Raw genomic sequence first — 90,959 nt, 5'->3', positions numbered from 1 at the left:
AGCATCACTGACGGGGCGGCCTTCCCGCCTTTTTTCACGACTGTGCCGGTCAAATTGAATGTCACTAATCAGCCACCACAGGCAAATAGTGACAGTTACAACATTCCCCACGACAAGACACTCAATGTCCTAATCCCCGGAGTTCTGGCCAATGACATTGACCCTGACGGCGATACATTGACTGCAAAACTTGAGTCTGTCCCCAAAAACGGCAACCTGAATTTCAATGCTGACGGTTCCTTTAGCTATACTCCGAATCCTGGTTTTGTTGGTTTTGACGACTTCACCTACAGCATCACTGACGGGGCGGCCTTCCCGCCTTTTTTCACGACTGTGCCGGTCAAATTGAATGTCACTAATCAGCCACCGATCGCTAATCCAGACAGTTATAGTACATTGGCGAACACTGTTTTCAGCGCGGATGTGATCGCGGGAGTGCTAGTCAACGACTCCGACCCCGATGGCAACCCGCTGACGGCTGTCTCGGTTACTTTGCCTAGCAACGGCAATCTCATTTTAAATAAAAACGGCTCGTTTACTTATACTCCCAATACTGGCTTTTCGGGCACAGATAGCTTTACATACAAAGTTAATGACGGCATCATTGATTCTCCTCCCGCTCAGGTGAAGATTGCGGTTAAGAGTCCAGGCACGTTTAACTTTAGCAATGCTGACTACAGCGTTGTCGAAAACGGTTCTGTTGCGACAATTACCGTTACTCGCAATAGTATTGAGGTTGCTGCTGATGTGAGTTACAGTACGTCGAATGGTAGTGCTAATGCTGGTGGCGACTATACTGCTGCATCTGGTACGCTGAATTTTGCGATCGGCGAAAGCAGTAAAAGTTTCACTATTCCAATTATTGATGACAGCTTAGTAGAAGGTAATGAAACTGTTGATCTCAGATTGATTTCTCCTACTAATGGGGCTGATTTGGGAGCGATTTCTACGGCTGTTTTGACTATTGTAGATACGACTCCGATTCCAACACCGATTCCGACTCCGATTCCGATTCCGACTCCGATTCCGATTCCGACTCCAATTCCGACTCCGATTCCGATTCCAACACCAATTCCGATTCCGACTCCGATTCCGACTCCAATTCCAACTCCGATTCCGACTCCAATTCCGACTCCGATTCCGATTCCGACTCCGATTCCGATTCCGACTCCAATTCCAACTCCGATTCCAATTTCAACTCCGATTCCAATTTCAACTCCGATTCCAATTTCAACTCCGATTCCAATTTCAACTCCGATTCCGACTCCGATTCCAATTTCAACTCCGATTCCAATTTCAACTCCGATTCCAATTTCAACTCCGATTCCAATTTCAACTCCGATTCCAACTTCGACTGCAATTCCGATTCCAACTTCGACTGTAATTCCGACTGCAATTTCGACACCAACTGCTGCGGAAACTCCGACACCAACTCCTGCGCCAAGTCAAATAGCGATCGCAATACCATCCCCAACACCAAGCGTCACGCCAATACCTTCACCCATTTTTTACCCTATCGAAGACTGTATTTGTGGCACTATTTTACCCGATCGCACTTCCATTGCAATATCCAATATTACTCAACATACTCTCAACGGTACTAACGGCAAAGATACCTTAACCGGCAACAATCTTAACGACAGCATCAATGGTTTCAACGGCAGCGACTTGCTAATTGGACTCGAAGGCAGCGATAATATTTACGGTGGCTTAGCCAGCAGCATTTCTGTCGGCGCGGATATAGACAGCGATACGATATTTGGCAACGAAAACAACGACTACATTATCGGTCACGCTGGCAATGATATTATTTATGCTGGTAAAGATGACGATTTGGCGATCGCAGGCAAAGACAATGACTTAATCTGGGGCGATAAAGGCAACGATACCTTACTTGGTGATGACGGTGATGATACCTTACTTGGCGGTACTTCAGACTCGTCTGATGGTGATTTAACTGGACGAGATTTGCTTTTTGGCGATCGGGCAAACGACATTTTATATGGACAAGAAGGAGAAGACACTCTTTCTGGTGGCGAAGATAATGATACCTTACATGGTGGCAAAGATAACGATCTAATTTTCGGTAATTCCGGCGATGATTTGCTGTTTGGAGATTTGGGAAATGACACCATCTGCGCTGGCGACGGCGATGATACATTTTTTGGAGATACTGACAAGATTGCAGCAGATGCTAGCAGTCAAAAAGATTACCTTTGTGGCAGTAATGGCAATGACTTAATTTTTGGTAATAACGATACAGATAAACTTTGCGGTGGAGAAGGCAATGATACTATTTACGGCGGCAAAGGTGACGATACTTTGATTGGCTCAATTGGCGATGATTGGTTGATCGGAGATTTAGGAAACGATACGCTGCAAGGTGGAAGCGGCCGCGATTACTTTGTGTTAACCTTGAGACAAGGCAGTGATGTAATTACTGATTTTACTAAAGGTGAAGATTTGCTGGTGTTAGCGGGTGGTTTAACTTTTGCTCAACTCACTATTACCCAAAGCCCTAATGCAGCTTCGATCGCGATTTCTCAGAATGGTCAACTCTTGGCTACTGTGAATGGAGTGTCGGCTAGTGCGATCGATCGCAGTGATTTTATCGTGTTTGGGCGATCGAATTAGCCACAGGGTACGTCACTTCGAGCATTCTCAATCATTACCAAAAATCCCATCCTGACGCACCCTACAACTTAACTAAGGCTTTGCTTTTTTTTGAGCAGCCGCATAATGCTCAGTCATCAACTGATTAACTTCTGGATTGTAAATCCGTAGATAATTCCAGTAATTCTCAAACACCGATTTCACGTATCCTTTCGTTTCAGGAAATGGAATCTTTTGGGCAAAAGCATCTGGATCACTAAAATCAAACCTCTTCAACCAATCTGCTACTGCATTCGGCCCGGCATTGTAACTCGCCACAGCTAACATCGAGTTATTCTTGTATTCGTCGTGAGTGTGATCCAAATACCAAGTTCCGAGTTTAATGTTGTCGTCTATATTCTCCAATGAATATTTTTTGAGATTAATTTTCTCAGCAACCCAAGCTGCTGTTTCCGGCATTACTTGCATTAAACCTGTCGCGCCAACTGCTGATTTAATACCAGGCATAAATCGCGATTCTTGCCGGATTAATGCTGTTACTAATACTGAATTCATTTTGCGCTCTTGAGACCATTTGACAATAGTTTCTAGGTACGGAAAAGGATATAATGCTTGCCAATAGGCAGGCTGCTGTCTGAGAGCGAGGTATTCGGTTCGATCGTCTGGTTTTTCGCGCTGCCGCAAACTCCCTATCATCCACAAACCGTCTAAGTTGTCTCCTACTGCAATTCGCATTAAACCGTCGGTAAATTGTTCGGAAATACTCGGTTCTATACGGTTGGTAAATTCTGTTTGCCACTGCGTCCAAGCATCTCTATCTTGACCTAGTTGATAGAGTTCTTTTAATGCTGGAGAACCTGCGGTTGGTTCGGGGCGCTGAGGCTGTTGTACTACCTTGGGAGACAAATCTCGGACTGTGGTGAAGTCGCCTACTGGCCAGCCCAGAAGTACGGCAGACCGCCATGCGAAATATGATTCTGGATAGCGTAAAACGGTGTATTCAAATGATGTTTTTGCATCTTGGTCGCGGCCTAGTTGCTGCGCCCATTTCCCCACCCAAAATGCTGCTTCTGCTGCTTGTTCGCTGTCGGGATTGTTGGTGGTTAGTTCCCTCGCCCATTGCCAAGCTGATTTTAAATCTCCGGCTTTGGCATATTGTTGGGCGATCGCCCAACGTAACTCACTTGCTTTATCAGAATTGCTGTATTTTGTCAATAGCAATTTGCGGGTATCTGAGGCGGATTGAGCGCTACCTGCTTTGTCGAGAAGTTTGGATTTGTCTAGCAAAGCTTCGGGGGCATAACTGGGAAATTTGCTAATCGCGCGATCGAGCAAAACGATCGCATCCTTGGGCTCATTCAGTCGCGACAGCCGAATTAATCCCAAACCAGTATCTTCGGAATCGGGAAACGCCGCAATTAATTCTTGATAGGCAATTTTCGATTCCGGGATTTTGCCGTCAAGCCACAAGCCGCGAGCTTTCCGGTAAAGACTTTTGGCGGTGCGGGGAGCTTTTCCATAAGCAATTGCTCCTTTGCCGTAATCCTGTTTTTCCCAATACCCAAAGGCAATTTCTTCCCAATCTTCTGGTTTCAAACTAGCGCCGTTTTGCTGCACCAATTGTTCTAATAATGTACCGTAATCTTTGACATAATGACCGTGTTTCGCTACTAGCAGCATCAACTGCGGCTGGTTGGGATTTTCTTTTAACTTCTTCAGGGCAATTTCTACGCTGCGCGGATGAGCGGGAAATTCAGTAATTGCCTGCTGCCAATATTCCGGTTTTGACTTGCCTAAAACATATAAAGCTTCCGCTGCTACTGGATCTGTTGGATAATTTTTTAGCAGTTCTTCCCAAGCTTTTTTTGCTTTGTCATTATCGCCGCTTAATTCGTAAGCTTGGGCACGTTTTTGGGCAATATGAGAGGCTAAAATAGGATATTGTTGCTCTAAATTGTCCAATAATTTTAATGCTTTGGTGGCATCTCCTTGCTGGATTAAATCGCTGGCCAGCAGGTAGCGGGCGCGACTTTGAGGGGAGATTTCCTGCTCGGCATTGGTACTTGCAGGCTGCAGGGTGGCGAGTTCAACTAATTTCGCCGATCGCTCCTGGGGTGAGAGCGATACGAGCATCTTAACGGACGACGATCCGGAATTCGCTGCATCTAGGGGCTGCTGAGCCTTCTGGAACGGGCCGACACCCATCAATTTTGCGGCGGCAACCAATGAGCCGAGCACCATCACGCAAACTGAAACGCTGATTAAAATAGAAAGTTGGGTTTTACGTTGCTTTAGCATGGGAAAATTTCAGATAATTAAGAATAGAAAATCGATCTCTTGTCAAGAGCGATCACAGGTAGGAGGGCTGTTCCACGCCATCGCAGGCATCGAGCTCGTTCCACGCTGATATAGTACCAGAATTTATTTTGATGTGCAGCGGGGAATTTGTGCGATCGATATATTTACCCGCACCAACGAAAAACCACAAACCGCCAACAACAAAGTACAATCAAAAATCTCAAATCTAAACAGTAAATCAAAACATGGAATTTCTAGTCACCGATAAACCCCGCTCTGCTTGGAAGGGAGATGCCCTGGCAATTGGTCTATTTGAGGACGCTTTGGAACTCACGGGCGATTTGGCACAATTAGACGAACAACTCGCAGGCACTTTAAAAGAGCTGATTCAGGAAGTAGATTTTAAGGGCAAAATCGGCACCAGTGCGATCGCCCGAGTCGGTGGCAATAATCCGATCCGCAAAATTGCGATCGTCGGTTTGGGAAAAGCCTCGGACTTAAAATTAGACACCGTGCGGCAAGCTGCGGGCGTTTGCGCCAAGTTAGCCAAAAAAGAGAAATGCAAAACCCTCGGCATTAGCCTTCCTGTGTGGAAAAACGCAGCGGATGTGACAGCCAGCGCGATCGCCGAAGGAGTCGAACTCTCCCTGCATCAAGACAACCGTTTCAAATCGGAACCAGACGATAAAACCCCGCAGATCGAACAAATTCATTTGCTCGGTTTTGCCGGTACCGAAAGCGCGATCGCCCTGGCCCGCCAAATCACTGCCGGAGTCATTTTAGCACGGGAATTAGTCGCAGCACCAGCCAATTATGTCACCCCGATTACAATGGCCGAAACCGCTCAAACTCTAGCGGCAGAATGCGGTTTAGAATTAGAAATATTAGAGCAAGAAGACTGCGAAAAACTCGGTATGGGAGCCTTTCTCGGCGTGGCCAAAGCATCCGACTTGCCGCCGAAATTCATCCACCTGACATACAAACCCGCAGGCACACCGCGCCGCAAAATTGCAATTATCGGAAAAGGAGTGACTTTTGACTCTGGCGGTTTGAACATCAAACCAACGGGTAGCGGCATTGAAATTATGAAAACCGATATGGGCGGCGCTGCGGCTGCTTTCGGAGCGGCAAAGGCGATCGGACACATTAAACCAGATGTCGAAGTTCACTTTATCAGCGCCGTCGCCGAAAACATGATTAGCGGCCGCGCCATGCGCCCTGGAGACATCCTCACAGCTTCCAACGGCAAAACAATTGAAGTCAACAATACCGACGCAGAAGGGCGTTTAACCCTGGCTGACGCTTTGGTATTTGCTGATAAATTGGGACTTGATGCAATTGTCGATTTAGCAACTCTGACAGGCGCTTGCGTAATTGCATTAGGCGACGATATAGCTGGTTTGTGGAGTCCTCAAGATAGCGTCGCCGCCGAAATAGTCGCCGCCTCAGAATTGGCAGGCGAAAAGTTTTGGCGAATGCCGATGGAAGAGAAGTATTTTGATGGCTTAAAAGCATTGCACGCTGACATGAAAAACACAGGCCCCCGTCCCGGCGGTGCGATTACAGCGGCGCTATTCTTGAAGCAGTTTGTCAAGGATACTCCTTGGGCGCATTTAGATATTGCCGGCCCGGTTTGGATCGAAAAAGCAAACGGCTACAACGGCCCCGGAGCTACAGGTTTTGGAGTTCGGACTTTGGTGCAGTGGGTGCTTGGAGGCGCTTAATTAATTGTGGATTATTTAGCGCAAAAATTTCATTTTTTGCTGCCTTAAAAGTCCGCTAGTTGGGAGCATTTCTGGGAGCATCCCAATTTTGTAGGGGCGAAGCATTCCGGCAGATAATTTATTGGTTAAAAGCAGAGATTTATGACCGGAATGCTTCGCCCCTACGGATATATTTGCAAAACCGGGATCCTCCCGCATTTCTGGCTTAGAAAAAATGCTTTTTTCTAATAAGTGCTGTCGGGAGCATCTCAGTTTTGCCTTTATAGTGCGATCGCCCCTGCTCGCGTATTGTACTCGCTCTTCGAGGACGATCGCACTATAATAAAAAAAGGCTTTTTGCAAAACACCAGATGCTCCCAGTGCTGTCGGGAATTCGCGGGGACTATTGTTTACTGTTTGCTGTTTTATGTTTGCTGTTGAAGCGCGGGGGCGAAAAACCCGGTTTCTACACAATTTACGTTTGATAGCGAGAAATATACGAAGAAACCGGGTTTCTGAATTCAGCGCGCATCAGCCAACTAAGTTTTTAGCTCGCAGTATGAAAACCTTGATTTTTATGCACGCATATCCTGTGCCTAAAGCGCCCCGAAACCATGATTATATGGTGGGATATCCAAAAACTATCCGAAGTGTTGTTTCACACTAACTCGAAAAAGTATATAATTATCTCAATATTTCACTCCCAAAAATCAAATAATTGTATTTGAGCGGATTTGCATTGGTACAGATACATTTTCTTGAACTTTATGCAAGAACAATTAACAATTTTTTTTTCCACACTTCCTGTATCTTCCGCAGTCGGCTGTGACGCGCTGCGGGAGTTGCGACTGTATGCTGTTTTTGACTCGCTGACGGCTCTGGCTTACTGCTCTGTGGCGCTATCTTTAGTCTATTTTACGCGCCAAGGTGATCGCAGCAAGATTGAATGGCTGTTTGCTGTTGGTCTTTTTGCCTGCGGCGCTGCTCAATTGATGCAAGTTTGGATGCTTTGGCATTCTATTTATTGGCTGTCTGTAACTCTCAAAGCTACAACTGTTGTGATTGTTTTACTGTTAGCCGCAGCGGCGATCGCTCTGATGCCGAAAGCACTGACTCAATTCACCTTAAATAAAACAAAAAAAATACCAAAAATGCAGTTCAAAGAAGTAGAAGAAAATTACGAAAATCGAGATATTCAGACAGAAGAATTTGCCCAAGAATCCCTCGTATTTGTGGATTCTGAAACCATTGTTAATTCGCTTAACGAACAGTTAGAAAAAGAAATTGCCGATCGCCACCGGGTTGAGGAAAAGTGGCAGTTGGCTCAATTTGCGATCGACCGATCGGCAGATGCGGTATTCTGGATCGGAGCGGATGGTAAATTTGTATACGTCAACGACGCGGCTTGCTCTTCCTTGGGATATTCTGCTGCAGAATTGCTCGCTCTAACTGTACATGACATCAATCCCGATTTTCCCGAAACTGCTTGGAATTTGCACTGGAAAGTCTTAAAAAGGTGCGGTTCTGTTAATATTGAAGTTCACCACCTCACTAAGTACGGTCGCATTTTTCCGGTGGAAATTACGATCGACCATTTGGAATTTAACGGTAAAGAATATCAGTGCGCCTTTGCTCGCGACATTAGCGATCGCAAGCGGATTGAGGAAGCTTTGCGAGAAAGAGAAGAAGAATTTAGATCCTTAGTTTCTAACATTCCCGGCGCAGTTTATCGTTGCTGTGCGGCAGGGCGATCGAGCCTAACGTTTATCAGCAGCGGCATAGAAGCTATTTCCGGCTACCCCGCAGCTAACTTTATGATTCAACCGGTGCAGGCTTTTTCTAGTATAGTTCATCCCGATGATGCGGAGGCGATCAATCAATTAATCGATCGCGCGATTAAGACAAAGCAGCCTTACGCGATCGAATATCGCCTAATTCACAGCGACGGAAATGTGCGGTGGGTTGCAGAAAAAGGTCAAGCCATTTTCACCCCAGCAGGTCAAGTTATATCCCTCAACGGCGCTATTTTTGACATCACAGAGCGCAAAGCAGCCGAGGATGCTTTGCGGCTGTCTGAGGCGATCGCCAACAACAGAGCCCAACAGCTAGAAATCGCTCTCAAAGAACTCCGAGAAACCCAATCTCACCTAATTCATACCGAAAAAATGTCAAGTCTCGGTCAAATGGTAGCGGGAGTGGCTCACGAAATCAACAACCCAGTCAGTTTTATCTACGGCAATATTTCCTACGCCACCCAATACATGAAAGACTTGTTGCAGCTTGTGGAACTTTATCAAACACATTATCCTCAGCCAACGGTAGAAGTTAAAAAATATATTGAAAACATCGATTTAGAATTTCTGAGAGAAGATTTACTAAAAATATTATCTTCAATGAAAATAGGCTCTGATCGGATTCGGGAAATAGTTTTGAGTTTGCGAAACTTTTCGCGTTTAGACGATTCGGTAAAGAAGCCAGCAAACATTCACGAAGGGATAGATAACACGCTGATAATTTTGCATAACAAACTGCGAGCCAGATCCGAATATCCTGAAATCACAATAATTAAAAATTACGGTCAACTGCCATTAATTGAATGTTATTCAGGTCAGCTAAATCAGGTATTTATGAATCTGGCGAGCAACAGTATTGACGCGCTAGAAGATGCTTGCAACAAAAAAAGGCGATCGGGCGACAGCGACTGGACACCAACTATTAGCATTCGCACCGAAGCCCTTAACGAAAATAGTATTTGCATCAAAATTGCCGACAATGCGCTAGGCATGACAGAAGACGTTCGTAGCCAATTATTTGACCCGTTTTTTACCACAAAACCCCTAGGAAAAGGCACCGGTTTAGGGTTATCTATCAGCTACCGAATTATTGTTGAAAAACACGGTGGAACCTTGACTTGCAGTTCGGTTTTGGGTGAGGGTACGGAATTTGCGATCGAGCTTCCTTTGTGAATATCAGGCGAGGAAAAGCCCACCCAATCCTGTGCCGAGGCAATGCAGCTAGTGACATTAGCTCAAAAATGTCAGCGCATGGAAACCAGTTATTTCTTCGATACTCGCCACTTCAATTAACTGTGAAACGGCACAGTTAACAAAGGCAAAAGCGTTAAAATCAACCAAGCAAAAAACCATTTATTCACCTTTAAAACTAATTCAGGTTCTGCTAACAGCGCCTCTATTCTCTCTCCCAATCTATTTTGTGAACCGACAGCACCAACCACGCAATCTACATCAAAATTTCGGTGTGGATAACTCGCCACTAATAGCAAAGCTTCTGCTAACAATAAACCATCCACTCCCGCCGCCGCCTTAGCATCAGCCCGCAATTCGCGCAGCGTTAATAACTCTTCCCACAAAGCTTGCGTATTCGGCAGCCAAACAGTAATTTTTCGCAGCCATCCCAACCAGAAAAACCAGAACGTATCGCGATAATAGTAGTGCGCTTGTTCGTGAGCAATTACTGCTTGCAGGTGAGCTGAATCTAGGTTTTTTAACAATCCGGTACTTAGTGTAAATTCTGTTTTCCAAAAACCAATGATCGCAGAAAAAAAAGCTGGCGTGTTGATAATTCTGACATTGATTCCGGCTATTTTTTTCTGAGGAAAAGTGCGAATTTGCTTTAAAAATAGATAGCCATCTGTGGCTAGCTTGATCCACAAAATTGTAGCTAGGCTTAAAAAAGTTACAGCTAGTAAATAGCTAAACCATCCGTCCCACAATCTTACCATTTGTCCCTGAGTTCCCATAAAAACAACTGCTATAGCTGTCGCCAGCAACAGCAGCGGTGGAAACAAGAAAAATAAGAGCGATCGCTGCCAGCGACTGGCCCAATTTCCTTGAGGAACAGACCATCTAATTCTCAAACAGCAAGCCGCAACCAACGCAGTAACAATCAGAATTAAGTGCATTATTTTTGCTCCTCCCGGGCTTGGCGGACAGCTTGAATGCGAAGGGAAATTTCTTGTAATTGTTCGACTGTTGCTTGGTCGAGGCTGTCAGCAAATGCTGCTACAATATCGGGATTGCCAACTGCTAGAAACTTCTGCAAGCGATCGTAAGCAAATAGCGATCGGGCTTCTTCGCAAGAAACTAAAGGTCGCCAAACGAACGTCCGTTCTGTTTTGTCGCAGGCCAGCCAACCCTTCTCCGTCAAGCGCCGCAGCACTGTTGTGACTGAAGCATAGGCTAATTCGCGGTCTGGATCGGCTAAAATGCGATCGTGTACCTCTTTGACTGTAGCAATTTCTAGCTCCCAAACTATATTTAAAATCTCAGCCTCCAAAGGGCCGAGAGAAAGTTGCTTGGGGCGATAATTCGGCAGAGGATTCATGTAATTTTAGATTTTAGATTTTAGATTTTAGAGATATGAGTAATTATCTATCAACAATACATCACCGAGGATTTTGCTCGACTGTTTCTTTAGAAAGCCTTAATCATACATTTGGCTATTGACAAGTTTGACAAGCCGTCATTTGACAATTCAAACAAACAAGTGTAAAAATTATGCGGCAATTACCAAATTTAGTATTTTAATTGTCTCTAAGTGAAAAAACAACTAATTCTCGCCTCAACAGCCGCAGGTATCGCTATGCTGTGCAGCTATTCAGCCATTGACAGACATCAAGCTACAGCCGCAGAAACTCAAGAAATTGAAATTAAATTTAACGCGATGGTAGGCGAAAAACCATTTAACTGTGGCGAAAGCTACAGCAATTTAGGTACATCGGCTGCTACCGTTACCCCTACAGATTTCCGCTTTTATGTATCCGATGCTGCATTAATTGACGCTAGCGGCAAAGCTGTACCGCTGACTCTCAAACAAGACGGCAAATGGCAGCATCAAAACGTCGCTTTACTAGATTTTGAGAACAAATCCGCTGCTTGCGCTAACGGAACAGTCGAAATTCGCGATCGGCTAATCGGCACAATACCCAAAGGCAGCTACAAAGGTCTGCAATTCACCCTCGGCGTGCCTTCTAACCTCAATCACGAAGATGCAAGTCTAGCACCTTCTCCGCTCAATTTAACCTCGCTGTGGTGGAACTGGCGCGGCGGCTACAAATTTCTGAGAATTGACATAAAAAATCAAATGGTTGACCAAAAGCCCGACAGCAAATCAGGCATAGAAAGTAGCCCAATTGCTCACAACGCAGGCAATCACGGCGGCAGTCACGGTGGCGGATTGCAGGGTTTTATGATTCATTTAGGCAGCACGGGATGCAAAGCTGAAGGCAACAATCAAAAGCCGATTACTTGTGCCAATCCTAACACATCCAAAGTAATATTTGGCAACTTCGATACCACACAAAATACAGTTATTGCCGACCTCAAACCCCTAGTTTCTCAAACTAATTTAGCAGTAAATCAACCCAATACTCCGCCCGGATGTATGTCAGAACCAAATGACGGCGACTGCGCCGGAATTATGACCAATTTGGGTTTGCCATTTGGAGACAAACCTGCTGCAGGACAAACTTTCTTTCAAGTTAAGTAATAGCACTGACGCAGCATCTTTGTATAGCAGTCGTGGGGGCGCTTTTATCTCTATCTAGGCTTATACATTGCTCGTTACCAGGCTCTGCCTGGTAATGCAGATCCGGAGGCTCTGCCTCTATTTACCTCGCACCTCAATCTCTATGTAATTATCAAACCGCCGGCTACCTACAAAACATCAAATGAAGTGGAAAAAATTATCAAACTTGACTATTATCTGCACTTTATCATGCTTCCTAGCAATGAGTTTGAGTGCAGTATTATCTTCCACAAATTCCAGTTTAGCAAATCCACCTGCTCTTACTTACGATTGGAATATTTCCCCTGGGATACCAAAACCAATTGTACCAGCCGACAACCCAATTAGCCAAGAAAAAGTCGAATTAGGAAGGCATCTTTTCTACGAAAAACGACTGTCAGTTACCGGTGAATTTTCCTGCGCTTCCTGTCACATTCAAGCCAAAGCTTTCACCGACGGAAAAACATTAGGAGTCGGCGCAACCGGAGAAAAACATCCGCGCAATGCTATGAGTTTAGCCAACATTGGCTACAATTCCGTGCTTACTTGGGCTAACCCGCTACAAAATCAACTCGAATCTCAGCTATTAGTACCTTTGTTTGGCGAACATCCCGTAGAAATGGGAATGGTGGGTAAAGAGGAGGAACTTTTGCTAATGTTAGAATCTGATTCCCAATACCAAAAAATGTTTGCTGCTGCTTTTAGTCAACAACCCAATCCTATTAATATTAGTAACTTAGCAAAGGCGATCGCCTCTTTTGAGCGCACTTTAATTTCCCTCAGTTCTCCCTACGACAGATATCGCTACAACGGCGACTCCCGCGCAATTTCAGCCTCAGCCAAGCGGGGCGAAGAATTATTTAACAGCGAACATTTAGAATGCTTTCACTGCCACGGCGGGCTAAATTTCTCAGATTCTATCATGCACGATCGCCTAGCTTTCAAAGAAATAGCCTTTCACAATACAGGATTGTACAATATTGACGGAAAAGGTGCTTATCCGCCCAACAATACTGGAGTCTACGAAATCACCAGTGAGCCCTCAGACATGGGCAAATTCAAAGCACCAACCCTGCGAAATATTGCTTTGACAGCACCTTATATGCACGACGGAAGTATCAAAACCTTGCCCGAAGTTATTGGCCACTACAAAGCGGGCGGCAGAACTATTAAAAAAGGAGAATTTGCGGGAATAGGTAGCGAAAATCCGCTGAAAAGCAATTTTGTTTCTGGGTTCAAACTGAACGTGCAAGAACAGCGCGATTTGTTGGCTTTCCTGCACAGTTTAACCGATGAAGAATTTATCAAAAATCCTGCTTTTAGCGACCCATTCGTTCGTAGTGAGGACTTTAGTCCTTAGAAATTTAGAAGGACGGTCGTCCTCACTACGAACCTATTTTATTCGCCGTAGCCGCCAGTAACCTTACCCCGAAATACAATGTAATTGTAGATGTTGTAAAAAATCATAATCGGGATGAGAAAGCCAATGAACACAATCATAAACACCAGGGCGCTGGGCGCTGCGGCGGCTTGGTAAATCGTAATTTTGGTCGGGATAATGTAGGGAAAAACAATTAATCCCAAACCGATAAAAGTCAGCAAAAAAATCAAGATTGTCCACACAAACGGCGTTCGTTCTTCTTTTTTTGCCAAACTTTTTAGCAGCATTCCCACCAGCAGCGCCCCTAGCAAAGGAATCGCCACAAATACATAAACTAGGGGTTTTTCAAACAACCTCGCCCTCGTACTTTCGTAAAAAATCGGAGTGGCGATTGTAATTAAAACTGCTCCGATTAAAGTCGTCACGGCTGCAATTTTAGCAGTGCGATAGTGATTTGTTTGCAGTTCTCCGTCAGTCTTCATAATTAGATAGGTGGAACCGATCAAAACATAGCCTTGAACCAGCGTCAAAGCCACCAAGATCGATCGCCAATCCAGCCAATCCCAAGTAGTACCGATAAAGTGACCCGCTTCGTCAACCGCAATGCCTTCGAGCACCGCACCGAGGGCGAATCCTTGAGCTAAAGATGCTAAAAAACTGCCAGCCCCAAAAGCATAATTCCAAAATTTTTTCCGGTTGGAATGCTCCCGAAATTCAAAGGCGACAGCCCTAAAAATCAGGCCGAAAAGCATCATACAAATCGGTATGTACAAAGCAGTCAAAATTGTGCCGTAAGCGAGGGGAAATGCCCCAAATAAAGCGCCTCCCATTAAAACCAGCCAAGTTTCGTTAGCATCCCAAACGTTGCCCAGACTGGTCATTAAAATGCTCCTGCGTTCTTCATCGTCAGCAGTCAGAGACAAGATTCCAACTCCCAAGTCAAAACCGTCTAGCATGACGTAAAGGAGTAGAAATAGAGCCAAGATTACAAACCAAACTTGCGGGAGAAAATGCTCCAAACCTTGCATAAAATCTCCTATTGTTGTGCTTCTGCTGGACGTTGATTGGGAATGTGTTCTGCGGGTTGAGTTTCGATGGCAGGTTCATTCTCTAATCCCGGCACAGGCAGAGTTAAATTCGGCCCTTTGCGGATAATTCTGCTGCCGAAATACATCGCACAAATAAACAAAAAGCTGTAGATAACGGCAAAGCAGATGAGGGAAGTTAAAACATTGCTAGCGGGGATGGCCGATACACCATCAGCAGTGCGAATTTGCCCGTATAAAACCCACGGTTGTCTGCCGACACAGCGCACTATCCAACCCGATTCTACAGCAATATATCCCAGCGGCGCAGCTAATACCCAAGCGCGCATAAGCCAAGTTTGACTACTGATATTTTCATCAGCAAGTTTGCCTCGCATCCACTGAATTATACTGAATAACATCAATCCTAGAAAAAAGAATCCAATCCCGGACATGATGCGGAAAGAATAGTAGATTAAACCCACCATCCGGGGTCTATCTTCGGGCTTCCATTCTTTTAATCCGAGAACTGGTTCGGATAGTTTTTCTTTGAATTCCAGAACGTACCCTAAGCCATTGGGAATTTTAATTTCCCAGTCATTTTTTTGAGCTTTTTCGTTAGGTAAAGCCATTAAAGTCCAATCGGCTGACTCTCCGGCTGGGGAGGTTTCCCACTTAGCTTCAATCGCAGCTAATTTAGTGGGTTGATAGCGATAAACTTGTTCGGCGCTTAAATGTCCGATGAATATCTGCAAAGGTGCAACGGCGATTGCTGTGGCGATCGCAATTTTTAATGATTTGGAAAAAAACGCTTGGTTGCGCTTGTTGAGAATGTACCAAGCGCTAATGCCACCAATTACAAACAGCGAAGTTTCTAACGTCGCAAAAAACATATGGAGAATGCTGTTTAATGCGAAGGGGTTCATAATTGCTTGAAAGTAATCGCTGACAATAAATTTGCCATTGACCATTTCTCCGCCCGCCGGAGTTTGCAGCCAAGAGTTAGCGACTAAAATCCAGACTGTGGAAAGGTTTGCGCCGAAGGCTACCATGATTGTAGCGAAATAATGGACGATCGGGTGAACGCGATCCCAACCGAATAGCATAATTCCTAAAAAGCCGGCTTCTAGCATAAATGCCATTGAAGCTTCAAATCCCAAAATACTGCCAAAAAAGTCACCAACAGCTTCCGAAAATGGTGCCCAATTCGTGCCAAATTGAAATTCCATCGGAATTCCTGAAGCTACTCCAATACCAAAGTTGAGGACGTAGAGTTTAGACCAAAAACGAGCGTGATGGTAGTAGTCAGGATTGCGAGTTTTCAGCCACATTCCTTCTACAATTACCAGATAAATCCCCATTCCTGTAGTCAGAACTGGCCACAGCATATGGAATATTGCCGTTAGCGCAAATTGCATCCGCGATAAGGCAACGGTGTTAGATAAGATATCCATTGTTATATCCTTTAGTCAGTTCAATAGTGGTTAGTTTGAACAATTTCCAGAATTGACACTGGTTATAATGTAGTGTAAAAATTTGTGACATTTGGTAGAGTTGGCAATTTTTAAGGTTTTATACAGATTTGATCGGAATGATTTAACCGCAGAGAGCGCAGAGAGCGCAGAGAAAGAGAGTTGGGTGGGGCGGGTTTAGGAGTTTGTCTGTTTTAGGCATTTATTGTCGGTGAATCCGCCCCTACAAGATTTATGTTCGGTGATGGAAAGATGATCTTAGCGAACTGTGACAGTATAATTAAATTCAAATGGTTTAAAATTAGCTTTGTTTTTGGCTGTTCCTCTCAATTCAAGTTCGTAAATACCAGCTTTGGGAAATACGATGTCAGCGCCTGGAATGCCTTGATATTTCTCCGCAGATATGGCTTTGAGAGGCGGTTGCATCAGGGGCTTATCCCCCTCTTTGTGCTGTTTTGGATAAACCGCTAATTTGCAGTTACACTGCTCTAGGGGAATAATTTCACCGCCCCCGCGAGTCAGGGCAAACCAAACTCTCGCGGTTTCTCCGGCGCGGGGATTGTGGTTTGGTTCGAGGTGAAAGGTAGCAGCAACATCGCCGGAAACTTCGACTTCGTGGGCGAAAACTGCGATTGAGTTAAATTGTGGCGCTGTGGGAATTGTGGCTTGGACTAACAATCCACAAAAAACTAATAATCCTAAAGTTTTACTTTTGTTTGACCGGCGAAACATAGAACTTCTCCAGTGATAAAATTGACCAAAATAAGCGCGATCGCACAAACATCACTAATACCGCAACTACGGTTAAAACGGCGGTCAGCAGTTGATTGTGCAATTTCCATTCAAAGCCGCCGAGATAGTGGGAACCGATGAGGGCTGCGTGGATGGCGGACAGCAAAAAAGCGGGAACGGTTAACAGGTGAATTCGCCGCCACAGTTTGCCTAAATAATGTTGAAGGCGATCGCAACTTGTTACCGCTGCAGGTACCATCAACAGCAGCGACAGCATCCCAGCTACCATTCCGAACTGATGCTGGGGCACCATGAAAGATACAGCGTCAAAATTCCACTTCAGCGTATGATCCAACATATGAAAGGTATGGGCAAGGCCGATCGCGATCGCACCTAAACCCAAAGCGCGCCGGTAACGCAGCAGTTGTGGAAAAAACTTGCTAACCGGACGCGCCAACAGTGCTAAAATCAAGCACAGCAGCGCTGCGTGGCCTGTAAAATCGACCATTTCATCGGTTCGCAGCAAGGTAAGAATCCCGATCGCAATTGTCACCCACCCGCCCATCCGAAACAGTTGACTTTGCCTGTCAGCGCTCAATCTGCCGGCAAAAAAACCCACTCCCAGCATGGTTGGTAGGGTTCCCAGTCCAAAAGCCAACATCGTCGCGGCACCTAAAATCGGATTTCCCGTTTCTGCGGCTTTAATCTGGGCGGCGTACAGAAAACCGCAGGGAATTAAACCCCAAAGCAAACCCAAAGCTGCTGGTACCCACCAGTTTTGGTGCGCCGAAAGTTTGTTCATTGCTTGTGCGACTCGATCGTGCGACATTGGGTGCAACAGTGGTAATCGCGGTAGTAAGCCCGGTTTGATTTGGACTACTCCGAACCAAACCAGCATTGTACCTGTCAGAAGTGCGATCGCCCGCCGCAATCCGCTACCGGTACCAGCCATTTGTCCGCCAGCAATTAACACCGAGCCCAGTCCGCCAATGGCGGCACCAACCACAGCGTAAGCAGCAATTCTCCCTAAATTCAGCAGTAAATGAAAGCGGAAAGTAGCTAATTTTTCGTTGCGGGAATTGGAGAGAGAAAAGGCTACTGTCAGCGGGCCGCACATTCCCGCGCAGTGCCCGAAACTGCCGAGAAATCCCAAAGTGCTAATTAGCAGCAGGTCTAGCATTTTGCTGGTTTTTTTCCAAATAAGGCGATCGAGATATTAACAATATTTGCTTTGGCTATTGCCCGCTTTTTTCTTGACTTTATACAAAAATTTATCTCAGTCGATCGCTTTTGTCAAAAGACAGGTTGTCAAACTTCTTTCCAATCTCACCCATATCAACTATCAACTATCAACTGACAACTGACAACTGACAACTGGCTACTTTTGTTCTGGATGCGCCGCCGTTGGCGAAGCTGAACCCATCTGATTAATAGCAGCAATTAGCTGATAAAGCCGCCCAAAATTCCGTTGGTTGAAATGTAAAGTCAGGCGCGGCAGCTCGAAAGTTGGATCTCCTATTTCTGGAGGCAAAGCTGGACTTTTTGCGATTTTTCCGGTGACAACAATATCGCTAAAATCAGCATTTAGCCGATCGACATTCTCATCAGAAAGTTGAGACTTCAATCGAAGTACCAGTTTTCCATCCACGTAGCGACAGGAGTGATAAACCAGATAAAAACTCGCGATCGCCTCACAAGCGACATTTACATCGTCTGTAATCGTGTATAGACTGCGATCGTCAGCAGAAATCAAACCCCGGCCCCGCAATTGTTTTTGCACAAAAGTATTCCAATCGTGCCAATAATCGCCTCCCGGTCGATCGATCAATACCACAGGAGCAGGCCCGAACTTGCCAGTTTGAATCAAAGTCAGACACTCAAAAGCCTCATCCAGAGTGCCGAAACCGCCCGGAAACAGAGCCAAAGCATCGCTTTCCCGGAGAAAAAATAACTTGCGAGTGAAAAAATATTTAAAATTGAGCAATTTGCGATCGCCCGCAATGAAAGGATTAGAACCCTGCTCGAAAGGTAACTGAATGTTCAGCCCAAAAGAACGTTCAGCAGTCGCCCCCTCGTTCCCCGCTTGCATGATTCCGCCCCCGCCGCCAGTAATCACCATAAATCCCTGCTGGGTAATCGCCCGCCCAAAGTCTCGGGCCATCAAATATTCCGCTGATGTCGGCGACACTCTCGCCGAACCAAAAATTACAATTTTGCGAACGTGGCGGTAAGGATAAAACATCTGAAAAGCCTTTTCCATATCTCGCAGAGACGACGAGATAATTTTCCAGTCAAGGCGATCGAGTTCCTCTCCTGCCATTTGCACTAAAGTCGAGAGCGATCGTTCGATCCACTCAGAGTGCTTTAACATTGGCAGGCGATCGATTAAGTCGATCGCATCAGCTTGGAGGGACTCAAAACCTTGACCAGAAGGAAGCATGAATTTTTCCGTAACGGTAACAATTTGTCGGATCATCAAAATTAAGGGGGCAAGCCACATTTATCAGCCAATAGCCACCAGCAAATTGCGCTGCTAGCAGCTAATAACTTTTCTAGTAGCTTTGCCCCAGTTTTGAAGGAAGTTAGCTTTCGCTGCCAAAAAAAACAGCGCGAAACTGCTCGCAGTTCAGTTAAATGTACTTTTCCAGAGTGTTGGCCAGAGTAGTTTTCGGAACTGCTCCAACCACCATATCAACCCGCTGACCTCCCTTAAATATCATCAGCGTCGGAATGCTGCGGATACCGTATTGGCTGGCGACGTTAGGATTTTCGTCGGTATTAACTTTTACTACCTTCACCTGCCCTTCATATTGCTGGGCGATTTCCTCTACGACGGGCGCCACCATCCGACAGGGCCCACACCAGGGAGCCCAAAAATCCACTAGAACTGGAACTTCGCTATCGAGCACTTCCTGCTTAAAGGTAGAGTCGGTTACTTGCGCGGCTGCTGACATCCCTAGCCATCCTTGTAAATACTATTTCTTGGTTAACAAGTTTAGCAAAAAGTGTAACCATTTGCGTCAACGATTTTCAGAGCAGGCTTCTGAAGGGTTCCGAAGGAAGAAGGAAGAGGGAAGAAGGAAGAGGGAAGATGGCTATAACGGCTTCAGCGGTTCAGTTGACAGTTGACAGCTTGTTCGCTCGCGCAGTCGTTGGGTTGACAGCACTTGACAAAAGAAGTCCGAGGATTGGAGTAATGAATAGTCTGATTTTAATTTCTCGCCTTTAGGGGTTCCGGCTTTAAACCAACTTTTTCGGGTAAAAACAGGGAAGAAGGCATTCGGCAGCATAAAAATTCTCCCCTCTGCCACTCTCCGGATCAAACAGCCTCAGCCCTGTACCTAGTAAGCAAGAGCTAAAATTTCCGGTAAAAAAGGAACCGCCCGAACAGTAGTCCGGGCGGAGTGTGGTGTGAGGAGTGAACGGAAACTTGTGTCTCCGCTTCTTCTATTCTGACATCTCCTTCTCGATAATTCCACAAAATTCTGTAAATTTCGAGACGATCGCACAAATTTTGTCAAGGTATCCTGGTATTCGATCGATAAATCTACTTGCCCATGCCTAACTGCTGAGCTTTTTGATAGACTTTACCCTCAGTCAACAGAGAAGGAGCAATCACCACTTCCACTTGCTGCATCTCCTTAATATCCTTAGCGCCCAGAGTGCCCATGCTAGTTTTGAGAGCTCCAAGCAAGTTGTGCGTGCCGTCATCTAGAAGAGCCGGCCCCCGCAAAATTTGCTCCACAGTACCAGTAGTCCCCACACGAATCCGAGTGCCTCGTGGCAAAACCGGGCTCGGAGTCGCCATCCCCCAGTGGAAGCCCCGGCCTGGAGCTTCAGCAGCCCTAGCAAACGGTGAACCAATCATCACTCCATCGGCACCGCAGGCAATACACTTGCAGATATCGCCGCCGGTAATTAAACCGCCGTCAGCAATCACCGACACATATTTGCCAGTTTCGCGATAATAGTCGTCCCGCGCGGCGGCGCAGTCTGCTACCGCTGTCGCTTGGGGAACGCCGACACCCAATACGCCCCTAGACGTGCAAGCAGCCCCTGGCCCGATGCCCACGAGAATGCCTGCGGCGCCAGTTTTCATTAAATTCATGGCGACTTCGTAGGTGACGCAGTTGCCCAAAATTACTGGTATTGGCATCTCTCGACAGAATTGGGTCAAGTCTAAAGACGTGATGGATTCAGGGGAAAGAAAAGCTGTCGAGACTACAGTTGCTTGTACAAAAAATATATCGGCTCCCGATTTAGCAACTGTTAATCCGTATTTACTCGCGCCGGCTGGTGTACCGCTGACAGCGGCAATCCCTCCTCCGGCTTTAATTTCTTTAATTCTCAGCTCGATTAATTCTGGCTTGATCGGTTCGGCATAGAGTTGCTGCATCAGGGACACAAATTCGTGGTTCCCAACAGAAGCGATGCGCTCTAAAATGGGTTTGGGGTCGGCATAGCGGGTTTGAACTCCTTCTAAGTTGAGCACGCCCATTGCTCCCAATTCCGACAGCAAAATGGCCATCCGCACATCGACGACTCCATCCATAGCGCTGGCGATGATCGGAATTTCTCGATCGATCCCACCAATCTGCCACTTGGTATCTGCCAAACTCGGATCTAGGGTACGCAGTCCCGGTACGAGCGCGATTTCATCTATGCCGTAAGCTCTGCGGGCGCTTTTGCCCCGCCCAATTTCAATATTCACGCTGTTTCACTTCCACAATGTATTTCAATTAGATTAACAAAATCGTAGCCTGCTTGAGGGTAGCGATCGCGCGAGTGTGTTAAAAAAAGTTCGGCACTAATTCTGATTTTATGAAATCCAAAGAGATACTTTTCCTCAGCAACGGCCACGGAGAAGACGCGATTAACTGTCAAATTGTCCATGCTTTGAGAGCATCGGCGCCAGATATTGATGTTTCAGCTATGCCGATTGTAGGTGACGGCGCTGCTTACAGTCGATCGACCATACCAATTATCGGGCCCACCAGTCCCATGCCATCTGGGGGAGTTTTTTACATGAATCCCCTGTTTTTCCTCAAAGATGTGAGGGCGGGCCTAGTTCGTTTAACTTTCCAGCAATTGCGGGCTGCTTTGACGCATTCGCAGCACTGCGATTTGGTGGTAACAACTGGGGATATTATCGCGGCGGGGTTCGCCCATGCCACAGGCCGGCCCTATATAATTTTTATGTCAGCTCATTCTACTTATTACGAAGGGCTAGCCGATTTAGGTTTCCTATTGAATTATTTGCTTTCCTCCGAGCAATGTCTAGCTATTTTCACTAGAGACGCTTTGACTGCTGCGGACTTAAACCAACAGGGTTTCGAGAAAGCCATATTTGTCGGCAATCCTGTCATGGACAACCTCAATGCTACGGGCAAAAATTTAGAGTTAAAGGCTGGAGTTCGGACGATCGCGCTTCTACCCGGTTCACGCCTCCCGGAAGCCAACGACAACCTCATTTTGCTGCTAAAACTGGTCAAAGAAATTGCTGCCAACTCTACTTTACCAGTGCAGTTTCGGGCTGCTTTAGTTCCGAGTTTGATGCTGGAATTAGATGATATTGCGGCAAAATCGGGATGGTTGCACCGAGAAGGCAAGTTAATTTATCAAGAAATCAAACAGCAGGGTAGCGAAAAAGCAGCAACAGTTGAAGTAATTTGCTACTCTGATGCTTTCGCCGACATTTTGCAGCAGTCTAATTTAGTAATTGGGATGACAGGAAGTGCGATCGAACAAGCTGTAGGCTTAGGAAAACCTGTAATTACAATACCCGGTAACGGCCCGTCATTTACCTATCGGTTTGCGGAGGCTCAAAATCGGCTGTTAGGCGATTCCGTGCAGGTGATTGGCACAGAACCAGCAAATCCTGATATTCTCAAAGAAGCTGCTAAAGCCGTCGATCGCACTTTGCAAGATGATAAATATTTAGCAAATTGCATTAAAAATGGTTTAGAAAGAATGGGCCCAGCAGGTGGCAGCCATAAAATTGCTAACTACGTGGCAAACTATCTCTAAAAAAACCGTTTACAAAAAAAGGTTCACAGTCAGGACTTTAGTCATAAAAAAAGGTTCGTAGTGAGGACTGAAATCCTTCTTTTTCAGCGGACTCGCATTCCTCACTACGAACCTTTTTTAGCGGTTATTAGTGGAACATAAAATTTATTGCAAAAATAGGTAAAAACGGGCCGGAGAGCCAGTTCCAAAATTTGATTAAAAGGACTTTTGCAAGATATCTATAGTATCAGCTACAAAAACAAGAGCGGACTCGCATTCCTCACTACAAACTATAGAGCGTATTTTACTGAACAGGATGTGAGTCCTCAGAACTTTATTGATTTTTCAACAACTCAGAAACAGTTTTAAATTCGTAACCTTTTGACTGCAAAGTCTTGACAATTATCTCCGTTGCTGCAACAGTTTTTGAGCGATCGCCCCCACCGTCGTGCATCACCACAATCGAACCCGATCGTACATTGTTAATCACCTGATTTGCGATATCCTGTACCGAGTGTGTTTTCTCATAATCTTGAGAATCCACATCCCACATAATCAATTTTTTGTGCATTTGGGAAACCATATAAGACAAACCTATAAATCTCCGTCCCCAAGGCGGCCGAAAATTAATACTGTCCTGCTTCACCCCATTTTTCTGCAAAAGTTTGTCAGTTTTTTCAATCTCAGAAAGCAAATGCTGCTGTGGTTTAAACATCATATCTTTGTGAGAGTAGGAATGATTTCCCAACTCATTTCCCCTCGCCACAATCATTGGCACGATTTCTGGATGTTTCTCAATATTGCGACCGACTTCAAAAAAAGTTGCTTTAATTTGATAGCGATCGAAAATATCTAAAAGCTGATTTGTATAGGGAGGAAAAGGGCCGTCATCGTAGGTAAGGGCAATAACTTTTATGTCCGTATCGGCGCGGTTGAAACCGAAATAATTGTTAAATTTAGTAACTTTAATCAGCAGCGATGCTGCAAAGACTAATGCTATTGTGAACAGCAGAAACTTTTGTAAATTTTTACCTATTCGCATAGCTGGACAAGGCTCGATCGAGCATTAAAGTGGATTGCAGAAAGATTACCACAAATTGCGACGGATGGCATGAAATTATTTGAGATACTTCGGCTTCGCGAGCGTATAAGTTTGAGATTTGAGATTAAAAAATTGAAAAATGACTTATTCTGTATGGGTTTGGAGCAGGGGTAGTCTGGAGCATTTTTGGGAGAAACTGGCATCAAGCAGAGGTAGCCCGGAGCATCAAAGCCAAAGCACTCACATCTACAGCCAGAAGTGTACCGAGAACGGAGAGAATTAGACCGAGCCGTACAGCACCATGCAGCACTAGAAATACTCGATCGAGCCAACGACAAATTAGACCGAGCCGAAGCTTGCTATCAACTAGCCCAGACAGAACAATAACTTGGTAACACCGAACCCAACCCAAGAAAATTTCGATCGCACCATTCAACTATTCAGCCCAATAAACAGCAAGCAAGTAGAAAAGGTACAGTTAGCTCGCACAAAAAATCCCGAAAAAATACCTAATTAATCGAGAAAAAAATCAAAAAAAAGATACAATAAACTCAAGTACAACCATAAAAAATTTAGACATGAAACTAAAACGATTGGGACACGTAGCCGTCTGCGTGCAAGACATAGAAAAATCTGCTGAATTCTACCGAAATTTGGGTATGGAGTTAGTCTGGAAAGATCCAGACTGGGCTTATTTGAAAGCAGGAGAGGACGGATTGGCGCTGTTGAGTCCGAGTTATGACCAAGCAGGGCCGCATTTTGGGTTCGTATTTGACGATCGCACCGAAATGGAATCCGCCTACCAACAGCTTAAATCCGAAGGTGTTTCCGTCACCCAAATTCACGAACACCGCGACGGTACAGCGTCTTTTTACGGCAGAGACCCCGACGGTAACGGTTTTGAATACCTTTACGAACCCGCTTGAGGTTGATTAATCGAGTCCTGGACGCATTAAAGTCAGAAAAACTGGGTTTTTGAGCAGAATTTGTGACCTTAACTAAGGATTTTTGACTACCTGTACGTCCAGGAGTATCAAATTTTGTCGATCGTGCGAGGTATTTTAAAAATATTCAATCCAGCCAATGTGTGTACTCATTAATGCAGCAGTAGTTGTAGGGTGTGTCGCCACTAACCAGCCCTAGCTACCTATCGACAATTTAACAGCGACGCACCCAATCACAATGGTTTGATAAACAAACACAACTATTATTTAGCAATCTTTTGTCAAAATGGTATAAATTGCGGACAGGAAGCGGCTTTTCGCCCCCAATACACCAGATGTCAACCCTAAATCAGACTGAAAAACCCGGTTTCTTGGTGCAGGAGTGCGTAAGCTAATGATACCTGCACGCACTGCGATCCCGTGGCAGACGGCCCGGAACCTCCGTACCAATGGCAGAATAAAATGACATACTGACACCAACTCTTCCACAGTAAGGTGCAGGCTCAGAATCCGAAATATATCCACAACTTCCGAAAATCGGCTCGATAATCTAAAATCTAAAATCTAAAATCTAAAATCCTCATGTTCCAAAGAATACAAGTCAAAAACCGCTGGACATCTATCTTCAAACCCTGGGAAGAAGCAGACCCTTGGCTGTTTGCCGCTTGCATCGGCCTCACCATCTTCGGCGGAATCATGATTCGCAGCGTCGAAATCAACCAAGGGCTGATCGACTGGTGGCGGCACTGGGTAACTGGCGGAGTCGGTTTGTTATTCGCCATCATCATTTCCCGCTGTCGCTACGAAATACTGCTCCAGTGGAAATGGCCGATTTACATATTAATTAATTTGTCGCTGATTGCAGTGCGGTTTATCGGTACTACAGGGCTCGGCGCCCAGCGATGGATCAATATTGGTGGCTTCTATCTGCAACCATCAGAATTTGCCAAAGTAGGGATGATTATCACCTTAGCAGCTCTCCTCCACGACAAGACTGTCCCCACGGTGCGGGATATGTTGAGGATGCTGGCGATTATGGCCGTACCCTGGGGATTGATCTTTGCCGAACCAAATTTAGGTACTTCGCTAGTGTTTGGCGCGATCACAATGGGGATGTTTTACTGGGGTAATGTCAATCCCGGCTGGCTGATATTGCTGTTCTCTCCTCTAATCTCGGTTCTCCTAAACAACTTGTCTACACCGATTTGGATCGCTTGGGTAGTTGTTGCGGGGATTATCGCTTGGCGAAGCCTACCTTGGCCCTGGTTGGGGACTTTCGCTGCTGTGCTGGTGAATGTGGTGTCGGGACACGTCGGACACCTTTTTTGGGGCGTGTTGAAGGATTATCAAAAAATGCGCCTGACGGGCTTTTTAAACCCTGAGAAAGACCCTTTAGGCAGCGGATATCACTTGATTCAATCTCGGATTGCGATCGGGGCCGGAGAACTCCACGGCCGGGGATTGAATCACGGAACCCAAACTCAGCTTAACTTTATTCCCGAACAGCATACGGACTTTATCTTTTCAGCGATCGGCGAAGAATTGGGCTTTATTGGCTGCATTTCGGTGCTGGTGGTGTTTTGGATAATTTGTTTCCGCTTGGTGATGATCGCACAAACCGCAAACGACAATTTTGGTTCATTGCTGGCGATCGGCGTACTGTCAATGTTAATTTTTCAAGTATTCGTCAATATTGGGATGAACATCGGCTTAGCCCCAGTGACAGGAATTCCGCTACCTTTCCTGAGTTACGGAAATGCGTCGCTGCTGAGTAACTTTCTCGCACTGGGACTGGTGGAGTCAGTAGCCAACCAGCGACAGCGCAAGAAGCGTTGGAATTAGCTAATTGGCAATTCGAGCCATATCTAATTCTGTCAAATAACCCTAATAGGTTTGTAGTGAGGACTTTCGTCCTCATATTTTTTTATTTTCGTCGTCACTACAAACTTAATAACCGTTATTTGACAGAATTAGATCTAACAACCGCCACATCGGTCAGGACATAAATAACTTCATGAATAGAGCCGATATCCGTCAAGCATCAATGGTTTGATTCCCGTTATGCAACCCTTCGACTGGCTCAGGACAAGCTGTCAACTGTCAACTGCTATATGAGCAGATTACTCGTTCATATTCTTGTAAGTTGCAACCGCAGAAGGCGAACTCCGGTTTAAATAGCGAAATATCCAATACTTAAATACTGTATCCAAGATAACTGGAAACGTCGCGATGAACAGAAATATAAACTGCCTATTTTCTGGTAGTCCCAAATGCCTCGATAAACCTTCGAGAATTATTTCCCAACCGTGCGGTGAGTGGAATCCGACAAACACATCGGTAAACAAAATAATTATGAAAGCCTTAGCACTGTCGCTAAGTCCGTAAACCACGTCGTCCATAAAAGACTTTAAAATCTCAATCTCTCTCTTGTTGGTGATGATAATGGCGGCAAAAGCCATTAAGGAAATCAAATCGGCAAAGATATTTTTAATAGCCCCACCACTTTCAGTCCGATATTCCTCCGCAAGCTCAATTGCTTTCTCAGCAATCTTCTTTTCCGTTTCTTCTGGAGAAAGTGAGGGTGCCATGCCAATCAACGTTTTAAATTTGAGGTGTTGCTCAAATTGCTCTAGTTTTTCTAATGCTTCTTCTTCCAGATCGATATTTATGAATAATGGAGCATTTTGCTTGACTCTGAAATGGTCAACTACGGGGCCGACTACAAAGTTTTTGGTGATTTGATTTGTTAACAGCGGAACTAAAATCAAAAGTAAAATAAATCTCAGAGAAATGACTGTTTTTACTTTGGAATTTCGGAAGTTTTTAACTACGTCTTTTTCTGCTTCCGGGTCTAATTCTTTAGTAATTCGATTCAAAGTTCCCAAAAGCGATCGGGGTAATAAATTTACCTCTTCAAAGCTAGTGTCAACCTCGCCAGTAGTTTGATCAGAATTAGCTGAACCCTTATTTGTGCGAGGTTGAGAACTGCTTGTAGATTTAACCTGCATATTTACCGAACTGACAACCGGAACGATCGCAGTCGATCTACTATTATTAATATATTTGTCGATGATTCCATCAATAAACTCTAGCTTCTCCAATACCAGGGACGATTGATCTTTAATGTCTAAACCTAATCTGTGCGGGTGATAATCCGCGCTGTGTCCCGCCTGCGGTTTGGCTCCCACGCGATCGGGCAATTCCAAAAAAGAACGGCTAGCATTAAACTCAACCATCCTAGTTTCGATGACCTTGAGGTATTTTTGCAGTTCGGATTTAAAGTAAGACAGGGTGCTTTGTCCGTAATCGCCCGATCGCTCGGAGATGCCTTGGCCACCAAAATGCTCATCTTCGATCGCCTTAATTGCTAGCGCAGCATCATAAGCCTGTTCTAGAGCCCTTTCAGGCGTTTCTCGATACCATTGGTTGGCGCTGTACAGATATTTTACAAACCTGTTCCACAAAGAAGTATTCATAGCTAAAGCTCGTTAGTTGGCAGCAGACATTAGTGATTAAAGTATTCACGGTATGGTAACAAATTTACATGAATTGGGAACACCGGCAGAAAATTCAATTTGGATTGTCGGAGCCGCCCGCAGTGGCAAAACCGCTCGCTTAGTCGAGCAGTTCTGCCTGTGGAGCAAAACCGTCAAGCCTTTGCCCGCAACAGTTTCAGACCAATGGCGTTCCGGGCGGCGGCGGGCGGGACAAACAGCCCCAGCAATTTTAGTCTTAGCAGCTAACGGGGACAACCGACTGGAATTGGCCGATCGCATCGCCGTAGCCACCCAAGGAAAATATGCCTTTCACTCCACAACACCCTTCGGCTTTTTTGAGCAGGAAGTATTGCTATTTTGGCCGCTGCTAGTTCAGTCACTGAATTTGAGGGCTCAATTTCCGCTGCGTCTCCAACCTGAAACAGAATTGGAACTTGCCGCCAGACTCTGGCGTCGCGAATTAGACGAAGGGATTTTGCAACAAACAGGGGTAAGTCCAAACCGAATGGTGCGTCGAACTCTAGACTTATTACAACTTGCTGCTGTCAGCGGTACGCCGAGAGAAGAGATTAAGAGCATTCTCGAACAGGGATTTGCAGGGGATGGTGGCTCGAATAGCCTATGGACTAGCATGGGAGATTTGCTCGAAAGGTGGCGGGAATGGTGCTTGATGCGCGGGCTGCTGACTTACGGAATTATTTGCGAACTCTACTGGCGGGATTTGTTGCCAAATGCCACTTACCAGCAGCAATTAGCCTCTCGATATCAAGCTGTGATCGCAGATGATGTTGACGATTATCCGGCTATCAGTCGCCATTTGTTCGATCGAATGCTCGATTCTGGTGCAGTGGGGGCTTTTTCCTACAATCGGGATGGAGGAGTGCGTTTAGGTTTGGGCGCTGACACGGAATACCTCGCCCAACTGGAAAGCCGCTGTTTGGTGGTGGAAACTTTGAACGCAAAAGCCGGTTTAGCCTCAGAGATTGGAGATTTGGCGGTAAATTTGGCAGTGAATTCTGATGGTTTTTATCCTTTAGGCTTGAGTTTGCCCGGATCAGTTCGATCGCTCGAAACAACTTCCCGCGCTCAATTACTACGAGAAACCGCCGAAATTATTGTGGATGCGGTGAAGTCAAAAGCCGTGGAAGCGCAGGAAATCGCCGTAGTTGCCCCTGGGATGGATGCGATCGCCCGTTACACTTTAACCGAAATTCTGGCGCGAGATGGTATCGCCGCCGAATCGCTCAACGATCAGCGTCCCCTATCGACTACGCCAGAGATTCGAGCTTTGCTGACTCTGCTAGCGTTAGTTTATCCTGGACTAGGCCGTTTAGTCGATCGAGACGCAGTAGCCGAAATGCTAGTAATTTTAGGCAGCCAGAAACACCGGGAATTGCCTGATACGGAAGATTCCAACCCCACGTTTAATTTAAAATCCCAAATCCCAAATCTCAAATCGATCGACCCGGTGAGAGCAGGTTTAATTGCGGATCACTGTTTTTGTCCAGATCTCGATCGACCTCAATTGCTGGCAATTACAGCCTTTCCTCGGTGGGACAGACTGGGACATCGAGCCGCTGGGGCCTACGAGCAAATTGTCGAGTGGATTGAACAACAGCGATCGCAACAACAGGAGCGGCTGTTGCCTAGTCCAATTGCCCTACTCGATCGAGCGATCCAGAAATTTCTGGTCAACGACAGATACCTGCCGTTCGATCGGCTAGCAGCCCTGCGAGAGTTAATGGAAACCGCCGCCCACTACTGGGAAATACACGGGCGAATGCAGCGTTTAGAACCAACAAACGGGGGCGACTCAGAAACGATCGCCCGGTTCATCCAGTTGTTGCGCCAAGGAACCGTCACGGCCAACCCGTTTCCAGTCCGTTCAGAAGGCCCAGAAGCCCAAGCCGTCACCCTCGCCAACATTTTCCAGTACCGCAGCAGCCGCCGCGCCCACAAATGGCACTTTTGGCTGGATGCCGGCTCGCCGCTGTGGCTGAGTGGCGGTGCGGCGACATTGTTTGGTGCTCCCTTATTTGTGCGATCGCAACTGGGGCGTCCCTGGGAAACCGAAGACGAAACCGTCGCCGACCAACAGCGACTGCGGCGAATTCTGGTAGATTTGTTAAGTCGCTGTTCCATGCTTTACCTTTGTCACAGCGAACTAGCCGTCAACGGACAAGAGCAAACAGGGCCACTTCTGCCTCTAATTAACAGCTCTGTTTCTTGTCAGCAGTCAGGCTAAGGAATTTGGCAGGAGGCAAGAAAATTATGAATGCAAAGATTTTCATTTTTTCAACCCTTGGATAGCTCATTGAGGCTGACTTCAATTCAGACTTTTAGGTTCCAGCCAAATCCGGCGATATTATAGTTTACCCAAAACCCACATCAAAACTTGCAAACATTACTATTTTTAGCACAAAAAATTCCTGAGTTCAAAAAAATCTATAGCCCTGGCAATTTTGATTTATTATGCTAGAAATGAGCGAGATTATTAATCAATAATAAGTCAGATTTGAGGCAAAAAACTGAGATTAATCAGTTCTTAAAGTTAATCGGAACCGTCGTTTAAAGGAGCCAAAATAATGCCCAGTGCAGTACCACGTATCATAATTGAGCCAACTCCAACTCCAGAACCAGCACCAACGCCAACTCCAGAGCCAACGCCGACACCGACACCGACACCGACACCGGCACCGACACCGGCACCGACTCCCCCTCCCTCTGGGGACGACACATTTGGCGGCATAGACGACACCTTGGGCGGAGGCGGTACCACACCCTCAATGATCGGAGGCGTGATCCGGGGCACAGAAGCCAACGACTCCTTAGGAGGCAGTCCCGGCCCCGACGTGATTTCCGGGCTGCAAGGCAACGATACCGTGCTAGGCAACTCCGGCGACGATTTAGTATTTGGCAACGAGGATGACGACGTGCTGTTCGGCGGGCCCGGCAACGACGTACTCGACGGCGGTTCAGGACTCGATACCATGTACGGAGGTAAAGGCAACGACTCCCTCGATGGGGGAAATAACCCCGACCTCCTGTATGGCAATGACGGCAACGACACGGTAATCGGAGGCGAAGGCAAAGACACGGCCTACGGCGGCAAAGGCGGGGACAGCTTGCGCGGCGGGTCGGGCGACGATAGCTTTTTGGGCGACAAAGGCGACGACATCGTGTGGGGCGACCAAGGTAACGACTCGCTCTTCGGTGGCGACGGCGAAGACTTGCTATTTGGCAACGAAGGAGGCGACTGGCTCTACGGAGATGCCGGCGCGGACACAATTTTTGCTGGCGACGGTGACGACATTGTGTTTGGAGGTGCTGGAGATGACATCATCGACGGCGGTGCTGGCAACGACGTGCTGTGGGGCGACGAAGGCAAAGACATTGTGGCCGGAGGCGAAGGCAGAGATGTCTTTGTCATCGGTGGCTTCAGTTCCCCCAGCGGCAGCAGCAACGGCACTAACCCGGCATTTGTGACCACAGGCGGCCCGGATATCGCCGATGCTGACATTTTTACAGACTTTCGCCAAGGCGAAGATTCGATCGGACTCAGCGGCGACCTCAAGTTTGAAGATTTGGTAATCTTCCAAAGCACCGACAACAAAGCCGGCAGCACAATTATTCGCAACGGAGTCAGCGGCGACTTTTTAGCAGTATTGCCCGGAGTTGACAGCAGAACCCTGGGACGCAACTCCTTTGTAATTGCCCCCACAGTTCCTGGCAGCGCTACCCCGCTGCCCCTGCCCACGCCGAGTCCGAGCCCGACGCCGACTCCGACTCCCACACCGACACCGACACTAAGTCCGACTCCCACACCGACTCCTACAGACACTCCGACTCCCACAGACACTCCAACACCGAGTCCGAAGCCGATGTTCCCGACGCCGACGGCAAGTCCGACTCCGACAGGAAGTCCGACTCCGACAGGAAGTCCGACGCCTAGTCCGAGTCCGATTCCAATCGCCACTCCCAATCAGCTTCCAATAGCAGTTAACGACAACTTCACCACGGTTTCGGGTCAAGAACTAAGTCTCAACGTTCTGTTCAACGACACCGATGGGGACAAGAACCCTCTGACTGTCACGACTTTTACTCCAGTAGCCAAGGGGAGCTTGACTCCATTGGGCGGTGGCTTATTCAAATACACCCCGAATCCAGGCTTTTCGGGTGCTGACAGCTTCAGCTACTCCATCTCAGACGGCAACGGCGGCACTGCTCAAGGCCTAGTAACTATCAACGTCAGCAACCCGCCCCAGCTAGTAATTAACGAGGGTGTGGTGGTTGCCAAAGCTGCTCCTACCCAGACAATAACCGCTGCCGATTTGTTGGTGACAGATCCTGACAACTCGCCTTTGGAAATTGTTTACACGATTACCAAAGCTCCCGATGCTACTAGAGGTTTTGTGCAAAGGGGCGCCACTTTTCTCACTGTCGGCGACAAATTTACCCAAGACGATATCAACAACAATATTGTCAAATACAACTTGCTGGCTGCTGGTGGCAGCGATAGTTTTACGTTTACAGCCTCCGATGGGTCTTCCAAGATCGGGCCGGCATCCTTCAGTATTACGGTGGTAGATAATATTGTCGATCGCACCGCACTCCCGGCAAGCACCTTTGCAGGCAGCAACCTCAGCGACTACATCATTGGCGGGGCCGGCAACGATACCATCTCAGGCGGTGCGGGGGACGACATCCTCGACGGCAGGGGTGGCGACGACTTCCTATTCGGTGAAGCCGGTAACGACTCGCTGCTGGGTTCGATCGGCAACGACAACCTCGACGGCGGACTGGGCAACGACACGATCGACGGCGAAGACGGCATAGATTTGCTAATCGGCGGACTGGGCAACGATTTGATGTTCGGCGGCAATGACAATGACATCATCTTGGGCGGTGACAACAACGACACCATTGACGGCGGTGCAGGCAATGACTCGATCTTGGGAGAAGCGGGCGACGACTCGATACTTGGAGGTATTGGCAGCGATACCTTATTGGGTGGAATTGGCGACGACTCGATCGAGGGCGGTGCAGGCGACGACATCCTCGACGGCAGCATCGGCAGAGACTTGCTCGACGGCGGTATCAATAACGATTTCATCTCCGGCGGCGACAGCGAAGACACGATTTTAGGGGGAGAAGGCAGCGACACAGCACTCGGAGGTACCGGCAACGACTACATATTAGGTGAGGGTGGCAGCGACTCTCTGTTCGGCGAAGCGGGAGACGATACTGTAGACGGCGGCGCCGGCAGCGACTGTCTCAGCGGCGCCTTCGGCAACGACTTGGTATTGGGTGGCGATGACAATGACTCGCTTTCCGGCGGTGCGGGCAATGACATTTTGGGCGGCGGGAACGGTTCTGACTTGCTGACAGGCGATGCTGGTAATGATTTCTTCTACTACGAAACTCCGAGTGAAGGTGTGGATATCATTGCTGACTTTAACGCCAATGGTACCGGCACCGACAGATTCTTGTTCAGGTCATCAAATTTTGGAGGTTTAACCAACTCGGGAACTACTAACGATTTCACCAGTTTTATCGTCAGGAATATCGGCAGCGGTGGCGACAACATCAGCAAGCAAGAAGTGATTTTGTTTGAATCTAAATTTGACAACGCTCAAGCAGTCAATGCAGTGTTGAAGAATCAAAACGGTTCGAGCAAAACAGGAGCTTTCTTCGTGTATCTGAACAATACTTTTAACCAGTATGTTCTCGGCTTTGACCCGAATGTGGCAGACGACAGTCTCCCAGCTTTCGATTTGGCAGTGTTGAATTCTATTCCTACAGTGCCGGGAGCTCTGAGCACCGTCATTACTGCCTCTGACTTTAAGTTTATCTAGTCGTTTTTGAGTAGCGTCGCAAGGAGTCCGAAAAATGCCCAGTGCAGTACCAAGAATTATTATACCGGAGACCACTCCTACGCCGTCGCCGGGGACTTCTCCGACGATGACGGGGACTTCTCCGACGATGACGGGGACTTCTCCGACGATGACGGGGACTTCTCCGACAATGACGGGGACTTCTCCGACGATGACGGGGACTTCTCCGACAATGACGGGGACTTCTCCAACGATGACGGGGACTTCTCCGACGATGACGGGGACGGGCCCAGGGATTACGATCGTACCCGTGGTTAGACCAGTTCCGACTGTACCCACGCCTCCCCCACAGCCGCTGTTTGTCGATGGCGTAGTTGTCGCCAATGACGGGAATAACTATTTAATCGGCAGCTTGTTCAATGACACTATTTCCGGGCGCGACGGGGACGACACGATTCTGGGTCGGGACGGGGACGATATCATCAGGGGCGAAGACGGTAACGATTATCTCAATGGTGGCGCTGATAAAGATATTGTCGAGGGTGGCCGTGGCAATGACACGGCGCGCGGCGGCAAAGGCGATGATTTAGTTTCTGGCGAACTGGGGGACGATATAGCTTTTGGCGATCAGGGCAACGATGTTGTTTTGGGTGCTGAAGGCAACGATACGCTGTACGGCGGTAAAGGGAATGACTGTCTGCGTGGAGGTGGCGAGGACGACCTGATTTTTGGCGACAAGGGCAATGATACTGTTTCTGGCGACACGGGTAATGACTGCCTGATCGGCGCTGCGGGCAATGATATTCTTTTGGGCGGCGACGGCGGGGATGTCATCAGCGGCGGTGTTGGTAACGATACTGGTGACGGTGGCGAGGGTGATGACCTGCTATTTGGGGGAGATGACAATGATTCTCTGTCTGGAGATGCTGGGGATGATATTCTTTCGGGCGATCGCGGGTCTGATACTCTGACAGGAGGCGATGGTTCGGATATCTTTGTTCTCGGTAGGGTTGGTACGTCGGTTTCTAGTAACGGGTTTCTGACTACTGGCGGCCGCGAGATCGGTGATGCTGATTTAATCAGAGATTTTAAGGCAGGAGATGCGATCGGTTTAGCTGGAGGTCTGAACTTTACACAGTTAAACATCTTTCAGGGTCAAGGCTCGAATTCTAGCAACACGATTATTCAGGACAAGCAAACTGGCGAATTTTTGGCGGTTTTGGTTGATGTGCGATCGAACTCGCTCGATGAATCGAGGTTCACTACGGCTCAAATACCGCGCGTAGAAGACAATCCCTTCACAATTCAGGGGACAAGTCCTTCTCCAACAACGGGAACAACGGCTTCTCCGACACCAACGGGGACAAGTGCTTCTCCGACACCGACGGGGACAAGTGCTTCTCCGACACCGACGGGGACAAGTGCTTCTCCGACACCCGCAACGGGGACAAAACCTGTTACCACACCGGTACCGACGGGGACAACTGCTTCTCCAACTCCTAGTCCGACTCCGGCGACGACTCCGACTCCGGCGACGACTCCGACTCCGGGGACAAGTCCGAGTCCGGCGACGACTCCAACTCCGGCGACGACTCCAACTCCGGCGACGACTCCGACTCCGGGGACAAGTCCGAGTCCGACTCCATCACCATCACCGGGGACAACTCCGAGTCCAACTCCGTCGCCGGGGACATTGCCGACACTGATTACGAGTCCGACTCCGACTACGGGGACATTGCCGAGTCCCAGTCCTTCTATCGTCCCGACTCCAACGGCGACAACTCCAACTCCTCCACCTTTCGGCGGGGGGCCAGTGCCACCGAGTTTTACCACTCCGACTCCTAACGAACTCCCGATCCTAGAAACTGGCAAGACGCTGACTGCTTTGCAGAATTCGCCTCTGTCTCTCAGCATTTCGCAGCCCACAGATCCAGAGGGCCAGCCCCTATCGATCGGAGTCATCGGAATTCCCAATCCGACTTTTGGTCAAGTAGTTGTCGGTACAACTCCGATCGCCCTGAACCAAAAATTGACAGTTCTGGAATTGCTAGGTTTGAAGTTCCAACCTAAAACAGATGTAATCGGGCAAGCCGGTTCGTTCAGCTACAGCGTAGCGGACGACCAAGGTGGCACGGCGGCAGCCTCAGTGGCGATTAACATCAACTCTTTCGATGCGTCCTCAACCCTTCCGACGACGCTGCCGCCGGTACTTGGCGATGACGGCATCGTATTTACGAGTACGAATAATTTGCTGCCCACTTTCATCGATGTGCTCGCCAACGACTCCAGCCCACAAAAAGGGCCGCTCAGCATTATCAATGTCGGTACGCCGAAACTGGGCATAGCTGTGAATCTGGGCACTCAGGTGCAGTTCATCCCCGGCAACGTAGCGGGTACAACTACTTTCACCTACAGCGTCAGCGACGGATTCGGGACACTTCCGGGCGTAGGTACGATCGCCGTTTCCATCTTGCCGGCTGATAGCGGGCCTAACAGTTTGGTTGGTGGCTCTTTGCCAGATAATTTGAACGGTTTTGCAGGGGCAGATACTGTTGATGGCCAAGGTGGCAACGATACGATCAACGGCGGTTTGGATAACGACGTGCTCGTAGGTGGCTTCGGTGCAGATACCATGACGGGTGGCGGAGGCAGCAATCAATTCCGCTATACCAGCCCTGCTGAGGGTGGGCCGGTGTTTGATGCGGCTTCTTCGGCGGCGATCGATGCTGCGATCGCCGCTGGCGGATACGATGTGATTACTGATTTTACTGGTCTCGGTGTGCCGATCGCCGATCAGTTTAATTTTGCCCCCGGATTCCCGAATCTGAGTAGTGGCACCCAAGTTCTACTGAATGTGCAGACAACTGTTTCTGCAAATATTCTGGGAGGAAGTGCCTTCTTGTTTGCCTACGATTCCGGTGGCAATACATACATCATTTATGATGGCAATGGCAATAACCTCGCCGGCAACGATTCTCGCATTTTGGCGAAGTTAAATGGTGTAACTGGGGTGACATCTCTTTCGGGATTTGACTTCACGTTTATCTAGGAATAGATAGGAAACCACAGAAAAACGCAGAAGACGGGGCGGTTGAAACCGCACCTAGACAAACAAAACCCGCTTGTATAGCGGGTTGAAGACCATAACAGTTGAAATTACGTTATTTTCTTCAGTCCGCGGAGGCGGACTTTGTTTGTGTAGACGCGGTTTCAACCGTACGTCCTCGTTTGTATAGACGCGGTTTCAACTATATCTAAATTTGATTATCCTCAGAAAAAAGCCCCAATAAAGGGCCGAGAATAGCACCGAAAACAAAGCCACCGGCGTGGGCCCAGTAAGCAACTCCCCCGGATTCCATGCCGACACTTGCCGGCGCATTTAACGAAGCCAGGCCGCTCAATGCTTGCTGTGCAAACCAAAATGCTAGAAAGAAGAAAGCGGGGATTCTGACGGTAGTAATAAAGATTCCCAAGGGCAGCAATGTCAAAACTTTGGCTTGGGGATATCTGAGAATGTATGCTCCCATCACGCCTGCGATCGCGCCGCTAGCACCCAAGGAAGGAATAGCCGATGCTGAGGAAAAATACCACTGAGTTAGTGATGCTAAAACGCCGCAGGTAAGGTAAAATATTATAAATTTAACGTGCCCTAAACGGTCTTCTACGTTGTTGCCAAAAATCCACAAAAATAACATATTTCCGGCAATGTGCAGAAAGCCTGCGTGCAGGAATTGCGAGCTAATTAGCGTCGTCCATTCGGGAAATGGCGAAACTGGCAGAGATACCCGGCACATATTGCTTAACTGGCAAGGAACTACCGCCCATGAGTAGAAAAATTGCGTTAATTGGCGATCGGCTAAAGTGAGTTCGTACAAAAATACTAATACGTTGGCAGCAATCAGCCCGAAGGTAACGTAGGGAGTGATACTGGTGGGATTTTCATCGCGTAAGGGAACCACGGCTTTTTTTTCCTCAACATCAAAATATGGGGAATAGGATAGCGCATTTATACCCAATGTGTCTCCTGTCTAGAGGAAGAAGTCAGTTGACAGTTGACAGTTGACAGTTGACAGTAGTTAGAAGGAAAAGGGGTTTGGCTGCGGTTGGGTTCATCTTGGCGAAGAGAAAGTGTTTAGACTTATTGCAGGAATCTTTGATTGATATGTCAACCGCAGATGAAAAGCAGATGCAGCGCAGATAAACGCAGATATTTTTAAGATTTTTTGGGAATGAGTGCAATGTAAAGTCTAAACAATTAACGTAATTCTCCCCTTTCTAATTTTCCTAGTACAATTAAACTTTCTAAGTCTTCTACCGCATCAGGAAGGTAAGTTTTTACTATCTTTCTTACTAATTCTAAGGCAGTTTCATCAGCCCCTCCTAACATCCGTGTCAAGTCGCCAATATCTATACCACGACTGGCTTGTAATTTCATTAATATCAAATAATGTAATCCGATAATTGGTAAATTATCGGGGGCAATGTTGGGATTTGCGATCGCTTCTCTAACCCAAGGTTGTTGTGATTCAAGAACATCCAGAATACTACCATCTGGTAGTTGCCAACTACTACCACCTATGCTGAGTTCTCCAACTTTTATGCTTCCAGTAGCCACTAATTCTTGATATAAATTTTCAGCATCATCAGTCAATACTAAAATCTCAAGTTTATCAGTCATGCGTTCTGGCATATAAAGTCTGGTTGCAATTCCTCCTACTACTACGAATGGAGTTTGTTTGATAATAGCTTTAATGTTAGTCACCGGACGGTTCCAAGTTCTTTTGCTGAGAAACTCTAAGGTACTGCCACTACCAGGACGGCATCTGCGTAGGGCAATTTCAATGTAAATTTTTCGTCTTTGTTCGGGAAGTCTCAGGTTTTGCATATTCTTGTTTACCTTACATTTATATTTTATTAGCCTATTTCTATGAAAACTCCTACACTTTCTACAGCCATGATACTCACCGCACACAAAGCGTAAATCCCCGTTCCTACCGCGACTTCTACTGTGTCTGCATTGAGGATTTTGATGAGCTTCCAGCTATCGCCATTCTTTTGATAAAGCGTCCAGGAACGAATGTTTTTATCGGCGGGATTTTTCCACTGCAAAATATTGCTGTTGCCAATTTTTTGGACTACGACTGATGCGGGAGGGGCTGGCCGCGTTCCATTTTGCCAAGGCATTACGGGAACGAGTGCGGGTTGCGTATATGTATTGGATTTGAAATTATCGTATATTTTTTGACGATTGTCGCTAAATGCTTTCATGCTGAAGAAAACATTGCCTAAAGCTAAGTTTTGTTTGGAGTTGCGCGTAATCTCAATTTGATTGTTGATTTCCTCTACATTCCACTTCTGACCGTCAAGTTTTCCTAAGTTATTTCCCACGTAAATATGTCGGTTTTGTGGGTTGTTTTCTAGCCACCATTTCAGCAAAACTGGATAGCTTTGAGCTGTTTGGTCGATGCGCCAGTAAAGTTGCGGATTTAGATAATCTACCCAACCTGATACTAACCATTTTTTGGCATCGGCGTAAAGTGTTTCGTAGGCATCTAAACCGCGACTTTGCGGCGGCTGGCCAGGGCGATATATGCCGAAGGGACTGATGCCGAATTTAACGTTTGGTTTGGCTGCTCGAATTCCTTCTCCTAGTCTTTTAACTAGCTTGTTAACATTTTCCCGACGCCAATCTCCTAAATTCATTTTTCCGCCTCTGGAGACGTAACTATTGTAAATCTTGCTGTCGGGAAATTCTTTGCCGGCAATCGGATAAGGATAGAAATAATCGTCAAAGTGAACGCCGTCTATATCGTATCGTTTTACTACGTCTAAAATGACGTTGTAAGTCTTGTCTACAACTAAATCAATTCCTGGATCCATCCACAAGTCGTCTCCCCACGGATAAACGCATTCGGGATTGGTAACAGAGATGTGCGGGCTGACGTTGGGAGGGGTTTGGGTATAAGAAACTTTGGCGCGGTAGGGATTTAACCAAGCGTGAACTTCGATGTTGCGTTTGTGGCTTTCTGCAATGGCAAATGTTAAAGGGTCATAATAAGGTTCTGGTGGCTTTCCTTGAGTTCCTGTTAGCCACGCACTCCAAGGTTCTAATTGTGAGGCGTAAAGGGCATCGCCTGCTGCTCTAATTTGGAGAATAATTGCATTGAAATTCATTTCTTGCAGCCTGTCAAGAATTTTTAGCAGTTCGGCTTTTTGCTGTTCTGTTGAGAGTTTGTTGCTCAAGGGCCAGTCAATGTTCCACACTGATGTGATCCAAACTCCGCGAAATTCTCGCTGGTGGTTGACGTAAACTTGGGGTCTGGGAACTTTGCTAAGAACTATAATATATTGATTGTATATTGCTGGCGCTTTTTTGAGATGTACTAATGCTTGATAAACCCAGGCTGCGACATCGCCTCTGGTTGCATTTCCGGCGGGATTTAATAGGTTTAAATTGGGGGAGTTGACGACTATTTCGGATTGGGTGGCTATGACGATCGCCTTTTTGGCATAATTGGGAATTTCTGTACTGTCTTGGTAGATGTTTGAGAGAACCAGATTGGTTGTTGGTTGAGCGTTTGACCCAAATATGCCGCTAACTAAGGCAACTAATGCCTCGGCTCTGGTAATCCTGTTTTCGGGCTTAAACAGGTTGTCGGGATAGCCGGAGATAAACCCTCTTTTATATGCTGTTTGAATGGCGGCGGCGGCCCAGTGAGTGGCGGGAACGTCGATAAAGGGAATGTAGGGCCGTTTGTCGGGTACGGGAAAAGCTTTGCTGACAATGGCGGCAAATTCGGCGCGGGTGAGGTTGCTGTTGGGGCGAAAAGTGCGATCGGGAAAACCGCTGATCACGGCCCGTTCTACTAGGCCGTCAATGAATATTTTTGCCCAATGATTTTGAGTGTCTGAAAATTGGATGTTGCTGGAAACCATAGTGATAAGAAGAAGGAAGAAGGAAGAAGGAAGAAGGAAGAAAGCTTGTGTTTTATCGTTGCCAAGCTATTGCTTGTAACGGCAAATCAAAAAAATATTATGAGTGGGAATAATAACCAGCCCAAGTAGTTAAATAAAAATGCAGAACAGCTAACTAATCGTAGGGTGCGGAGCAGGTAATTTTTTTGAGTCTGCGATAGCTACATTAAGCTCTGATGCACCCTAAGATAGTCTTTGATTTAAATGCAGATAAATTTATAACAAACCTGCATTTTCGTACAAAAGCCGGATGATATTGATAATTTTTTGTCCGTATAAGGGGTCAGAATTCCAGCGACCTGCAAGTTCATTGACGGTGGGGGCGACACCGCGCTTGACAAAGCGAAAACGCACGTTTTCTTTAACTAAAGGTTGGTCGATAGGTTCGATGCTGCCGTAAGCTTTTAGGTGCTGAATTTGCGCTCTAATTCCTGTCCGGGCGTCGGGAAATGAGAGGCCGGAATTTGTGGGGCTGATGACTCCCATGTCGGCAAAGTTAAATTGTTCTGCTTTGACTGCAATGCCAAATTTGAGATAGTTTGTTTCTAAACACATTTGGCAAAAAGCTACGTCGTGGCTGACTCCTTCGGCGGCTGCTTCTTGCACGTAAATTTGAGGTAAATTCGGAAAGTCTGCTAGGGCTTTGCTGTTATTTTTGGTGAGAAATGTTGTCATTTGTTGGGCGGTAGTTAGACCGCGATCCATGATTTTTCCTACGCCTGAGAGGATATCGCGGCGCGATCGCAGCACTACTGATGTTGTAGACTGATCCCATGCTACGGAGATATCCCGATCGCGCAAGTCGATCGCCCGCACGAAGACTACTCCATTGTACGTGACCCGGCGATCGACTGCCTCTGGTTTGATGTTGAGAATGTCTAGAACTTCGGAAGGGACAAAAGCATTTCCGTTCACCAAAATGCCTTTATCTTCGTGCGGCCCACCGTTGATTTGGATATTAATTAAGGGATAAACTACAGGTTTTGGTGCGGGAGTCGGTGCGGGAGTCGGTGCGGGAGTCGGTGCGGGAGTCGGTGCGGGAGTTGGTGTTGGCAAGGGTTTCAAATTCGTATTTTTTAACCAAGCTTCGAGTCCGTCAGCGAGTCCGAGGGCGACATCGCGGCGACGAGTTTGAATAATTCGCAAGTCATCGGGACTGGTCAAAAAACCGAGTTCAATAAGTAGCGAAGGAATGTTGATGCGCCGACAAAATCCGAGGCTACCAACACCAGCTTCAGTATCTGCTTTTGCGCCGCGGCTTGGTATTTCTCGGCACCTGCGTAAATAGCCGTTTAAAATTAAATCCGCATCTGCTTTTCGCGTGGGGTTGCTGCCAATATAAAACGCGGTGGCGCCGCGAACTTGGGGACTAGAAAAAGAGTCGCCGTGAATTTCTACCGCTACATCTCCCGCGAGGCTGCGATTGTTTATCCAAGCGATAGTTTCTAGCAAACTCAGAGTATCGGGTACGGAGAAAGTTGCTAGACCTCGCTGCTTTAATTCCGCTACTAATAAGTCGCGAGTTAGGATCATTTCCTGGGCTTCGGTGGTGCCAAGTGCGATCGCCCCCAGATCCCGCAAGCTGCCTTCAAACCCGCCGTGTCCCGCTGAAACAAAAATAGAACCCATTTAATAAAACTCTCCACCTTACAGTTACTTCAGTGTCAGCTTTTTAGTCTTGGGTTTAATTTTACCGCAAAGGCGTGTATTTTATCATTGCACAACAAATTTGTAGTTGTGTTCAGGGTGAGGGTTTTAACCCCTAGACACAACTACAAACTGGTTAATCCGCGTGCAGATTACATCTTGACAGCGGGGCTAGTTGAAGGTTTTGGCGCTTTAATTTCTTGAGATACTGCACGGGCACGGAAGAGTTTAGCAACGGCTTGCTCGCACTTGGACAAATCCGCTTCTATCTCTGTAAAAATGGCAGTTGATACCGGATCTGTGAACTTCGCCCGCAGGTGGTTGATATCGACAACACCTGTTTGCAAATCGCCGAGAGTGCTGCGCAGCAAGAAAGTTTCATCTGTTCCTTGCATGGAGGATTTTAATTTAGCGTATTTGTCAGCAATTTGGGCGGGAATTGAGGGTTTTTCGCCGAAATCGTTGAGGCGGTTTTCGAGAGCGAGGATGTGTTTCTGTTTATTTTGGATCATTTCCGTCAGGAGCGATCGCAAATCGCTATCTCCGGTTTTTTCCGCATAATGTTGAAAGGCTTCGCAAGCATAGCGTTCCCCTGCGAGGGCGGTATTCAAACCTTTAACAATGTCGCTTTGTGTGGAGCCTCCCCAACCATTAGCTAGTTTCCACCATTCTGCACTGATGTCCGTTTCTTCGGGTAAACCAACTGCTTTGCCACCGTAACCGAGGCGCGCCATAATTGCTGTAGTAAATATTGCTAAATCTCCGGGTTGGCGGGAAGTAATCAAGTTGCCGTCAACTACTAAAGGTTCGTTAATGTAGTTAGCTCCGGCATTTATCATGTCTGTTTTAATTGCCAAGAAACCCGTCGCATTTTTGCCTTTGAGCGCGTCAGCTTCAATCAAAAGTTGCGGGCCGTGACACACAGCAGCAACTATTTTTCCTTGTTCAATCGCTTCTTTGACAAACCGCACTGTATTGGGATTTGTCCGCATTGTATCGGGAGCCATGCCGCCGGGAATTATCACTGCATCGAATTCTTCTGCTAATGATTCGGCGGTAGTTCCGTCAGCTTGCTGGGCAACTTTACCATTTTTACCGGCATATTTTTCGTTTGTCCGCGAACCGAGGACAACTACATCAAATCCTGCTTGTTTTAAGGCGTTGTAAGGAACTAGAAATTCCGAATCTTCAACTCCATTTTCGATCAGGATAGCAACTCGTTTGCTTTTGGTTACGTTATCTGCTGTCATAATCAGTTTTCCTTAAGGTAGTATTTTATATAATTTAATTTATTTGTTGCTGTTTTCGCGTCTGGCTAAGGTTATAAATTGGTTGGTGGCAAAATGTGTGTTCATGAGTCTTTGGAGGTAGTCGTAAGGTGCGCATTGCGCACCCTACAATTAGATGTTTTGTGCAGTATCACGGATAGCATCAATGCACGTAAGATGCTCCGTTAATGTCGATCGTTGTTCCGGTAGCGTGGGTTGCCAAACCTGATGCTAGAAAGGCGATAACGTTGGCGACATCTTGAGGAGGGGCGATTTTGCCGATCGGGATATCACGCACAATCTGTGCTTCGCCAAACTCCCGAATAAACTTATCTGCCATTTCCGTACTGACAAATCCCGGTGCAACAGTAAAAGCCAAAATATTCTCAGCCGCAAATCCTCTAGCAATGCTGCGAGTTAAAGCAACAATCGCACCTTTTGAGGCGGCGTAGTGCAGGTAATTCGGGTCATCGCCACGAAAAGCAGCGCGACTTGCTATATTAATAATTGTACCACCTTTGCGAGTCTTAAAATGCAGAATTGCTTCGCGGCACAAGTCGGCAACAGCAACTAAATTAACTTGTAGAGTTTGCTGCCAAGCTGACGACCAAACATCAAAATCGTCCTCTATCTCCGCTGACTGCATAATCCCAGCATTGTTAACTATAATATCAATATGACCGCGCCATTTTAAAGCATCTTGCCACAAACTATAAGCCGCCTTTGGTAACATCAAATCAGCAGCTAATAAATAACATTTATCGCCCGCGACACTTGCTGCTACCGATTCCGCCGCTTGCTGACTGCGACAGTAATGCAAAATCACCTCGGCCCCAGCATTAACCAGAGTCCGAACCGTCGCTGCACCAATGCCTTTCGAGCCGCCCGTTACTAAAATTACCTTTCCAGTTAAATCAATCATTTTTCCATCTCTATCTTTTCTCTTTCTCTGCGCCCTCTGCGCCCTCTGCGGTTAATAAAAAAAATAAATCCCGTTCACAAACGAAAGAGAATTGCTATATGATACAGCACATTCCATCTAATGTGTGTGTATGTAATTTCCTCATGCTGATGGATATCTGCAATAGACATCTCCAAAAACTCCCAAATCCTTTCCCCTGTTGATTTCTATTGGAAATATACCCACTGCTGAAAGCACTATAGCTTCTTTGTCCTTAAACTCGATAACTAAACGGGATTCGGGAGCAGAGGTCGAATTAACTCCATAACTTGGTCATACTGAAAGTTATTGACACAATCAATTAGCGCACTGGAAAGGGTTGGTTTAGATGCGGGAATTTGTTTGATTAGCTCGTTCATGACTTCAAAATCAACCTCGTAGGCAGCTTGATACATTTGTTCTAACCACTCAGAGGACATCACGGCTAAATCTTCTGGAGATAAATAATCAACAAATAGTTTTTGGCAATCTTTTCCTACAACTGTGTAGATGTACTCTACTCCCAAGTGTTGAGCGAGTTTGTCAAAGACGAGCCCTTCCTGAAATGGCTTGCTCATAAAGTCGTCACAACCAGCCATAAGAGCTTTCTCTCGCTCTTCTTCAAAAGCACTGGCAGTTAAAGCAATAATGACAGTCTCTTTTCCATGAGGGTGTTCTCTAATGCGTTTAGTAGCTGTGTAGCCATCCACGATCGGCATTCGTAGATCCATCCAAATCAGGTTTGGGAACCAACTTTCCCACATTCCGAGTGCTTCAACTCCCTGTGTTGCTTGGCGCACCTCAAAACCTACTGAGGTAAGGAGTTTGACCAATAAGCGGCGATTTTCCTCTACATCTTCAACCACAAGGATGCGGTAAGTTGGTTGTCCTGGAGCTATACCAATCACTCTTTGTTTAGGCAATTCTGAGGCAACGCAGACTGCTTGAGGTAACTTTACCCCAACTTCAAAGTAAAAAATGCTGCCCTGATTCAATGTGCTTTGAACCCGAATCTGACTACCCATGAGTTGGACAAATCTTTGGCTGATAGCTAGACCTAGACCAGTACCTTGATTCAATTTATTCCCAGCTTCAGCTTGCACGAACGCCTTAAATAAGCTGTCAACTTCTGTTGGATCAATTCCCACTCCAGTATCCTCAATTTCAAAACATAGGCGACAGGACGTTTGGTCGATTTGTTCTGATCTCACTCGTAAGGTAACGCTTCCTTGATTAGTAAACTTAATCGCATTACCGAGCAGATTGACTAAGACTTGATACAGTTTTTTCTCATCGCTATGTACAAATTGGGGAAGATTGGGTTCTCGCTCGACAATTAGTTTCAATCGTTTCGATTGGGCTTTAATTTGGAACATTTCTTCAATAGAATTCAGCCAATTTTTTAGCTCAAAGTCAGAAAGATAGAGTGTCATCTGTCCGCTCTCAATTTTGGATAAATCTAAAATGTCGTTAATCAATTCCAATAAATGTTCGCCGCTACGATTGACGATCGCCAGATCTTGTTGGAGTTCGGGAGTCAGAGCAGGATCGTAACTCATCAATTGCGTAAATCCCAAAATAGCATTCAGAGGAGTACGGAGTTCGTGGCTCATATTGGACAGGAACATACTTTTGGCTCGGTTGGCTGTTTCTGCTGCTTCTTTAGCTTGCTGAAGTTCCAACTCGGCTTGTTTGCGATCGCTAATGTCAATTAAATATCCCAACATTTCCACTGGTCTACCTGCAGGATCTCGAATTAGTCTGAGGTGATTGAGCATCCAGCGATAAACCCCATCTGAGTGACGCATACGGTATTCATGGAAATAAAAATCATTGACGAATGGATTGGCTAAGCCATTAAGCACTCGTTCTAGATCGTCTGCGTGTAAGTTATCCACCCAAAATTCAGCATCTGCTAAAAACGCCATGCTTTCATAGCCCAATACGTCTTTGACATTTTCGCTCATGAACGTTGCTGCATAATTGCCATCAGGTTTAGAGCTAAAAATAACGACGGGGCTGTAGTTCAGGAGAAAGTTGAGGCGATTTGTGGTAGCTTGCAAGGCCTGCTCAGCTTGTTTCAGCTCTGTCACATCCTCGTGAACCGCAACAAATACGGTTCCATATTCAGGATGCTCAAACATGGATGTAAAAGCCCTGCACCAAAAAAGTTTTCCATCTTTTTTCTTATTGTAGACTTCATATTTTGCTTCTCCTTGCTGCTCAATTTGAGTGACAACATCTTCAACGCTTTTGTCGGGTGTAATCTCTGTATCGAGGTAATTTATTATACTAACAGATTGACCGGCGAGTTCACCCTCTGCATAGCCAAACATCTCATCAAACTTGGGATTGGTGTAGACGATCGTCATATCTGATGCTTTGACTAAACACACTCCACCTGCCATGTTATGCATAATAACACTCTGAAGCTCTAGCGTCTTTTGAGCTTCTTTTCGAGCGGTAATTTCTTGAAGTTGAGAAATAAAATGCAGTGGATTTCCCTGTTCATCTTGTACTAGCGATACATCAAGAAGACTCCAAACTATATTTCCTTGTTTATGGAAATACCGTTTTTCTATTTGGTAACTTGAAATTGTTCCTGCTAATAGCTGATATACATAACTAAGATCCAGGTCTAAATCTTCGGGATGGGTAATGTCTTGGAAAGTTAACGCTAACAACTCTTCTGAGGAGTAGCCAAGAATCTGACATAAGGCAGGATTGACTTTAACCCAGTGCCCATCAACTGAAACGAGCGCCTTTCCAATTGACGCATTTTCAAACGCCTTGCGAAACTGCTCTTCACTGTTTCGTAAAGCCACCTCAATTTTTTGGCGTTCGTTTTCAGCCCGCTTGCGCTCGTCGATCTCATTCTCTAAGGCTTGATTTGCCACAATAAGTTGAGCTGGACTAGGTAAAGCTAAGGCTGATGGAATTAAAAACACTAGCTCAGATGCAGTATATATAGAAATCAGAGCAGTAATAGCTTTAATTCCTCCAGAAAGCCAATAAGTAGGATACCAAAGCGTCCAAATTTCCATGATATGAGTTGTACCACAGGCAATTATGAAGGCGCTAAACAGAAAAACTACTTTCGGAAATGGAGTATCTTGGCGCTGTCGCACAAAGTAGATTAGCATGATTGGGATGGAGTAGTAAGCTAAAGCGATTAAACCATCGGATAAAATATGTAATCCTACTAAGTTTGTTTGCCAGAGATAGCAGTGACCGTGAGGAATGAATCCTCCACTTGAAAAAAATTGTGTAATCATATCTAACCTGAATAACTCATGAGTGCTGAAGTGCTTAGCGATTGAGTTCTGCCATTGCCCGCTCGATCGTCGAAGTCCTACCGGGAAAACCACTTTTGAGTAGGGAGATGTCAAATAGACAACCCAGCAGCACGAGACATCCGATCGCAATGACGAGTAGATTTGCCCTCTGAGAAATGTGCTTGTTCCTAAATCGGCTGCTTGGGTTGAAAAAATATTCTCCTGATGTTAAGCGAAACGAAGAAGGGCAACCAAGGAGGATTATCCCTACCTGAACAAGTCAGATTTTGTAGTGACTGTGCCACCGTGCCAGCCCTAGATATCTGCGATGCACGAATACTTTATGCGTGAGTTGATGATCGCCTAATAATTCAAGTATACTCTTGTTCATATAGCAATACTCCTGGCAGTTTTTTGGGCAGCGACTCAAACCCGCATTGTACCGTTTGTGATTTCACAGAGTAAAAAACCCAGAACCCGCATTGTACCGTTTGTGATTGAAAACTGTCCGAACGATTGTCATAGACTTATAATGATCTACCAGGAGGAAAGTATGGAAATCAGTAGGATTGTCGATAGAACTAGGGATAGGGTTAGCGATCCAGGTACTAACTACCGAGGCAATATTTTAATTGTTGACGATCTGCCTGATAACCTGCGTCTTCTCAGCCGTACTTTGAGGGCACATGGTTATAAAGTTCGCAGTGCCACAACAGGCGCAATGGCTATCCGAGCCACCCAATCGCCATGGACGGAACTAATTTTACTTGACATTAAATTGCCTGATTTGGATGGCTATGAAGTTTGTAAACAATTAAAATCTGACGAGAAAACCGCAGGCATTCCGATAATTTTTTTGAGTGCTCTCAATGAAACTTTCAATAAGGTTCAGGGGTTTGCTGTTGGTGGGGTAGATTATATTGCTAAGCCGTTTCAAGTCGAAGAAGTATTAGCTCGTGTCGAAACTCACCTAACCATCCGGCGGTTGCAACAAAGCCTCCAAGAGCAGAATTTACTTCTCTTGAGAGAAATTGAAGAACGCGAACGTCTCGAAGAGTCCCTCTTTGCCGAAAAAGAACTAGCTCAAGTGACGCTCCAATCGATTGGCGATGCAGTTATTACTACTGATGCTCAAGGTAATGTGCGATATTTCAATCCTATCGCTGAGCAACTGACAGGCTGGAAGGCTCATGAGGCTAAGGGACTCCCCCTGTCTACAGTCTTTGTAATTGTCAATGAAGTAACGCGAAAGCCAGTAGAGAATCCGATTAGCAAGGCTCTGTTGGAGAATCGAATTGTGGGCTTAGCTAACCATACCATTCTCGTTGCCCGCGATGGGACGGAGTATGCCGTTGAGGACTCAGCAGCACCGATTCGAGACCGCGAAGGTCAAATTATCGGGGCAGTCATCGTCTTTCATGATGTTACCGAATCGCGCAATCTTGCTAGTCAAATCTCTTGGGAAGCCACTCACGATGCTCTGACGGGTTTAATCAACCGTCGAGGATTTGAGCAGCAACTAATTGAGGCGATCGCCTCTGTTCAAGATAGCAATCAGCAGCACGCTCTCTGTTATTTAGATTTAGACCAGTTCAAAGTCGTTAACGATACCGCAGGTCATATTGCTGGCGATGAGCTACTGCGCCAAATCACTACACTTTTACAAAAGGGAGTTCGCGCTAATGACGCGCTGGCTCGCTTGGGAGGTGATGAATTTGGTCTTTTGCTTACTCAATGTCCCCTCTCTCAAGCAGCTAAGATTGCGGAACAACTCAAAGACCTAGTGCATCAGTTTCGGTTTATTTGGAATGGCAAAACCTTTATTATCGGAGTCAGCATTGGAGTTGTTGCCATTGACCAAACCAGCCAAGATTTGATGGAGGTTCTGGGAGCGGCTGATGCAGCTTGTTATGCGGCCAAAGCCAGAGGCCGCAACTGTGTTCATGTTTATAGCCTAGATGATAGCGAACTAATTAGACAACGTGGTGAGAGACTGGCGGTTTCCCAAATCAGTCGAGCGTTGGAAACGAATCGTTTTTGTCTCTATTACCAAAAGATTGTCTCTATTACTTCTAACCAATCAGTAGAGCATTATGAAATTTTGCTAAGAATGCTAGACGAAAATGGAGAAATAGTCGCTCCCAATGAGTTTATTCCCGCCGCCGAGCGTTATGGATTGATAACTGAGATCGATTGTTGGGTAATCGAAACTTTTTTCTCAAATTATCATAATTTATCTGGGCAACAAGTTCTTACTAATGGCTTATATACGATTAATATTTCAGGCGCTAGCATTAGTAACAATCAATTTATGAGATTTTTGATAGAACAATTTCCTCGCTACCAAGTTCCTCCTCAGAGTATTTGTTTTGAAATCACGGAAACCGCAGCGATCGCGAACTTTGAGCAAGCCAGAAATTTCATGAGCGAACTCAAAAAAATTGGTTGTCGCTTTGCTTTAGATGATTTTGGCAGCGGGTTGAGTTCCTTTGCGTATCTGATCAATTTACCAGTTGATTATCTAAAAATTGATGGTACTTTTGTCAAGAATATTAGCCATAATTTGATTTCTCAAGCGCTCGTTGAAGGCTTTAATGATATTGCCCATGCGATGAATCTGGAAACTATAGCTGAGTTTGTCGAAAACGAGACTATCTTAGAGAAATTGCGGGAGATTGGAGTAGATTATGCTCAGGGTTATGGAATCGCCCGCCCCGTCCCTATTAACTTTAATCGCTAGTCGATCGCACTCAGCCAGCGAACCCATTGCCTCACGCCTGCGTCCAGTCGGTCGGCCTCCAAGAGTCGATCGCCCGCTGCTACAAGGCTTCCTCAATTTACTGTGTCACATTTAGATCGAATGTGCTGTAATTGTAAAGGATTGAGTGTTCTATTGGAAATAAACCGGAAAATTTGCCATGAAAGCAGTTGCGTTCGATCGCTACGGTTCCGCCGAGGAATTGCAGTACCGAGAATTAGAAAAGCCGATCGCCAAATCCAACGAATTGCTAGTCAGAGTTCGCGCTAGCAGCGTCAATCCCGTAGACTGGAAAATCCGGCAAGGACACCTGCAACTACTTACAGGATTTAACTTTCCTCGAATTGTTGGTTCAGATATATCGGGAGTTGTCGTGGAAGTCGGCTCGGAAGTTACTAAATTTCAACCCGGAGACGAAGTTTATACATTCTTAAATCCGATCGCTGGCGGTGCTTGCGCCGAATACGCTGTCGTGGCAGAATCGAGTGCCGCCTTTAAGCCTAAAAACATCACCCATGAAGAAGCAGCAGCAGTGCCGATCGCAGGTTTAACTGCTTTGCAAGCGTTGAGAGATTTGGGTGAAATTCAAGCGGGGAAAAAAGTATTGATTAACGGCGCTTCCGGCGGAGTCGGGATGTTTGCGGTGCAAGTGGCGAAAGCAATGAACGCGGAAGTGACGGGAGTTTGCAGCGCCAAAAATAGAGATTTTGTCAAGGGTTTGGGAGCAGATTTGGTTCTGGATTATGCAGAGATTGACTTTACTCAACAGCACGAAAAGTATGATATCATCTTGGATGCTGTCGGCACAAAAACATTTGCTGAATGCGAAAAAGTGATGCAAGCCGAGGGAGTTTATATCTCGACTTTGCCGAGTTTAGACAACCTCGCACCGATGTTGACGAGCTGGTTTTTACCAGGTAAAAAAGCTAAATTAATTGTTGCTAACCCCAATCCGGGCGATTTAGGGATTTTGCGGGATTTAATCGAATCCGAGCAAGTTGAGCCGATTGTCGATCGCACTTACAGCTTACCAGAGGTAGCAGCCGCCCACACTTACAGCGAAACTGGGCGCGCTGTTGGCAAAATTGCGATCGCCATTGACGGTTAAAAAAACTATGTTTGACCAACACGACTCAGACATTATATATCTTACGTGGCAAGGGTTAGCCCAAAATTGCGCGGTTGGAGTTACAGTAAAAAGGGCGATCGGGATTAACCCAGAAACCGATTTTTGATTCTACCTGCATCCAAGATCAATAAATGTAAAACCTAAATAAAATCACAAATACCTATGACTGTGCCCTCAGACTTGGAGAGATCCGAACAAGATTCCGACAACAACCTCGAACAAGTTAGCGGGGAAAATAGCATTACACCAATCGCCGATGATTCTGTAGATGTCAGCAACTTAGAAGGTGAAGAAGTTATCCCGGAAAATAGCATTGCACCAATCGCCGATGATTCTGTAGATGTCAGCAACTTAGAAGGTGAAGAAGTTAGCCCGGAAAATAGCATTGCACCAATCGCCGATGATTCTGTAGATGTCAGCAACTTAGAAGACGAAAACTTAGAAGACGAAAAAGTTAGCCCGGAAAATAGCATTGCACCAATCGCCGACGATAACTTAGAAGACGAAAAAGTTATCCCGGAAAATAGCATTGCATCAATCGCAGACAGTTTCATGGGTTCCCGCAACCTCGAAAACGAATTTCTAGACGAACTTCCCGACGAAGTTGAAATGTCTTTATTCGACCATTTAGAAGAATTGCGGCAACGACTTTTCTACTCACTAATTGCCGTAGCCATCGGTGTAGTTGGTTGCTTTTTAACAGTTAAACCGATCGTACAATTGTTAGAAGTACCCGCCGGGCCAGTCAAGTTTTTGCAACTAGCTCCGGGCGAGTATTTCTTTGTTTCGATTGAAGTAGCGGGATACTGCGGTTTGCTAATTGCCAGTCCGTTTATTTTTTACCAAATAGCGCTATTTGTGCTACCAGGTTTGACTCGCAAAGAACGCGGGTTGCTGGGCCCAGTGTTTTTTGGTTCGAGTTTCCTATTTTTGGGCGGTTTAGTATTTGCTTACATCGCTCTGATTCCGGCGGCGCTGAACTTCTTTGTTACCTACGGGGCGGATGTTGTAGAGCAATTATGGTCGATCGACAAATACTTTAAATTTGTGCTGTTGTTAATGTTCAGCACAGGCTTAGCTTTTCAAATCCCAATCGTTCAAGTATTGCTCGGTGTTTTGGGCATAGTTTCTTCTAAGCAAATGCTATCGGGCTGGCGTTATGTAGTCTTGGGAGCGGCTGTTTTGGGTGCGGTTTTAACGCCTTCTACTGACCCTTTAACGCAAAGTCTTTTAGGGGGTGCGGTGCTCGCTCTTTACTTTGGTGGCGTTGGTTTGGTGAAGCTTTTGGGGCGGTGAGAATTAGAAAGATCGATCGCCTCGCTGCCAAAAAATATAGAGGTGCGATCGCCCGCGCCTCTATAATTGCTAAAAGTTAAAACTCCACACCAAAGTTTTATCAAAACTTTGTCTACATTCGGAACTGTTCGACTTCAGGTGTGTAGCCGATCGGCAAAATGTAATCTAGATTCTCGTGGGGACGAGCAATTATGTGATACGATAGCAACTTTCCGCCATCGACCTTTTTAACTGATTCAATTCCAGCAGCAACGGCTGCTTGCACTTCAGAGATATCTCCTCTAACTATAATTGTCCAGTAGGCACGGGTTATCTTTTCATAGCGAACTAAAGTAACTCGGGCTGCTTTCACCATTGAGTCTGCAACTTCTACGGCAGCGGGAAATCCTAAGACTTCAACCATTCCAACTGCAACACCCATTACAACATTCTCCTAAATTTCACAAGATATCTGAGACTCATTGTAGGTGAAATTGTTGACAGAAATTGGTTCGGTTGATTTTGGTAAGCTAGAAATTCGATCGCCCAAAATTACAAGAACCCCATAAGCTGTTGCGACATTTATATTTCACAGCATTCTTCGCATCGGAAAGCCCGCCATACAAGAGTTTTCATCAAAAAAACTGCGAAAACTAGCTGCGCGACAGCTTAGTTTGTCAGCGCCAGCAAGTCGGCTGACAAGTTCGCCTCACGATTTTTGGGACTTTCAACTTAAAAAATCCAGCCCCGCCCAGACACAAAACTTTACAAGCCGCGCTGGGGCGATCGACCACTCCTGACTCCTGACTCCTGACTCCTGACTCCTGACTACTGACTACTGACTCCTGACTCCTGACTACTGACTTAAAACTCGTCAAGCAACCACTCTGAGGCTCTTTCGCCCAAATCCAGGGGAACGCTGACAGCTTTGCCCAAACGCGGGCGATCGCGAGTAGTGACAATGTATTCTCTCACCTGTTCCGTGCTGCCCCAGCCGTTGAGGTAATTGGCCACCGCGTCCAAATGCTCAAAATAATCAGCCTCCGTCATCGGAAAAGACACCTGTTCGAGATATTTCCACATCACCTGCACAAAAATCTTGCCCCGCGTCCGCCGCAATCTGATATCGTAAGATTTTCCCCATTTTTCTAGGAGTAGCTGGTGTAAATCCTTGCCCGTCATGGTTGCTCCTGAGTGAATCTCTTAAACAATAAAAGACAAAGTTCAAAAAATGTAATAATACTCTAATAAAGGCTGGAAGGCTCATTCTTAAAAGGAATTTTCGCTGCCTAAAGTTGGTGCGAGCAGATGGGCTGCGACTACGCCAGTTATCTGCACGTACAAATTCCCTAACAAACAAACGTAACTTAAAACCGTAAAGGCAGGTCATGGCTCAATCTTCTGCTGGAAATCCCGATGTTCCCGATATGGGGCGTCGCCAATTTATGAATTTGCTGACGTTCGGTACAGTCACAGGTGTGGCACTGGGCGCACTCTATCCCGTTGTCCAGTATTTTGTTCCTCCGTCGAGTGGGGCAGCCGGTGGCGGTGTCACTGCTAAAGATGCTTTGGGCAACGACATCATCGTTAGCGAATATTTGACTTCGCACCCCGCGGGCGATCGCACCTTAGCCCAAGGCCTCAAAGGCGACCCCACCTATCTTGTGGTGAAAGAAGACTTATCTCTCGCCGACTACGGCATCAATGCAGTCTGCACTCACTTGGGTTGCGTCGTGCCTTGGAATGCTAGCGAAAACAAGTTTATCTGTCCTTGCCACGGTTCTCAATACAACAGTGAGGGCAAAGTGGTACGTGGCCCCGCACCTTTGTCTCTGGCCCTGGCCCACGCCACTGTCGCAGATGACAAGATTGCTTTTACCACTTGGACAGAAACAGATTTCCGCAGCGGCGAAGCACCTTGGTGGTCTTAGTTGTGAGTCATTAGTCATTAGTTAGCAGTAAAAACTTATTAGTTATTAGTCAGTATTTAACAACTAATAACTATGGAATTAAGACTGCGGATTAATAACATCAGCTAACGACAAATGACTAATGATCAATTACTAATGACTCCTGTTCGCGAGCTTTTAAGCTCGCACTTCTGATCAATCACTAAATTGTCTGACCTTTGAGATTGAATACTCTAATGCCACAAACTAATTTATCTGCGATATTTCGCCGCAGTGCCGAGACGATCGCCAAAACTGCCTTAATTGCGATCGTCACCGCCGCATTTTTCCTCACCAGCGATATCGCACTTCCCCAAGCAGCATTTGCTTACCCTTTCTGGGCCCAGGAAACAGCACCCGCTACTCCCCGCGAAGCCACAGGCCGCATTGTTTGCGCCAACTGCCACCTCGGTGCAAAACCGACTGAAATTGAAGTTCCACAATCTGTTTTACCTGACACAGTTTTTGAAGCTATTGTCAAAGTTCCCTACGATCAAAGCGTGCAGCAAATTACCGGCGACGGTAGCAAAGGCGGCTTGAATGTAGGCGCCGTTGTGATGTTACCCGAAGGTTTTAAGATTGCTCCCGCTGACAGAATTCCCGAAGAAATGAAGGAAAAAGTCGGCGATCTTTACTTCCAACCTTACAGCGAAACCCAACAAAATATTGTTTTAGTGGGCCCGCTGCCTGGTGAACAATACAAAGAATTGGTATTCCCAGTTTTGTCGCCAAATCCTGAAACTGACAAGTCAGTTCACTACGGCAAATATCTAATTTATGTCGGCGGCAACCGTGGTCGCGGTCAGCTTTATCCTACAGGCGCTAAGAGCAACAATGCTGTTTATAATGCTTCGGTAGCTGGCAGCATTTCTAAGATTGCTCAACCGGAAGATGGCGGTTATGAAGTGACAATTCAACCAGCAGAAGGTGCAGCGGTTGTTGATACAATTCCCGCAGGCCCAGAACTGATTGTTACTGAAGGACAAACAGTTGCTGCCGGCGAACTTTTGACGAACAATCCTAATGTGGGCGGTTTCGGTCAAAAAGATGTAGAAATTGTGCTACAAAGTGCAGGTCGAGTTAAAGGATTGATGGCTTTCGTGGCTATAACCATGCTGGCTCAAATTATGCTGGTTCTTAAGAAGAAACAGGTCGAAAAAGTTCAAGCTGCTGAAATGAATTTCTAAGCAGGACTTTCATGAGTTGGGTAAGCCGATATATGCGTACCCAACTATTAGGTAAGTAAGGCGGGTATTCCCCGCCTTATTCTTTAGATAAATATCACAAACGCGCGATAATAACTAAAGCCTTCTTCTCTACTAAATTTTTTCTTCTCTCTTCTCTTTTCCCTCTTCTCTTTTCCTTCTTCCCTCTTCCTTCTTCCTTCTTCCCTCTTCCTTCTTCCTTCTTCCTTCTTCCCTCTTCCTTCTTCCTTCTTCCCTCTTCCTTCTTCCCTCTTCCTTCTTCCCTCTTCCTTCTTCCCTCTTCCTTCTTCCTTCTTCCCTCTTCCTTCTTCCTTCTTCCCTCTTCCTTCTTCCTTCAACATCTACTATAACAAGTAAAATAATGCCAATTGATGACAAAACAATTCAAGTAGGCGCGCTGGAATGGTTTTATCGGGAAACAAATCCGGTTAACGAAAGTGATAAACCACCAGTGTTGCTGCTGCATGGTTTGCCTTCCCAAAGCTTTACCTGGACTGCTCTGATGCCGGATTTGGCAGCCCAGGGATTTCGATCGATCGCGCCGGATTGGGTGGGCTACGGGCGATCGACAAAACCAGACAAACGCGACTTTGCTTACACTCCCGATGCCTTTGTTGATGCCCTCAGTGGCTTTATTGAAACACTAAAATTAGACAAATTTTCCCTAGTTGTCCAAGGATTTTTAGCATCTGTCGGCATTCAATACGCTTTACGAAATCCCGATAAAATAGATCGTTTAGTGGTCATAAATACACCAATTTCAGCAGATATCAAATTGCCTTGGAAAATGCAGCAGTTGGGGCTGCCTTTTATTGGCGATATGATCACCCAAGACCCACTTTTGGTGGACAGAACCCTCGAAGGCGGCAGTCGCATCAGAGTATTAGACAAAGATTTAGATGTTTACCGCCGCCCGTTTTTGAAGAGTTCGGATGCGGGGCGATCGCTAATGAATACAGTCCGTAACATTCAATTGCCAAAATCAATGGCAGAAATTGAATCCGGCTTACAAGGATGGACACAACCAACCTTATTTGTGTGGGGTTTAACCGATCCTTGGCTGAGTGTTGAACCAGCTAAAAAATTAGTCAGTTCCATGAAAAATGCCGAGTTAGTCACCCTAGAAGAAGTCTCGCATTATCCTCAAGAACATTGGTCAGAAAAAGTTGGCGATGCTATGATAACTTTTCTGCGCCGTCAGGAGGTAAAATAATATTTTGTACCTAACTCTCGGTGCGTAGGGGCGGTGTACCCGTACCCGCCCGCAACGAGAAATCAAAAATCAAAAATCAAAAATCGATATGACTCGTCCCCGTTCATTTTTTGCCTTGATGATGGCGTTTATGATGGCATTTCTGGTTAGTTGCAGTAGTGTCGAAGCAAAAGTTCCCACGACTTACACAGCAGCCCAGATCCAGCAAATTCAGCGCTATGCTCCTACCCTGACAGAATTCCGATCGCGCATGGACAACCTAGGAACCCTAATTCAAAACAGAAATTGGATTGATGCCAAAACTTACATTCACGGGCCTCTAGGCGACTTGCGCGGCACCATGAAAACCGTGTCAGGCACTTTGTTACCCAAAGCTCAACAAGAAGCTGTTGATTTGACCAAGAGTTTGTTTGCTGATTTGGTGGAGATTGACAACGCTGCTAAAGTGGCTGACTATGCCAAAATCACGGCTAGTTATCAAAAAGCTGTGAATCATTTCGATAGTTTCTTGCAGCTAATTCCTAAAGCCTAATCACTTTAGATAAGAGGGCGGTTGAAACTACGTCTATACAAACGATGTCCGCCGGACGCCAACTGAAGATAAGACGGCGGTTGAAACCGCGCCTACAAAAACGAAGTCCGCCTCCGCGGACTGAAGAAAACAACGTAAAACTTAATTTTTACTGCCCGTTCTTAAACCCGCGTCGGCGGGTTTTGTTTGTAGAGACGCGGTTTCAACCGCCCGGTCTTCTTCTTCTATAAAATCTAAAATCTAAAATCTAAAATTGAATGATTCGCGTTGCAATTATTGGTTGCGGTATTGTCGGGGCTTCGATCGCCTTTGAACTAAGTAAATCCCCCGAACTAAAAGTCACAGTGTTCGACAAACAGCAGCCGGCACAGGGTTCTACAGGTGCAGCGCTCGGCGTGTTGATGGGAGTTATCAGTCACAAAACTAAGGGCAGAAGTTGGAAATTGCGGGAAACCAGCCTTCAGCGCTACGAAACTTTGATTCCTGAATTGGAAGCAGTTACGGGGCGGAAAATTCCGTTTAATAAACAGGGAATTTTGATGCTGTGTTCGGAGGGAGAGGATTTAAGTAAGTGGGAAAAGTTGATCGCAACTCGCGAATCTCAAGGTTGGAAATTGGAACTTTGGGATGTGGAACGAGTGCGCGAGTTTTGCCCTCATCTTTATTTAAATGATCAGATTATTGCAGCAATTTATTCACCTCAAGACCGGCAAGTCGATCCGATCGCGCTAACTTTGGCTTTGGTGGATGCTGCTGCACAAAATGGGGTGATTTTTGAGTTTGGGGTGGAAGTTGAAGGGTGGGCGATTGCTGCTAGTGGCGAGTTCGATCGCCTAATTGTGTCGGCTGGTTTGGGTTCTGGGGCTGTTACTGCATCGTTAAATCAATTGGTGGACATTCGCCCGGTGTTGGGACAAGCGCTGCATTTGCGGTCAAAAAATCCTCTAGGAAACCCAGATTTTGCGCCAGTAATTACCTGCGATGACGTTCACATTGTACCTTTAGCCAATCAGGAATATTGGGTGGGGGCGACGGTGGAGTTTTCGGAAAATGGCGGGGAAGTTCAGGCGAATACTGATATGTTGGATGAAGTGATGGCAAGGGCGATCGCCCTTTGTCCGGCCTTAGCAGAAGCTGAAATCCTCAGAAAATGGTCAGGATTGCGCCCGCGCCCCGAAGGACGGCCCGCCCCAATTATCGAAGCCCTTCCCGGTAACAGCCACGTTCTCGTCGCTAGCGGCCACTACCGCAACGGTGTGCTGCTGGCCCCTGCAACCGCGCGATCGATCCGAGAGATGATTTTGCAATAATTAACAAATGTTAATACAATAAATAAAGCCATTCATATCTTACATCTAAAAATGTCCGACAAACCTTTAGGTAAACCCCGCTCCTTGTGGCGAGTAATTTTGCTGTCGGGAGTCAGCTTGCTACTATATTACGGCTGGTACAAATGGATTATTCAAGAAGAATTGCGTCGCTATAACGGCAAGGGTTGGTCGGGGACACTTTGTTTATTGCCCTTTGTTTTAGGAGTAGCCGTCCCCCAAGGTTTGCGGATATTCGATCCCGACGTTCCCGGATGGTTTGGTTGGTTTTCCTTCGTGGGGATTGCTTGGATTTACATCGTGCAGTTCAAACTTTACAACACAGTTAACGAATTGTACAGCCAAGAAGGAATCAAAGAACCACTAACTGTTTGGTGGATGTTTGTACCAGGTTTAAATTTAATTGTCGGCTTGCGGCAAATTCACTTTTTAAGCCAGTTTTGGGCTAGAAAACAGGGCATTGAAGTTAAGGATAACTTAGCCGAAAGCATTCCTTTCCTCTCAGCTAACGCCTAAATAAATTAAGCTCCAATCGCTGGGCGCTGCGAGTAAATTTCTTCTATAAGCAGGTCACGCAGTTCATCAGCAATGTCTGTGGGAGGGTTGCCTGCGAGGGCGCGTCCAATCAGCCGTTCTGCTTCCCGGAGTTGGGCACACTCAATGGCAAGTACGGCGGCGCTCCGATGCAGTATAGAACGAGTAGGCTCAAAATCCCATTCGTTTGCTACTAAATCCGCTGCCGCCCGTTCTTTCGCAAAGGCGGCTCTGGTGAGTGCAGTCACTTGGTCGATATCACCGCACTGACGGGCGAGAACGGCTCGATCGACCAGTTCCATTGCTTCGTGGTGAAGGGCTTCTACGGTCTGCATTTTTTGACGATCCGTGCTTTGGGAGTACCGAACTCAATTACAGATACATAGCCAGGAGCTACGTTATCTGAAGGGCGGATTTGTTCTAATTTTATGTTAACTCTGGCTTGAATAATGCTGTCAGAACCTTTACGAATCCCAGATACTTCTAAGCGGGCTTTGCGCTGAAATAGCGTGCCTGGATCTTCGAGCGAACCAAGCCAAAAGTCAAAACCTAAGCCTTTACCTTTGACAGAACGTTCGATGATGGTGAGTCCAGTGAGGTGAGGCATGATGAGCGCCGCGATACCGTAGGCTCCATATTCAGTGGCCACTTCCCGATCGGCGTTGAACCGACGGATAGTATCATCGATCGCATCCCATTGAATTTGGATTTCACAGGGTTGAATCCCCTCGATTTTCAGCGTCACAGGGATAGACTGTCCTGCATGGTCGAGGCAAACGGCGGCTGCATCTGCACAGATGGCTCCGAAGGTGAGTGACCAGCCTGGACGTTCTGGCTTGTTATCGCGCAGGTCATTCAGGGAGAGAATTTTAATCGGGTTAAGGTTGGTCATCTGAGGAGATGGCTCCGGGCGATCGCATCTCCAGAATTTTACAGCATATAGTCTTCAGTCATGTTGTTCTTTTAGCGAGTTCACCCGAATTTATGGTTGAAAACCAAAGTATTGGTAAACCTGCCCTTACCCATGACTCTTCACCAGAACCGATGCGGCAAATCCCCCAAAATGAGTTTGAATTCCGGTTCATTAACCCGCTTAATTGCTTTAGGAATACTTACCCACTGCCGCTTTCTCTTGCTAGCTTCCGGCCAAATTTCTAGAACTGCTTGCACTTGCATTAAAAATACTTCTACCTGACAAGTGTAGCCGGACTTTTGATACTCGTAAGTACCCAGCAAATCCGGGAACACTTTACCCAACAAACCTGCTTCTTCCCAAGCTTCCTTGGCGGCCGAATCTTGGGGAGTCATGTCAGGTTCAATTAATCCTTTGGGAATCACCCAGCGCTTGCTAGCCGAAGAAGTAATCAGCATTACTTCAATTTCTCCGTCTTGAATGCGATAGGGAATTACCCCCGATTGATCAACCAGTAAAGCGATTTTTATACTCATGATTTCTGCAATATTTCTGGCTGCAAAAGCTGCTGTAACCTCATGAAGGGTTTACAACTAAAAAATAAAAAAAGCATCCTAATTTTAGACACTTCCCAAGTTGAGACAGCAATAAAGTGGATAATAAACATATTTGGCTTTTCCTGTCTGTCGAAAATAGGAAATTTCCCTGCACTCCCACGGAACAATAATATTATTATAATAATAACCGCGCGCCATCCTCTACCGACAAGCAGATAAAAGCCGATCGCCCAAATATGCCTCTATCTGCGCCGGTATGCGGTTTTCCCTCTAATCTTTCTTCGCCTTAGCCTCCAGATTTTCCATCCGACTCCTCAAATCTTGATTCTCCTTCTTCACCTGGTCTAACTCCTCCCGCAACTGCTTCACCGCTGCATCAGAACCAGCATTTTTCTGCACTCTTTGCACAGCTTCATCAGCCATCATACGGACGCGGCCGTCGGGAGTTTGGTCAGCTAAAGAACGCAAAATCCGAATGGCTTTGCGAGTTTCCATCTGTCCTAAAGCCACTACTACAGATACTTGAGTCAAGAAAAACGTCTCTTTAGATAATTCTGCCAATCGGTGCAAAATCCGTTCTAAATTAAGCTTAGTTTGACCTGTTGAAATTGTCCCCAAAGAGCGAATTGCAGCCAAGCGCAAAGCTTGCGGAGTACCGATAGCTGTATATTTCAAAATTAGATTCAGCGCATCTTCAGAAGTTTTCATTTGTGCCAAACCGGCAATAGCACCCGATCGCACAACCTCATTCCAGCCCTGACGCTCTTTCAAAACCAATTTTAACTCTTTGAGTACCTGTTCGTCCGTCGGTTTTTCGTCGGGATTCGCCCCTGCGATCGAGCCCATAGCACTAGCTGCGGCCGCTTCTACATAATAGCTGTCGTCGCCTTTTTCGACGATCGACCTCAGCGCCTTATAAGTTTCGTGAGTCTTGATTTGGCCCAGCGCATTCACCACAGCGCGGCGAACCCTAGCATCTTTATCTTTCAAACCACTTGCTAAACCATCAAAAGCTTGGTCGAGTTTAATTTCAACTAACTGAGTAGCCACTTCAGCCCGCACAGCCCAAAACCGATCTTTTTTGAGAACTTCTGACAGCGCTTTCACAGCTTCCAGTCCTCCCTTTTTCGCCAAAGCTTTGGCTGCGTAAATCCGGGAAACCGGGTCAGGGTCGAACTGCAACTGAGCTTTTAATTCGGCAACTCCATACTCTAAAACAACGGTTTTTAAGTATTTATTGCCCACATCAAAACTGATAAATGCGGGCTTCTCTTCTAGCGGAAAATAGAAACTTTGCTCGCGTTCGTGCACTCGAACCGTGAAGGTTTTTATATTAGCAGCACTTCGCTCGTCTGCATCTTTTTCCGGCTTATAACCGAAGCCGATGGGAATTTTTAGGTCAAAGACATCTTTGCTATTACCGTTGTCCTTTTTGCTATCTTTTATCTGAGTTTGTGTGACAGTCACTTTGGCTAATTTGTTGTCGCCATCCCAGGAATAAGCAATTTTGTAATCTGGATGACCGCCGCGATAAACGTACTGATCGAACAAAAACATTAGATTGCGACCAGTCGCCTTTTCGATCGCCCTTAGCAAATCGATCGTTTCCACAGTTTGGTGAGCGTTATCCCGCACAAAAGTGTGAATTGCTTTGTAAAATAGTTCGTCGCCTAACTCGGCGTGAATCATGTGATACACGCAAGCGCCTTTTTCGTACAAATGGCGATCGTACAATTCGATCGCTTCGCGGTAAACGTGAGTGACAATTGGGCGGCGGTAGCGAGAACTGTCTTCAGCTAAATAATTGCGGGCTTCACCTAACATATAATAAGCCGCATCTTCTTTGCCGTATTCTTTGTTAGTCCACAGCACCTCACAATAGGAAGCCATACCTTCCTTGATCCAAGCATGAGACCAGTGTTTAATTACTACTAAATCACCGAACCATTGGTGAGCCAATTCATGGGCTACCAAGCTTTCTGTAGCGCGATTGTCGAGGCTGGCGCGTTCGTCTAACAAGCATCTATCTGTTAGCAAAGTTGTCGAAGTATTTTCCATGCCGCCGAAGATGAAATCATCGACGCAGACTTGAGCATATTTAGGAAAAGGGTAAGGATATCCAAATGCTTCAGAGAAAAATTCAATCATTTGGGGCGTTTTGCCCATGCTGCGCTTACCGTCGGCTTCGCGGCCTTTTTCAACGTAATAATTAACTGGTTTGCCGTTCCATTCGTCTTTGATTTCGGCAAAATCTCCGACGGCTAAGGTCATTAAATAAGTTGGGTGCACCTGAGTTTGCGACCAGTGATAAATTTTATCGTCGCCGTCATTTTTTGTGCTAACTAATTCGCCGTTAGAAATGGCAAATAGTTGTCTCGGAACTTGCACTCGAATTTCCGAAGTAGCGAGTTGTCCGGGATAGTCGAAGCAGGGAAACCAGAAGCGAGAATCTTCGTCTTCGCCTTGAGTCCAAACTTGTGTTGGTTTGTCTGGATAGTGTTTGTCTGGGCCGACAAAATAGAGGCCGCGCTGGGGTTTTTCGACCGAGTATGCGATCGCGATTGTAATTGGTTCGTAAGCTGTTGTTGGTTCGTGCAGTTGAATTTGCAGCACTTCGCCGTCGCTGTCGAAATCTTGCTTAGTTTCGCCGACTTTTACTGATTTAATGTCCAGGTTAACAGCATCTAAGGTTAATTTGTCAATACCGCTGCGAACTGGATTGATGCGGATGCTGCAAGTGCCGCGAAAGCTTTGTTTGGGAATATCTAGCACTAAATCGAGGAAAATATGCTCTACTTGTCCGGGGCGATCGGGGTTGTAGTGGGGTCTGGCACCGGGCATCTCGAAGGATTTGTGGCTGTTTTCAGAATCAAAGTAAGTGTGTGACATTGTGATGGCGGAGTTGTGTGTCGATCGGCGATCGCTGGTGTTTTCGCTGCTGCGGAACTGCCAGCTTATTCTAGAGTAGCGCGTCCCGCTGCTGTTGTCTCTAATCTTATTAAAAACTTGGCTGATAATTGCCTGGATCGAAAATATGAATTGTTTGCTACAATATCAGCAAGGCTAATGTCTGCAATCATCAGCCTGCAATTGAAATTGAGAGGGAAATCTGCATGACAGCTACAGTATCAGTTCCCAGTGCGATCGCATCTTTGCTGGGCGACGAAGCCGAAGACTTGCTCACCCATCAAGCAAAAGTTTCTAAAGATTTGTTGCACCTGCCAGGCCCGGATTGGGTCGATCGCATTTTCGCTCAAACCGATCGCTCTCCTCAAGTTTTGCGATCGCTCCAGCAACTTTATTCTAGCGGACGCTTGGCAAATACTGGCTATTTATCGATCCTACCAGTAGACCAAGGAATCGAGCACTCGGCGGGCGCTTCTTTTGCACCAAATCCCATCTATTTTGACAGCGAAAACATCATCAGACTAGCAATCTCCGCAGGATGCAACGCCGTTGCGACAACCCTGGGAGTTTTGGGAAGCGTATCTCGCAAATACGCGCACAAAATCCCTTTCATTGTCAAGCTCAATCACAACGAATTGCTGACTTATCCCAATCAATACGACCAAATAATGTTTGCATCAGTCGAACAAGCTTGGAATTTGGGAGCCGTTGCAGTCGGAGCCACAATTTATTTTGGTTCGCCGGAATCGACGCGGCAAATCCAAGAAGTTAGTCAAGCTTTTGCCCACGCTCACGAATACGGAATGGCAACAATTCTGTGGTGCTATCTCCGCAACGATATCTTCAAGCAAGACAAAGATTATCACTTAGCAGCGGATTTAACAGGTCAAGCAAATCACTTGGGGGTGACAATTCAAGCTGACATTATTAAGCAAAAATTGCCCGAATGCAACAACGGCTACGCAGCAGTCGCTCAAGCCAGCGGCGAGAGTTACGGCAAAACCAACAGCCTGGTGTATTCGGAATTGACAACGGATCACCCGATCGATCTAACACGCTATCAAGTGCTCAACTGTTATGCGGGAAGAATGGGTTTAATCAACTCCGGCGGTGCTTCGGGAAAAAACGATTTTGCCGAAGCCATTCGCACCGCAGTAATCAACAAACGCGCTGGCGGCTGCGGCTTAATTTCCGGCCGCAAAACTTTTCAGCGTCCCTTTGAAGAAGGTGTAAAATTGTTCCACGCCATTCAAGACGTTTATTTGTCGTCCGAAATTGCGATCGCCTAATTCATTAATATCAGCCGTAGGGTGTGTCGCCTGCGATCAATTTTTGCCAAAAAATGGACAATCTCATAGCGACGCACCAGCACGAATCAAGAACTATTCTAAACAATCTCAAAAATGTATTTTATGAATAATCAGTATAAATATTATAAATTGCAATTTAGCTGTAATATTAATAGTAACCTAACAGATATACAGACAAAATATATAATTTTAAAATGCCCCACACCCTCGTTTTAAACCTGCTACCCGTTGCACCAATCCCATCCCAATTTTTAACGGGACGGCATCTTCATGCCTTATTTCTCAACCTTGTGAGTGCTGTAGACAGCGATTTGAGCGCGTACCTGCATGACCAATCGAATGAAAAAGCTTTCACTTTAAGCTTTTTCCAAGTAAGCAGAAAAGAGGTGGCAAAAAGCAGCACTGCGCTGACACAAAAGAGAGTTTTGCCTGCGGCGACGCGCCCAATTTTTCCGGCAATACAGTGGGAACAAAAGCAAGCAATTCGTGAAAATACAGCGATTTGGTGGCGAATTTCTCTGCTGGATGACGGTTTGTTCGATCGCCTAACTGAACTTTGGCAACAACTGAATTTTGACCGCCCTTGGCATCTGGGCCCTACAGATTTGTACATTACCAATATTTTGAGCGAACCGCAATCAAACCAGCCTTGGGTGAATTTTTGCAGTTACGCCGAATTGTTCGATCGCGCTTCCGACACTGAGCGCCAAATTGCGTTTACCTTCTGCACTCCTACTAATTTTCGGCAAGGTGTTTACGACAGTGCGATGCCGACTAGAGAGAGTATTTTTGGCAGTTTGGCGAATCGTTGGAACAAATATAGCGAAATTGCGATCGAACCTACTTTTATAGAATCTATTTTTCCCAGTTTCTTCGATATCCGCACAGAAGTTAGTACGGATTCCCGCAGTAAATTTATTGGCTGCGTCGGCGATATTACTTACCGAATTATGGGAGATGTTGATCCGGTTGCTATCAAGCAAATTAATGCTTTAGCAGATTTTGCACTTTACAGCGGAGTCGGGCGGAAAACGCCGATGGGAATGGGAATGACGCGCAGGTTGCAGAATTTTTAATCATTAACTTTTTGGCTTAATTTCACTGACGATTTCATAAATATCTGTGTCGGGAATTTTGGCAAACAAAGGCGTCATATGCTTCAATATTTCTTGATAAGCTTCGCTTTGATTGGCGGCCATCTCTTCTACGCTTTCCCAAAAAATGATGGCAATACCTTTGTCTGTATTTGGCAATTGCAACAGGTATGCTCCCTTAAAACCTGTGGCATAAGTTGCAACGGCTTTTTCAAAAAGTTCTTCTGCTTCTTTGAATTTTCCTGGTTTAAATTCGCCAATGGCAACGTAGGCAAACTGATGTCGGAGAAAGTCTAAAAATTCTGACATATCCTGTTCCTGAATAAATCGCTATACACCAAGTTATATTTTACCCGATCGCAGTAATTTTGTGAACTGCACAGTTTTTAGTCTCGCTTAACCAAAGCGGCGGATTTATGAGGCATTATTGCAAGTAGCCGCCCGACTCAAATAGAAAATTTTTGAGTCAGGCGGCTGGAATCTCTCTTATACCAATTTTTTATGAGGCTGCATAGAATTATATCCCCCCTAGCCAGGGCGGGCACGCACCATCCACCGCCCCTACAAAGGGGGGGACAAGATTCCGATCAAAGTCCCCCTTCTTAAGGGGGATTTAGGGGGATCGAGATATGTGCAACGACCCATTAAATTGGTATTAAATAAACTTGATCAATCTTCTTTTGGGGCCACCAACTCTTTTTGTTCAGACGTTATAACTACAGGTTGAGCGAATTTTTCGATCGCAGGAGTGATGGAAAAAATTGCTTCCGTCGTCGTTTCAAAACAATTTGATAACCCAATTTTTTCCAAGATTCCCGATCGCTCTAGGAGTTGTTGAACTTCCGGCTGCAAACCCGTGAGAATTAAGCGGCAATCGTGGCGTTTCAGATCCTGGTAGATGTCTTCGAGGGCGACTAACCCAGTGGTGTCCATATTCGGTACAAACCGCAGTCGCAAAATCAGAAACTTCACTTCTGGTTCATCTCGCAGGAAGGTTACAAACCGTTCGGCGGCACCAAAAAATACAGGCCCATCTACCCGATAAACAGCAATTTGTTTGCTTAACTCCAGGGGAACACCGGGAGGAAAAACTTCGGTTTCGGGAATTTTGGCCAGGCTCAACTCGCTCATCCGCTTGATGAACAAAGCACCCGCTGAAATTAATCCGACTTCTACGGCTAGAACTAAGTCAAAGCAGATGGTGACTAGCCAGGTAAGAATCATCACACCAAAGTCGGAGTATGTGGCACGCATCAGCAAGCCGATCGCTTCCCACTCAATCATCCGCAGGCTAACCACCATCAGAATGCCAGCCAAGGCCGCTAGGGGAATTTGTGCCGCGAGGGGAGCTAAAGTCAAGACAATAATCGCTAAAGCAAGGCCGTGAATCACGCCAGAAAGTCGAGTTTGGCCACCAGCACGGACATTGACAGCAGTACGAGCGATCGCCCCCGTCGCCGGAATTCCCCCAAAAAACGGCACTATGATATTCGCCAACCCTTGACCGATGAGTTCCCTGTCACTATTGTGTTTCTCGCTGACTGTCATACCATCAGCCACCACCGCCGACAGCAACGACTCAATACTCCCCAATGCAGCCAGTGCGAAGGCAGGATTAATTAGCTCTCGCAGCAGACCAAAATCAGTCCAGTGGGGAATACCTTGCGGCACCGGTAACGATTGGGGTATCGAGCCGATAGTGGGGACGTGGAGGTGAAAAAACGACGCTATAGCAGTCGCTAGGATTAACCCCACCATAGAACCCGGTATCGTAGTATTAATCCGAGGCCAAAGCAGTTGTGTGGTAATTACAACCATTGCCAACCCCACCGACGCCGAATTTACACCCTGTATATGGGTCACACTTTCCCACAATCCCGGTAAAAAATGTTCGCTGCGTGTCAATTGCAAGCCAAAGAAATTATTAAGCTGACCGCAAAAAATAATCACGGCGATGCCATTAGTAAATCCCGCCGTCACCGGATAGGGAATAAACTTCACCAGCCGTCCGAGTTTGGCAATCCCCAAGGCCACCTGGATAATCCCGGCCATTACCCCAGCAATCCAAACCTTTTCGATGCCGTACTTGGCGACAATTCCCACTAGAACGACTGCCATTGCCCCAGTAGGGCCGGTAATCTGAACGGGTGAACCACCAAAGATTGCCGCTACAATCCCCGCCACAATTGCGGTGTAGAGTCCGGCTTGCGGTTCCACTCCACTCGCCACTGCAAAAGCCAGCGCCAAGGGCAGTGCTACGACTGCCGCTGTTAGTCCACCTGTCAAATCGCCACGCCAGTTACGGAACAAGTAACCCAAGCGGAAACTTTGAACGTTATCGAGAGTATTTAAAAGTAGTGTCCGCATATTCAATTAATTTTGTACTCAGCTTTGAAGTAACTGGGCCTAAATGCCATTGGAAGATCTATGTATCTTCAAAGTCTTGCAGATAGCTTAACGCTTAGGCGATCGTACAGCAAGCTCTAGACAGATAAAGTGTATGAACCGAAGCCATGATTGGCAGATTTTGATTGGTGTATATAACTACTCTTTTATGAGATGCGACACTGCACTAAAAAGCGTCAGATTGTTGAGGTTTGTGATCAACACTGACTGTCGATTAATACTATTCTTGTCGGTGCCTGCGATCGCACTTTCCATAAAAAGCGGCCCGAAAACAGCGGTTCTTTGCAATAACCCTATTGAGTTTACAAAGTTTACCTGCCAAAATTATCAGGTATAAAGACAAATAAAGTAGAGAAGCAACTAAAATAAATGCCAAAAATATTAGTAATTGAAGATAATAACTTTATCCGAGCAACCGTTATAGAACTCCTGCAATTGCACGGTTTTGAAGCTATAGGCGCGGAAAACGGACAAGTCGGTATCCAGTTAGCGACCGCCCAAATTCCCGATTTAATCTTGTCGGATGTGATGATGCCGGAACTCAACGGTTTGGAAGTTTTTGCGATTTTGCGATCGTACCAGGCAACCGCCAGCATTCCGTTTATTTTTATGACAGGTTCGGAAATGGAAAAAGCCCAGCAACTCAAAGCCGATGGCTACCTCCAGAAACCTTGCAGCGCCAAAGAAATGTTCCGGGCGATCGCAACTCAACTAGAAAAACCGACATTTACCAACCCAAAACATCAAAAAGTACAGGACAATTCTGGTAAAGAAAATCTCAGCTTGCGCGCCCGGAATCAAAAACCTCGGTTTGAGATTGCGTCGCTTTGCTCTCAATGACACGTACAGTAACGTTATTGATACATAACTTGAGGGAATTTCAAATTGGTTCGGCCAGAGGGTGGCTTAGACTGGGTATGTTGAATTTGGTTAAAAAGTAATGAACCCACAACCCAAAGGCCGCCTAGTTTGGAATCACTCCACCCACCTTCCCGGTTTGATACCAATTTTAGAGCGCCTCACCCTCAAAATGGGCATTCACACCGTTACCCCAGGCGTCATTAACAAAGTTAAAGGACACATCCCCCGCATGACATTAAGAGTGTCAGTACCCATCCGCGGGGGATTTAAAATCATTGCCAGACAGGGCAAAACCGTACAAGAAGTCTTTATATTAACCACTCTCAGTCAAGGGGAATTGGAAGAGATGATCGCCCAAACCCTAGCCAGGTGACAATTTTTCCTTAGCAAGCACTGCGCGAGCTCTAACTGCTAAAGTTTCATCGCTTTGGGCTATTTCCTCAAGTTGGGCCAAAACTTCGGTTAACCAATCCGGTTGAACAGTCGCAGCAACCGCCAAAGCTTGCAAAGCCCCCGCTGCTGCGTAGCGAACCACCCATTCCGGGTCTTGGGACGCTTGCAGCAGGGTTTTTACTGCGCGAATTTGAGCATCTGCAATTTGTTCTGCGGGCATAAGTTCCCAGCAAATCGTCCCCAAACCCCTAGCCGCCGCCCGCCGCACGCTCAAAGCAAAGTCATTCGCCGCAGCATCCAGCAAAATCTCTAAACCTCTGGGGTCGCCAATTCCCGCCAAAGCCCGAACAGCCCAAGCTCTCGCCCCGTAATTGTAGCCGTCAAGCTGTTCTAGCAGCGGCAGCACGGCGGGTTCTCCGAGTTGAATCAGTCCGTCAACGGCGGCCACAGCAGCGCCTGGGTTGTTGTAGCCGAGGACTGTAATTAAGGTAGGAATTGCTTCTTTGGAAGGAGTCGCCGCCAGTGCTTTGACTGCGTTTAACAAGCCTTCGGAAGAATCTGCTTGTTCGACTGCGCGAATTAGTTCTAATGCCATTGATTTGTAAGCTGTACCGTGATCATTGTAATTGTAGGTTGGGTCGATCGCGCGATCGAACTTTTTGCAGCGTCGGTGAGGCGCGGCGATCAACTGGGAAAGCTTACCCCAATACGCTTGGGTTAATGTTTTTTTGTCATTGCGAGCGTCTGAGCGAAGCAATCGCAGTGTCTGTTTTTGACATCGTTTTGGCGATCGGACTGTCTGAAATGAACCGTATTGAAGCTTACCATACTCGAAATAGGACAATCTTGGTTAAAGAGTCGAATCCGCAAAAAAACTCGACTCCATACCTGCGCTAGGAATTCTTGCGCCGTACATCCTCACCGCCTTCGCGCTTCCTATAAGCCTTAGCCCAAGCATAGCGCTGCGGATTTTTTGTCAGCAGATATTCCACAACTTCCCGACGCTTCTCATCCTTAGCATTTTTGACAACCCGCTTCAGTTCGGAATCTATATCTTCTGATTCAGCACCGCGTTTAATTGCCTTGTTAAACCAATCATCGCCCTGTGAATATTGACCCCGCTCATAACAAATAGCTCCCATCAAAGTGTAAGGATGATGACTCTGAGGCTGGTACTCAATAGCTTTTAGCGCGCACTTTTCAGCATCATCTAATTTATCAATATCTCGAAAAGCACCGCCCCTAGTTGTTAACAAAGCTGACTTGAGCTTATTTTCTTTGATTTGGTCGAAGTCCAGATTTTCTGTCACCTTCAATGCACTTCTCGGTTCACCTGCCTTGCGCCAATGACTGCTGGCGTTGGGCAAGTTCCATTTATCTCCAGTGCGCTCATATTCGCGATCGTAGAAAAGCGCTTCAAGCCTGTGGTAGGCCATAGCAATCTTTCCATGACTAGCTAAAAGTTTCTGTTGTATTAACTGAACAACTAACACAGGATCTAGACGCTCTTCTTTCTCCAATTTTACCATAATTGCGTAAAACGGATCGAAGGGAAAATTATGATCTATAATCCGATACTTGACCTTGAGAGTCGCAAATTCCTTCTCTTGGGCAAAGGTAATTACATCCTCACGTCCATTCTGTTTCAGCCAATCAAAATCAGCCTCACTTAAATGCTCTCCCCATTGGATTTTTAATTTCAGATCAACAACATAGTTTTCAATAGCAAAAGTAATTACATCATCACGTCCATTCTGTTTCACCCAATCAAAATCAGCCTCACTCAACGGCTCTCCCGATTGAATTTTGGACTTGAGACTAGCAGCATATTTGTCAAGCGCCAGAGTAATTGTCTCAGTCAGTTTACGCTTTTTCAGAAAATTAATATCCTGCTCACCTAGCGGATTGTCTAAATCAATTTTTTTGATAACTTTATAAAGATGGCTAGAGAGAGATGAATCCTCACAAGTAGTAGCTTTATACTTAACTTTCAGTTCAGCAAAGTGTCGTTTCTGTTCAATCTCCAAAACCATGCTAAGCGTTTCGCTCAGTTGATGCTCTTCTAGCCAGTTAAGTCCTGACTTGCTCAACTGCATATCTGCATCCAGGTTATTCAATATTTGATAGAGTGGACTAGAGACAGATGTTTCTGCGTATTCACTAGCTTTGTACTTATCCTTTAGTTGGGCAAATTCAGCTTCCCGTCCAGCTTTTTGTTGCCAAAAAATTTCTAGAGTATCAATCAGTTGGTTATTGAACAGCCAGTTAGCCTCTATATCACTTAATCTTTCTCCTGCATCGAGTTGCTTGAGGATTTGATACAAAGGGCTATCAAGCGAACAATCTGGATATTCAGTTGCTTGGTACTTAGCCTTTAGTAAAGCAAAGTGCTGTATTTGCCGATAAATCTTTATCGGTTCATAAAACCGCCTCGATTTCATCCATTCCATCTCTGAATCACTCAGTGGATTTCCACTGTCAATTTGGCAAATAAGGTCATAAAGAGAATTTATCGTTAAATCCGAGCTACTAACTCGGTATTTTCTCGCTAGTTCAGACAAATGCCTCTCTTGTTTTATTTGTTCTTGTTGCTTTCGTTGATGCTCTCGTTCCTCTCGTTGATGCTCTCGTTCCTCTCGTTGATGCTCTCGTTCCCAAATAATCTTTACTTGTTGTTGCTCTTGTTCCAAAACTATCCTTTCTTTTACACTCAGTTTCTCACCAGAGTCAAATTTCTTAAGAATTTCATACAGAGGATTGGAGGGAGAAAGATCCATTATCCATTCCCATTCTTTTAGAAAAAGATGTTCCTCTGAAGTCAGGTTCACTCCTTCAGTACGCATATTCAGAAGTCCTCTCAACGTACAACATATACTAGAAAGAGGGACTCCCCCATATTGCTTTGCTTTATGAGTTGCTTTATACTTAACTAGGAGAAATGCAAATTCTTCACAAAAATCTTGATGCTTCATAACAGCTACTACCCTCAATATTTTTACTCAAAACTCATGAAAATTAATAGTTAAAGCCTCCTCCCTCATTCCATCAAACCATCCGTCGCCGATTCACGAGGCTAAAACTGATAAAATAGTTTTCAATTGCCTGAAATACAGATATACGGCAATACGGTTTACTTAAGACGATCCAGGCGGTTAAAAATTATGAAAAATAGATTTTGCGATTGCTTCGTTCCTCGCAATGACAATCTTAAGTGGAACCGTATTTAGCTATACGGTAGGGACACAGCACTGCTGTGTCCTGAATGTGCTGTGTCCTGAATATACGGCAATACGGTTTACTTAAGAAAGATCCCCCCTAACCCCCCTTAAAAAGGGGGGGACAAGAAACCTCTCAAAGTCCCCCTTCTTAAGGGGGATTTAGGGGGATCTCCGGGGCATAAATAGTGTTAAGTGAACCGTATTGGAATATACGGCAGACAATTGAGAATCGCTAAAGCAATCCTATGGCAGTTGCGAACTAATTTTGGTCAAAGTAAACTATCCATTAAATTCATCACTTGGATAGCTTCATCAGACAAAGATAGAGATTCTTGTTGATTTAGGTGATGCTCCAAAACTCCTTTTAGTGCAATCAATTTCATGCTATTTTCTGCTAAAGTTTCAGCAATAGCTGGCGCTGACGGCAAATAGCCGATCGCCCCCAAGTCCATCAAAGCCGATCGCCGCAACTGCAAATTATCCCCATTCAAAGCCGTTATCAATCGATCGCCGTAAATGCGATCGCCAGTTAACTGATACATCGCCCGCGCCGCAGCGTACTGCACCCGCTCCACAGAATGCTCTAAAAAAGGTGCAATTAGCGGTATAGCTTCTGTCGCTCGCAGCGTGCCCAAAGCTTCAATTACCGAATCGTAAGGCTGCACAAGGTGCGATTTGCCAGCCACTCGTAGCGCCACAGCTACGCCCCCATCCAATAGCTGCATGAGCGGTGGAATGGAATCGCGATCGCCCAGCATTTCGAGAGCTTGAGCCGCCGCTTCCCGCACGTAATAATCCGCGCATTCCAAACAGTGAGTCAGCGCTGGTAAGGCTTGTTTGTCGCCCAATTTACCCAGCGCCCGCGCCGCATTTCGTAATAGGGAATAATCGCCTATTTTTGTTTGTTCTGATTCTTCTTGTAATGCTGCAATCAAAGCTGCGATCGCCGCCGGTTCTTTGACTCGAAATCGGCCCACCCACCAAGCAGCGTAATACCGGAGACTGTAGTCTGGGGAGTGCAAATTTGCGATCGCCTGTTCAATTGTTAAAGACTCGCCCTCAGCTACACCCGCCGGCGGTGAGTCGGATTCGTCATAATTCATAGTTATTAGTTATTAGTTAAAAGTTGTGGGATGGGCTTCTAGCCCGTCCTAAAAGTTATGGGATGGGCTTCTAGTCCTAAAAGTTGTGGGATGGGCTCTAGCCCGTCCTAAAAGTCCTAAAAGGAACTCGGCGATTGAAATCGTTTCTACACAGACAAAACCCGCCTGCGCGGGTTGGGGAAACTCGGCGATTGAAATCGCTTCTACACAGAAACTCGGCGATTGAAATCGTTTCTACACAGACAAAACCCGCCTGCGCGGGTTGGGGAAACTCGGCGATTGAAATCGCTTCTACACAGACAAAACCCGCCTGCGCGGGTTGGGGAAACTTTCAACTATTAGTTATCACCCGATGATTCATGGGATGATTCATGAGACGATTCTGCGATCGCACTTAACGGCTGAATGCTGACAATTGTACCGCCCATGCGAGTAATCCGCTGCATTTCTTGATTCATCCGATTGTACGGTACGGTGATAAATGTACTCCCGCTCGATCGAATCGAATAATCGATATTTTCTGTATCATCGCTTTTGCGCAAGCCCGCCACTTCATAACGAAAACAGCGACCGGCGGAAGCTGTATTGCCACTTTTTCCAGCTACAATCTGACCAAACATAAGCTTCTTGGTAATTGGTAATTGGTTAGTAGTCAGTAGTCCTTAGTCAGTAGTAATTAGTCTTTAGTTCAGTATTTACACCGAACCTAATTATGTAGGGTGCGCACTACGCACCTTACGGAAAGCGTAATTAGCCAAGGGCCATTAATCTCTAGCAATTTTACTAATGACTAATGACCTATGACTAATGACTAATTGCTAATGACTGATGACTAACAACTAAATTTGAGTAATGCTGGCGATTTTTCCGCCCAAACGATGAATTTTCTGCATTTGCGGCAGCCAATCCTCAACAGGTACGATGAAAGCCTTGCTGCTGCGACGCACGCTAGGATAGCCACCTGTGCGAATCCCCGAAACTTCCACGCGCAACAGTCGTCCTTCCTTGCCGTAAGCTGCCGCGCCGCCGAAACCGCTGCTGGGAGTTACGTTTTGTGCCGAAGGGCGATATGCCCAACCTTCGTTACCACCGGAGGGGCCGACTACAGCCGTAGCCGTGTTGGTGCCAACTTCGGCTGCTAAGCGAGAGTTATTGCCTTCTATTTGAGATGTATCGCTATTTGCGTAGCCCCGATACAAGCGGAACATCCGGGTAAAGCCAACGGATCTTTGTCCCCGCTGAAATTCAAAAGCCCGGTAGTAAGGTACGATATTATCTCCAAAGCTTTCTTGATATTCTACTGAATCGATGTAGGAATCAATATCAGCATCGTATCCTTCGTTTTGGTACAAATCTAAGTGATGAACTACTTCAGATTCGTCGTAAATAGCCCGACCGAGCAAGTGTTTGTAGTTTAGTTCGATCGCCCGAGTTTGGAAGCTGCTGTAGAAAAACTTGGTTTTGTACAGTTCCGATTTTGCCACTGCACGCACAAATTCTCGCACCGTTAAACTGCCGTCTCGCAGGAGAGATTCAGCACTTATCAGGCGCTCGGATTTCATCAAATAGTCGTTGCCCAGCACCTGACGGTAAACTGCACGAATCACAGTTTCAACGTCGTCTTTGGTGTAGTTCGGACGTAATTCTACCTTCGGCGCATCGCTCAATGCGGATGTTCCCAGTCTGGATGCTGCTGTCGTAATCGCCACCAAATTTTCTCCTAAATTAATAACAAAAATTTAAAGCTTGGTTGCACTGGAAATTTTTAGGACTAAGGCAAATATGTCTGAAAGTAGAGTGCACAGTGCGCACCTTACTCATACACATTAATTAGTCCTAATTTGTTAAAGACGCTTCAAAAAAAACGTCTTTACAAACTTTAAGCTGTGGTAATACTTACCACTTTGCCGCCACGTTTGTTGATTTGCTGCAAGCGGCTCGAAAGTTGCTCGTAAGGCACGAGATATTCGGTAGTAGTGCGTCGTACTTGGGGCGAAAACTTAGCCGAACCTTGCATTGCGGTGACTCGGTAGAGTTGGTCGCGAGTGCCGCCGGAAGTGCCACCAAGGGCTTTTCCGGTGGAGGGGGTGGAGATGGGCGAAGCCGTATTTCTGGCAACTTCCCAGGTTAGTCGCCCTTGCTTTTGGTTTTGGGCGCGATCGCTGTTGGCATAACCCCGGTACAATTGAAACATCCGGTTAAAACCGACGGTTTTTTGACCTCTTTGAGTCGCGAAACCCCGATAGTAAGGCACTACACTCTCGCCAAAATTCTCTTGATACTCTACTGAGTCAATGTAAGAATTGATTTCAGATTCGTAACCTTCTGCATTGTACAAATCAACGTGGAAGGCAATTTCCGACTCGTCGTAAGGAGCGCGGCCTAACAAATGTTTGTAATTAAGCTCGATTAACCGCGTTTGCGAGTTGGGGTAAAAAAACTTTTTCCGATAAGTTTCGGAATGTGCAATTGCTCGCACAAAATCTTTAACTGAAATCTGTCCTTGCACCAGTAAAGATTCGGCACTGGTGAGTCGTTCGCTCGACATTAAATACTCGTTGCCGAAAACTTGGCTGTAAGCAGCGCGAATTACTGCTTTCGCATCGTCTTGCGTCCAGTGGGGGCGCAGTTCTACTTGTCCGGCTTCTTCAAATGCTTTTATTCCCAACCGTTCTGCTGCACCTAATCCCGCCATCTTTGCTTCTCCCTTTTTTGCTTTAAAAACTAACAACTGCTTAAAAAAGTATTTGGAAAACTCGGCTAAGATCGCAGATGCCCGGAATTGTATACAACCGCTAACACTCAAGCTAGCAGCAGCTTACATTTCCGGGCATCACGCAAATCTAGCTCAGAGCGTTGATTGCGTAGTCGAGGTAGGAATTCGCTTCAGTTGCAGCATCGCCACTCAGACCGTGGTTGCCTTTGATGTACTTGAGAGCTTCAACGTACCAGCTAGGAGACAATTCAAATGTCCGGTTGATTTCGTCAACACCTGCAATCAGGTACTCGTCCATTGGGCCTGTACCGCCTGCAACTAAGCAGTAGGTGACCATGCGGAGGTAATAGCCGATGTCGCGAGAGCACTTGGCTTTACCGGTTGGGGTAGAAGCGTAGTTCGGCCCTTGCATTTGTTGGGTGTACGGAAATTTGTTGTACACAGCTTGAGCTGCACCGTCAATCAACTGCTGAGACTTGGCGGTCAAAGCCTTGGCTGCTTCCAAACCTGCTGCTGCTTGGCGGAAACGTCCGAATGCGACTTGCAGTTCAGTGCTGCTCAGGAAACGGCCTTGAGAATCGGCTGCTGTTACTGCTTCAGTCAAAGGGGTTTTCATTGTTCTGGTTTCTCCCTAATTTTGTGTTGTTTTTGTACAAAAATGATTGTTTGCAAAAATGCGATGCTCGCTTCTTTACAAGAAATGTTCGCTTGGCTATTTTTAGCCGACTGCATTAGCTGCGCGGTCGAAGTAGCTGCCGATTTCGGACATCAGCGAGCTGCAATCACCACGGGTAATGCCGTTGGGGTCGTTAGCAAGTGCGATCGCTGCTTCCTTCATTTTTTGCACGCCGGCTGCAACCGAACCACCGGGAACTCCCAGAGCTTGGTATGTTTCACGCAGACCGTTCAAACAGCGGTCATCCAAAACGCTGGCGTCGCCTGCAAAAGTTGCATAGGTGACGTAGCGCAAAATGATTTCCATGTCGCGCAAGCAAGCTGCCATGCGGCGGTTGGTGTAAGCATTGCCACCAGGAGCGATCAGTTGAGGCTGTTCGGCGAACAGGGTGCGAGCTGCATTAGCTACGATGCTGGATGCGTTACCGGTGATGCGGTTTACTGCGTCAATCCGCTTGTTAGCGTCGGAAACCATGCTGCTGAGAGCATCTAGTTGACCCTGGGCGAGGAATTCGCCGCGAGCGTCAGATTGAGAAACCACTTTTGTAAATGCGTCAAACATGAAAGAACTCTCCTACTTGAGTTAATTGAGTTTGGTTGCGGTATAAAACCGTTAAGTTAAATTTGTTCAGGCTACGAGTGCCTGTAAGGGTTGAAATTTGATGCCAGCTAATCTGCTGCTCCGATCGATTTCTCCCTTTCCGCTACCTGCACTATTGTGACATTGCAACGGACGTTTAAGAAACCTTAGAAAATTTTACACCTTTTATGAGATGCGACAAACCTTGTTAATCAGTGTTTTTGTTAACTTTCGCCTGTCGTTTCAACCCTCTGATAACTTTATACAATGCTCGTCCGCGTTTGTTTATTACAAATTATTACGGAAACTTATCTCTCTGAGAAGGTAAATGGGGGGCAACCGATCGCGGGCAAATCTACTCCCTAGGGTAGATGCGGGGTTGTCGCCCCAAACCCTGAGTTTGGTTATATCGCCCTTTTTGTTACTCTGCCCTCGCCCCGAATTGTCCCGTAGCCCGATCGCCATTGTGCGCTTTGCCCCAAAAAAGCCTATTATTAAGACAAGTTAAGAAAATTAAAGTTTTGCGAAAATAAGGCGGGGAATAGGGAAAAAAGCCAAAAAAATGCCCAATCCAAGATGCACTCAGAATTGGGTGGGTAAAATCCCAGAGATTGCCATTGTCGATCGCCACAGCCACAGCTTTTGCCGTCCAGATCGGCATTTAACGACAAAACTCAGCGGTTGGCGCTTGGGTAAAAGCTGAAAGAATTGCTAATTTTTAGTTAAGGTGGATGAGTGATATCAGCGGTAAATCTACCAACAGATCGAGAGAGCCAGAGATAGACCAGAGATAGAGAAGTGTCTAGCTTCCTGCTTCTTATCTCGAACCAATACCTATGCAGTATCGATCGGCTGTAACTGTCCGGCCGCAACCACCTTTATGCCCCATGCTCGATCGTAATTTATGTCTTCTTTAAATTCTCCCTCTTCTTGGCACACCGTAGGAATTGACAAAACCCTCCAGCAGCTAAACAGCAACAAAGATACTGGCTTGAGCAGCCAACAGGTGTCAGAACGCTTGCAGCAATACGGCCCCAACGAACTAGAAGAAACAGGAGGCCGCAGTGCTTGGTCGATATTTGTCGATCAGTTCACCAACATCATGTTGATAATGCTGATGTTTGTCGCCGTGATTTCTGGATTCTTAGACATCAAGTCGAATACTTTTCCCAAAGATGCGATCGCCATTTTTGCGATCGTCATACTCAACGGCATTCTCGGCTATTTCCAAGAACAAAGTGCCGAAAAAGCCCTCGCAGCCCTCAAAAACCTCGCTTCGCCCCTAGTCAGAGTCCTGCGAGACGGCAAAACTTCAGAAATAGCAGCCAAAGAACTCGTACCCGGAGACGTGATGCTGTTGGAGGCTGGGGTAAAAATCGCAGCAGACGGACGCTTGATCGAATCGAACAACCTACAAGTCAGAGAATCTGCTTTGACGGGAGAAGCGATCGCAGCTACAAAGCAAGCTCATCTAGAACTTCCCGAAGATGCTTCCTTGGGCGATCGGCTAAACCTAATTTTTCAGGCCACAGAAGTGGTTCAGGGACGCGCCAAGGCGATCGTCACCAACACCGGAATGCAAACTGAAATTGGCAAAATTGCCGCCATGCTTCAGTCAGTAGAAACCGAACCGACTCCCCTGCAACAGCGGATGAGCCAGTTGGGAAACGTTCTAGTCTCCGGTGCCCTCGGCTTAGTCGTAGTTGTCGTCATCGGCGGCATGATTACCTTCAACAACGGCGGTATCGGGTTAGATACCAGCAGATTTGAAGATTTGTTAGAAGTTTCTCTCAGCATGGCAGTTGCTGTAGTGCCCGAAGGACTCGCAGCAGTCGTGACAGTCACTTTGGCACTCGGAACTAGGCGGATGGTGAAGCGCAACGCCCTGATTCGCAAACTGCCAGCCGTAGAAACGTTGGGTTCGGTGACAACAATTTGTTCCGACAAAACAGGCACTCTGACCCAAAATAAAATGGTAGTTCAGCTAGTGTCTACGGGCGACTGCACTGTCGCCATCGGAGGGGACGGCTATGCCCCGATCGGAGATTTCACCGATCGCCATACCTCCGCCCCAATTAATAATTTAGAAGAATATCCAGAACTCGAATCTTTATTAATTGCCTGTGCGGTTTGCAACGACGCAGTATTGCAGCACGAACAGCAAGAATGGAAGATTTTGGGCGACCCCACAGAGGGAGCTCTGCTGTCTTTAGCAGGAAAAGCCGGCATTTATAAGGAAAAACAGTGTCAATTGCTGCAACGCACGGCGGAATTTCCTTTTTCTTCCGAACGCAAGCGGATGAGCGTGATTTGCGAAGTCCCCGGCCGATCTCCACATTCGGGATTTCCCTGCGAAAACGGACAGCAGCAGAAATATTTGATGTTTACCAAAGGTTCTCCAGAGTTGACTTTGGAGCGCTGCCAAAGCATTATAGTTGGCGATCGAATACAACCTTTAAACCAGGAAATGCGCGATCGCATCCTCGTCGAAAACAACAACATGGCAAGCGCAGGTTTGCGAGTCCTCGGATTTGGGTACAAAATCTGGGAAAACCTGCCCTCCGAAGGTTCTGAGGAAACCAGCGAACAAGACATGATTTGGCTAGGACTCGTCAGTATGCTGGACGCGCCGCGCCCGGAAGTGCGGGAAGCCGTGGTGAAGTGCCGCGATGCAGGGATTCGGGTAGTGATGATTACAGGAGACCACCAGTTGACGGCAAAAGCGATCGCCCACAATTTAGGTATTGCTAAAGAGGGCGATCGAGTTCTCACCGGTCAAGAATTAGAAAAACTCAGCCAAGAAGAACTCAAACAACAAGTCGAGCACGTTAGCGTTTACGCCCGCGTGTCCCCGGAACACAAATTGCGAATTGTCCAAGCTTTGCAAAGTTGGGGCAAATTTGTCGCGATGACAGGCGACGGAGTTAACGACGCGCCCGCCCTGAAACAAGCCGATATCGGCATCGCAATGGGAATTACCGGCACCGATGTCAGCAAAGAAGCTAGCGATATGGTGCTGCTAGACGACAACTTCGCAACAATTGTCGCCGCCGCTGAAGAAGGGCGAGTAGTTTATACCAACATTCGGCGCTTTATTAAGTACATTTTGGGTAGCAACATCGGCGAAGTTTTGACAATTGCGGCCGCACCTTTAATTGGTTTGGGAGGAGTGCCACTAACGCCGCTACAAATTTTGTGGATGAACTTAGTAACTGACGGCGTTCCCGCTTTGGCCTTGGCCGTGGAACCGGGGGAACCAAACGTGATGAAAAAGCCTCCTTTCAGTCCGCGAGAAAGTATTTTTGCGCGGGGTTTGGGTTCTTACATCATTCGGATCGGGATTATTTTTGCAATTTTGACGATCACGATGATGTCCTGGGCTTACGGATATACTCACGCTCCGGGACACGGGAATCCAGAGGCTTGGAAAACAATGGTGTTTACAACACTGTGTTTAGCGCAAATGGGTCATGCGATCGCCATTCGCTCTAACACCCAGCTAACGATCGAGTTAGACCCCCGCACTAATATTTTTGTTTGGGGAGCCGTGATTGTGACTACTGCTTTGCAATTAATGCTGATTTACGTTCCGCCGTTGAGAGCATTTTTCGGCACTCACTATTTGTCGCCCTTTGAGTTACTGGTTTGCTTCGGTTTCAGCGCCCTGATGTTTGTCTGGATCGAAATGGAAAAACTGTTCGTGCGCTTGTACAAAGCTCGCAAATAGTGTTCTCAGCCGATATTTGGTTTGTAGTGAGGACTTTAGTCCGCATTCCTCAGAGGACTAAAGTCCTAATTACAAAAGGTTTGTTGGTGCGATCGTTCGGACTTTAGTCCGCATTTTTCAGAAGACTAAAGTCCGAACGATCAAACATCTGATTACCAATTATCATTTACAAACCGATAAGGTACGCAATTCGCACCCTTCTTCCCTCTTTCTTCTTCCCTCTTCCTTCTTCCTTCTTCGCAATATTATGTATTTGAAAACACTGCACCTACGGCAGTTTCGGAACTACTACGATCAAAAAGTAGCGTTTGACGCTCCCAAAACCATTTTAGTAGGAAATAACGCTCAAGGAAAATCTAACTTGTTAGAAGCAGTAGAGTTGCTTTCGACATTAAAAAGCCACAGAGTCTCGCGCGATCGCGATTTAATACTGGAATCAAAGCCGATCGCCCAAATAGATGCTACACTAGAACGTCAAACCGGAGCGATCGACTTATCTTTAACTTTGCGATCGGGAGCGCGCCGCAGCCTGAAACTCAACGGCGAACCCCTGCGCCGCCATTTAGACTTTTTGAGCGTCATCAATGTAGTACAATTTTCCTGTTTGGATTTGGACTTAGTGCGCGGCGGGCCCGAAGGAAGGCGCAATTGGATCGATCGGCTAGTCATCCAATTAGAACCGATTTATGCTCACATTTTGCAGCAGTACAACCAAATTTTGCGCCAGCGAAACGCTCTGTTAAAACGTTCTAGAGAAGTCAAGAAAGCCGAATTTTCCCAAAGCTTTGACAAAATGCGATTTATCGGATCTGAAACTCCCGAAGACCAAAATATCGCAGAATTCCCAATGCCCAATGCCCAATGCCCAATGCCCAATGCCCAATCCCCGATTCCCAGTTCAGAATTAGCCTTGTGGGATGCGCAGTTGGCGACAGCGGGGGCTCGCGTGATCCGCAGGCGCGATCGAATTTTGGAGCGTTTAATGCCGCTAGCTCGCAATTGGCACGGTTCAATTAGCGGTTCTACAGAAGTTTTAGATGTCAAATACGATGCTAATATAGAAGTCAGTTCGGAATTGATCGGTAAAGACAATCTTGAAGGAGTACGGCAAGCATTTTTAGATAAAATTCAACAAAGGGCGATCGCAGAACATTTTCAAGGAACCACCTTAGTAGGCCCGCACCGCGACGACATTACATTTACAATTAACAACACGCCAGCGCGTCAATACGCCTCCCAAGGCCAACAGCGAACTCTCGTATTAGCATTAAAATTAGCCGAATTGCAGCTTATTGAAGAAGTCGTCGGCGAAGCACCTTTACTATTGCTCGACGACGTACTTGCAGAACTCGATCTAAGCCGCCAAAATCAACTTTTAGAAACAATTCAAGAGCGATTTCAAACTCTAATTACTACCACTCACCTAGGGGCTTTTGACAGTCAGTGGCTGCGGCAAACCCAAATTCTCTCCGTCGCTTCAGGACAAATCAATCAAGTTTAGATTTTAAATTTTAGATTGACAAAGTTTCTGTTTCATGGTATTGATGCAGAAATAATAAAAATTTGACATTATTAGCTGAATTCGAGATAGGATAAAGGTTAATTTTGATTGTCGCTTTCACTTCCATTTTTCTAAGCCTTATGAAGCATTACATTTCCCGTCTGTTAGCCCTCGTATTAGTTGTTGTCATCGGCGTAGCGGGCTGTACGAATGTTCCCGCTACTCTGAGTGGAGACTATAGCACAGACACATTAGCATTAGTCAACAGCTTGAGAACAGCGCTCACTTTGCCAGATGGCGCGCCGGAAAAAGCAGCCGCTCAAGCCGCTGCTCGCACCAGTATCAATGATTTTTTCGCAGCATACCGCCGCGATCCCGCTCTTACCAAGCTGACATCTTTCACGACAATGCGGACGGCCTTAAACTCTTTAGCAGGACATTATAGTTCCTATCCCAATCGTCCCGTTCCTGAAAAGTTGAAAAAGCGTCTTGAAATTGAATTTCAGCAGGTAGAATCTGCTCTCACCAGAGGATCTTAATCTCAACATTTAGGGATAAAAGATAAATTATAAAAATTTATCTTTGCATCCTTAACATTTGAGTGTTAGCAATTTTTACTGGAAATATCAACTGCTTTTAGCGCCCACTTTACCCAGGCGCTTTTTTTACTGCATTTAGTGAGAAAATACTGAAAAATTGAACTGGATATGATACGACATTAGGCTTTTTTACTTTTTTACTGTTTAGTCGGCGAAGGCGGACATCGTTTGTATAGCAGCGGTTTCAACCGCCGAGTCTTATCGTTATTTTATCGCACAGAATCTAAATTGCCGCCAGACATAATTTGCATTGTGCGATCGACTTGTGCCATAACTAGGTCAACCGAAAAAAAGTAGAAAATTTGTAGATGTGCGTCTGGGCGATCGCCAATTCAGCGATCGCCAGCCAATTTAAACTAGAAAACCCGATTCAACTATCCCATGAAAATTGCACCAACTCGCATCGCGAACTTTCAACACCAGCGACGCTTTTTAAGTGCGGTAACTGCTGTTTTAACCAGTAGCTTAATCAGCCAGCTTGTTTTGCCATTTATCGAAAATCAAGCAGCCTTTGCCCAAACATCAGCCTATTGTCAATTATCCAAAGAAGACGTAAATCAAAAAGAAGACTTGCGCCGCGCCGCGCTGTCAGGAAAATCAGAATCCCAGCAGGCATATTTTGCCGTTTTGAACAAACACGCGCGGGAAATAGCAGAATGCCGCCAAAAAACTTGGCCCCAAACCCAAGCAGTTTGGCTGCGTTTGTATCCCTGCGATGTCAGGCCCGGAGAAATCGATCGCGTATTAGACAAAATTGTCAATAAAGGCTACAATCAAGTCTACGTCGAAGTGTTTTACGATGGCCAAGTGCTACTCCCAGCAGCAGATAATCCGACTGTTTGGCCTTCTGTTGTCAGAAATCGTGGCTACGAGAAATATGATTTGTTGGAAAAGGCGATCGCCAAAGGCAAACAGCGAGGTTTAAAAGTATACACCTGGTTGTTTACCATGAACTTTGGCTATACCTATTCTCAGCGTCCCGACAGACAGCAAAACCTCGCATTAAACGGCAAAAACCAGACAAGTTTAACAATAATTAAAGACGCAACAATTAACGATGATTTCGGAGAAGTTCCGGGCAATCAAGCCTTTATCGACCCCTACAGTCCGCAAGCGAGGCAAGACTATACTTTATTAGTAAATCAAATAGTCAAGCGCAAGCCACAAGGAATGTTATTCGACTACATTCGCTATCTACGGGGCTTCGGGCCGGCTTCAGTTGCTACCAAAGTTCAAGACTTGTGGATTTACGGCCCAGCATCGCAGCAAATGCTTTTACAGCGGGCTAACAATCAGCAAGGGCGAGATTTAATTCAGCGATATTTGACTAAAGGATTTATCAATACTAATGACGTTCAAGCAGTAGTCAAACAGTATCCGAATGAGCGAGAACCTCTTTGGCAGGGGCGAATTCCGCAATCCGTTCCAGTAGCAACTCCCGCTTCTCGAACACAGAATGCCGCATCAAAAGTAGCTTCACAAACTCCCGCCACAAAATCGCCAAACGCTGCAAAACCGACGCCAAAACCGACGCCAAAACCGACACCAAAACCGCCGCTTCCCGACACTGGCATTCTACAAAAAGACCTCTGGAAACTGAGTATTGGTCATGCAGTTCAAGGAATTTTAGATTTTTTTGGGGTGGCAACTAAGCCAGCTCAAAGCCTGGGAATTCCTGTAGGAGCGATATTTTTTCCTGATGCAAATAAAAAGATAAATCAAGGGGGATATGATTCGAGATTGCAGCCTTGGGACAGCTTTCCGGCTGCTGTAGAATTCCACGCGATGTCTTACGGAAATTGTGGGGATGTAAGCTGTATTGTGCCGCAGGTGGAGCGGGCAGTGAGTTTAGCGCCTCCGGGAGCAAAAATTATTCCTGCCATTGCTGGAGATTGGGGAAAATCTCTAAAAAATCGGCCGTCTTTGGAGATTCAAATGCAGGCAATTCGTTCGGCAACGCCACAAATTAATGCGGTGAGTCATTTTTCTTGGGGGTGGCAAGAACCGGAGGATGAAAGGGCGCGGCAGACTTGTCGCTTTTAGCGTAATTATTTATAGCGACTGCGCGAATTGCGTCTCTACAAAACTGGATTTTGGCTGGTGGGTAACTGTTGGACAAACTCTTGATGTGCGTCACTGTTTAATCCGGCTTGAAGAGTGGCGATCGCACTTGGCATATCCCCGTCCAAGAGTGCTGAGACTGCCAGCCACAACCCCGGAAAAACTCGGCTGCGGATAATTCCTTCAGCATCGGGGAGTAGAGATATATATTCTTCTTCCTGCAAGGAAAACCAATCGATCCGGCGATTCATGACTTGCCAAACGAGATATTCTTTGACTCCATTGCGGCGGTAAACTCGTTTTTTGTCCCGCAGATCGATCGTCGCGGTACTTGCAGAAATTTCGGCAACAAATTCGGGTGCACCTTCAATATAGCCATCATCGCTAAGAAAAGTTTGACCCCCATGTCGGGAATCAATTAGCAGTACAGCATCGGGTTGAGGCTCGTTATCTAAATCGAGACGCACGGTAGGATTATCGCCGATCCGAGTATGCGCGGTAAAAGCAACATAGAAGCCAAGACAAGTAATGAGACGAGCATGGGGCTCGGCGTGGGGTTCAAAGCGTAAGGGTGAAGCCATATAAACAATTCCTTCAATCAATTCTGCTTTTTTGAGTGCGGGCATGGCTGTATAGCGCCGCTCGAATTCTGCACGGCTGAGCAAATCGCCATTTTCCAGAGGGGGAATCGTGATGCGGCTGAGATTTGTTGCCGGAGCAATCATGGCTTTTCTCCTGTTGTTATGCGTTGCTATCTTGAATTTTATCTAATTTTAGGCAAAGTTGTAAGCTATCGTTATATCGTTAACAGAAAATATTACAGTTAATGAATACCAAATTTACTAAAAAATTAGCGATTCAAAGTATTATATTGATCGTAATGATCGCCCTAATTTTGCTATTTTCAGAAAATCGACAAACTGGTAATTCCAATTCCCTCGCCCAAATCCCCCCTTTAGACAATTTCCCGCCAAACCTCCTGAAACCGCCAAAACCCCAAATACAGCCTTCTCCCGCCACCACTCCGACTCCGAAACCCGCCGATAAACCTTTAATATTCGCACCGCCGACGCAATTTCGCAGCCAGATTGTTTATAAAGCAAGTATCAGCAACTCAAAAGTTATCGCGCTGACATTTGACGATGGGCCAACTGCGGAAACTTTGAAAATATTAGCAGTTTTGCAGAAACATAATGTGGTAGCTACATTTTTTTGTTTGGGTGCAAATTTGCGAGAAAATCCTGAAATTGCGAAGCGAGTAGTAAAAGCGGGAAATGCGATCGGCAATCATACATGGCATCACTTTTATCATAATGTTACTGAGAAAACAGCATCGGATGAAATAGATAATACTGGGGTGCACATTTATCGATCGAGTGGGGCAAAAAGTTTGTTATTTCGTCCTCCAGGCGGCCGTTTAAGTAACGGTTTTGCAGATTATGCCAAAAAGAAAAATTATGTAGTTGTCATGTGGTCGATCGACCCTAAAGACTTTTTGCAACCTCCGGCGGCTGCTATAACCCGCAGTGTGCTGTCTCAAGCGACATCGGGGGCGATCGTATTGTTGCACGACGGCGGGGGCGATCGCCAGCAAACAGTCGAGGCCGTGTCGGCAATTATTCCTAAACTAAAACAACAGGGATATCGTTTTGTCACCGTGCCGCAATTGCTGCAAATGCAAGCAGCCCAAAAACAGCAAAATGGCGAACAAAAATCCCCATAAATAGACATCTCAGCCAAATCTCCTTTATCTGCATTTCATCTGCATTTCATCTGCGTTCATTTGCGTTCATCTGCGGTTAAAGATCAAAATTATGCTAAAATTATTAATATATAAAAGCCCTTATTAATAATCATAATGCAAAAACTACAAGCAAGAGACATCAACCTCCGCTATTTAATCGATAACTTCGGATTACAGCGAGTTCGTCAAGATGATTTCTTCCCAGAATGGCAAGAAAACTTACCCGAAGTAACAGACTCAGAAAAACAATTGCTTGATCGCGTTCAAGATATCTACTACAACTTGGTAGACTCCCCGCCTTTGTTAGAAAATTCAGTCAAGCTGACAATTATTAGCCCTATTTTGTTTATTGCCGGTCTGTACGAGTCTCCTTTTCAATTCAAAGCCGAAAAGTAGATCGCCATTCAAGAAGAAGACGAAGGCAGAATCATCGAAGGCAGAATAGATATCCTGATTATGAAAGCCAACTTGTGGGTGACAGTAATTGAATCCAAACAACTTTCATTTTCAACTGACGAAGCACTTGCCCAACTCCTGACATATATGCTGGCAGATCCCAATCCCGAAACTCCTACTTTTGGGATGATTTCCACAGGTGCTAACTTCAGCTTTGTCAAGCTAGTCAGAAGTGGCAAAACTCCTGAGTATGCCTTATCTAATTAATTCACAATTCACAATTTAGGCAATGAATTGTACCGCGTCTTGCAGATTTTAAAACGCCTGAGTCAATTGCCAGAATAGCAATAAAAGTCATTTTCAGCGATAGTTGAAAAATGACAATATCTCAGATATTATCCGAAGAAAACCACCACAATCAAAAAGGTTTGTAGTGAGGACTTTAGTCCGCATCAATCAGAGGACTAAAGTCCTCACTACAAACCTTTTTTATGACAGGACATGATATAATATCTTAAATTTATAACTTCTGCGAGTATGGTAAATTACTGGATAGTCGGCGCTGTGGGAATAGCTTCTGTCTGCTGGGCAGAAATCATCCGAGACTTTTATCACGTCGCGTCTCATTATGTGCCGCCTTTGCAAAAGCTGCACAATTGGCATCACCGCGTTTTCCGCCCGAATTTGACCGCTGTCAGCGAGACAATTTACAAGCAAGCACACTGGCGTCACGATGTGCCCGAAGCTGCGGCGATGTTGGTTTTAGGCTTGTTGCTGTGGGTTTTAGCGTATTTTTGGCTGCCCGAATATCACTGGGGCGCAGCAGCCGGTTGTATTTATACTTTAGGCTTTTTGTTGAGCGCGATCGCCCGCGCGTGTGGCATTAAAGGTGCAGACGAATTAACCGACATCACCCACCAACCGGGAGAATTCCAGACTATCCCCGGCAACTGGTTCGTTAATAAACCTTATCATTGGAAGCATCATTTTGACAATCAAAATGCTTACTATTGCGGTACTTTCACCTTAATAGATAAACTTATGGGAACAGCACTTTCTCTTAAAGGCAAAACTGTAGCCGTCACCGGTGCATCGGGAACTTTAGGGCGTTTGCTTCTCAAACACCTGCACAAAGCTGGTGCAAAAGTTATCGCCCTATCCTCTGGAAATGAGGAAATTACTTTGAATGTAGGCGGCGAGATTTTGCCTGTAAAAACTGTAATTTGGCACGCTGGCGCAGAGGCAGATTTAGCTCAATTGTTAGAAAAAATCGATATTCTCGTCATCAATCACGGGATTAACGTACAGGGAGAAAGAACCGGAGAGGCGATCGCAAATTCATACGAAATTAACACTTTTTCGGCGTGGCGACTGATGGAACTCTTTTTCTTAACAGTCCGAACTAACGAAAACATCGCTTGTAAAGAAGTCTGGATCAATACTTCCGAAGCAGAAGTGATTCCCGCTGTCAGTCCCCTGTACGAACTCAGCAAACGTGCTCTGGGAGATTTAGTCACCCTGCGACGGCTGGATGCGCCCTGTATCGTTCGCAAACTGATTTTAGGGCCGTTCAAAAGTAATTTAAACCCGATCGGCATTATGTCTCCAGACTGGGTAGCGCAGCAAATTGTCAAACAAGCTAAAGCCGATGTCCGCAATATCATCGTCACAATTAATCCTTTAACTTTTATCGTTTTCCCAGTTAAAGAATTTTTTGTTTCTCTGTATTTCCAAATCTTCAGCCGCAAGGCGATTCCAGAGATAAAGGAAGCTGCGGCTTCTGAAAAATCTAGCGTTGAATCTAAGATTCATTAATGAACCAAAACCCGGTTTCCGCAGGGGCGGCGGCTGTGACTGTCCGCCCTGCTGCTAAATTCCACAAAACTAAAGCCTTTGTCACATCGTCACGCCCCCACTCCCACAGTCGCAAACCTACTCTTCTGACTCATTGGGCCAAAACCGTTGGGGGGGACTGGAATCGAGAGCTGTTTCGGGCCCCATTCCCAACAGGGTTATACTAACTGTAGTTTAGACTAAAAAATAGTCGCAGCTAAAAGTAGCTGCCTTTGAATATCCGGGAAGCTGTTACTCAAAAAC

74 protein-coding genes are annotated in these 90,959 nt (G+C 46.2%); 33 read left to right on the top strand and 41 right to left on the bottom strand.

Translation table 11 applies throughout. The features are described from left to right. Nucleotides 1-2,634, top strand: a 2,634-nt coding sequence (locus QUB66_RS16040; protein ID WP_332971251.1) for an Ig-like domain-containing protein, incomplete at its 5' end; no start/stop codon positions are given. Nucleotides 2,635-2,706: 72 nt separating this feature from the next. Here QUB66_RS16040 and QUB66_RS16035 read toward each other — a convergent pair. Then, nucleotides 2,707-4,911, bottom strand: a complete 2,205-nt coding sequence (locus QUB66_RS16035) for a lytic transglycosylase domain-containing protein (RefSeq protein ID WP_332966168.1) — start codon at nucleotides 4,909-4,911, stop codon at nucleotides 2,707-2,709. Between the two features lie 52 nt (nucleotides 4,912-4,963). Beyond that, nucleotides 4,964-5,122 carry a hypothetical protein gene (locus QUB66_RS16030; protein ID WP_332966169.1) on the bottom strand — a complete coding sequence of 53 codons (159 nt, stop codon included), beginning with the start codon at nucleotides 5,120-5,122 and terminating at the stop codon, nucleotides 4,964-4,966. 34 nt (nucleotides 5,123-5,156) lie between these two features. Here QUB66_RS16030 and QUB66_RS16025 point away from each other — a divergent pair, with 34 nt between their 5' ends. Next, nucleotides 5,157-6,635, top strand: a complete 1,479-nt coding sequence (locus tag QUB66_RS16025) for a leucyl aminopeptidase (protein ID WP_332966170.1) — start codon at nucleotides 5,157-5,159, stop codon at nucleotides 6,633-6,635. Nucleotides 6,636-6,650: 15 nt separating this feature from the next. Here the strand turns inward: QUB66_RS16025 and QUB66_RS16020 are convergent, their stop codons facing one another. Further along, entirely contained in the window at nucleotides 6,651-6,977 is a 327-nt protein-coding gene (locus QUB66_RS16020; RefSeq protein WP_332966171.1) for a hypothetical protein, read from the bottom strand. A gap of 404 nt (nucleotides 6,978-7,381) precedes the next feature. Between QUB66_RS16020 and QUB66_RS16015 the strand changes: the two genes are divergently transcribed. Then, entirely contained in the window at nucleotides 7,382-9,580 is a 2,199-nt protein-coding gene (locus QUB66_RS16015) for a PAS domain-containing sensor histidine kinase (RefSeq protein ID WP_332966172.1), read from the top strand. Nucleotides 9,581-9,696: 116 nt separating this feature from the next. Here QUB66_RS16015 and QUB66_RS16010 read toward each other — a convergent pair whose 3' ends face one another. Further along, on the bottom strand, nucleotides 9,697-10,536 hold the full coding sequence (locus tag QUB66_RS16010) for a M56 family metallopeptidase (RefSeq protein ID WP_332966173.1): 840 nt from the start codon (nucleotides 10,534-10,536) through the stop codon (nucleotides 9,697-9,699). Then, nucleotides 10,536-10,958 (bottom strand): BlaI/MecI/CopY family transcriptional regulator, encoded by a 423-nt coding sequence (locus QUB66_RS16005; protein WP_332966174.1) that lies wholly within the window; start codon nucleotides 10,956-10,958, stop codon nucleotides 10,536-10,538. The genes QUB66_RS16010 and QUB66_RS16005 overlap by 1 nt, the downstream gene beginning before the upstream one ends. Before the next feature lie 213 nt (nucleotides 10,959-11,171). Here QUB66_RS16005 and QUB66_RS16000 point away from each other — a divergent pair, with 213 nt between their 5' ends. Continuing rightward, nucleotides 11,172-12,122, top strand: coding sequence for an MbnP family copper-binding protein (locus QUB66_RS16000; RefSeq protein ID WP_332966176.1), 951 nt, complete (start codon nucleotides 11,172-11,174; stop codon nucleotides 12,120-12,122). 181 nt (nucleotides 12,123-12,303) lie between these two features. After that, on the top strand, nucleotides 12,304-13,500 hold the full coding sequence (locus QUB66_RS15995; RefSeq protein WP_332966178.1) for an MbnH family di-heme enzyme: 1,197 nt from the start codon (nucleotides 12,304-12,306) through the stop codon (nucleotides 13,498-13,500). Between the two features lie 38 nt (nucleotides 13,501-13,538). Here QUB66_RS15995 and cydB read toward each other — a convergent pair whose 3' ends face one another. From cydB to QUB66_RS15960, 7 genes are all read right to left on the bottom strand, one after another. Then, nucleotides 13,539-14,549: a cytochrome d ubiquinol oxidase subunit II gene (gene cydB, locus QUB66_RS15990; RefSeq protein WP_332966179.1), complete on the bottom strand. Its 1,011-nt coding sequence runs from the start codon at nucleotides 14,547-14,549 to the stop codon at nucleotides 13,539-13,541. A gap of 8 nt (nucleotides 14,550-14,557) precedes the next feature. Continuing rightward, a complete protein-coding gene (locus QUB66_RS15985; RefSeq protein ID WP_332966181.1) occupies nucleotides 14,558-16,000 on the bottom strand; it encodes a cytochrome ubiquinol oxidase subunit I in 1,443 nt (480 codons plus the stop codon). 276 nt (nucleotides 16,001-16,276) lie between these two features. Continuing rightward, nucleotides 16,277-16,750, bottom strand: coding sequence for a hypothetical protein (locus QUB66_RS15980; protein WP_332966183.1), 474 nt, complete (start codon nucleotides 16,748-16,750; stop codon nucleotides 16,277-16,279). Beyond that, nucleotides 16,725-17,930, bottom strand: coding sequence for an urease accessory protein UreH domain-containing protein (locus tag QUB66_RS15975; protein ID WP_332966184.1), 1,206 nt, complete (start codon nucleotides 17,928-17,930; stop codon nucleotides 16,725-16,727). Before QUB66_RS15975 ends, QUB66_RS15980 begins: the two co-directional genes overlap by 26 nt. Nucleotides 17,931-18,128: 198 nt before the next feature. Next, complete coding sequence (locus QUB66_RS15970) at nucleotides 18,129-19,190, bottom strand: LOG family protein (RefSeq protein ID WP_332966216.1); 1,062 nt, start codon at nucleotides 19,188-19,190, stop codon at nucleotides 18,129-18,131. A 190-nt stretch (nucleotides 19,191-19,380) separates the two neighbouring features. Beyond that, entirely contained in the window at nucleotides 19,381-19,704 is a 324-nt protein-coding gene (gene trxA / locus QUB66_RS15965; protein ID WP_265239802.1) for a thioredoxin, read from the bottom strand. 593 nt (nucleotides 19,705-20,297) lie between these two features. Next, on the bottom strand, nucleotides 20,298-21,461 hold the full coding sequence (locus QUB66_RS15960; RefSeq protein WP_265239803.1) for a GuaB3 family IMP dehydrogenase-related protein: 1,164 nt from the start codon (nucleotides 21,459-21,461) through the stop codon (nucleotides 20,298-20,300). A 110-nt stretch (nucleotides 21,462-21,571) separates the two neighbouring features. Here QUB66_RS15960 and QUB66_RS15955 point away from each other — a divergent pair, with 110 nt between their 5' ends. Continuing rightward, on the top strand, nucleotides 21,572-22,777 hold the full coding sequence (locus tag QUB66_RS15955) for a lipid-A-disaccharide synthase-related protein (protein WP_332966186.1): 1,206 nt from the start codon (nucleotides 21,572-21,574) through the stop codon (nucleotides 22,775-22,777). A 313-nt stretch (nucleotides 22,778-23,090) separates the two neighbouring features. Here QUB66_RS15955 and QUB66_RS15950 read toward each other — a convergent pair whose 3' ends face one another. Next, on the bottom strand, nucleotides 23,091-23,798 hold the full coding sequence (locus QUB66_RS15950) for a polysaccharide deacetylase family protein (protein WP_332966187.1): 708 nt from the start codon (nucleotides 23,796-23,798) through the stop codon (nucleotides 23,091-23,093). A 258-nt stretch (nucleotides 23,799-24,056) separates the two neighbouring features. On the opposite strand from QUB66_RS15950, the gene QUB66_RS15945 reads away from it, so the two are divergent. The 3 genes from QUB66_RS15945 to rodA all read left to right on the top strand — a co-directional run bounded on the left by QUB66_RS15945 (nucleotide 24,057) and on the right by rodA (nucleotide 26,584). Beyond that, nucleotides 24,057-24,185 carry a hypothetical protein gene (locus QUB66_RS15945; RefSeq protein ID WP_265239806.1) on the top strand — a complete coding sequence of 43 codons (129 nt, stop codon included), beginning with the start codon at nucleotides 24,057-24,059 and terminating at the stop codon, nucleotides 24,183-24,185. Between the two features lie 191 nt (nucleotides 24,186-24,376). Continuing rightward, on the top strand, nucleotides 24,377-24,724 hold the full coding sequence (locus QUB66_RS15940) for a VOC family protein (protein ID WP_265239807.1): 348 nt from the start codon (nucleotides 24,377-24,379) through the stop codon (nucleotides 24,722-24,724). 600 nt (nucleotides 24,725-25,324) lie between these two features. Further along, nucleotides 25,325-26,584, top strand: a complete 1,260-nt coding sequence (rodA, locus tag QUB66_RS15935; protein WP_265239808.1) for a rod shape-determining protein RodA — start codon at nucleotides 25,325-25,327, stop codon at nucleotides 26,582-26,584. Nucleotides 26,585-26,862: 278 nt separating this feature from the next. Here rodA and QUB66_RS15930 read toward each other — a convergent pair whose 3' ends face one another. Further along, the gene (locus QUB66_RS15930; protein WP_332966193.1) at nucleotides 26,863-28,218 is read right to left on the bottom strand and encodes a proton extrusion protein PcxA; all 1,356 of its coding nucleotides are present in this window, start codon (nucleotides 28,216-28,218) and stop codon (nucleotides 26,863-26,865) included. A gap of 52 nt (nucleotides 28,219-28,270) precedes the next feature. Here QUB66_RS15930 and QUB66_RS15925 point away from each other — a divergent pair, with 52 nt between their 5' ends. From QUB66_RS15925 to QUB66_RS15915, 3 genes are all read left to right on the top strand, one after another. Beyond that, complete coding sequence (locus QUB66_RS15925) at nucleotides 28,271-30,484, top strand: recombinase family protein (protein ID WP_265239810.1); 2,214 nt, start codon at nucleotides 28,271-28,273, stop codon at nucleotides 30,482-30,484. Between the two features lie 340 nt (nucleotides 30,485-30,824). Then, entirely contained in the window at nucleotides 30,825-34,094 is a 3,270-nt protein-coding gene (locus QUB66_RS15920; RefSeq protein WP_332966195.1) for an Ig-like domain-containing protein, read from the top strand. 34 nt (nucleotides 34,095-34,128) lie between these two features. Continuing rightward, entirely contained in the window at nucleotides 34,129-37,122 is a 2,994-nt protein-coding gene (locus tag QUB66_RS15915) for a calcium-binding protein (RefSeq protein WP_332966197.1), read from the top strand. 205 nt (nucleotides 37,123-37,327) lie between these two features. On the opposite strand, the gene QUB66_RS15910 is transcribed toward QUB66_RS15915, so the two are convergent. From QUB66_RS15910 to QUB66_RS15880, 7 genes are all read right to left on the bottom strand, one after another. Then, nucleotides 37,328-38,032, bottom strand: coding sequence for a rhomboid family intramembrane serine protease (locus QUB66_RS15910; RefSeq protein ID WP_265239814.1), 705 nt, complete (start codon nucleotides 38,030-38,032; stop codon nucleotides 37,328-37,330). Nucleotides 38,033-38,328: 296 nt separating this feature from the next. Beyond that, nucleotides 38,329-38,958, bottom strand: a complete 630-nt coding sequence (locus QUB66_RS15905) for a hypothetical protein (RefSeq protein ID WP_332966198.1) — start codon at nucleotides 38,956-38,958, stop codon at nucleotides 38,329-38,331. 29 nt (nucleotides 38,959-38,987) lie between these two features. After that, nucleotides 38,988-40,928 (bottom strand): glycoside hydrolase family 10 protein, encoded by a 1,941-nt coding sequence (locus tag QUB66_RS15900; protein ID WP_321161671.1) that lies wholly within the window; start codon nucleotides 40,926-40,928, stop codon nucleotides 38,988-38,990. Nucleotides 40,929-41,264: 336 nt separating this feature from the next. Further along, entirely contained in the window at nucleotides 41,265-42,677 is a 1,413-nt protein-coding gene (gene tftA, locus QUB66_RS15895) for a hormogonium tapered terminus morphoprotein TftA (protein WP_332966200.1), read from the bottom strand. 170 nt (nucleotides 42,678-42,847) lie between these two features. After that, the gene (locus tag QUB66_RS15890) at nucleotides 42,848-43,945 is read right to left on the bottom strand and encodes a DJ-1/PfpI/YhbO family deglycase/protease (RefSeq protein ID WP_332966202.1); all 1,098 of its coding nucleotides are present in this window, start codon (nucleotides 43,943-43,945) and stop codon (nucleotides 42,848-42,850) included. A gap of 181 nt (nucleotides 43,946-44,126) precedes the next feature. Next, nucleotides 44,127-44,885: an SDR family NAD(P)-dependent oxidoreductase gene (locus QUB66_RS15885; RefSeq protein ID WP_265239821.1), complete on the bottom strand. Its 759-nt coding sequence runs from the start codon at nucleotides 44,883-44,885 to the stop codon at nucleotides 44,127-44,129. 266 nt (nucleotides 44,886-45,151) lie between these two features. Beyond that, a complete protein-coding gene (locus QUB66_RS15880) occupies nucleotides 45,152-48,178 on the bottom strand; it encodes a PAS domain S-box protein (RefSeq protein WP_332966203.1) in 3,027 nt (1,008 codons plus the stop codon). A 553-nt stretch (nucleotides 48,179-48,731) separates the two neighbouring features. Here QUB66_RS15880 and QUB66_RS15875 point away from each other — a divergent pair. From QUB66_RS15875 to tatC, 3 genes are all read left to right on the top strand, one after another. Continuing rightward, a complete protein-coding gene (locus QUB66_RS15875; protein WP_332966204.1) occupies nucleotides 48,732-50,918 on the top strand; it encodes an EAL domain-containing protein in 2,187 nt (728 codons plus the stop codon). 178 nt (nucleotides 50,919-51,096) lie between these two features. Further along, the gene (locus QUB66_RS15870; RefSeq protein WP_332966206.1) at nucleotides 51,097-52,044 is read left to right on the top strand and encodes an NAD(P)-dependent alcohol dehydrogenase; all 948 of its coding nucleotides are present in this window, start codon (nucleotides 51,097-51,099) and stop codon (nucleotides 52,042-52,044) included. A 573-nt stretch (nucleotides 52,045-52,617) separates the two neighbouring features. Beyond that, nucleotides 52,618-53,361 (top strand): twin-arginine translocase subunit TatC, encoded by a 744-nt coding sequence (tatC, locus tag QUB66_RS15865; RefSeq protein ID WP_265239880.1) that lies wholly within the window; start codon nucleotides 52,618-52,620, stop codon nucleotides 53,359-53,361. A gap of 112 nt (nucleotides 53,362-53,473) precedes the next feature. On the opposite strand, the gene QUB66_RS15860 is transcribed toward tatC, so the two are convergent. After that, nucleotides 53,474-53,782 (bottom strand): carbon dioxide-concentrating mechanism protein CcmK, encoded by a 309-nt coding sequence (locus QUB66_RS15860; protein ID WP_106149684.1) that lies wholly within the window; start codon nucleotides 53,780-53,782, stop codon nucleotides 53,474-53,476. 422 nt (nucleotides 53,783-54,204) lie between these two features. Continuing rightward, the gene (locus QUB66_RS15855; RefSeq protein WP_293224989.1) at nucleotides 54,205-54,522 is read right to left on the bottom strand and encodes a DUF3067 family protein; all 318 of its coding nucleotides are present in this window, start codon (nucleotides 54,520-54,522) and stop codon (nucleotides 54,205-54,207) included. Nucleotides 54,523-54,728: 206 nt separating this feature from the next. On the opposite strand from QUB66_RS15855, the gene petC reads away from it, so the two are divergent. Both petC and petA read left to right on the top strand, forming a co-directional pair. Then, nucleotides 54,729-55,271, top strand: a complete 543-nt coding sequence (petC, locus tag QUB66_RS15850; protein ID WP_265239827.1) for a cytochrome b6-f complex iron-sulfur subunit — start codon at nucleotides 54,729-54,731, stop codon at nucleotides 55,269-55,271. Nucleotides 55,272-55,486: 215 nt separating this feature from the next. Continuing rightward, a complete protein-coding gene (gene petA / locus QUB66_RS15845; RefSeq protein WP_265239828.1) occupies nucleotides 55,487-56,476 on the top strand; it encodes a cytochrome f in 990 nt (329 codons plus the stop codon). Nucleotides 56,477-56,608: 132 nt separating this feature from the next. On the opposite strand, the gene QUB66_RS15840 is transcribed toward petA, so the two are convergent. Next, nucleotides 56,609-56,872, bottom strand: a complete 264-nt coding sequence (locus QUB66_RS15840) for a hypothetical protein (protein ID WP_265239829.1) — start codon at nucleotides 56,870-56,872, stop codon at nucleotides 56,609-56,611. Between QUB66_RS15840 and QUB66_RS15835 the strand changes: the two genes are divergently transcribed. The 4 genes from QUB66_RS15835 (at nucleotide 56,856) to QUB66_RS15820 (ending at nucleotide 60,083) form a co-directional block, all read left to right on the top strand. Then, the gene (locus QUB66_RS15835; protein ID WP_265239830.1) at nucleotides 56,856-57,707 is read left to right on the top strand and encodes an alpha/beta fold hydrolase; all 852 of its coding nucleotides are present in this window, start codon (nucleotides 56,856-56,858) and stop codon (nucleotides 57,705-57,707) included. The genes QUB66_RS15840 and QUB66_RS15835 overlap by 17 nt on opposite strands. Before the next feature lie 61 nt (nucleotides 57,708-57,768). Further along, nucleotides 57,769-58,239, top strand: a complete 471-nt coding sequence (gene psbQ, locus QUB66_RS15830; RefSeq protein WP_375339847.1) for a photosystem II protein PsbQ — start codon at nucleotides 57,769-57,771, stop codon at nucleotides 58,237-58,239. 257 nt (nucleotides 58,240-58,496) lie between these two features. Further along, entirely contained in the window at nucleotides 58,497-59,549 is a 1,053-nt protein-coding gene (locus tag QUB66_RS15825) for an NAD(P)/FAD-dependent oxidoreductase (RefSeq protein WP_332970265.1), read from the top strand. A gap of 51 nt (nucleotides 59,550-59,600) precedes the next feature. Further along, a complete protein-coding gene (locus tag QUB66_RS15820) occupies nucleotides 59,601-60,083 on the top strand; it encodes a hypothetical protein (protein WP_265239833.1) in 483 nt (160 codons plus the stop codon). Nucleotides 60,084-60,088: 5 nt separating this feature from the next. Here QUB66_RS15820 and QUB66_RS15815 read toward each other — a convergent pair whose 3' ends face one another. The 4 genes from QUB66_RS15815 to QUB66_RS15800 all read right to left on the bottom strand — a co-directional run bounded on the left by QUB66_RS15815 (nucleotide 60,089) and on the right by QUB66_RS15800 (nucleotide 64,460). Beyond that, entirely contained in the window at nucleotides 60,089-60,436 is a 348-nt protein-coding gene (locus QUB66_RS15815) for a hypothetical protein (protein ID WP_265239834.1), read from the bottom strand. Next, on the bottom strand, nucleotides 60,424-60,993 hold the full coding sequence (locus tag QUB66_RS15810) for a hypothetical protein (RefSeq protein WP_332970268.1): 570 nt from the start codon (nucleotides 60,991-60,993) through the stop codon (nucleotides 60,424-60,426). The genes QUB66_RS15815 and QUB66_RS15810 overlap by 13 nt, the downstream gene beginning before the upstream one ends. 140 nt (nucleotides 60,994-61,133) lie before the next feature. Next, entirely contained in the window at nucleotides 61,134-61,550 is a 417-nt protein-coding gene (locus QUB66_RS15805; protein ID WP_332970270.1) for an NUDIX hydrolase, read from the bottom strand. Between the two features lie 291 nt (nucleotides 61,551-61,841). Continuing rightward, nucleotides 61,842-64,460: a M1 family metallopeptidase gene (locus QUB66_RS15800; protein WP_332970272.1), complete on the bottom strand. Its 2,619-nt coding sequence runs from the start codon at nucleotides 64,458-64,460 to the stop codon at nucleotides 61,842-61,844. A gap of 224 nt (nucleotides 64,461-64,684) precedes the next feature. Here QUB66_RS15800 and QUB66_RS15795 point away from each other — a divergent pair, with 224 nt between their 5' ends. Both QUB66_RS15795 and cas6 read left to right on the top strand, forming a co-directional pair. Beyond that, nucleotides 64,685-65,767 (top strand): class I fructose-bisphosphate aldolase, encoded by a 1,083-nt coding sequence (locus QUB66_RS15795; RefSeq protein WP_332970274.1) that lies wholly within the window; start codon nucleotides 64,685-64,687, stop codon nucleotides 65,765-65,767. A 215-nt stretch (nucleotides 65,768-65,982) separates the two neighbouring features. Then, nucleotides 65,983-66,864 carry a CRISPR-associated endoribonuclease Cas6 gene (cas6, locus tag QUB66_RS15790; RefSeq protein WP_332970276.1) on the top strand — a complete coding sequence of 294 codons (882 nt, stop codon included), beginning with the start codon at nucleotides 65,983-65,985 and terminating at the stop codon, nucleotides 66,862-66,864. Between the two features lie 3 nt (nucleotides 66,865-66,867). On the opposite strand, the gene QUB66_RS15785 is transcribed toward cas6, so the two are convergent. Together QUB66_RS15785 and QUB66_RS15780 are read right to left on the bottom strand one after the other, a co-directional pair. Continuing rightward, nucleotides 66,868-67,191 (bottom strand): antibiotic biosynthesis monooxygenase, encoded by a 324-nt coding sequence (locus tag QUB66_RS15785; protein WP_332970277.1) that lies wholly within the window; start codon nucleotides 67,189-67,191, stop codon nucleotides 66,868-66,870. A 360-nt stretch (nucleotides 67,192-67,551) separates the two neighbouring features. Continuing rightward, the gene (locus QUB66_RS15780; protein WP_332970278.1) at nucleotides 67,552-69,249 is read right to left on the bottom strand and encodes a SulP family inorganic anion transporter; all 1,698 of its coding nucleotides are present in this window, start codon (nucleotides 69,247-69,249) and stop codon (nucleotides 67,552-67,554) included. A 408-nt stretch (nucleotides 69,250-69,657) separates the two neighbouring features. Between QUB66_RS15780 and QUB66_RS15775 the strand changes: the two genes are divergently transcribed. Then, entirely contained in the window at nucleotides 69,658-70,128 is a 471-nt protein-coding gene (locus QUB66_RS15775; protein ID WP_265239842.1) for a response regulator, read from the top strand. 100 nt (nucleotides 70,129-70,228) lie between these two features. After that, nucleotides 70,229-70,522 (top strand): DUF2103 domain-containing protein, encoded by a 294-nt coding sequence (locus tag QUB66_RS15770; protein ID WP_265239843.1) that lies wholly within the window; start codon nucleotides 70,229-70,231, stop codon nucleotides 70,520-70,522. Here the strand turns inward: QUB66_RS15770 and QUB66_RS15765 are convergent. From QUB66_RS15765 to QUB66_RS15725, 9 genes are all read right to left on the bottom strand, one after another. After that, the gene (locus QUB66_RS15765) at nucleotides 70,511-71,137 is read right to left on the bottom strand and encodes a HEAT repeat domain-containing protein (RefSeq protein WP_265239881.1); all 627 of its coding nucleotides are present in this window, start codon (nucleotides 71,135-71,137) and stop codon (nucleotides 70,511-70,513) included. The two genes, QUB66_RS15770 and QUB66_RS15765, sit on opposite strands and share 12 nt — an antisense overlap. 298 nt (nucleotides 71,138-71,435) lie before the next feature. Continuing rightward, nucleotides 71,436-73,514, bottom strand: a complete 2,079-nt coding sequence (locus QUB66_RS15760; protein WP_332970279.1) for a tetratricopeptide repeat protein — start codon at nucleotides 73,512-73,514, stop codon at nucleotides 71,436-71,438. A 515-nt stretch (nucleotides 73,515-74,029) separates the two neighbouring features. Continuing rightward, on the bottom strand, nucleotides 74,030-74,863 hold the full coding sequence (locus QUB66_RS15755; protein WP_332970280.1) for a HEAT repeat domain-containing protein: 834 nt from the start codon (nucleotides 74,861-74,863) through the stop codon (nucleotides 74,030-74,032). A 338-nt stretch (nucleotides 74,864-75,201) separates the two neighbouring features. Then, a complete protein-coding gene (locus QUB66_RS15750) occupies nucleotides 75,202-75,483 on the bottom strand; it encodes a phycobilisome linker polypeptide (RefSeq protein WP_265239846.1) in 282 nt (93 codons plus the stop codon). Between the two features lie 219 nt (nucleotides 75,484-75,702). Then, nucleotides 75,703-76,572: a phycobilisome linker polypeptide gene (locus tag QUB66_RS15745; protein WP_265239847.1), complete on the bottom strand. Its 870-nt coding sequence runs from the start codon at nucleotides 76,570-76,572 to the stop codon at nucleotides 75,703-75,705. A 170-nt stretch (nucleotides 76,573-76,742) separates the two neighbouring features. After that, entirely contained in the window at nucleotides 76,743-77,558 is an 816-nt protein-coding gene (locus QUB66_RS15740) for a phycobilisome linker polypeptide (RefSeq protein WP_332970281.1), read from the bottom strand. Nucleotides 77,559-77,706: 148 nt separating this feature from the next. Next, nucleotides 77,707-78,195, bottom strand: coding sequence for a phycocyanin subunit alpha (gene cpcA / locus QUB66_RS15735; protein ID WP_265239849.1), 489 nt, complete (start codon nucleotides 78,193-78,195; stop codon nucleotides 77,707-77,709). Between the two features lie 102 nt (nucleotides 78,196-78,297). After that, nucleotides 78,298-78,816: a phycocyanin subunit beta gene (locus QUB66_RS15730; protein WP_265239850.1), complete on the bottom strand. Its 519-nt coding sequence runs from the start codon at nucleotides 78,814-78,816 to the stop codon at nucleotides 78,298-78,300. A 439-nt stretch (nucleotides 78,817-79,255) separates the two neighbouring features. Next, on the bottom strand, nucleotides 79,256-79,495 hold the full coding sequence (locus tag QUB66_RS15725) for a hypothetical protein (protein ID WP_332970282.1): 240 nt from the start codon (nucleotides 79,493-79,495) through the stop codon (nucleotides 79,256-79,258). Nucleotides 79,496-79,738: 243 nt separating this feature from the next. On the opposite strand from QUB66_RS15725, the gene QUB66_RS15720 reads away from it, so the two are divergent. From QUB66_RS15720 to QUB66_RS15705, 4 genes are all read left to right on the top strand, one after another. Beyond that, nucleotides 79,739-82,561 (top strand): cation-translocating P-type ATPase, encoded by a 2,823-nt coding sequence (locus QUB66_RS15720; RefSeq protein ID WP_265239854.1) that lies wholly within the window; start codon nucleotides 79,739-79,741, stop codon nucleotides 82,559-82,561. A 247-nt stretch (nucleotides 82,562-82,808) separates the two neighbouring features. Continuing rightward, entirely contained in the window at nucleotides 82,809-84,062 is a 1,254-nt protein-coding gene (locus QUB66_RS15715; RefSeq protein WP_332970283.1) for a DNA replication/repair protein RecF, read from the top strand. 140 nt (nucleotides 84,063-84,202) lie between these two features. Next, complete coding sequence (gene psb27, locus QUB66_RS15710) at nucleotides 84,203-84,601, top strand: photosystem II protein Psb27 (protein WP_265239857.1); 399 nt, start codon at nucleotides 84,203-84,205, stop codon at nucleotides 84,599-84,601. Between the two features lie 441 nt (nucleotides 84,602-85,042). Further along, a complete protein-coding gene (locus QUB66_RS15705; RefSeq protein WP_332970284.1) occupies nucleotides 85,043-86,704 on the top strand; it encodes a family 10 glycosylhydrolase in 1,662 nt (553 codons plus the stop codon). A gap of 35 nt (nucleotides 86,705-86,739) precedes the next feature. Here the strand turns inward: QUB66_RS15705 and QUB66_RS15700 are convergent, their stop codons facing one another. Beyond that, nucleotides 86,740-87,447 (bottom strand): Uma2 family endonuclease, encoded by a 708-nt coding sequence (locus QUB66_RS15700; RefSeq protein WP_332970285.1) that lies wholly within the window; start codon nucleotides 87,445-87,447, stop codon nucleotides 86,740-86,742. A 101-nt stretch (nucleotides 87,448-87,548) separates the two neighbouring features. On the opposite strand from QUB66_RS15700, the gene QUB66_RS15695 reads away from it, so the two are divergent. From QUB66_RS15695 to QUB66_RS15680, 4 genes are all read left to right on the top strand, one after another. Next, on the top strand, nucleotides 87,549-88,445 hold the full coding sequence (locus tag QUB66_RS15695) for a polysaccharide deacetylase family protein (protein ID WP_332970286.1): 897 nt from the start codon (nucleotides 87,549-87,551) through the stop codon (nucleotides 88,443-88,445). Nucleotides 88,446-88,580: 135 nt separating this feature from the next. Further along, nucleotides 88,581-88,862 (top strand): hypothetical protein, encoded by a 282-nt coding sequence (locus QUB66_RS15690; protein ID WP_332970287.1) that lies wholly within the window; start codon nucleotides 88,581-88,583, stop codon nucleotides 88,860-88,862. Between the two features lie 60 nt (nucleotides 88,863-88,922). Next, entirely contained in the window at nucleotides 88,923-89,129 is a 207-nt protein-coding gene (locus QUB66_RS15685) for a hypothetical protein (protein WP_332970288.1), read from the top strand. A gap of 270 nt (nucleotides 89,130-89,399) precedes the next feature. Then, a complete protein-coding gene (locus QUB66_RS15680; RefSeq protein WP_332970289.1) occupies nucleotides 89,400-90,677 on the top strand; it encodes a bifunctional sterol desaturase/short chain dehydrogenase in 1,278 nt (425 codons plus the stop codon). Here the strand turns inward: QUB66_RS15680 and QUB66_RS15675 are convergent. After that, nucleotides 90,664-90,792, bottom strand: a complete 129-nt coding sequence (locus QUB66_RS15675) for a hypothetical protein (protein ID WP_332970290.1) — start codon at nucleotides 90,790-90,792, stop codon at nucleotides 90,664-90,666. The genes QUB66_RS15680 and QUB66_RS15675 overlap by 14 nt on opposite strands. Nucleotides 90,793-90,959: the final 167 nt, after the last annotated feature.

It is taken from the genome of Microcoleus sp. A2-C3 (assembly GCF_036706065.1).
Classification (GTDB): domain Bacteria; phylum Cyanobacteriota; class Cyanobacteriia; order Cyanobacteriales; family Microcoleaceae; genus Microcoleus.
This window is presented reverse-complemented; position numbering and strand designations above follow the sequence as displayed.

Coding starts and splice junctions, on each gene's coding strand:
- QUB66_RS16035 (WP_332966168.1), bottom strand. CDS start 4,911: ATGCTAAAGCAACGTAAAACCCAACTTTCTATTTTAATCAGCGTTTCA.
- QUB66_RS16025 (WP_332966170.1), top strand. CDS start 5,157: ATGGAATTTCTAGTCACCGATAAACCCCGCTCTGCTTGGAAGGGAGAT.
- QUB66_RS16015 (WP_332966172.1), top strand. CDS start 7,382: ATGCAAGAACAATTAACAATTTTTTTTTCCACACTTCCTGTATCTTCC.
- QUB66_RS16010 (WP_332966173.1), bottom strand. CDS start 10,536: ATGCACTTAATTCTGATTGTTACTGCGTTGGTTGCGGCTTGCTGTTTG.
- QUB66_RS16005 (WP_332966174.1), bottom strand. CDS start 10,958: ATGAATCCTCTGCCGAATTATCGCCCCAAGCAACTTTCTCTCGGCCCT.
- QUB66_RS15995 (WP_332966178.1), top strand. CDS start 12,304: ATGAAGTGGAAAAAATTATCAAACTTGACTATTATCTGCACTTTATCA.
- cydB (WP_332966179.1), bottom strand. CDS start 14,549: ATGCAAGGTTTGGAGCATTTTCTCCCGCAAGTTTGGTTTGTAATCTTG.
- QUB66_RS15985 (WP_332966181.1), bottom strand. CDS start 16,000: ATGGATATCTTATCTAACACCGTTGCCTTATCGCGGATGCAATTTGCG.
- QUB66_RS15980 (WP_332966183.1), bottom strand. CDS start 16,750: ATGTTTCGCCGGTCAAACAAAAGTAAAACTTTAGGATTATTAGTTTTT.
- QUB66_RS15975 (WP_332966184.1), bottom strand. CDS start 17,930: ATGCTAGACCTGCTGCTAATTAGCACTTTGGGATTTCTCGGCAGTTTC.
- QUB66_RS15970 (WP_332966216.1), bottom strand. CDS start 19,190: ATGCTTCCTTCTGGTCAAGGTTTTGAGTCCCTCCAAGCTGATGCGATC.
- trxA (WP_265239802.1), bottom strand. CDS start 19,704: ATGTCAGCAGCCGCGCAAGTAACCGACTCTACCTTTAAGCAGGAAGTG.
- QUB66_RS15955 (WP_332966186.1), top strand. CDS start 21,572: ATGAAATCCAAAGAGATACTTTTCCTCAGCAACGGCCACGGAGAAGAC.
- QUB66_RS15950 (WP_332966187.1), bottom strand. CDS start 23,798: ATGCGAATAGGTAAAAATTTACAAAAGTTTCTGCTGTTCACAATAGCA.
- QUB66_RS15940 (WP_265239807.1), top strand. CDS start 24,377: ATGAAACTAAAACGATTGGGACACGTAGCCGTCTGCGTGCAAGACATA.
- rodA (WP_265239808.1), top strand. CDS start 25,325: ATGTTCCAAAGAATACAAGTCAAAAACCGCTGGACATCTATCTTCAAA.
- QUB66_RS15930 (WP_332966193.1), bottom strand. CDS start 28,218: ATGAATACTTCTTTGTGGAACAGGTTTGTAAAATATCTGTACAGCGCC.
- QUB66_RS15925 (WP_265239810.1), top strand. CDS start 28,271: ATGGTAACAAATTTACATGAATTGGGAACACCGGCAGAAAATTCAATT.
- QUB66_RS15920 (WP_332966195.1), top strand. CDS start 30,825: ATGCCCAGTGCAGTACCACGTATCATAATTGAGCCAACTCCAACTCCA.
- QUB66_RS15915 (WP_332966197.1), top strand. CDS start 34,129: ATGCCCAGTGCAGTACCAAGAATTATTATACCGGAGACCACTCCTACG.
- QUB66_RS15905 (WP_332966198.1), bottom strand. CDS start 38,958: ATGCAAAACCTGAGACTTCCCGAACAAAGACGAAAAATTTACATTGAA.
- tftA (WP_332966200.1), bottom strand. CDS start 42,677: ATGGGTTCTATTTTTGTTTCAGCGGGACACGGCGGGTTTGAAGGCAGC.
- QUB66_RS15890 (WP_332966202.1), bottom strand. CDS start 43,945: ATGACAGCAGATAACGTAACCAAAAGCAAACGAGTTGCTATCCTGATC.
- QUB66_RS15885 (WP_265239821.1), bottom strand. CDS start 44,885: ATGATTGATTTAACTGGAAAGGTAATTTTAGTAACGGGCGGCTCGAAA.
- QUB66_RS15880 (WP_332966203.1), bottom strand. CDS start 48,178: ATGATTACACAATTTTTTTCAAGTGGAGGATTCATTCCTCACGGTCAC.
- QUB66_RS15875 (WP_332966204.1), top strand. CDS start 48,732: ATGGAAATCAGTAGGATTGTCGATAGAACTAGGGATAGGGTTAGCGAT.
- QUB66_RS15870 (WP_332966206.1), top strand. CDS start 51,097: ATGAAAGCAGTTGCGTTCGATCGCTACGGTTCCGCCGAGGAATTGCAG.
- tatC (WP_265239880.1), top strand. CDS start 52,618: ATGGGTTCCCGCAACCTCGAAAACGAATTTCTAGACGAACTTCCCGAC.
- QUB66_RS15860 (WP_106149684.1), bottom strand. CDS start 53,782: ATGGGTGTTGCAGTTGGAATGGTTGAAGTCTTAGGATTTCCCGCTGCC.
- QUB66_RS15855 (WP_293224989.1), bottom strand. CDS start 54,522: ATGACGGGCAAGGATTTACACCAGCTACTCCTAGAAAAATGGGGAAAA.
- petC (WP_265239827.1), top strand. CDS start 54,729: ATGGCTCAATCTTCTGCTGGAAATCCCGATGTTCCCGATATGGGGCGT.
- petA (WP_265239828.1), top strand. CDS start 55,487: ATGCCACAAACTAATTTATCTGCGATATTTCGCCGCAGTGCCGAGACG.
- QUB66_RS15835 (WP_265239830.1), top strand. CDS start 56,856: ATGCCAATTGATGACAAAACAATTCAAGTAGGCGCGCTGGAATGGTTT.
- QUB66_RS15825 (WP_332970265.1), top strand. CDS start 58,497: ATGATTCGCGTTGCAATTATTGGTTGCGGTATTGTCGGGGCTTCGATC.
- QUB66_RS15820 (WP_265239833.1), top strand. CDS start 59,601: ATGTCCGACAAACCTTTAGGTAAACCCCGCTCCTTGTGGCGAGTAATT.
- QUB66_RS15815 (WP_265239834.1), bottom strand. CDS start 60,436: ATGCAGACCGTAGAAGCCCTTCACCACGAAGCAATGGAACTGGTCGAT.
- QUB66_RS15810 (WP_332970268.1), bottom strand. CDS start 60,993: ATGACCAACCTTAACCCGATTAAAATTCTCTCCCTGAATGACCTGCGC.
- QUB66_RS15805 (WP_332970270.1), bottom strand. CDS start 61,550: ATGAGTATAAAAATCGCTTTACTGGTTGATCAATCGGGGGTAATTCCC.
- QUB66_RS15800 (WP_332970272.1), bottom strand. CDS start 64,460: ATGTCACACACTTACTTTGATTCTGAAAACAGCCACAAATCCTTCGAG.
- QUB66_RS15795 (WP_332970274.1), top strand. CDS start 64,685: ATGACAGCTACAGTATCAGTTCCCAGTGCGATCGCATCTTTGCTGGGC.
- cas6 (WP_332970276.1), top strand. CDS start 65,983: ATGCCCCACACCCTCGTTTTAAACCTGCTACCCGTTGCACCAATCCCA.
- QUB66_RS15785 (WP_332970277.1), bottom strand. CDS start 67,191: ATGTCAGAATTTTTAGACTTTCTCCGACATCAGTTTGCCTACGTTGCC.
- QUB66_RS15780 (WP_332970278.1), bottom strand. CDS start 69,249: ATGCGGACACTACTTTTAAATACTCTCGATAACGTTCAAAGTTTCCGC.
- QUB66_RS15775 (WP_265239842.1), top strand. CDS start 69,658: ATGCCAAAAATATTAGTAATTGAAGATAATAACTTTATCCGAGCAACC.
- QUB66_RS15770 (WP_265239843.1), top strand. CDS start 70,229: ATGAACCCACAACCCAAAGGCCGCCTAGTTTGGAATCACTCCACCCAC.
- QUB66_RS15765 (WP_265239881.1), bottom strand. CDS start 71,137: ATGGCATTAGAACTAATTCGCGCAGTCGAACAAGCAGATTCTTCCGAA.
- QUB66_RS15760 (WP_332970279.1), bottom strand. CDS start 73,514: ATGAAGCATCAAGATTTTTGTGAAGAATTTGCATTTCTCCTAGTTAAG.
- QUB66_RS15755 (WP_332970280.1), bottom strand. CDS start 74,863: ATGAATTATGACGAATCCGACTCACCGCCGGCGGGTGTAGCTGAGGGC.
- QUB66_RS15750 (WP_265239846.1), bottom strand. CDS start 75,483: ATGTTTGGTCAGATTGTAGCTGGAAAAAGTGGCAATACAGCTTCCGCC.
- QUB66_RS15740 (WP_332970281.1), bottom strand. CDS start 77,558: ATGGCGGGATTAGGTGCAGCAGAACGGTTGGGAATAAAAGCATTTGAA.
- cpcA (WP_265239849.1), bottom strand. CDS start 78,195: ATGAAAACCCCTTTGACTGAAGCAGTAACAGCAGCCGATTCTCAAGGC.
- QUB66_RS15730 (WP_265239850.1), bottom strand. CDS start 78,816: ATGTTTGACGCATTTACAAAAGTGGTTTCTCAATCTGACGCTCGCGGC.
- QUB66_RS15725 (WP_332970282.1), bottom strand. CDS start 79,495: ATGCCGATCTGGACGGCAAAAGCTGTGGCTGTGGCGATCGACAATGGC.
- QUB66_RS15720 (WP_265239854.1), top strand. CDS start 79,739: ATGTCTTCTTTAAATTCTCCCTCTTCTTGGCACACCGTAGGAATTGAC.
- QUB66_RS15715 (WP_332970283.1), top strand. CDS start 82,809: ATGTATTTGAAAACACTGCACCTACGGCAGTTTCGGAACTACTACGAT.
- psb27 (WP_265239857.1), top strand. CDS start 84,203: ATGAAGCATTACATTTCCCGTCTGTTAGCCCTCGTATTAGTTGTTGTC.
- QUB66_RS15705 (WP_332970284.1), top strand. CDS start 85,043: ATGAAAATTGCACCAACTCGCATCGCGAACTTTCAACACCAGCGACGC.
- QUB66_RS15700 (WP_332970285.1), bottom strand. CDS start 87,447: ATGATTGCTCCGGCAACAAATCTCAGCCGCATCACGATTCCCCCTCTG.
- QUB66_RS15695 (WP_332970286.1), top strand. CDS start 87,549: ATGAATACCAAATTTACTAAAAAATTAGCGATTCAAAGTATTATATTG.
- QUB66_RS15690 (WP_332970287.1), top strand. CDS start 88,581: ATGCAAAAACTACAAGCAAGAGACATCAACCTCCGCTATTTAATCGAT.
- QUB66_RS15685 (WP_332970288.1), top strand. CDS start 88,923: ATGAAAGCCAACTTGTGGGTGACAGTAATTGAATCCAAACAACTTTCA.
- QUB66_RS15680 (WP_332970289.1), top strand. CDS start 89,400: ATGGTAAATTACTGGATAGTCGGCGCTGTGGGAATAGCTTCTGTCTGC.